The sequence below is a fragment of the Sphingopyxis sp. Q841 genome, from assembly GCF_052384365.1.
GTDB classification, from domain to species: domain Bacteria; phylum Pseudomonadota; class Alphaproteobacteria; order Sphingomonadales; family Sphingomonadaceae; genus Sphingopyxis; species Sphingopyxis terrae_A.
The window spans coordinates 444,178-559,520 of record NZ_JBQSUM010000001.1; the positions used below are offsets into that span (position 1 = coordinate 444,178).

Sequence of the window (115,343 nt, forward strand, 5' to 3'; positions counted from 1 at the left end):
CGTCGCAATCGATCACGATCTGGCGCTCGCCGAGCTTCTTCATATCGACGACGGCGCGCAAGCTGCGCCCGATAAGCCGCTGAATTTCCTGCGTCCGTCCCGACTGCTTTCCCTTCGCCGCCTCGCGGCTGCCGCGTGTGTGCGTCGCGCGGGGCAGCATGCCATATTCGGCGGTCACCCAGCCCTGGCCCTTGCCGCGCAGGAAGGGCGGCACCTTTTCCTCGACGCTGGCGGTGACAAGCACCTTGGTGTTGCCGAAGCTCACCAGCACGCTGCCTTCGGCGTGGATGGTGAATTCGGTTTCGATGGCGATGGGGCGCATCTGGTCGGGCGCGCGGCCGGAGGGTCGCATGATATTCCTTTCATCGTTGAAGGCGCGGCTCTTAGGCGCGCGCCGTCATCCACTCAACCGCATCTTGAAGAAATCGAGGATTTCGTCCCGCGCCTGCACCGTCGGCTGGCCTGCCTCGTCGATCAGGTGGATGGTGACGACGCTGTGCGGGTTCTTCATCGGACTGTCGGGGTTCGCCGCCTCGTCGGGCAGGACGCGGCCGACGAAGCGCTCGCCCAGCGCGTCCGCATACGCCGCAAAGCGCGCCGCTTTGCAGAACTTATCGCCCGCAAAGCGATAGGCGAGTACGGTCAGATCCTCGGCCTCCATCCGCGCCTTCACCGCCGCCAGTTCATCGGGTGCGATATGCATCCCCGCGGGATCATTCAGCGGCAGCGAAGGCTGCGCGAGCACCGGCGCCAGCACCGCGGGCTCAAGCATCATCGACAGCGCGAAATTGCCGGTGAAGCACATACCGATCGCCCCGACGCCCTTGCCGCCGCATTCTTCATGCGCCAGCGCCGCGAGCGAGCGCAGCCACCGCGTCGCGGGCGAGCTTTCATTCGCCTGAAAGGCGCGGAACTGGCGGCTGATGCAACCCCCGATCATCGTGAGCAGCGCGCCCGGCATGCGCGGCACGGCGCCGTCCTTCCCGAAGATATGCGGCATATAGACAGTGAAGCCCGCATCGCGGACCCAGCGCGCGAACCGCGCGACATGCGGGCTGATTCCCGGCATTTCGGTCATCACGATCACCGCCGGGCCGCCGCCCGTCACATAGACGAGCCGGTCGGTGCCGAGCAGGCGGATCATCCGCCGGTCGAAATCGTCGAGCGGATCGTCGCGATCGAGCGGTCGTGTGGTCATATTTCTCTCCCCCCCCCCGGGTCGCCCCCTGGGTCTGGGCAAAGGCTAGGCAGAAGATGCGCCCGATGCACCTGTTTTCGTCGCGCGCTCGGCCCAATTTCGGTATCGCAATACGGTGAGGCGTCGTAGCGCCATTCGACTAGCGCCGCGAAGGGTGATAATCAGTCGCTTTGGTGGGAGATGCCTATGCTGCGCTGGTTGCGCGAACGCTATCTGCTCGTACTCGGGTCGATCTATATTTATAACGAACATCGTGGCTATACGGCGATCGACCGGGTTATCGAAGCGGTTCGCGCGCGGACGCCCGACGATCTGGCCTTGATCGCCGCGATCGAAAGCCACCGCGTCGACGAGCGCAAACATTATATGATGTTTCGCCGCTGGTTCGAACGGCGCGGTTCAATGCCGCTCGATGTGGATCGCACCTTCGGGCATATCGACCGCTTCGTCGAAATCATTTTTCGCACGCCGATCGACAAGCTCGATACGCAGGCGGTCATCGATCGCGACGAGTTGTTCGAACGCCTTTGCCGCGTTATCGCGCTGACCGAACGGCGCGGTTACAAACAGGTCGAAACCCTGCTGAAAAACCGTTTCGTGCTCGACGATCCGATCCTGACGCGGATTTTCCGGATCATCCACAAGGACGAACCGAGCCATTGGGCCCCCTATGAGGCGTGGCTCGTCGCGCACGGGCGCCGGCGCCCGCGCTGGTGGGAACGGGCGATCGATGCTTTCATCCATTCCGAATTGCTGTTCATCAAGCTGCCGTGGCTTTTCCTCAACCCCTGGGTGGGGCGCCGCACCGCCTGGCCCGATGCGCGCGATGATGAAGCCTATGGCGATCACCCGCTCCCCGCTCGCGCCCACGCTGCTGCATGACCGACTATAGCGGAGGGGTGGAACTGCCCGCCAACGGACAGGCCCCGGCGGGCGAAGCCGGGCTGGCGTCGCGCCTGTTCAATCGCCGCGTCGGCGGCATGCTGCTCAAGAACACGGCGGTCAGCAGCGCCGTCTTTCTGGTCGGGCTCGCCGTGCTCTGGGGCCTGGTGCAATGGGGCAGGATGCAGGCGGTCCCCGCGGCGGCGATCGGCTTTCTGACTTCGAACAGCCTGCACTATGCGCTCGGCCGTTCGTGGATATTTCGCGGCACCGATCGCGCCATCGGGTCGGGCTATCTGATCTTTCTGGTCAATGCGGGGGTGGGCATGGCGATCACCATCCTGCTCTTTGCCGCCTTCCTCAAATGGACCGCCATCCACTATCTCGTCGCCCGCGTGATCGTGTCCGTCTTTGCCGGGCTCGCGATGTTCGTGCTGAACGCGGTGCTCAATTTTCGACAGGTGTAAGGTGCGAATCGCGCTATTTACGGGAAATTACAATTATGTGCGCGAAGGCGCGAACCAGGCGCTCAACCGCCTTGTTGCGCATCTCGAGCAGCATGCGGGCGCCGCGGTACGGGTCTATTCCCCCGTCACCGACACGCCGGCGTTCGAACCGGCGGGCGACCTGGTCCCGGTGCCGTCGATCGCGCTGCCGGTGCGCAGCGAATTTCGGCTCGCGCTCGGCCTGCCCCGCGCGACCCGCCGCGACCTGACGCGGTTCGCTCCCGACGTCATCCATGTCGCGACCCCCGATATTCTCGGCACCCGCGCGCAGACCTTCGCCCTCGATCGCGGCACGCCGCTTGTCGTCAGCCTGCACACGCGGTTCGAAACCTATCTTGGCTATTACGGCCTCGACTGGCTGCGGCCGGTGGTCGACCGTCACATCCATCGTTTCTATCGCCGCGCCCATCATGTGCTCGCCCCAACTCCGGGCCTTGTCGACGAGATGCGCACGCTGCGCGGCGATGACCGAGTCAGCCTGTGGAGTCGCGGCGTCGATCGCGACCTTTTCTCGCCGTCGCATCGCAGTCTCGAATGGCGCCGCGCGCATGGAATCGCCGACGACCGGATCGTCATCCTCTTCTTCGGCCGCCTGGTGCTGGAAAAGGGCGTCGAGGAATATGTCGCGATATTGCGCGAATTGCTGTCCAGCCACCCAGTCACGCCGCTGGTGGTGGGCGCTGGACCGGCGGCCGAGGCCTTTGCTGCGCTCCCCTCTGCGGTGCTGACGGGTCATCTTGATGGGCAGGAACTCGCCCACGCGGTTGCCAGCGCCGACATCATGCTCAACCCGAGCACGACCGAAGCCTTTGGCAATGTCGTGCTCGAGGCGATGGCGTCGGGCATGCCCGTGGTCAGCGCCGACGCGCCGAGCGCGAGCGCGCTGATCGTGGAGGGCGAAACGGGTCATCTATGCGCGCCCGGCGACCGCCGCGCCTATTCGGACGCGCTCGTTCGGCTCATTGCGGACGGCGACGCGCGGCGCGCAATGGGCGCCGCCGCACGCGCAAGAAGCGCCGCCTTTTCCTGGCACGCCGCATCCGAAAGCGTCGCGCGCCTCTATCGCACGATCCTCGCGCCGCCTCGGCAGGCCCGGCCGGACGGCGACGGCGTCAGCGCCATCCTTGCCCCCGCCCCTTCGCATCCCTAAATCCATGCCATGACGACCCCGCCGATCACCGAATTGACGACGCGCGCGCGCGATGTGTTCCGGCTCGTCGTCGATGCCTATCTGGAAAATGGGCAGCCGGTCGGGTCGCGTACGCTTTCGAAGCTGGCGACGCTCAACCTGTCACCCGCGTCGATCCGCAATGTCATGCAGGATCTTGAAGAACTCGGTCTGCTCGCGAGTCCGCACACCAGCGCCGGACGCCTGCCGACCGAACAGGGGCTGCGTCTGTTCGTTGACGGGATGATGCAGGTCGCCGAACCCTCGGCCGAGGATCGCGCGCAGATCGAGGCGAGCCTCGCCGAAGGCGGCCCGATCGAAAGCGCGCTGGCGCAGGCGACGGCCACGCTGTCCGGCCTCTCGGCCTGTGCTGGCCTTGTCCTCGTCCCCAAGCATGAACGCGTGCTCAAACAGGTTGCCTTCGTTCCGATGGCCGACCGTCAGGCGCTAGTTGTCCTCGTCGCGGGCGATGGATCGGTCGAAAACCGCGTCATCGACCTGCCCGCCGGATTGGTGCCGTCGGCGCTGGTCGAAGCAGGCAATTATATCTCGGCCATGCTCGGCGGCCTGACGCTGGCCGAGGCAATGGCGCGGGTGCGGCGCGAGATAGAGGACGAACGGATCGCGATCGACCGCGCCGCCGCCGATCTGGTCGCGCGCGGGCTGGCCATCTGGTCGGTCGACGGCGCCGATCGGCCGGTTCTGATCGTTCGCGGGCAGGCGAATCTGCTCGACGACAGCGCGGTCGGCGATCTCGACCGGGTGCGCCAGCTGCTCGACGAGCTCGAAACAAAGCAGGACATCGCCGGCCTGCTCGACAGCGCGCGCGAAGGCAGCGCGACGCGCATTTTCATCGGGTCGGAGAACAAGCTCTTTTCGCTGTCGGGATCGTCGGTTATCGCCGCGCCCTATCGCGGATCCGATGGACGGGTGGTCGGCGTCGTCGGGGTTATCGGCCCGACCCGCTTGAACTATGCGCGCATCGTTCCCATGGTGGATTTTACAGCACAATCGCTCTCAAGACTGATACGATAGGGTTATGACGAACATCGAAAACGAAACGCCGGTCGAAGACGGCCAGGCCCCGGAAACCGAAGCGGCAGCGACTGCCGAGGCCCCCGCGCAGGACGAAGCGGGCAAGCTCGCCGAACAACTCGCCGCGGTGCAGCAGGATCTGCTCTACGCGCGCGCCGAAACGCAGAATGTGCGCCGCCGCGCCGAAAAGGAAGTCGCCGACGCGCACGCCTATGCCGCGACCAAATTCGCGCGCGATATCCTGTCGGTCGCCGACAATCTCGGCCGCGCGCTCGCTTCGCTCAGCGAAGAACAGCGCGCCGACGAGGCGATCAAGCCGCTGCTCACGGGGCTCGAGGCGACCGAGCGCGAACTGATGAGCGTGTTCGAACGCCACGGCATCACGCGCATCGCCGCGATCGGCCTGCCGCTCGACCCGAACCAGCATCAGGCGATGCTCGAAATCCCCAGCGACAAGGACGCCGGCACGATCGTGCAGGAAATGCAGGCTGGCTATATGATGAAGGACCGCCTGCTGCGCCCCGCGATGGTGGGGGTCGCGAAGAAGGCGGAATAACCCCGCGTATAATTACAACCTGTTCCCCCGCGAAGGCGGGGGTCCATCGCCGACCGTTTCAGATTTGCGCCGTCAGAAGATGGGTCCCCGCCTTCGCGGGGACACACTATCGCGACGCGGGCACTCAGGCCGCCTTGCGCAGCTTCGCGAGCTTCTTCAGCACCATGTCGCGCTTCAACCGCGACAGATGGTCGATGAAGAGAATACCTTCCAGATGGTCATGCTCGTGCTGGATGCACGTCGCCATCAGGCCGGTCATGCGCTCCTGGTGGTGCTTGCCGTCCACGTCCTGCCAATCGACCGTGACTTCAGCGGGGCGTGTCACATCGGCATATTGTTCGGGGACCGACAGGCAGCCTTCCTGATAGACGCTATGCTCTTCGCTCTCGTCCGAAAAGACGGGATTGATGAAGACGCGGGGCTCGCGGATCACCTTCTTGCCTTCCTCGTCCTCGGGATCGGGTTCCTGAAGATCGATGACGAGAATGCGCTTCGGCACCCCGACCTGAATCGCCGCCAGCCCGATGCCGGGCGCGTCATACATCGTCTCGAACATGTCGGCGACGAGCTGCTTCAGCTCGGCGTCGAACGTCTCGACGGGCTTCGAAATCACGCGCAACCGCGGATCGGGGGTCTCTATGATGGGTAGGATGGCCATGGGTGCGAGGTATGGACTGACGGCGCTTACGTCAAGAGACCGGTCGCCGCGCCCTCAGCGCCTGCGCCAGCGTTCCCTCGTCGAGATAATCGAGTTCGCCGCCCACCGGCAGGCCATGCGCGAGCTGCGTCAGCCGCACCGGATAGCCCTCCAGTCGCTCGGCGAGATAATGCGCCGTCGTCTGCCCCTCGAGCGTCGCGTTCATCGCGAGGACCACCTCGTCGATGCCGCCCGCGGCGACGCGCGCAACGAGCGCGTCGATGCTCAGATCCTGCGGCCGCACGCCTTCCAGCGCCGACAGGCGGCCACCCAGCACATGATATTTGCCGGGAAACAGCCGCGACTTGTCAAGCGCCCACAGGTCCGACACTTCCTCGACCACGCACAGGCTGCGCGGGTCGCGGCGCGGATCGGCGCAGATCGCGCAGGGGTCGCTGGTATCGACATTGCCGCAGATACCGCACGTCACCAGCCGCTCGGACACGGTCTGGAGCGCCGCGAGCAAGGGCGCGAAACTGCTCTCGCGCTTTTTCATCAGATGCAGCACCGCGCGCCGCGCCGACCGCGGGCCAAGGCCCGGGAGCCGGGCGAGTTGCTGAACAAGGGCTTCGATTTCGGTGGACGCCATGGGTAGGGTGGTAATGACCCACAGCGTGGCCCGCAACATTCGTCATTGTGAGCGCAGCGACAAAGCAATCTCCAGCCATCGACCTTGCACAACATCGCATCCTCCGCCAAAGGCGCTGCCCATGCGCATTGTCTTCATGGGAACGCCGCCGTTTGCGGTGCCGACGCTCGCCGCGCTCCACGCGGCGGGGCATGAGATCGTGGCGGTTTACACCCAGCCGCCGCGCCCGGCGCAGCGGGGCAAGAAACTTCAGCAGAGCGCGGTGCATCTCTGGGCGGAGGCGCACGGCCTGCCCGTCCGCACGCCGAAGAGCCTGCGGACCGAAGAAGCGCAGGGCGAATTCGCCGCGCTCGACCTCGATGTCGCGGTGGTCGCCGCCTACGGCCTCATTCTGCCGCAGGCGATCCTCGACGCGCCGCGCGAAGGCTGCCTCAACGTCCATGGCTCGATCCTGCCGCGCTGGCGCGGCGCGGCACCGGTACAGCGCGCGATTCTGGCGGGCGATAGCGAAACGGGCGTCACCATCATGCAGATGGATGCCGGGCTCGATACGGGCGGCATGCGCCTGATCGGCCGCACACCGGTCGCGGACAAGACCGCGGGCGAATTGACCGACGAACTCGCCGCAATGGGCGCGGCGCTGATGGCCGAGGTGCTGGCCGACCTGTCCGCCTGTCCGCCCGCGCCGCAGCCCGATGACGGCGCCACCTATGCCGCCAAGATCGACAAGAGCGAGGCGCGGCTCGATTTTCTGGTCAGCGCGACCCAGACCGAACGCCAGATACGGGCGTTCAACCCGGCACCCGGCGCCTTTTTCGAGCTGGAGGGCGAGCGGTACAAGATTCTCGCGGCCGATGTCGTGCATCCCGCCGACACCGTCGCCGGAGCCGCGCCCGGCGTCACGCTCGACGATACGCTGACCATCGCCTGCAACCCCGGCGCGATCCGCGCCACCCGGGTGCAGCGCGCGGGCAAGCCGGCAATGGATGCGGCCGAACTGCTGCGCGGTCGACCGATAGCTGCGGGGACGCGGCTGGCATGACCCGCTTCGCCCTCACCATCGAATATGACGGCCGCCCGTTCATGGGCTGGCAGCGCCAGTCGCATGGCCCCAGCGTTCAGCAGGCGATCGAGGAAGCCGTCACCCGCATCACCGCCGAAACGGCCCCCGTTCACGGCGCCGGGCGCACCGACGCCGGGGTCCATGCGATCGCGATGCGCGCGCATGTCGACATCGAAAAGGCCATCCAGCCCTTTCGCCTGATGGAAGCGCTGAACGCCCAGCTTCGCCCCGCGCCGGTGGCCATCCTTGCGTGCGAGACGGTCGCCGACGACTGGCACGCGCGCTTTTCGTGCCTCGGCCGCGCCTATGAATATCGCATCGTCAACCGCCGCGCGCCGCTGACCTGGGACAAGGGACTCGCCTGGCAATTTGCAAAGCCGCTCGACGCCGAAGCGATGCACGGCGCGGCGCAGGCGCTGGTGGGGCGGCACGATTTCACCACCTTCCGCTCGGTGCATTGCCAGGCCGAAAGCGCTGTGAAGACGCTCGACCGCCTGTCGGTCAGCCGCCATGGCGACGAGATCGTCATCGAAGCCGCGGCGCGCAGCTTTCTGCATCATCAGGTTCGATCGATGGTCGGCTGCCTCACCCTCGTCGGCGAAGGCAAATGGTCGGCGCGCGATCTGAAGGTCGCGCTCGACGCCGCCGACCGGCAGGCTCTCGGCCTCAACGCACCGCCCGACGGCCTCTATTTCATCGAAGCAAGATATCCCTGACCCACGAAAAAGGGCGGCCCTTGCGGACCGCCCTCTTCACGTCTCTGCAGAAAGGCTCAGAGCGCCTTTTCGGCGTAATAAAGCGGCGCATGTTCGTTGAGGATCTGAAGAATCTTCGCCTGCGCGGTCTTTTCGTCGCTTTCTTCCATCGCGGCGAGTTCGCGCGCGAGGCGGCTCGACGCCGCTTCGAAGATCTGACGCTCCGAATAGCTCTGTTCAGGCTGATCGTCGGCGCGGAACAGGTCGCGGGTCACTTCGGCGATCGACACGAGATCGCCCGAGTTGATCTTCGCTTCATACTCCTGGGCGCGGCGCGACCACATGGTGCGCTTCACCTTCGGCTTCGTGGTCAGGACCTGAAGCGCTTCCTTCAGCGTCTTGTCCGACGACAGCTTGCGCATCCCCACGCCCTCGGCCTTGTTGGTCGGGACGCGCAGGGTCATTTTCTCCTTTTCGAAGCGCAGGACATAAAGTTCGAGCTGCATGCCGGCGATTTCCGACTTCTGCAGTTCAATGACGCGTCCCACGCCATGTTTGGGATAAACGACATAGTCACCGACTTCAAAGACGAGCGTGTTTGCGGACATGCAGGTTCCTTTCATTTGCCCCGTCGGGACCGGAAAAGCGCGAAAAGGCCGGGTACGTCCGCCCTCGTCGGAGGGGGATCGAAGCAAGGCGGTCGGCGCTAGCCAGTCAAAGTGACAAGGGATATGGCTCCATCAGGACGCCGCAGGGTGCCTTTCCGGCGATGGAAAGAGGCAAGCTGTCGACGCGTTGATATTTATTATATCAGATTCGCAACAAAATTGCCACCCCGCACGGAAATCCGCGGGTCGGCGGCTTGACGCCCCTCAAAACGCGTTTCACCTTGAGACGGAAACACAGATGGGGATGCCAAGATGAAAGATCAAATCTGGTGGGTTACAGGGGCTTCGTCGGGTATCGGCGCGGCGCTGTCGCGCGGCCTTGCGGCGCGCGGCGCGCGGCTGATTCTGTCGGGTCGCAACGTCGCCGCGCTCGAAGCGGTGGCAAAGGATTGCGGCGCGGGCACGATGATCCTGCCCTTCGAGGCGACCGACTATGACGCGATTCCCGGGCTTGTCGAACAGGCCTGGGCCTGGGGCGGCCGCATCGACGGCCTCGTCAACAATGCCGGTATTTCGCAGCGCAGCCTGGCGGTCGAAACCGATTTTGCGGTCTATCAAAAGATCATCGCGGTCGACCTGCTCGCCCCGATTGCCCTCACCCAGGCGCTGCTTCCGCGCATGATCGCGGCCGGCGGCGGTCAGATCATCGCCATATCGAGCGTCGCGGGGGTTGCCGGCGTGCCGCTGCGCAGCGCCTATTCGGCGGCCAAGCACGGCATCATCGGCTATCATGACAGCGTCCGCGCCGAAAATGAGCATATGGGGCTGAAGGTGCTGGTGGTCGAGCCCGGATCGGTGCGCACCAACGTCAGCCGCAACGCGCTCAACGCCGACGGCAGCGTCCGCGGCGCGAGCGATGCGGCAATCGACAACGGCCTGTCGCCCGACGATGCTGCGGCACAGATGCTCGCCGCAGTCGATGCCGGAACGCGCGAACTGGTGGTCGCCGAAGGCGCCGAAGCCGCCATCGCCGCCCTTCGTCGCAGCGACCCGAACGCGCTGTTCGACCGAATGAACGCTATGGTGCAGGCGGGCTATGCCAAGCAGATGGAGGCTACAGTCCGCGCCGACTGAACTCGGTCTCGGCCTTCCTATGGGGCATCCATGGTCGGCGGAGCCCTGTCAGCATCGCCTGGCACGTACGCGGGGTTAAAGCGCTCAAGCCATTTTTCCGCTGCCGAGAGAAATTGCGCCTCGTCGCTTGGCGCCGGGAAATTATGCGTATTATCCGGTTGGTAAAGATAGTCGAAGTCCTTACCCTTCACTTTGCCAGAGCTTTCCAGCGCGCTGACCAACCGCTTGGCCTGCGCCAGCGGCACGCGCTGGTCCTTCTCGCCATGGACAATCAGTATTGGAGACCAGCTGCCTTTCGCGTTCTGCGCGGGAGATACCGTATCCAGGTCCGCGACGCCCTTCGATAGATAATTTGCGCCAAATCTACCCAGATAATTGCGGTCATATTTGCGCATTTCGCCGAGATCATAAACGCCCGCACCGGCGATCGTGCAGCGCCAGCGCGCGGCATCCCGCTGAGCCGCGCGCGCGGACGCATAGCCTCCATAGGACCACCCCATCATGCAAGCACGCTTGGGATCCACAATGCCCTGCGCTGCAAGATAGTCGATGGCGTCATTAAGGTCGTCCTGCATGCGAAGGCCAAAGCCGTCGTCGCGTCCCTTTTTAATGAAATCGCGACCATAGCCGCCCGAACCACGATAATTTGGCTGAACGACGACGTAGCCGAGTTCTGCTATGGCCTGATGCCAAGGAAATGGACCGAACCCCTCTTCGTCACGGACGCCGAACGGACCGCCGTGCGTAATCATTACGACCGGCAGTTTGCCTTGCGCCTTACGATGTCGCGGCATGGTGACCACCGCGTGAATCCGGAGGCCATCGCTCGCCGGATAGACTATCGTGTGGGTAGGATTCATTTCCGTATCACCAAACAGTTCGTTGGCGTAGCCAACACGCACAACCTTGCCACTGTCGGTGTTGAATGAATAATAGGTTCCGGTCTGATCGGCTTTACCAACCCATATCAACATATTGCGATCGCCAAGATCGGTAGAAACGATCCGTGCGTTCCCTTTGCCGAACTGTTCCTCGAACATCGCCTGCACTTCTTTCAGGCGGTCATCCATCCAATAAATCTTCAACCGATCCTCGGTAACCCACACCGACTGCAATTTGTCGCAACTTTCGTTGCAGCCAACCCCCCCGACATCGTAACCCTCGATTTCAAATAGCGGCTTACCAAGTTCCATCGTCGACAGATCAACCTTGTAAACTTTGTTGAAACCGTCCTGATTGCTCGTAACTATGGCCTTACCGGGTTCATCAAGAAAAATCTCGGGCACGAGCGATTCACCCGAAAAGCTCGGGTCTGCCTTGTCATAAATCGTTTTGAAATTATCGCCGTCTTTTTCGCGATACAGCACCCGTGTCTTACCTGAATCCCGGTCGTATCCAACACCCATCCGCACCACGCCTTTGCCATCCGACGCCCATTGTCCAACCAATATGTTCGGCTTCTGCACCAGTTTCATTCGACCGGTGCGCACGTCGATATCCATCACTTCAGGACGGCCGATAAGCTCGTAGCCGTAGGCCAAGGAAGTTCTCGATAAAAGAATGTGCTCGTTGCGGTGATCTACATGAATGACGTCACTTGCATTGCCTGCAGCATCTTCCCAACCCAGCGGCTTGAGCTTCTTTCCTTCAATATCATAGCTGAAAAGACGCCCCATCTCGCCTTCAAACATTCCTATCTCGCCAGATGCGGCTGTTATGACCAAGGTACGATTACCGACCCACTGCCAGCTAATAATTCGTCGATCGCCGAATTCCTGATACGCTTCGGTTTTCAGAAAATAATCCGGCTGCGCTTTGCCTGTAAGATCAAATACCACAAGATATTCGACTCCCTTGTACCCGACCTTGGCGACCATTTTCGTCGCATCGGGCGAGAGACGCGGCTGCTGTAACGACGCACGCGTCGCGAACTGCGTAATCGGAACCTGCATATCCGCAATATCTTGCGCTCGCGGTTCGGCGGCGAAGACATTGCCACCACCGGGAGCATTCGCCGTCAACGCGGCCACCGCGATCAAAGAAACGGCCAATTTGCGGTATAGCGTTCTTTTCAAGGGACAATCTCCTGTTGCTACCGGAACTCTAGCGCAGTCGCTGCGTGACTCAAGCCCCCCTCTCGTGCCACCACGAAAAAGCCCCGCCGGATCGTTCCGGCGGGGCCATTCTTTCACCCTGACGGATGCGATGCTTACATCGCGTGTCCCGCCAGCGCCGCGAGCAGCAGCAGCGCGACGATGTTGGTGATCTTGATCATCGGGTTGACGGCCGGACCCGCAGTATCCTTGTAGGGATCGCCGACGGTGTCGCCCGTCACGGCTGCCTTATGGGCTTCGCTGCCCTTGCCGCCATGATTGCCGTCCTCGATATATTTCTTGGCATTATCCCATGCGCCGCCGCCCGAGGTCATCGAGAGGGCAACGAACAGGCCGCCGACGATCACGCCGAGCAGCAGGGCGCCGAGCGCGGCAAAGCCGTTCTCCTGACCCGCAACCGCCGAGATCACGAAATAGACGACGATCGGCGCCAGCACCGGCAGCAGCGAGGGAATGATCATCTCCTTGATCGCAGCCTTGGTCACGAGGTCGACCGTGCGCGCATAGTTCGGCTTCGACGTGCCCGCCATGATGCCGGGATCGCCCGCGAACTGATCGCGCACATCCTTCACCACGTCCCCCGCCGCGCGGCCGACGGCGGTCATGCCCATCGCACCGAACAGATAGGGAAGCAGCGCGCCGAGCAGCAGCCCGACGATGACATAGGGGTTTTCGAGGCTGAAATTGACCGTCAGGCTCGGGAAGAATTCCCGAAGGTCGGTCGTATAGGCCGCGAACAGCACCAGCGCGGCGAGGCCCGCCGAACCGATGGCATAACCCTTGGTCACCGCCTTGGTGGTGTTGCCGACGGCGTCGAGCAGGTCGGTCTTTTCGCGCACGCTGTCGTCCAGCCCCGCCATTTCGGCGATGCCGCCCGCATTGTCCGTCACCGGGCCATAAGCGTCGAGCGCGACGACCATGCCGGCGAGCGCCAGCATCGCAGTCGCAGCATAGGCAATGCCGATCAGCCCCGCGAGTTGATAGGCGATGATAATGCCAGCAACGATGACCAGCGTCGGCAGCGCGGTGGCTTCGAGGCTGATCGCGAGGCCCTGGATCACGTTCGTGCCATGGCCCGTTTCCGAGGCCTTGGCGATCGACCGCACCGGACGGAAGCCCGTGCCGGTATAATATTCGGTGATCCAGATGATCAGGCCGGTGATGACCAGACCGAGCAGCGAGCAATAGAAAAGATCGCGCCCGGTAAAGTCGGTGCCGGTGACCGCCGTTTCCATCCCGCCCAGCGCGTGGCTGGTCGCAAACCAGATCGCGGGGACCGCGAGGATCGCCGAAACCAGGAAGCCCTTGTACATCGCGCCCATGACATTGTTCGAGCCGCCGAGGCGGACGAAATAGGTGCCGATGATCGAGGTGATGATGCACACCCCGCCGATCAGCAGCGGCAGCGACATCAGGCCGGGCAGCAGATCGCCCGCCCCTTTCAGCAGCAGCGCGGTCAACACCATGGTGGCGCCGACGGTGACGACATAGGTTTCGAAAAGGTCGGCCGCCATGCCCGCGCAGTCGCCGACATTGTCACCGACGTTATCGGCGATGACCGCGGGGTTGCGCGGATCGTCCTCGGGGATGCCCGCTTCGACCTTGCCGACCAGGTCAGCGCCGACGTCGGCGGCCTTGGTAAAGATGCCGCCGCCGAGACGCGCGAAGATCGAAATCAGCGAGGCGCCGAAGGCCAGCGCGACGAGCCCGTCGACGACCGTGCGGTCATCGCCGCCCACCGTCTTGCCCATCTGGACCGTCAGCACCCAATAAAATACCGCAATCGCAAGCAGCGCGAGCCCGGCGACGAGAAGGCCGGTGATGGCACCGGCGCGAAAGGCGAGCGTCAGCCCGGCCTGCAGCCCCTTTTGGGCAGCGGCCGCGGTACGGACGTTTGCGCGTACCGAAATATTCATGCCGATGAATCCGGCGACACCGGACAGGACGGCGCCGATGACGAAACCCGTCCCCGAAACGGGTCCGAGTGCCCCCGCGACGATCACCGCCACGACGACGCCGACGATGGCGATGGTGCTGTATTGCCGTTTCAGATAAGCCTGCGCGCCTTCCTGAATGGCGGCGGCGATTTCCTGCATCTTGTCATTCCCCGCCGAGGCGCCGAGCACCTGCCGCGAGGTAATGAACCCATAGAGCACGGCCAATAGGCCGCACGCTATCGCGATCAAAACCGGATTCATGCGTGTCTGTTCCTTCCCCAATGAAGGGGGCGGACACAGGATAGCTGTCGAACGTCCGACTTATTGATGCCGGTTCGCTCTCTCCCCTGATGCGACCGCCCCAAATTCTGGACGCCGCGTTATGGGAAGAAACCTCGCCCTTTGGCAAGCCCGGTTTTTTCGCCCTTTTCCGCGCCTAGTGCGCGAAACCGAGACGCTCCGGTAGCGCGACGCGCTGCGCCCGGTGCGTCAGCAGCAATCCGGCGCCGACGGCGGCATGGCCGATCGCCGTCACGGCGACGCCTTCGGCGGCCGCATGCGCCCGGATTGCATCGGCTTGCCCCGAGTCCGCCGCGAAGAGCAATTGATAATCGTCGCCTGCCGTTGCCGCTGCGAGCCGCGTGTCGAGAACGTCGGGACGCACCGCGAGCAGCGCCGCCGACAGCGGCACCACCTCCAGCATCAGCGCGATCTGGCAATCGCTTGCCGCCGCCATCCGCTTGGCGTCGATCAGCAGGCCGTCGGAAACATCCATCATCGCATGGACATGCGGCGCAAGCGCCGCGCCCAGCGCCAGTTGCGGCAAGGGCCGGGCATAGGCGGCCATGCAGGTTGCGCCCGGTTCGATCTCGCCGAGCCGCATCGCCAGGCCGACCCCCGCGTTGCCGATCGTCCCCGTCACCCAGATCTGATCGCCCGGCCTTACCCCGCTGCGCGCCGGCGCTCCGGTCGCGGGCGCGCGGCCGATTGCGGTCAGGCCGAAACTGCGCGGCGCGCCGGCGGGCGGGCGCACCGTGTCGCCGCCGAGCAACGGCACGTCGAACCGGCGCAGCACATCGTCCAGCCCCGCGACGAAGGCGGCGTCCCACGCCGCATCGCCCGACAGGCTATAGCCGAGCAGCACGCCGAGCGGCGCTGCGCCCTTCGCCGCAAGGTCCGACAGATTCACCGCAACCAGCTTCCACGCAATGTCCTGCGGCGTGTCGTCGGGCAGGAAATGGACGCCCTCGACGATCATGTCGTGCGTCAGCACAAGATCGCCGAGCAGCGCCGTGTCATCGGCCAGCCCGCGCGCCGCAGGATCGGTCGCGATGGTGCGCAGATGGGCAATGAAATCGGCTTCGTTCATTGCGGCAAGCCTAGTGGATCATGGGCCGGCATAAAAGGGAGACATCGATCCTCCCTGTGGCGAAGCCATCGGGCGGTGGCAGCGCGAAGCGCTGACGGAGGGGCTATGACGCAAAGCTACCGCTCCTCCACCATACTTCGGACGGTCCCCCTCCCCACCGCTGCGCGGCAGGGAGGATTTTCTATTTCGCGCGCACATCCTTGCCGATGGCATCGAGCAGGCCGTTGGCAAAACCCGCCTCGCGGCCGTCGAAAAAGGCTTTGGCGACATCGACATATTCGCTCACCACCGCGCCAACCGGCACATCGCCGCGCGCGATCAGTTCATAGGCGCCGGCGCGCAATATCGCCTTCATCGTGCGGTCGAGCCGATCCATGGTCCAGCCGCTTGCCAACCGCGCCGTGATCGCCGCGTCGACCTCTACCGCCCGCGCCAGCGCACCCTTCACGATATCGTCGAAGAAGGGAACGTCGGCTTCGGCATATTCGGCGTCCTCGATGATCGCGCCGATGCGGTGCTGGTGGAATTCATGGATCAGCTGCGCGACCGGGGTGCCTTCCATTTCGTGCTGATAGAGTGCCTGGACGGCGGCAAGGCGGGCGGCGGAGCGGGATTGGGCGCGTTTGTTCATGGCTTTTCGTTTCAGTTGAGGCGCTGGCTGACCGACAGCGCATGCGCGGGAAGTCCCTCGGCATCCGCAAGCGCGACCGCTGCGGGTCCGATGGCCGCAAGGCTCGCTTCGTCGAGCGCCAGGAAGCTGGTGCGTTTCATGAAATCGGTGACCGAAAGCCCGCTCGAAAAACGGGCGCGGCGGCCGGTCGGGAGGACGTGGTTGGGCCCGGCGACATAGTCTCCGATCGCCTCGGGCGTCTGACGGCCAAGGAAGACCGAGCCCGCGTGGCGCACGCGCGCGAACAGCGCGTCGGCCTCGGCGGGATCGACCGCGAGTTCCAGATGTTCGGGCGCCAGCCGGTCGCAGAGCGCGATCGCATCAGTCAGGTTCGGCACGACGATGATCGCGCCATTGTCGGCCCAACTCGCCTGCATTGTCGCCGCAGTGCTCAGCGTCGGAATAATCGCGGCGACCGCGTCGGCGACCGCATCGGCAAAGGCGCTATCGTCGGTGAACAGGATCGACTGGCTCGTCGGGTCATGTTCGGCCTGGCTCAAAAGGTCGGCGGCGATGACGTGCGGCGCGTTGCGGTTGTCGGCGACGACGACGATCTCGCTCGGCCCCGCGACCATGTCGATGCCGACGACGCCGTAAAGCTGGCGCTTCGCCTCGGCCACCCAGGCGTTGCCGGGGCCGGTGACGACATCGACCGGCGCGATCCGGCCGGTGCCATGGGCGAGCGCCGCGATCGCCTGCGCGCCGCCGATGCGCCAGATTTCGTCGACTCCGCCAATATGCGCCGCCGCCATCACGACGGGATTGGTTTCGCCGCCCGGCGTCGGCGTGACCATCACGATCCGCTCGACCCCCGCGACCTTGGCGGGCAGGATGTTCATCAGCACCGACGACGGATAGGCCGCGCGGCCGCCGGGAACATAGACGCCCGCGGCATCGACCGCACGCCAGCGCGCGCCGAGCCGGGCGCCGGCGGCATCGCGATAATCGCGGTCCTCGGGCAATTGCGCGGCGTGATAGGCCCGGATGCGCGTCGCCGCGAGGTCGAGCGCGCCCCGCAATTCGGGGGCCAGCGCCGCATAGGCCGCGGCGCAGTCCTCGGCGGTGATGCGCCAGCCGCTGCTGTCGAGGTCGAAGCGATCGAAGCGCGCGGTATAATCGGCCAGCGCCGCGTCGCCTTCGGCCTTTACCCGCGCGACAATCGCCGCGACATCGGCGGATACGTCCGACGCACTCTCGCGCCGGTCGTCGACCAGCGCGTCGAATGCGGCGGCAAAGCCGGGGTCGGAGGCGTCAAGCCGCCGCATCGCGGACGGCCTCGCGGAATTTCTCGACCAGCGCGGGCACCTCGGCCGAACGCAGCTTGAACGCCGCGCGATTGACGATGAGCCGCGCCGAAACCTCGCTGATGATCGTCTGTTCGGCGAGCGCATTTTCGACCAGAGTCCGCCCCGTCGACACAAGGTCGACGATGTGCGAAGCCAGCCCTAGCTTCGGCGCAATCTCCATCGCGCCGTTCAGCTTGATGCACTCGGCCTGAATCCCCTGCCCCTCGAACCAGCGGCGCGTCGTCGCGGGATATTTGGTCGCGACGCGGATATGGCTTTCGCCCAGCCCCGGCGGCGCGCTGCCCTCCGGCCCGGCGAGCGACAGACGGCAATGACCGATGCCGAGGTCGACCGGCGCATAGAGCTCCGAATAGTCGAACTCGTCGACGACGTCCGAACCCACGATGCCGAGCTGCGCGGCGCCGTGCGCCACGAAGGTCGCGACATCGAAGGCGCGTACGCGGATCAGCGAGATATGCGGCTGGTTCGTCCCGAACACGAGCGCGCGGCTCTTCTTGTCGAAGAAGTCGGCGGCCGGCTCGATGCCCACACGGGCGAGCAGCGGCAGCGCCTCGTCGAGGATGCGTCCCTTGGGGATGGCAAAGATGATCGGTTCGGGCATAAGCGAGGGCGCACATAAGCGCCAGCGGGAGAAAGGGCAATGAGCGAGCGGTACAAGTTCGTCGACATGAACGAAACCGGACCCGACGCCGTCCGCACCGCTTTTGCCAATCAGGTCGCCTATTGCCGCGCGGCCGAAGCGCCGATCACGGCGCGCATCGTCGCCGCTGTCGCAACGCTCCTCGACCGGCCCGAAACCGGCTTCGCACGCCGCATCGCCGACTGGCCCGGCGCGGCGCTTGCCGACGCGCTGCCGCTGCGCGCCGCCGGCGGGCTCCATGCGCTGCACCTTTCGGGCGCCGCAGACGATCTCGCGCCAATCTATGCCGACGCCAACGACATCAACGATGCCGTCATCGTGGCGGGCGTGGTGCGACGGCACGAGGCGGCGCTGCTGCCGTGGCTCGACGGTCCGCCGCAGACAAACGAGGCGGGCCGGTCGGCCAACTTCATCGCCGCAATGCTGTGGCTCGCCGATCAGGGCCTTCCTGCGCGTTTCGAGTGCCTCGAAATCGGATCGAGCGCGGGGATCAACCTGATGCTCGACCGTTATCATTACGACCTCGGCGGCGTCCAGGTCGGCCCCCAGCCCGGCGTCATGGCCTTCACCCCGGACTGGCAGGGCCGCCATCCGCCGCAGCATGCGATCGAAATCGTGTCGGCGAAGGGATGCGATGTCGCCCCCATCGATCTGACCGATCCGGCGCAGGCACTACGTCTCAAAGTGTTCGTCTGGCCCGAACATGCCATTCGCTTCGCGCGAATCGAGGCGGCGATCGTTGCCGCCGAAGCGCGGCCGCCCGACCTCGTGCGCATGACCGCGGCCGATTTCGTCGAACAGGAATTGGCAAAGCCGCAGGCCGCGGGCACGACGCGCCTATTGATGCACTCGATCGTCTGGCAATATGTCCCCGGCGACCAACAGGCGCGCATCACCGCCGCGATGGAAGCGGCGGGCGCACGCGCGACCGCGGACCGGCCGCTCGCCTGGGTCGCGCTGGAAGCGAATCGCACCGTTCACGGCCACGAACTCGTCGTGCGCCACTGGCCGGGCGGCGCGGCGCCGGTTATGCTGGCGCGCGCGCACCCGCATGGCGCGTGGATCGAGTGGTTGGTGTAACCCCGCACTTTCCGTAAACGTAAAGTGATTGCGCGCGCCGCCGCGACGCGATAGGCATATCGCATGTTTTTCGGCTTCCTCGACGAGCTTCGCGCCGCGGGCATTCCCGCCAGCCTGAAAGAGCATCTGATGCTGCTGGAGGCGCTCGACCGCGAGGTGATCGATCGCAGTCCCGAACAATTTTATTATCTCAGCCGCGCCATCTATGTGAAGGACGAAGGGCTGCTCGACCGCTTCGATCAGGTCTTCAATAAAGTCTTCAAGGGGCTGCTCACCGATTACGGTCAGAACCCCGTCGACATCCCCGAGGAATGGCTGAAGGCCGTTGCTGAGAAATATCTGACGCCCGAGGAGATGGAGGCGATCAAGGCGCTCGGCGACTGGGACGAGATCATGGAGACGCTGAAGAAGCGGCTCGAAGAACAGCAGAAGCGCCACCAGGGCGGCAACAAGTGGATCGGCACCGGCGGCACATCGCCCTTCGGCAATTCGGGCTATAATCCCGAAGGCGTGCGGATCGGCGGCGAAAGCAAGCACAAGCGCGCGCTGAAGGTCTGGGAAAAGCGCGAGTTCGCCAATCTCGACAACACCAAGGAACTCGGCACCCGCAACATCAAGATCGCGCTCCGCCGCCTGCGCAAATTCGCGCGCGAGGGCGCGGCCGACGAACTCGATATTCCCGGCACGATCGAAGGGACCGCGCGGCAGGGCTGGCTCGACATCCGCATGCGTCCCGAACGGCGCAATGCGGTCAAGCTGCTGCTTTTCCTCGACGTCGGCGGATCGATGGACCCGTTCATCAAGCTGTGCGAGGAATTGTTCAGCGCCGCGACAAGCGAATTCAAGAATCTCGAATTCTTCTATTTCCACAACTGCCCCTATGAAGGCGTGTGGAAAGACAACAAGCGCCGCTGGTCCGAACGCACGCCGATGTGGGATATCCTCCACAAATATGGCCACGACTACAAGCTGGTCTTCGTCGGCGATGCGTCGATGAGCGCTTATGAAATCACCCATCCGGGCGGCAGCGTCGAACATTTCAACGAAGAATCGGGCGCGGTGTGGATGCAGCGCATGACGCACGTCTATCCCGCCGCCGTGTGGTTGAACCCCGTTCCTTCGGCGCAATGGGGCTACACCCAGTCGGTGAAGCTGATCAAACAGTTGATGAACGACCGCATGTATCCGCTGACGCTGGCGGGGCTCGACGACGCGATGCGCGAACTGACGCGCAAGCATTGAGCCACGGTTTTCTTTAATCGTCATTGCGAGGGCCGAAGGCCCGTGGCAATCCAGAGCCTGCGTCAACCGCCCTGGATTGCTTCGCTCCGCTCGCAATGACGAGAAACTAGGCCCCGAATGATCGATCTCCCTCTCGTTACAATCCTTCTGCTCACCGGCTTCATCAACCTGATCGGTGCGCTGGCCTATGCCGCCCGCATCGCCGGCGTGCGGACGCGGCGGATCGCGATGTCGTTCGCGCTGTTCAACATCCTCGTGCTCTTTTCGCGCACCTCGAACAGTTTTCTGGGGCCGTTCCTCGCGAAGCGGATCGAAACGCGCATCCATGACGGCAGCGGCGCCTCGCTGTTCCTCGACATGCAATTGGTGCTGGCGGCGGCAAGCGTCGCGACGCTGCTCGGCATCCTGCTCGTTCCCACCGGCCAGCGCATGTTCGCCGCGGCGATCGGCTGGTACCAGAACAACCGCTCGACGACGCGGCTCGCGATGAAGGCGGTCAGCCCGAGCGGCCTGCGCACGATGCGCCAGTCGCTTCGTGTGCCCAGCCTTGGTCACCTCAAAGCCTGGCGCATGCCCAAGGGGATCGGCTGGGGTGTCCTGATCGCCAACTGCCTCGCGCAATCGCTCCTCGCGGTCGGCGTCGTCGCGTCGCTTTATGCGGGCTATCTCGCCCCCGAATTTCGCGTTACCGCTTCGCAGCTTTCGGCACTCATCAACGGCTTCGCGACGATCCTGCTCTTCGCCTTCATCGACCCGCAGCTGTCGGTGATGACCGACGACGCGGTCGAGGGCAAAGTCGACGAGAGTGATTTCCGCCGCGCGATCACCTTCATCTCGCTGAGCCGGCTCGCCGGCACGATCCTCGCGCAGGCGCTGTTGCTGCCCGCCGCGACGCTGATCGCTTACGTTTCCGTGCATGTCTGACGCGCCGATGCGGCACAGCCGCTTTCACGCCGTCCGCACGCGGCTCGAGGCGATGGCGGTCGAGCCCGGGCCGCGCGGCTGGTTTCTCGAATTTCTGGTGTTCGGCTTCAAACAGGGCTGGGCGTGCCTGTTCGGCGCGCTGATGCTCGCGCTTTTGCTCGGCACCCATCTATTCTGGCCCGACAGCGCGCCGGTCCACCGCTATGACGCGATCACCATCGGCGCGGTGCTGACCCAGCTCGGCATGCTCGCGTTCCGGCTCGAGACACCGCGGGAAGCGATCGTTATCCTGATCTTCCACATCGTCGGCACCGTCATGGAGCTGTTCAAGACCGCCGCGGGGTCATGGCAATATCCGGAAGGCAGCCTGCTCCACATCGGTGCGGTACCGCTGTTTTCAGGCTTCATGTACGCCGCGGTCGGCAGCTATATCGCGCGCGTCTGGCGCATCTTCGATTTCCGCTACACCGGCTATCCGCCGATGTGGACGAGTTACGCGCTTGCGGCCGCGATCTATGTCAACTTCTTCGCGCACCACTGGCTGCCCGACATCCGCTGGCTTCTGTTCGCCGTCACCGCGCTTCTCTTCTGGCGTTGTCAGGTGTGGTTCCGCCCGCTCCACATCCACCGCCGCATGCCGCTGCTCGTCGGCTGGGGCCTCGTCGCGCTGTTTATCTGGTTCGCGGAGAATATCGGTACCTTCGCGCGCGCCTGGACCTATCCCAGCCAGGCCGATGGCTGGCACATGGTGGGGTTCGAGAAGCTGGGCAGCTGGTATCTGCTGATGATCATCAGCTTCGTGCTGGTCAGTCTGGTGCAGCAACCGAAGGGGCCGGATCAACCAAACGGCTGATCGATCGAGGGCGGCGGCTCGCTGAACCATTTCGGGCCGCTGTCGGTCATGTGAAAGCAATCTTCCAGCCGGATACCGAACTCGCCGGGAATATAGATGCCGGGTTCGTTCGAAAAGCACATGCCCGCCGCCAGCTTCGTGGTTTCGCCGCGCACCAGATTGACCGGCTCATGCCCGTCGAGGCCGATCCCGTGGCCGGTGCGATGCGACGTGCCGGGCAGGCGATAGCCCGGCCCCCAGCCGAGCTTCTGGTAATAGGCGCGCACCGCATCGTCGACCGTTCCCGCCGCCGCACCGATTTGCGCCGCGGCGAAGGCGACGTCCTGCCCCTTGCGCATTTCGTCCCACACCTGCCGCTGGCGCGGGCTCGCCTTGCCGTAGACGAAGCTGCGCGAGATGTCGGACTGATAGCCGTGCACGGTCGCGCCGCAGTCCATCAGCACCACCTCGCCCGCCTTCACCGCCTGCGGCTTGCCCGATCCGTGCGGATAGGCGCTCGCTTCGCCGAGCAGGATCAGCTCGAATTCGCTGTTGCCGCCCAGCGCACGCGTCGCGGCGCGCATGATCGCGCCAATGTCGGCCGGGGTCATCCCCGCCTCGATCCGCGGCGCGGTGTGGCGATAGGCGGCGATGGTTATGTCGCTGGCGACCTGCATCAGCGCGAGTTCGGCCGCCGACTTGATCATGCGGCAACCGCGCACGACCGGCGCACCATTGACGACGCGCGCCTCCGGCATTGCCTTTTGCAGCGCGTCGACCGCGAAATAGCGCACCGTCTCCTCGACGCCGATCCTGCCCTTGGCAAGTCCGCGCTTCGCCAGCCAGTCTGAAACGAAGCGGAGCGGATTTTCATCCTCGTTCCAGGTCAGCACGTCGGCCGGAACGCCCAGGCTTTCGCGCACCGACGGTTCCTCGAAAAAGGGCGTGACGATCGCCACCTCGCCCTCGCACGTCAGCACCGCGGCCGTCAGCCGCTCGCTCCGCCACCATTCGACCCCGGTGAAATAGATGAGGCTCGACCCCGGCTCGATCAGCAGCGCGCCGATATCGTTCGCGCGCAGCAGCGCCGCCGCCTTCGCGATCCGCGTCTTGCGTTCGTCGGCACCGATCGGGACGGCCTTTGCCGCGAGGTTGGGGAGGCCCGCGGTGTCGGCAGCGAGCGCGGAAATCGGCACACTCGCCACCAATCCGGTCAGCGCCGCCGTACCCAGAAATTGCCGCCGCTGCATCGCCATCCCCTTATCCCTGGTAAATCAGCAAATCCGCAATCTCTTCACGCCACGCCGCCTCGTCGGGCAGCGCCAGCGCGTCGAGGTCGCCCGGCGCTGCCGCCGCATCATCGACCCACAGGCGCAAGTCGGACCCGCCGTTGATCACGTCGATCGCAAGCACATCGTCGGTATATTCATATTTGAAATCCTTGCCGCGCCAGATCGGATAATCGGGATAGAGCGCGCGGATCGCCTTGAAGCCCAGCGCCTGCACGCGCCACGGGCGGAACGTCGCATGGTCGTACCACGGGCCGTCAGCGTGGATATGGATGCCGCTGTTGAGCTGTCCCTTATGCTTGTGAAAGGTCGGCTCGAACCAGATGTCGCGCAGTTTGCAGCCCGTCAGCCATTCGGGGGCGAGCCGGTGCATCTCGGCGATCACCGCCCGCGCATCGATGTCGGGCGCGCCGAAGAGTTCGAGCGGGCGCGTCGTCCCCCGCCCCTCGCTGAGCGTCGCGCCCTCGACCATCACCGTCCCGGCATAGGCGCGCGCCATGTTGACGTTCGGCGCATTGGGACTGGGATTGATCCAAGCGCGGTCAGCGGGCCAGCCGAAACCCGGACCATCGGGCTGCCACCCCTCCATCGCGATGACACGATAGTCGACGTCGACGCCGAAGTGGCGAAGGAACCAGTGCCCCATTTCGCCCAGCGTCAACCCGTGGCGCATCGCCATCGGCCCCGCACCGACGAAGCTTTCCCATCCGGCGCGCAGGAGCATGCCTTCGACCGGGCGCCCCGCGGGATTGGGCCGGTCGAGCACCCACACCGCCTTGCCGTGCGCCGCCGCGGCCTCGAGGATGTAGAGCAAGGTGGTGACATAGGTGTAGATGCGGCAACCCAGATCCTGAAGATCGACGAGCATCACGTCGAACGTGTGCATCGCCTGCCCGGTCGGCCGCCGCACTTCGCCGTAGAGGCTGAACACCGGCATGCCGTAGGCCGGATCGGTGAAGTCGGGCGACTCCATCATATTGTCCTGCAGGTCGCCGCGCACACCATGTTGCGGCCCGAACACCGCGGTGACATTCACCCCCGCCGCGACCAGCGCGTCGATGCTGTGCGTCAGGTCGGCCGTCACCGACGCGGGATGCGCGAGCAGCGCGACGCGTTGCCCCTCGAGCGGTTTGCGAAGCGCCGGATCGGCGAGCAGACGGTCGATGCCAAATGTCACGGTCATGCTGCCCCGGGTGCCCCAAGCGTCAGTTGAAAGCAATCGGGATGATGGAAGTCGGGCTTGCCGGGCGGGTGCCGCAGTGCCCAATAGCTTTTGGTGCCGTCCAGTTCCTCGATCACCGCCGACAGCGCGAGCTTGCTGCCGCGATCGGGATAGATGCCCGGTTCGATGCGCAGGATATAGAGCGCGGCGCCGCGCTCGCACGTCATGTCCCACGGCGCCAGATCGTCGCTTTTCAAGAGCGAGCGATAATCGTCGAACTGGTAGCAGGCCCAGCGGCCATCGGGCGCATAGTTGAACTCGGTATAGTCGGGCTGCCCCTCTTCGGTCAGAAACGCCTCGAAGCAGCTGCTCTGCCATAGCCCGTCGGTCGCCGTGTCGGCGATGACGAGCTGTCCTTCGCAGGGCGGCAGCACCAAGGCGCCGATATCGCCCTCGACCCCGAAGCGTAGCGAAAAACCGTCTTCGAACGACAGCGCCACCTCCGCCCACACCGCGCGCACCGCTTTCGCGGGCGTCCCGGGGTGGCAGATCAGCTTTGTGCGCATGCTATCCAAATCGCAAACCCCATGCTAAGCGCCCCCCGCTTTCAATGAGGCCGCCATGACGAACTATAAATCCGACCTGCTGCGCCTGCTCGACGAGCGAGGCTATATCCATCAGATGACCGACGCGGAAGGGCTCGATGCGCTTGCCGCCAAACAGGTCGTCCCGGGATATATCGGCTTCGACGCGACGGCGCCCAGCCTGCATGTCGGAAGTCTCGTCCAGATCATGATGCTGCGCCGCCTGCAGCAGACGGGGCACAAGCCGGTCGTGCTGATGGGCGGCGGGACGACGCGGATCGGCGATCCCACGGGGCGCGACGAGAGCCGCAAGATGCTGTCGGACGAAACGATCGCCGCGAACATCGCGTCGATCCGCACGATCTTCGAACCCTTTCTGATCTTCGGCGACGGCCCGACCGACGCGGTGATGGTCGACAATCAGGACTGGCTGGGCAAGCTCGGTTATATCGAGCTGCTTCAGGAAGTCGGGACGCATTTCACGATCAATCGCATGCTGACCTTCGATTCGGTCAAGCTGCGCCTCGAACGCGAACAGCCGATGACCTTCCTCGAATTCAACTACATGATCCTTCAGGGGTACGACTTCCGCCATCTGTCGAAGGCGATGGACGTGCGGCTCCAGATGGGCGGATCGGACCAGTGGGGCAATATCGTCAACGGCATGGAACTCGGTCGCCGCATGGACGGCGCCGAACTCTTCGGGCTGACGACTCCGCTGCTGACCACCGCCGCGGGGGCCAAAATGGGCAAAACCGCCGCCGGCGCCGTCTGGTTAAATGCAGATCAACTGTCCCATTTTGACTATTGGCAATATTGGCGCAACTGCGACGACCGTGACGTCGGCCGCTTCCTGAAGCTGTTCACCGACCTTCCGCTTGCCGAGATCGCGCGGCTCGAAGCGCTCGAAGGCGCCGAGATCAACGAAGCGAAAAAGATTCTCGCCAACGAAGCGACCGCGCTGTGCCGCGGCGCCGATGCGGCGAAGGCTGCGGCGGAAACCGCGACGCAAACCTTTGAAAAGGGCCACATCGGCGGCGACCTGCCGCGCGTTTCGGCCCCGGCCGAAGGGATCGGCATCCTGAACGCGCTGCGCGAAATGGGTTTTGCGGCGTCGAACAAGGAGGCGCGCCGCAAGCTCGACGAGGGGGCGGTGAAGGTCGACGGCACGGTGATCCGCGACCCGCATTATCTGGTCGTGCCCGGCGAAAACGACGTGCCGGTCAGCCTGGGGACAAAGAAGCACGGGCTCGTCACGCGCTGAATCCGCAAAAAAGCGTTTACGGATTCTTCAGCAATCGCGATGATCTTCTCCGGCAAACCACAAAGGTCCGGGACGTATGCGTAAGATTGACACGAGCAAAGCCCACTATGTCGGGCTCGACCAGCGAATTGCTCCGCGCAGCGACGTTTACTGTCGCCTGCCCTTCGTGCTGCCCGACGGGCGGCAGGAAATGTGCACCTGCGTCAACATCAGCGCCGACGGCTTGCTGATGCGCTACGAACGCGGGCTGGAGCCAGGCGATCTGGTCGTGTTCCGCATGCCCATCATCGGCCGCACGGCGGCAAAGGTCGTCTGGTCGCTCGGCGGCAAGACCGGTGTGCAGTTCGAAAAATCGATCACCGCCGAAGATTATCTGCCGATGATCCGCGCCATGGGCGCCCGCGGCGACGTAAACTAGCGCTTCCCGATCGCGGCGCCCCCGCGCAGGCGGGGGCCGTTGGAGACCTGTCTCTCCGTCGTTGCGTAAACTGCCAGCGGCCCCCGCCTGCGCGGGGGCGACGCTTGCTCACCCACTCCGCAGCAGCGGCACCGCCGCATCGCGCTCGAACAGATACAGGCAAAGCCGCACCGCTTCGCCGCGCGCGCCTTCCATTCCGCCGTCGCGTTCGACGAACAGCCGCGCATCGTCATGCGCCACCGGCAAGAGGCGAACGAGCTGTTCGGGCGTCGCCAAACGATAATCGGCGTCGCCCGACTGCTTGAGCCCGAGCAATTCGCCGCCGCCGCGCAGCTCCAGATCCTTTTCGGCGATCACGAAGCCATCGTTCGTGTCGCGCATCAACGCGAGCCGCTCGCGCGCCGTTTCGGACAGAGTCTGCGATCGCAGCAGCAGGCACACCGATTTCGCCGTTCCGCGTCCGACGCGGCCGCGGAGCTGGTGGAGCTGGGCCAGCCCGAAGCGGTCCGCATGCTCGACGATCATCAGGCTGGCGGCGGGGACATTGACCCCGACCTCGATCACCGTCGTCGCAACGAGAACGCCGATCTCGCCCGCCTCGAACCGTGCCATGACGTCATCCTTGTCCGGCCCTTTCATGCGGCCATGGACCAGCCCGACGCGCGCCTCGCCGAACCGGGCGCGGAGCAGCGCGGCGCGATCTTCGGCCGCCGCCAGTTCGCTCGCCTCGCTCTCGGCCACCAGCGGGCACACCCAATAGGCCTGCGCACCGCTCGCCAGATGCCGGGCCAGGCCGTCGATCACTTCGTCGAGCCGGTCGACCGACACGACGCGCGTATCGACGGGCGTCCGCCCGGGCGGCATTTCGTCGAGCCGCGACACGTCCATCTCGCCATGGTTGGCGAGCAGCAGCGTGCGGGGGATCGGCGTGGCGGTCATGACCAGCAGATGCGGCGGACGCGCCGCCTTGTTCGTCAGCATCAGTCGCTGGGCCACGCCGAAACGATGCTGTTCGTCGACCACGACGAGCGACAGATCACGGTAGTTTACCGCGTCCTGAAAGATCGCATGCGTTCCGACCAATATGTCGATGCTGCCGTCGGCAAGCCCCATCAGCGTCGATTCGCGCGCCCGTCCCTTGTCGCGGCCGGTCAGGATGGCGAGATTGACGGGCAGCCCGGCGAGCATTGATTGCAAGGTCGCATAATGCTGGCGGGCCAGAATCTCGGTCGGCGCGAGCAGCGCCGCCTGCGTTCCCGCTTCTACCGCCGCCAGCATCGCGCGCAGCGCGACAAGCGTCTTGCCCGATCCGACATCGCCCTGCAGCATGCGCAGCATCGGCGTGTCCTGCGCCATGTCGCCGGCGATCTCGCGCCCGACGCGCTCCTGCGCGCCGGTCAGGCCAAACGGCAGCCTTAGCGCATCGACCAATCGCCCGTCGCCGCGCACCGCCCTCCCCCGCCGATTGCGCAATCCCTGCCGGATCAGCATCAGCGCGACCTGACTGGCGAATATTTCGTCGTAGGCGAGCCGGTCGCGCGCCGCTTCGTCGCGCGGGCTGGCGTGGGCGCGTTCCATCGCATCGCGCCACGCTGGCCAGTTGCGGCTCGCCAGCAGCGGCGCGTCGATCCATTCGGCAAGTTCGGGTCGCCGCTCGAGCGCCACCGCCGCCAGCTGCGACAGCCGCGCATTGGTCAGCCCTTCGGTCAGCGGATAGACGGGTTCATGTTCCGCAATCCCGGCTTCGTCCCCCGGTTCGGCGACATGGTCGGGGTGCACGATCTGGCGCATATCGCCATAAAGATCGAGCCGCCCCGACACCCGGCGCTTCTCCCCCAGGGGGAACAGTTTGCGCGCCAGACCCGACGTTCGCCCGAAATAGACCAGCCGCACATGGTCGCCCGACGCGTCGAACGCCTCGACGCCGAAGGGCGCCCGCGGCGATCGGCCGGGGCGGTAATCCTGCGCGGTCAGATCGACGATGATCGTCTGTCCCGCCTGCGCCTGATCGAGCCGGTCGACGGGCACGCGCGAAATCAGGCCGGTCGGCAGATGGAACAGCACATCGACAACGCGCTCGAGCCCCAGCCGCGTCAGCGGCTTGGCAAGCTGCGGACCGACACCCTTGAGGTCGGTCAGCGCGGCAAAGAGCGGGTTGAGGATTTCGGGTCGCATGGCTAGGGCGTGTCTAGCCTCGTCTTTCCGTTCGTGTCGAGCGAAGGAAACCCAACCTCTCTTCCGTTTGTGCTGAGCTTGTCGAAGCACCGTCCTTATTTCCAGCGGCGGAAAGAGAGAACAGCCCTTCGACAAGCTCAGGGCGAACGGTGAGTGGGGGCGATGTCCGTTTTCACTTCATCGCTTGCGCGATTAAAAGGCCCGCCATGCAAGACCGCCTCAAACGCCTGAAATTCCGTGCCTGGCACCGCGGCACGCGCGAGGCCGACTATATGATCGGCGGCTTCTTCGATCGCTATGCGGCGGCGTGGGGCGAAGACGAAATCGCGTGGTTCGAAGCCGTCGTCGAAGAAGATGACGTCGACATCATGGCGTGGGCGCTCGGCACCGGGCACCCGCCCGCGCATCTCGACCGACCGGCAATGATCGCCGCGATGCGCCGGCTGGACTATATTCCGCTGCCATGACCCGTCCCTCCGCCGACATTTTCGCCGCCATCACGTCGGCGTCGGCACCGCTGACGCTCGCGCGCACCGCGGACGGCTTCCTGCCGCTGCTGCTCGCCGATCTGGCGCGCGCCAGCGACAAGCGGCTCGTCTATGTCGCGACCGACGATACCGCGATGCAGGCGGTCGCCGATGCCGCGCCTTTCTTTGCGCCCGACCTTGTCATCCATCGCTTTCCCGCCTGGGACTGTCTGCCCTATGACCGCGCCGGGCCGTCGATGCGCGTCAGCGCCGACCGGCTCGCCACGCTGTCGGCGCTGCAGGCGCCGCCGAAGCGCGGCGAACTGATCCTGACCACCGTCGCCGCGATCACCCAGCGCACCCTCACGCCCTTCCGCATCCGCCAGCTCGCGACCACGCTCGCACCGGGGCAGCGGATCGATCGCGACGCGCTTGCCGAACTGCTCGTCGCCAACGGGTTCAACCGCGTCGATACCGTCGCCGATCAGGGCGAATTCGCGGTGCGCGGCAGCCTCGTCGACCTTTTCCCCGCCGGCGAGGACGCGGGGCTGCGCGTCGACTTCTTTGGCGACGAGATCGAGAGTATTCGCCGCTTCGATCCCGCCGACCAGCGCAGTCTTGGCCCCGCCAAGTCGCTGCAACTGCTTCCTGCGGCCGAAACGCTGCTCGATCAGGACACGATCAAGCGCTTCCGGTCGAGCTACCGCGAGATGTTCGGCGCGCAGGCAACCGGCGATCCGCTCTATCAGGCGGTCAGCGAGGGCCGGCGGCAGGCGGGGATGGACCATTGGCTGCCGCTGTTCGAGGAACGGCTGGCGACACTGTTCGACCATATCGACCCCGCAACCCCGGTGCTGCGCGGCCACCGCACCGACGCGACGGCGGAGACGCGCTTCGATGCGATCACCGACTATCATGCAAACCGCGTTGCGGCCGAGCGCGAGCAGGCGGGCAGCTATCGCCCGCTCGCCCCCGACACGCTTTACCTGACCTCGAGCGAGTGGGCGGCTGCCGAGCGCGACCGGCCGGTGCATGTCGTCTCCCCCTTCGATGTCCCGCCCGCGCCGAACGTCATCGATCTCGAAAGCTTTGCCGCCCGCGATTTCACGCCCGAGCGCGCGGCCGACCTCAACGTCTATGACAAGGTCGCCGACCATCTGTCGGACGAACGCCGCAAGGGCCGCCGGACGATTATCGCCAGCTATTCGGCGGGCGCGCGCGACCGCTTGTCGGGGCTGCTCAGGGACCATGGCGTCAGCGCGCTTGCCTCCGCCGACGGCTGGCAGGAAGCACTCGGCACCGCTTCGGCCGATGCCGGCGGCGCGACCGCAATGGTCGTTCTTCCGCTCGACCACGGCTTCGCGAGCGACGCGATCAGCCTGCTCACCGAGCAGGATATTCTCGGCGAAAGGCTGGTACGTCGTCAAAAGCGCCGCAAAAGCGCCGACGCCTTCCTCGCCGAACTCGCGACGCTCAGCGTCGGCGATCTCGTCGTCCACCTCGATCATGGCATCGGCCGCTACGAAGGGCTGACGTCGATCCCGGTCGGGAAAAGCCCGCACGATTGCGTCGCGCTCACTTATGCGGGCGGCGACAAGCTCTACGTCCCCGTTGAAAATCTGGACGTCCTCTCGCGCTACGGCGGCGAGAGCGACGGGGTTGCGCTCGACAAGCTCGGCGGCGAGGCATGGCAGCGCCGCAAGGCGCGGATGAAAGAGCGCATCCGCGAAATCGCTGGCGAACTGCTCGCGACCGCGGCGCAGCGCGCGCTCCGCCCCGGCGAAGTGCTGGCGCAGGACGCCGCTTATCCCGCTTTCGCCGACCGTTTCCCCTACCAGGAAACCGACGATCAGGACCGCGCGATCGGCGACGTGCTGGAGGATATGGCGTCGGGCCGCCCGATGGACCGGCTCGTCTGCGGCGACGTCGGTTTCGGCAAGACCGAGGTTGCGCTCCGCGCCGCCTTCGTCGCGGCGATGGCGGGGGTGCAGGTCGCGGTGGTCGTGCCGACGACCTTACTCGCGCGCCAGCATTACACGAACTTCGTCGAGCGTTTCAAAGGCTTCCCGGTCAACATCGGCCGCCTGTCGCGTCTCGTGCCCGCGGGCGAAGCGCAGAAAACGCGCGACGGCCTCGCCAGCGGGCAAATCGATATCGTCGTAGGCACCCACGCGGTGATCGCGAAATCGGTGGAATTCCGTAATCTCGGCCTCGTCATCGTCGACGAGGAGCAGCGTTTCGGCGTCGTCCACAAGGAACGGCTGAAGCAGCTCAAGGCCGACGTCCATGTGCTGACGCTGACGGCGACGCCGATCCCGCGCACCTTGCAGATGGCGATGTCGGGGCTGCGCGAACTCAGCGTCATCCAGACGCCCCCGGTCGACCGTCTGGCGGTGCGCACCTATGTCGCGCCGTGGGATCCGGTGGTGATCCGCGAAGCGCTGCTGCGCGAGCATGACCGTGGCGGCCAAAGCTTCTTCGTCACCCCGCGCATCAAGGATCTGCCCGACATCGAGGAGTTCCTGCGCACCCGCGTCCCCGAAATCAAATATGTCGTCGCGCACGGCCAGATGGCGCCCGGCGAAGTCGAAGAGCGCATGAGCGCCTTCTACGATCGCAAATATGACGTGCTCGTATCGACCACGATCGTCGAAAGCGGCCTCGACATTCCGAGCGCCAACACCTTGATCGTGCACCGCGCCGACCGTTTCGGCCTGGCCCAGCTTTACCAGCTCCGCGGCCGCGTCGGCCGGTCAAAAACGCGCGCCTACGCGTACCTCACGACGCCCGAGGGCGGCGCGATCACCGACACCGCCGAAAAGCGGCTCAAGCTGCTCGGCGATCTCGACACCTTGGGGGCCGGCTTCCAGCTTGCCAGTCACGACCTCGACATTCGCGGCGCCGGCAATCTCGTCGGCGACGAACAGTCGGGACATATTCGCGAGGTCGGATTCGAACTCTATCAATCGATGCTCGAAGAGGCGATCCTCGTCGCCAAGGCCGAAGGTGCCGGCGTCGCACCGCCGCGCGAGGCCTTGTCGCCCGTTATCACCGTCGATGCGCCGATCCTTATCCCTGAAGATTACGTACCTGACCTGCCGCTACGCATGGCGCTCTATCGCCGCCTCAACGAGGCCGAGGACCGTACCGGGCTCGACGGTTTCGCGGCCGAGATGATCGACCGCTTCGGCCCGCTGCCGCCCGAAACCGCGAACCTCATCCAGCTCATGGAGATCAAGGCGAACGCGAGGGCGGCTGGCATCGCCAAGCTCGACGTCGGCACCAAGGGCGCCCTCGTCAGCTTCCACGGCGACCAGTTCGCCAATGTCCCCGGTCTGATCGCCTATGTCGAGCGGCTGAAGGGTCGCGCGCGCATCCGCCCCGACAACAAGCTGTCGGTGAGCGGCGACTGGATCAGCGCGGGCGCGCGGCTCAACGGCGCACTGCAACTGTCGAAAGGTTTGGGGAAACTCGCACGGCGGGCGAGCTAGAACGGCCGCTATTGCGGACTTATTCCATCAGCCCCGGCAGTTCGCTTCCCGGCACCGGCCCCGACTTCAGAAAGCCCTGCCAGGTCGCAACGCCCAGTTCGCGCAGCCGCTCGAGTTGGCGTTCGTTCTCGACCCCTTCGGCGACGACGAGCAATCCAAGCGCACGCGCAAGGTCCACGATCGCGCGCACCACGATGCGGTCGCGGTCGCTGCCGTCGATCGTGCGCGTGAAACCATTGTCGATCTTCAGATAGTCGATCGGCAGCCTGGCGAGCAGCGACAGGCTGGAATAGCCCGTTCCGAAATCGTCGATCGCGATTGCGCAGCCAAGCGCCCGGATTTGGGCAAGCTGTGCCGCTGCGCTGGCCGGATCGCTGAGCATAGCCTGTTCGGTGAGTTCGAGCGTCAGGCGGTCGGGATTGACACCAGTGGCCTTCACCATCGCCGCGAAACGGTCGGCGAAATCGGGATCGCCGAGGTCGGCGGCGGTGATGTTGAGCGACACGCGAAGCTTGCCGAGCGCCCGCGGCCAGCCGGCGATCTCGGCCAGCGCGACGCGATGCGCATGTTCGGTAAGCTCGCGTTCCATGCGCGCCGCGCGCGCTGCGGTAACCAGCGGTCCGGCGCCGAGCAGGCCGAGTTCGGGATGTTGCCAGCGCAGCAGCGCCTCGACCCCGATCATCGCTCCCGTCGCGACCTCATATTGCGGCTGATAGAAGATTGCGACCTCGTCATTGGCGAGCGCCGACTTGACCATCACACCGTCGCGCGCCGATGCGGGACGTGCGAGCTGGTCGGCAGCGGCGCGAAGCTGCTCCTCGACGGGCTCGTCGCGCGTGATCAGCGCCGTAACGATGCGAATCGCAAGCCGGCCATTCGGATCGCCGACCATCGGTTCGGCCAGCGCGACGTGCAAAGCCCGCTCCTGCGCGCGCAGCGCTCCGAGCGATAAGGGCACCGCAGGCACGATCAGGAAGCGCGGCCCCTCGAGCCGGCCGACGAACGAGCCATGACCGAATTCGTCAGCGGCAAAGGTTTCGAGCCGGCGCGCGACTTCGTCGAGCAGCGCGTTTCCGGTCTCGGTACCGGCGCTATGGTTGATTCGGGCGAGCTGGTCGACCTGGACCAGAATGACGCCCGCGTCGGCGCCGTGCCGACCGTGGAGATTTTCAAGGTGCCGAACGCTTTGTGCGTTCGTGTCAACTGTGCGATTCATTGGCGCCCCCTAGCAGGCTTTGCTTGCCAATCTCTTCCCTTTTGCACCATCATTCAGGCGATGGCCGCAAATTCCGCCCCGCCTGTCGCTCCACTCACCGACGGTCACGGTCGGCGCATCAGCTATTTGCGCCTGTCCGTTACCGATCGCTGCGACCTCAGATGTCGGTATTGTATGGCTGAGGAGATGCAGTTTCTGCCTCGATCCGCGGTCCTCAGTATAGAAGAAATGGGCGTACTTGCCGAACGCTTTGTTGCGCGCGGCGTCCGCCGTATCCGCCTCACCGGCGGCGAACCGCTCGTACGGCGCGGGATCGATCTGCTCGCGGCGCAACTGGGCGCGCTCATCGGCCGCGGGCTCGACGAACTGACGCTGACTACCAACGGCATGCGGCTGGCCGACCATGCTTCGATGCTTGTCGAAGCGGGGATTCGCCGCGTCAACGTCAGTCTCGACACGCTCGACCCCGACGCCTTTCGCCACATTACGCGCGTCGGCGAACTCGCTACGGCGCTGCGCGGCATCGCCGCAGCCCGGGCCGCCGGGTTGGCGGTGAAGATCAACATGGTCGCGCTGGCAGGGCTCAACGAAGACCAGCTTCTGCCGATGCTCGACTGGTGCGCCAACGAGGGCTGCGATCTGACCCTCATCGAGACCATGCCGCTGGGCGAGGTCGCCGATGAGCGCAGCGATCATTATATTCCGCTCCACCATTTCATCGCGCCGCTGCGCGCCGATCGCGCCATCTTTCCGGTCGATCGCCACACCGGCGGCCCGGCGCGCTATTTCGGGATCGAGGACAGCCCGGTCACGCTCGGCCTGATCACCCCGCTCAGCGATAATTTCTGCACCAGTTGCAACCGCATCCGCCTGACGGTCGAGGGGCGCATCTATATGTGCCTCGGCCAGGACGACCATGTCGACCTGCGCGCCGCGCTGCGTGAAGGGAGCGATGTCGATGGCTTGATTGATGCCGCATTGGCTGGCAAACCCCGCGCGCATGACTTTCAGATCGAACGAAAGTCCACACCGGCGGTCGCGCGTCATATGAGTGCAACGGGCGGTTAGATCACGCCCCAGGGGGACCAGATGCAACGCAAGATCGCGCTCGTCGCGTCGAATGCGCCCGCGGCGATGGAGGCGGAGGCCGAGCTTCGCCCGCTTTACGATTTCGTCGATCTTGGCGAAGCCGACATGCTCATCGTGCTCGGCGGCGACGGCTTCCTGCTGCACATGCTGCACCAGCTTCTCGATCAGCGGCGCAGTCTGCCCGTGTTCGGGATGAACCGCGGCACCATCGGCTTCCTGATGAACGAATTTCGCGTCGAAGGGCTGATCGACCGTATCGCGAGCGCCCGCCCCTTCCTGATCCACCCGCTGCAGGGCGATATCACCACGATCAGCGGCGAACGGCACATCCTGCCGGCGATCAACGAAATTTCGCTGCTGCGCGAAACGCGGCAGGCCGCGAAGCTTGAGGTGCTGATCAACGAAAAGCAGATGCTCGAGGAACTTGCCTGCGACGGCGTGCTCGTCGCGACCCCGGCGGGTTCGACCGCCTATAATCTGTCGGCGAACGGCCCCATCCTGCCGCTCGAATCCGAAATGCTCGCACTGACCCCGATCAGCCCGTTCCGCCCGCGACGCTGGCGCGGCGCGCTGGTTCCCGAATCGACGCGCATCCGTTTCAACGTCCGCGAAGCCGCCAAGCGGCCCGTCAGTGCGGTCGCCGACCAACGCGAAATCCGCGACGTGAAGACCGTGCTCGTCACCACCGATCGCAGCCGGCCGCTCACGCTGCTCTTCGATCCCGATCAGGGGCTCGACGAACGTATCGCGATGGAACAATTCATCGTTTGACCGCTTGCGCGGCCGCCGGGCGCGGCTAGCATCGCCCTTTCACATGAATGGGGGAATTTCATGCGTCTGACCATGCTTGCTCTTTTGCCATTGCTCGCGTCGCAGCCGGCCTTCGCCGAATCGTGGCGGCTTGCCGCCTATTCCAGCAACGCGCCACAGCTTGTCTATCTTGTCGATATCGATTCGGTGCAGCGGTCGGGCACCACCGTCACCTTTCGCCAGCAGACGCTCTACGAAAGCACGACCGATACGCGCGATTTCGACCGCACGATGACCACGCGGCAGGCCGACTGTGGTTCGAACACGTCATTCATGCGCGACAGCAGCTTTTACGTCGCCGGCAAATATCTGGATACCGAAGCGGGGCCGTCGGACTCGACCACCGCGCAGTCGGGATCGGTGCTACGGCAGCTGATCGATACGGTCTGCGGCCGCTCGGACTATTTCTCGCCCATCCTCCCGGCGCCCGAAAGCTGGGTGCGCGAAAAATTTCGGTCGGGCTTCTGAACGATCCGTAAAAATTGCCGTACAACCCCCTTGCAAAATGATCCGCATGGCGGCAAAGGGGCCGCCTTGCCCGCCTCGGCGGGCTGCTCCTCGGTAGCTCAGCGGTAGAGCAATCGACTGTTAATCGATCGGTCGTAGGTTCGAATCCTACCCGGGGAGCCATTCACTTAAATCGCTGAAGCGGAACGCCGAACCGGACGACAAGCCGATGTTCGTCCAGTATCGCGCCTCCAGAGGCGACGCCTATCGGGACTGCCGACGAAATTCCTGCGGCGTCATGCCGGTGTCGGCCTTGAAGGCTCGGTTGAACGGGCCGATCGAACCAAATCCGCAATCCAGCGCAATCGTCAGGATCGGCAAGTGGGCGAGCGCCGGATCGACCAGGCGGCGCTTTGCCTCTTCGATGCGGTAGCCGTTCACCATCTGATTGAAATTGGGGTAGCCAAGCGCACCGGTAATGCACTGGGTCACCTTATATTCGGGCTCACCGGTAACCCGTGCCAGGTCGGCAACGCGCAGATCGGCCTCGGCGTAAAGGCTGTTCTCGCGCATGAGCGTGATCAACTGCGCTTCAAGCCGGGGGTCCGACGCAACGGGTTTCCGCGAAGCGCGCGCCTTCGGATCGACGAGCGGATGCCGTTTCCGATGGCCGAGGGCCAACCCATAGCCGAATACCGCCGCGATCGCGCAAACGACCTTGACCGGAATGCTGAGTTGGGATGCGGCCGACCCGTCGGGCGCCCCGTCGACGGCCAGGACCGCCACCGCCAATATGGCTGCGTAGATGCCTGAATACAGGATGCGGAAGCGCCGTTCGGATTTGTCGCTTTGCGCGCGCAGATCGAGCAACGGTTCGGCCACCGCCATAAGCAGCATGGCGGAACTCCCCAATCTGGCAAGATTATCCAGGATCCTGAGAGGCATGCCGTCTGCCGGCACCAGCGATGTCACAGCGGACGCGATCATCACCATCAGCACCGCGGCGACCGGCCACCAGTCGCTTCGCGACGGAGATTCGCACCGGAAAAGCGATCGGGTTGCCAGCCACGACCATCCGCATGTCGCATTACCCAGGATCGCAACCGCGTCGACGGCCATACCCAGCCGCGATGCCAGCACGGACTTGAGGCAGAATGCGAGCGACGCACAACAAAAGGCCGCGCCGTAGAGAAGCGAAAGGTCGATCCTCATCGGGTCCGGTCGCTGCGAACGAATGCCAGGCTGCAAAATCGACGCCATCAACGCAGAACCCTTAAAGACTCCGGACAGAAACCACGACGCTCACCGGATCGGTTGGCCTCGCATGCCCCCCATCGGCAATCGCACCCTGCAACAAGTAAACCGCGGGGGGCGATCGGCAAGCATATTCGGCGGCCCGCTGGCCCGTGCGGCGGATCCGATGGCCGAAATTTCATCGGCAATGTGAGGCAATCGACGCAAAAAAACATCGCCGAATTCCAAACCGGCAAGACTAGCGGCGCCAAAATGACCGATCCGGCGGGTGGCCCGAGCGGAAACGGGGACGAAGGAGAGATGGCCGACCGGCCCGCCTCTTTGCAACGACCCGACGATCCGTGGCCGCCCATATTTTGGACTTAACAAGGTCATGCGATGAAGAGTCTCACGGACATACCGGTCCCTACCCGCCTCAAACTGTCGACGCTCTGGACAGCAACAATGTTCTGCTATGTCTATGGCGACTATTTCGGCCTCTATACCGATAACAAGCTGGCATCGATGGCGCAGGGAAACATCGGGCCGCTTGGACCCGCAACCCCTGGAACGCTGGTTGCCGTTTCGCTGATGATGGCGATCCCCGCGCTGCTGATCGCGGCGACGCTCTATCTCCCGGCAGCAATTTGCCGCTGGAGCAATATCGTATTCGGCCTTTTGTATACCGCTATCATGGCGATGACGCTGCCGGGTGCCGCGGCATTCTACATCACTCTGGCGATCATCGAGATGGCGCTCACCGCCGCGATCGTCATTGCCGCCTGGACGTGGACTACCACCGAAGGAGGCCCGGAATGAGCGCGGACGCTTCGCATGCCCGCCTCGCCGGATTCCTGTATCTGGGAACGATAGGCTTTGGCGTTTACGCAGAAGCCGTCGCCCGCGGCGCCTTGATCGTGCGCGGCGACCCCGCCGCAACCGCTCAGGCCATTTTCGCCTCGAGATCGACATTCCGGCTCGGGATGATCGCCGATCTCGCGATGCTGGGTTGCTATATCGGCGTCACCATTCTCCTGCATGGCATCTTCCGCAAGGGAGCGCCGCGGGTCTCGGCCATAGCCGCTTCTTTCAGCCTGATCGGCATCGCGATGCTCGCATGCGATACGCTGCTGTCGGCGATGATTTTGCGGCTCCCGGATTTGGGGCAGCCGTCATCCTCGCTCGCCGATTGGGTGTATCTGCTGCTGCGCGTCCATGGCGACGGCTACAAGATCAGCCTTGTTTTCTTCGGCGCTTATTGCCTGCTCCTTGGCTGGCTCATTTGGCACGGACGCGCGATGCCAAGAGCCATCGGCCTTCTCGTTGCTGCGGCGGGCGCATGCAATCTCGTCAACAGCCTCGCCTGGCTCGGAGCGCCGCTCCGGGCGGCGCAGCTTCCGCAATATTTCACCCTGCCCACCCTGCTCGGCGAACTGGCGCTCGCACTGTGGTTGCTGGCGTTCGGCATTCGCGAGCGCGAGGCGTAACATGCGAACACAGAGCGAAGCCGTTCTGCCCGAGCAAGGCCGATGAGCGCTCCCGACAAGCGAGGCGAATTCGGGCGCGATCGAAATACGCCTTGCGAAAAGCCGTACGCGGCGTCGCTCCGCGACGCCCTTCGAGCCAGGGAGAATTCCAAATTGCTCATTGTCGTCGCAGCCGACGGTCATGCGGTTGCGCAAATTCGGGCTCTGGCGTCGGCCTGCCTCGAAATCGACGATCGTACCAATGCCGGCGCCTGTCCCGAGATATCGCCGGTCGAGTCGAACATGAGGGGATTGCGGGACGGTCTGACGCAAAGGCAATTCGAAATCGCCCTGGGCGTCATGCGCGGCCTGTCGAACAAAGGCATCGGCCGCGAACTCGGTATTTCGCATTTTACCGTCCGCAACCATTTGTCGCGGATATTGCTGCTCCTTGGCCTTTCTTCCCGCCAGGAGCTCGGCGACTATCTTCGCGCGCGGCTAATTCAGCCGACGTAGCGGCCCATCGGCTGGATCACGTAACGCGCCCCGACTTGGCGCCACGGCATGAAGTTATAGGCGAGCAGCATCCCGATGCGGTTTTGGAAAAGCGCTTCGATATCATGCGTCCATTTGCCCGCGAGCCACACCCGAAAGGCGATCAGCAGAAGCCAGATCGTCTTCCACCCGACCTCTATTATGTCGCGCGATCGGCCCCGAATGATATCCGGAAAATGGTCGCGCTTGCCTGCCTTTTTGCAGCTCCGTCGAGCCCGCCTATTTCGCTGCCCGGTAAAATTTTGCCTTGGCGGGCAAGCGATTGGCAGAGCAAAAGGTCCATGCGTCGCCCACCCCAACAAGCTCAAACGATTGGGGTCCGGTGATCCTGTAATCCTGTGTGGCGGGCATCGGCCGTCCATCGATGTCGGGGCAGCTCTCGGTTTGCCGAAAGGCGTTTGTGCTCGTCATCTTCAGGCTGGTGAACTTGCAGCTGTTGCCGCGCTGGACGATCCGGTCCTCGGCTAGATAAATCGCGATGTCGGCGAAGGGCTTTTCGCAGGTTGAGATGCGCGCATCGACATAATAGCCGACCGGCAGCGGCAGAATGCGCGACTGGCCCGGACCTGCCGCTCCCCCAGCATTGGCCACAGCACCGCGTGGGCATTGTTTCTCCAGCGTTCGGATCGCCGCCGTCGATCCGGCAAGCGAAAGCGCCGTCAATTCGGTCCATTCATCGCCGCCGTCATAGCTTGCATAGAGCGAAAGGTCGCTGTCGGCGCCCATCAGCAGGCCGCGGGCGACGGGATCAAGCGCGCCGCTGAAATCGGGCTTTCCGGCTTCGGGGCTCAGGCTTTGCGTCGCCTCGCTGCCTTCGCCGGCGCTTCGAAAGCCGATCAGCAGGGGCTTGCCCGGCGGGGGCAGGTGCAGCCCCTTGGCCGGCACGATCGTCATCGCCACGCCGCCGCCCGGTTGGCAACGAAGCCCCACCGCGGTGAATTCGGGATGCCCCGTTACCGCGGCGACGGTGCCGGCACCGCCTCCTGCGACCTGCCAGCGCGCGCTGTGAAGGGCGGGCGGCGGCCCGGCGTCTTCACCGGTTGACGCCGACAGGTCGGCATCGGTGCCGCGGCGCCGTTCAACCACCGCCCATTTGCGTCCATCCCACCGCAGGACTTCCAGGCACATATCCGCCCCGACGCTTCCGCACACCGTCCCGTGAACCGAAAGGCCCAGCCCGGTGCGCCCCTTTCCGTCGAGCTTCACCGCCTGCCAGTCCCGGACATTATCGTTGAAGATTTCGCGATAGCCGTTGCGGTCGGACCCGAAGATGGCAATCATGCATCCGGCGGTGCCGCAATAGGCCGAATAGCCGGCGTTGGAGCATCGCGCACTGCTGTAATCCACCACCCAGTCGGGCTTTCCGTCGCCCGTCACCTCGGTCTCGACCGCGAAATGCGCGCGATCGGGAATGAATTTGCCGCCTTCGGCGCGGCATTCCTGTTTCAGACTGTCATAGAGCGCCTGCACCTCGCGCGGCCAGACCTTTGGCGTCGCCGCGGGTTGCGACTGGACGAGCGCGAGCAGCGGCAGCAGCATCGACGATGCCGTCATCAACGGGCGGATCATGGGCGTCCCTCCGCCGTCATAACGCAACGATGGCCAGAATGTGCCCGCATGATCGCTCCCTCTCTATCGACCCGGCCCTTCCGCCAGGTGTCGCCAGAGAGCTAGCGAGCGCGATGCCGCAAAGTCTTCACGCCGTTCTAAAGATTATCTCAAGCCAGACCCGCCTTGCGCTCCAGCCTTACCCGCGCAATTGGGCGCGCAGCCGTTGCAACCGCTGTTTGAGTTCGGGATCTTCCGACGCCTTTGCCGCAGCCTCGGCCGTATCGAGCAGCGTACCGGCCTTGGCACGGTCGCCCAGCCCCAGCATCGTCTCGGCCCGCGCCGCGGCCAGAGTCGCGGCGAAATCGGGCCGCCCGGTCAATTCGGCAACCTTGGTTGCATCGACAAGCGAAAGGCTGCGCTGCGCTTCGGCAAACCGGTGGTTCGCAAGTTCGCACTCGCCCAGATAGAATTGAATCGTATGGGTCAGGCCGTAATCGGCGCCGAATGCTTGGCGGGCCTTTGCCGCCGCATCCACCAGGATAGGCAAGGCATCGCGACGCCGGTTCGTCTGACAGAGAGCCGACGCATAGTCATTCTGGCCGACAAGCGCCTGATGCGACAGCGATCCGGCCTGCGTAGCGGCCCCCTCCCAGACGCGCTTCGCTTCCACCGCTGCCTCGTCATAGCGTCCGAGAGCGGCGAGGCTCTCGAACCGCGTCGAATGCATCGCCAGCGTGAATCGATGATCGGGACCGAAGCGCCGTTCGAGCGCTGCGATCAGCGGACCGCTTTCGCGCAGCGCGCGCTCATGTTCGCCGAGCATCGACAGCGCCGTCACCCAGTGCTGCCGCGTCACAAGCGTGTCCGGATTGTCCGCTCCACGTATCCGGGTCGAGTCGGCGACGATAGCCCGCGCCACCGGTTCCGCCTCTTTAACCTTGCCCTCGCGTAGCATCACGAGCGCCAGCGAAGACCGCGCTTTCAGCAATTGGGTCGGCGAAACGCGCGCGCCCGGCGCCGAACCGATCGCGACCGCGCGGCGTATCGCGCGCTCGGCCCGCTCGATGTCGGCGGTGTAGGCATAAGCCCCCTCCGACTGCGCCAGCGCGAAGCCGATACGCCCGCTTTTCGCCCGGTCGCCGAGCGCTTTTTGCTCTTTGGCGATGGCGGCCCCTGCCGCCTCCAACCGTCCAGGCTGGCCCGAAGTTGCGTCCATATGGATGCTGCCGAGCCGGCCCAGGACGGCATCCTCGCTGTCGGCTTCCCCGGCCTTGCCGAACAGCGTGGCGGCGCGCGCATATTCGGTGCGGGCGGTGTCGAAATCGCTGCGCTGATAAAAGGCGCGCGCGACCGCGAGATGGAGCCGCGCGGCGGTGCCCGGCGAGCGGGCATAACGCGCGTCGATATTCGCGCTCGCGCGCTTCATCGCCTCGATGACCGTTTCGTCGGTGCTCGACTTCGCCGGATCGGGGCTGGACAGCACATCTTCGGCGATGAAGGCATAGCTGGTCTCGGCCTGATCGCGTGCGTCCAGTGCCGCACCGCGCTGATGCCAGGCATAGGCCGCCAGCGCGCTCGACGCGATAAAGCCGCCCGCGAGGCTCGCGATGGCGGCGCGGATCCAAGGACGCCGCGCGGCTTGTTTTTCCTCGAACCGCCGCGCTTCTTCGGCGGCCGCCGCCCGCCGCGCCGCCGCCGATGCGTCGGCTCGCCGACGGTCGATCGTCTCGAGCCGGTCGGCGAGATCGGCGGCGCTGGCCAAGCGGAGCGCCGGATCGCCCTCGGCCGCGGCCAAAATGTCCGAGCGTAGTACGGGATCGGCGATGCGGCCTTCCCAGCCGGGCGCCAGCGACGCCGAAAAATCGCCGACCACGAGCTGATAGAGGATCATTCCCAGCGCATAGATATCGCTTTTCGCCGTCGGCATCGCATCGCCGGTCAGCTCGGGCGCGCGATAGGCAAGCGTTCCCGACCGCGGTTCGTCGCGCGCCAGATCGGGGTCGAGCGATCCCGGATCGGTGATTTGAAAGCTGGCGAGCACGCTATCGTCGAGGAGGCGCCCGCTACCGAAATCGGCCAGCCGGATCGTTTCGCCGCCGTCCTCGGTCGCGATCAGGATATTCGCGGGTTTCAGATCCTTATGCAGCACGCCCAGATCGTGCATCCGCGCGACCGCGCGCGCGATCATCGCCGCGACCGCAATGCGCGTCTCGACCGCAATCTCCGCCAGCCCGCCCCGCTCGGACGCCCACGCCGTCAGATCGCGGCCGCCATAGCTATATTCGAGGAAGAAGGGCGACGCGTCGAAATTCCATTCGAGCAGCGCGGGAAGCGGGGCCGATTTGCCGAGTCCGGCAAAGAGCAGCCGAGTCAGCGCCGCTTCGCGTTTCAGACTACGCAGCCGGTCAGGCGCATCGGCGAATTTGAAGACGCGCGTCTCGCCGGTCTTGTCATGGCGCGCCAGCCAGACATCATCAGCGCCGCTATCGCCAAGCGCGTCGACCAGCCGCCATTGCCGGCGGCCGGGGACCGCGTCGCCGGCGGCAAAAGCAAAGCGCGGCGCCAGCGGGGACTCGACGCTTTCGATCGCAACCGGCGCGGCGAGCTTGTATCCGACCCGCGGCACCGTCTCGACAATCTGCTCGCGCGTTTCGCCGAGCGCCTTGCGCAATTTCGATATGGCCGTGGTCAGCGACCCCTCGACCACGGTGACGCCCGGCCACACCGCATCGAAGATCTCATCCTTCGTCACGACCTCGCCCGCGCGCAGAAGCAGCTCGTGCAGCACTTCGAGCGGCTTGCCCTCGAGCGTTACGGCATGACCATCGACACGCAGCGCCCAGCTGGCTTCGTCGAACTCTGCCCCCGCGAACTTCCAGAGCCTGCGCCTCCGTCGGGAAGAGCTTGATTGCGTCATGGCGACCCCCTGTCCGGTCAACTTTAGAAATTCTTTAGAGTAGCTTCAAGACTTTGAGGACCCACCAAAATAGCCCGTTCGTCACGCGAGGCATCCTTCGCAGGTGCTTCCGCTTTTCAAGCGTCCGGTGCGCGGTCCCACGGGTTCGTCCGCCGGCCTTTTTCGGGGGCGGTATATGAAGGGAAAGATACTCGGGTTCGATGAGGCGACCGGCAAGGGCGCGATATCGGCGGACGATGGCACGCGCCACAAATTCGATCGCGCCGACTGGCGCGGCGGCGACAAGACGCCCGCGCCCGGGCTCGTGGTCGACTTCGAAAGCGAAAACGGCGGTGCGCGCGAAATCTATCCCGTCGGCGGTTCCGCGATGGCCGCGCTCGGCACGATCGGGGCCGATCTCGGCGCGCTGACCGAGTCCGAACAAGGGGCGCGGATCGCCGCGTTGATGACCCGCTCGCTTGCGGTTCCGCTGGCGCTTCTCGTTCTCCTTGCCTGTTTCCTCTCCGCGCTCACCTCACCGGTTCAGAGCGCGACGCTGATCGGCCTTGGCAATGCGATGGACGATCTGGGTCGCGTTGCCGCGGCGCAGGAAATGCTCGGCGGCGGCAAATCGGGCTTCGACACCGTCCAGACGCTGCTCATCCTGCGCTTCGCCGCGCCGATCGCCGCGCTGTGGCTGATCTGGGCCGCATGGTCGGGCAAGTCCGAACGGCTGCCCATGCTGGTAACCGGCGCCGCATCGATCGTCGCGGCGCTGATGGTCGTCATGCTTCGTTCGGCGATCCTGTCGATGGTCCCCGATTTCGTCCGCGACCGGATGGCCGACGGGATCAGCCTCGGCATCGGCACATGGCTGCTGCTGCTCGCCGGCGCGGCCCTGATTGCCGCCGGACTCGGAAAGCTGCGCAACCCGCTCGCAAAGGACTGATACGATGCCTCACGCCAAGAAATTCCTGGTTGCCGCCGCCGCATTGTCGCTCGCTGGCTGCGGCGGCGGCGATCCCAAGCCGTCTGAAACGCGCGACCTGGCCGCGGGTGAAGGTCCGTCGGGTGCGATGACCTATTATGGCAAGAAGATCGAGGTCGATTGCGGCGGCACCGTGATACCGCCGCGCCCCGAAGGAAGCGCGGTCGACGACCTGCGCGGCCTCCGGCTCGGCGTCCCGCTCGATACCGCAGTCCGCTTCGTCCAATGCCCCGACGGCAAGGAGGCGGACAGCATCCTCCTCGAAGGGGACGGCCCCCAACTGTCGCGCGATCAGGCCGGCCTCAAGATCCGCAGCTTCGTGCGCGTCGCCACGGGCCAGCACAAGGCGCGCTGGAGCTCGACCGACGTGCTGAACTATGACCCGCGCAACCGGCTGGAGCAGGTCGATGCCGAATGGAGCCTCTATGCCGACGGTATGCCGGGGCAGGAGAAGCTTTATGCATTGTGGCTGACCCAGCCCTTCCAAAAGGGCGGTGAGCCGACGATCGCTTCTCAGCAGGCGGCGCTAGAACAAAAATATGGCAAGCCGTCGCTCACCGGCGATCGCGGCGAGATGTTCTGGCTGCGCGGTCCCGATGGCAAGCCGCTACCCGAATTCGACCGCGAAAAGCTGCGCGAATGCAGCGCCGGCATATCGATCTACGGGACGCAGATGAACTGGCGCCCCGACTGCGGGTTGACCATCGTCGCGATGATCGAGCCGGCCTATGGCAATCCGCAATTGGCGCAGGTCGTTCGTGTCGCGATGATCGATGCCGCCGCCTATTATGATTATGAGGTCAACCGCTTCCCGCAAGAGCGCGATGCGTACCGCGCGTCGCAAGCCGCCGATGCCGGCGCCAACCAGGGAGGCAAATTCTGATGCGCCGGATATTTCTGACATCGGTCGCGGCGCTTTGCATCACGCTCACCGCAAGCGGGTGCGGCGACAAGCAGGCCGCGGGCGGCACGGACGCAGGCACCGCGACTTCGGCTTCCAGCCAGTCGGTGACCGCTGCTGCCCAGCCCGCCCAACCTGCCGCCGCACCGCCGGAAAAATGCGACAGCTACACCGACGACCTCACCGATCGCGACTGGGCGATCATCTATTATGCGATGACCGGCCTTGCCCCACCGCGCGAAAAATGGGCGGACGAGGCATTGTCCGGCCTCGACCGGGGCCTCGGCGCCGAGGAGGCATGGAAGCGCGCGAACGCGCAGGTTGATACGCAGTGGAATGCGATCAAGGACGTCCGCTGCGTCACCCTGCGCACCCGCGCCGATCCCAAGGACTATGACCCCGGCCTCGGCGGCATCCCGCTAGGTGCCTTCGCACCCGACGCCTTCTATCCCTTCCGCGACGGGGCGATGCAGATCGCGCTCAAGTTCCGCAACGCGGACAAGGCGCGCGTATGGAAAATGTCCGCCGACAAGGCTGCGGCGCTCAAGGCCGACAGCTGGCTCGGCAATCTCGGCCTCGTCATCCGGGCCCGCCTCGTCGCTTCGCGACCCAGCGGCAACGGCGGCACGATCGAGGCCGAGGTTGTCGGGTTCGATCTGGAGCCTTCCGAATATAGCCGGATCGCCCGCGAAACCGTGACGGTGCAGCCATGAGCCGCGGCCTTTGCATCGCCTTCGGCGCGCTGCTGCTGCTTATGGTTGCGGAACCGGCATCGGCGCAGCAATCGGGCGTTGCGGCGACGCTCGAAAGCGGCGGCCAGACAAGCGGCTGCGTCGAATGGAGTCACCAGACGATCGCCAAGCCGGGGCACAAGAGCCCCGACCAGAAACTCGTCTACTTCCGGTTCGTCAACAAATGCGGACGCGAAGTCAGCGTCGTGCTGGTCAGCCAGACCGATGGCTATGCGGGGCGCGTCAGCGATCATGGGAGTATCACGCTGGCGCCGGGGCAGTCCTATGGCGACGCAAAGACGATCCGTAACTATCTGTTTTTCAATCCGCCGAGCGATAATTTCCTTAACTTCTGGGTGTTCCAGTCGGACGGCCGCTACAATGCCGCCCTCATGCCGAACATGAGCCGCTGCATCCCCGGCTTCCAGCCCGTGCGCAACAGCAAGCGCCAATATCCCGCCTGCCCTCCCCATTTCCGCTATTCGCAGGGATGACCCTTATGCGCCATCTTGCCGTCCTGACCCTCACCGGCCTTTGCACCGTGCTGACCGCGGCCGCACCGGCGGACGCGCAAACCGCATCGCCCCCCGCGACGCAGCGCGCCGACATCGAAACGCTGCAGCGCCTGTATAATGAACGCTTCGTCGCGACACCCTTTGCGGGATTATATCAGATCGATCGCCCCATCCCCTATTCGCCGCGCGAAACCGCGCCGATACTGGTGACGCGCGATGGCGAATACAGCTTCAACAACGGCAAGCTCGGCGCGCAGCAGGGCGACACGGGGGCGCCGCTTTCGGGGTCCGAATGGGGCGCGCTGGTGCTGCGCTGGCGCGACCAGATCCGCTATTCGGATCTGATCCAGCAGGGCGGAAACGGCCCGCTCCGCATGCTGCTTCTGTCCGCCTATGACTGTCCCTTTTCAAAGAAGCTGGAGGCCGCCCTTGCCGCCGCCGGGACGCGCTATGCCATCATACCCAGCACGATCGGAACCGCGAACAAGCCCTTCCTGCCCGACATCTGGTGCAGTCCCGATCGCGCCGCGACTTGGCGGCGCGCCATCAGCACCGGCGCCCTCCCGCCGCGGGCATCGCGAAGCTGTCGCTACGACCGTCGCTATTTCGAGACGTTGAGCGGCATGTTCGGGGGATCCAAGCCGACGGCGCTGTTCGCCGACGGCACGATCGTCGCGTCGCCCAGCCCCGCCTTCGTGAAGCAAAAGCTGGCAACGCTGTCCCGCCAAGGCATCGCCTTTTAGGGTCGGGGCCCAGCGCAGACGAGGCGGCAGGAGGGCGCGCTTCGGACCGCCCCCTCCTTCCCGTGCCAGGCTAGAATTCGCCGGCGATGCCGACGCGCGCCGCCGTATTCCGGCTCCCCGCATAGGAAACGCCTGCCGTGAAGGCGAAGGGGTTGTCAGTGCCGAACCGGTGCGCGATCGATGCGCCCACCGCCTGCTCACCGCGGAAGGTGGCGAGGTTGAAGGTGTAGCTTGTCTTGCCCGGTTCCGACGGCATCGGTGCGGGGACGAGCGCGACCGCGGCCGCAGTTCCGCGCTGTGCATCGCGGCGGTCGCGATCGGTGATCGCATAGAGGTCGCTGATCTGTGCACTGTGCGTCGCGGCAAGCGACTGGAGCGCCGGAAGCGCTGATCCGGCCATGCTTTCCAGCGACATCAGCCGATTGTCCTGCACGCTGTTTACCGTTTGAATAGCCGCAATCTGGCCGTCCTGGACCATATTCTGCGACGCGGCGGCATCGGCGGTCGTCTGTGCCGCTGCAGCGGCCGTTGCGACGGTCTGGACCTGACCGACGTTCGCCGCATCGGTCGCCGCCGTACCGGCAGCGACGTTCACGATACGCCGCTGAAAGCCCGCCGAGCCAACCGAAACCGTGTTCGCTTCATCGGCAACCGAACTGGAGCCGATCGCAACCGAGTCCGCCCCCGACGCTTTCGCATTCACGCCCAGTGCCGTCGCCCCGAGGGCCGTGGTCTGACTGTTCACGCCCAAGGCGACCGAATAGCCGCCGTTGGCGAAAGCCCCGGACCCCGTCGCCGTGTCGCCCTCCTTGATCGCGCGCGCGCCATAGCCGGTGGCAGTCGAGAAATCGCCCCCGGCAGCGGCGCCCTGGCCGAAAGCGGCGCTTGCGAGGCCGCTGGCAAGACTGTCGCGACCGACTGCGGTCGCGTTTTGCCCGCCTGCCGCGGCGTTGGCGCCGATCGCCACCGATGCCGGCGACGCGATCGTGTCACGACCAATGGCGATGCTGCCATCGGCCAGCGCATTCGCATTGTTGCCGATAGCGATGGCCGACAAGCCAAAGGCGTTGGAGGCGTTGCCCAAGGCGACAGCGCCGTCGCCGATCGCCTGATTGTCGGCGCCAATCGCCACGGCGCCGGTCCCGGTCGCGACATTCGGATCGCCGATCGCGACGGCGCCATTGCCGGTTGCAGTCTGCCCCTGCCCCAGCGCGACGGCGCCGTTGCCGCTTGCGGTGCTGCCGTCGCTTTGCAGGCTGCCATCACCGCTGGTGCCGACGCCCACCGCCGAATTGGAAATCGCGTTGAGGACGGCGTCGGTCATCGCGCTATTGAGCTGCGCGACGTTAACGGCATCGGTGGATTGCGTGCCGGCTGCGACTTGGACGATCTGGCGCTGCAGATTGGCGCTGCCGACCGATACGGTGGCATTACGGTCGGCCACCGATCCCGAACCCAGCGCGACCGCTCCGCCGGCGCTGGCTTGGCTGAAGGATCCAATTGCGGTCGCGTTGAGGTCGCCTGCAGTGGCAAGAAAGCCGACTGCCGTACTGTCTGGGGCCGTCGCAAACGCCGCATTGCCATAAGCGGTCGTATCGGCGCTGGTTGCCTGGGCATTGATGCCACACTGGAGCGAATTTTCAGGGTCGTCGGCGGTGCCGGGAAAATCGTCCGGCCCCGGATTCTGGACGCAGGGCACGGTCTGGGCATGCGCCGGCGTTGCTCCGCCAAGAGTCACGAGGATCGCCAATGGTGCGGCGGTGCCAAGAAGCCTGATGGTGTTTTTCATATCGATCGCTCTTTCATTCTGGGTCGGCGACGCACCGACCGGCTTGCAGGATTGCCGTGGCGACCTGTTACCGGCGCCATCGCTTCGTGAATCCGCCGCGGTCGCCCGGCGGGCGGGCGCAGCGGTGCGACACTCGGTAAGACGGGAAGCATCGCCGAAACCGGACAGGGCGGCCGGGCGATCTTCAATATTGTCTCGCGAACGTCCCCGAAATCAGGCATCTAGAGCGCGCGTCACGCCTCGAAAGCGGGATAACGGGAGACCGACGATCAACGATGAGAGCAAGCCGGCGGGCATCAAAGGCAGCGACGCCGACGCGCTGATCGCGACCCTGTACGACGAGTTGAAAACCATTGCCCGGCGCGAACATTACCGGGCCGGCGGTGGGCAGACGTTGCAAACGACGGCGCTGATCTCCGAAGCCTATCTGAAGCTGAACCGGCGTAAAGGCTGGGAGAGCGAACGGCATTTCCTGGGCTGTGCGGCAACCGCCATCCGCCACATCCTGATCGACGCCGCCCGCGCCCGCATGACGGCAAAGCGCGGCGCGGGCGAATATGCCTTTACCGAAAGCCTCGATTCGCTTGCGGCTGCGCCCGATGACGAAGATGTCGTGCGGCTGGGCGAGGCGTTGCAGCGGCTGGCGCGCCTCGACCCCAATCTTGCGCAGCTGATCGACTGCCGCTTTTTCGCCGGAATGACCGAGGAAGAGACCGCAAAAGTCCTGGGCGTCAGCGACCGGACGGTACGCCGCTGGTGGCTCCAGGCGCGCGCCTGGGTGCACAAGGAAATGGACGCGGGCTAGCCGGTCAAGCGCCGGCGCAATGCCGCGAAGGATTTGAGGTAGGATTCGCCCGGCGCACCGAGCGTGCGGAATATCTGTTCCGATGCGTCGGCCTCGCGCCGCGCCTCGGCGATCCGCCCCTGTTTCAGACGGATGATCGCCCGCGTCCGCGCTGCAATGCCCTGCGGCAGGCCGACCGGCCCCATGGCGGCGACCGGCGGCGCGACTTCGCCAACCAGCGCGTCGGCCCGTCCGGTGTCGCCTGCCTCGGCCAGGGCTTCGGCAAGGCCCAGCGTGATGACGAGCGTCGGCACCGCATCGGGGCCGAGATTGTCGATAGCCATCGGCCGCGCTTCGCCAAGGACGTCGCGCGCCGCGGCGAATTTCCCCAGCGCCAGTTCGGCGCGCCCAAGTTGCAACAGATCGACCGCCAACGCCGCCGATTTGCCGAACACCGCGCGGCGCCGGTCGGCAACGCTGCGAAACAGGCGTTCGGCCTCGGCGAGCCGGTCGAGCTTCATCAGCCGCACGCCTTTCAACTGCTCGATCGCCAGGCCCTGCGCGCTGCCCTGTTGCCCCGTCCGCGCGAGCGCCGCGTCGGCGGCGGCAAAGACCGCGGGCATCGCATCGAGCCGGTTCGCCTCGACCATATAGACGAGCAGGTTATTGTAGCGGGTCAGCAGTTCGCGATGATCCTCGGCATAGACGCGGTCGGCGTCGGGCAGGCTCGATTGCAGCAGCCGGATGGCGGTGTCGTAATCGCCCTTGCGCCGGGCGAGCTGCGCCCGGCCGCTCATGCTTTCCAGCCGTTCCTTGCGGAAACGCGCCGGGTCGGCAGCAAAGACGGCGTCGGCCGAATCGAGCAGCGGCGCCATGTCGTCGGTCCGCCCCATTGCGGCGGCGGTCGAGGCGAGGCGAAGCTTGATTTCTGCGGTCGCCACCGGATCGCCCGCGCCGATCCCGCGCGCAAGCGCCTGGCTGAGCAGCGCGTCGGCGCCCGCCGCGTCTTCCAGATTGACGTACAGATCGGCGAGCGTTGTAATCAGCGTTGCCGATTTGGCGCTCCTGTCGACCGACGCGACAAGCTGCGCCGCCGTCTGATCGAGCATCTGTTTGACTGTGGCCTCTTCACCCACCGCGCTGCTGGCAGTGTCGCGAAACATGACGGTCAGCATGCGGTTGATCGATTCCGATCGCCGCGCTTCGGCCAATGCGACATCGCGCTCGATCGCCGTCTGGCGCGCCTGCCACGCCGCCGCACCGCCGCCCGCCACGATAGCGAGGAGCGCGGCGGCCGCCGCTGCCGTCGCGACGCGGTGTCGGCGCAGGTAGCGCCCGATCGTATAGCCCGCCGAACCCGAGCGCGCCGTAACGGGGCGCAGGGCCATATGGCTGCGGACATCGTCGACCAGATCGCCGACGCCGCGATAACGATCCTGCGGCGCGCGGCGCATCGCCTTGAGCACGATCGCGTCGAGATCGCCCACGACCTCGCGCCGCCCGAAGGGAAAGCCGGGTGGCACAAGCGCACTCGGCAAGGGAGGATCGTCGTTCAGAATACGCCGGATCACCGACGGCAGCGCCGATCCCGGCTCGCGCCACGGGCTGCGACCGGTGAGCAGTTCGAACAACAAGACACCCAGCGCGTAGACGTCGGTCGCGACAGTGGGCGCGGCATTGCCGAGCTGTTCGGGCGCGGCATAATCGGGGGTCATCAGCGCGACCGTGGTTAGTGCCTCGCCCTCGCCTTCGATCTCCACAAGGCGCGCAATTCCGAAATCGAGCAGCCGCGCGCGGCCGTCGCCGTCGACCAATATGTTCGACGGCTTGAGGTCGCGGTGGACGATCAGGTGGCCGTGCGCATAGGCCACCGCCTCGCAGACGTCGCAGAATAGCCGCAATCGCGCCGCCAGATCGGCGTCATGGGTCCGGCACCAAGCGTCGATCGGCTCGCCGGTCACATATTCCATCGCCATATAGGGCCGCCCGTCGGGGGTTACCCCGCCGTCGATCAGCCGGGCAATCCCCGGATGCTCGAGCCCGGCAAGCAGGCGGCGCTCGCGATCGAACAACTCGCTGTGCGCGGCCGCTTCGGGGCGCAGCAGCTTGATCGCCACCTGTTGGTCGAACATCTTGTCGCTGCGGTGCGCGGCGTAGACCTCGCCCATCCCGCCGCGTCCGATCAGGCGGTCGATGGTGAAACCGCCGATGATCGCGCCTTCGGCAAGCGAGCTGTACGCGCGGCGCGGGGCGGTTTCGAACGACGACGGCGCCGCACCGTCCAATATCCCCGAATGGCGTGACGCGGCGAGCAACGACCGTAGCTGGCCGGCGATGAAGTCATCCTCCGCCGCCAGCCGACCGTCCTGCGCCGCCGGGTCGAGATCGATCAGTTCGGCGAACAGGGCCTGGATATGGCTCCATTCGGACCGGCTCGGCTGCCGCACCATATCGCCCCTCCCCTGGCGCATCATCGCACCTCGGTGCGAACCAGCACCGCTGCGCGCCGGCCGTCAAGCACCAAGTTTATGCGCGAGCGCGACGGCCTGCTCCTTCGACGCATCGCTGGCCGGCACCGTGATGATCGCGAATTTATCCTCGCCGATGAAGACATTGAGCGATTTGGTCATCGCGGCCCAAAAGGCCGCCTTGCCAAGCCCGCCGACCGTCTCGACATGACCGCCGAACCCCTTGAGCGTCTGCTCCAGGCCATTGCGGGTCAGGTTGATCGAACCTTCGCTATTGTCGCCGATTGGCGACCAGCGGAGCATCAAGGCGGCCGAACCGCCATCGGCAAGCTGATAGCTGCACTCGGAGGTGACCGCGGTCGCGCCATCGCTTTGGCTGACATTGCCCAGCCGGGTTTCGGTGACCGCCTGTCCGAGGATCGCCGCCATCGCCGCCTTGTCGACTACGGCGCAGGCGTCGGCGGCATTCCAGTCGCGCGGCGGCGCCGTCCCGCTCTTCGCCGCAGCCGACGAAGCCGCCCCCGCGCCATCGCCCTTGTCCGCCGCTTCGCCCCCACATCCTGCAAGCGTCAGCGACGCCGCGACGGCAGCCAGCATGATCGATCTGCTCATCCCCTAAATCCTTTCATTCGCAAGCGATGTCAGCGGCACGCGCCGGGGCGGTTCGCCCGCCGGTCCGCACTCATATAGGTTGCATAGCCAAGGCGGTCGGACTCGGTGAGACCGCGCGCAAAGCCGATCAGCTTGCCGCCGTCAGGGGTCAGCCCGAAATAGCCGCGCATCCGCCGCGGCGCCCCGTCGGGGCCCGTCTCCACCATGTCGAGCGTCAACACCCGGCCGTCGATGTGGCCGGTAACGCGCCCCGCCTGATATTCGTAACAGCCGGTTACCGTATTGCCGCTCTGCGTCAGGTTGAGCGTCCCCCAGCCGCTCCATCCTTCATAGCGTCCGGTGACATCCGGCAAGGTCGCCGTTGCGGTGAGCGGACGGCCATAGCCGTGAAAGCCGGTGAAGCCGGTATAATCATCGCCATAATTGCTCGCGATCGTCAGCCGCACCCAGCGGCCGACGGGGCGATGTTCGGGGTCGAAGCCGAAGCTCTGACCATCCTTCTTCATCTTCAGATCAGCGGCCAGGATCGGCACGAAGCCGCTGCGCGCCGATGTGTCGGACAGTTCGACGCGGATCGCCCGAGGCGACTTTTCGTCGCGATTGAGGAAGGCGGTGTCAAAGGCGATGCGCGACAGTTCGGTTCGCTCCGCCAGTTCGAGCACGAACACGGCGGGCCGCCCCGCTTCGCCCGTCCAGTCGGTCGTCGCCGATCCGTCGATCAGGTTGAGCGGGCTGCTGTCCATCGCCGTAAATTCGGCGTCGTCCGGAACCTGCACCAGCCGCGCGCCTTGCGAAAAGGCGAACAGGTCACTCGCTGGACCCGTTTGCGCGGCAACGGGCGCGGCGAGCGCAAGCGCGAAAATCATTGCTCCAAGATATCTCATTTCTTCTGCTTCCTTTTCTTTGCGGTTTCGACAACCGCGCGCAGCAGCGGCGAAACGCCGCCGGCGACCGGCGCCTCGATACCCACGGCACCGGTTAGCGGATCGATCCGGTCGCCGATCCGGTGCAACGCATCCTCGGCATCGACCGCTTCCGCGTCGCGTTTCTCACCCAGCAAATCGCGCCCCGCCGCACCGGCGCCCAGATCGCCGAAGCGCCGCCGCGCCGCCGCCTGACCGACCGGGTCGCTGCCAGCCGACCAGCCCTCTTCTTCGGGGCGGTCGGGCGCCCCCGCCTTGGCCGCACCATCCGAATTGCCTTCCGGCGGCGCGTCCCGATTGCTCCGATCCGATCCGCCATTGTCGTTGGCGTTGCTGTCGTTGCTGGCCGAGCGATCTTCGCTATCGGCGCCCGACTTGTCCTTCTGGCTGTTCGGGGCTTCGCGTCCGGAGTTGTTTGCCGGCGCCTCATTCTGGTTTCGATCGACCGACCTGTCCGATCCCGAGCCCCCCGAATTGCCCCGCGCAGGCAGGTTTCTTGCCGATCCGCCGGCGCTGTCGCGGCCGCCGCCTGCATTTCCATTCTCGGCAGAACCACCGTTAGAGCGCCGGTTGCCGTTGCCATTGGCGTTTTCGGACCGACCGCCGCTAGCGCCGCCGAAGGAGTTGAGTGCGCCCTCGATCCCGGTGCTGCCCGAATTGGTGCCGCCCTGCGCCGAGTTGCCGCCGCTGCCACCGTTGCTGTTGCCGCCCAGCCCGGCCGCCGAATTGAGCAGACCGGCGCTGGCCCCCAAATTGCCGTCGCCGGCAGAATTGCGGCCGGAACCGCCGGTGGGTCCACCATTGCCATTATCGGGCATGACGACCGCACGATCATAGCCGCGCTCGACATCGGCGGCCGACGCCCCGCCGGTACTGCCAGGACGGGATTGGGGGGTGCCCGCCGCTCCGCTGCGCGGCCCGCCCGCGCCCGGCAAAGCCCGACCCGAACCGTTGCTCAAGGCTGCGGCATCCCGATTGCCATCGCGTGCGTCCAAGGCTGCGGAAGGCTCTGGCGTCTGTCCGATCCCCGTACGCGCTGAGCGATTGGGGATATGCAATATCCTAGTCGGCTGTGCCGCGACGGTGGGGACGCCACTTGCCCGGCGCGGCGCCACCACCGGCCCGTTCGGAGAGCTCGCCTGCGCCGATTCATCTTCGGGTGGCTCGCTCGCTGCGGCGAATTGTGCGCGGGATTCGGGCGCCGAACCAAGCGCGGCAACCAATGCCAATGCGGTCCAATAACCCGGCCTTACCCAGTTCTGCATCGTCTTCCTCCCATCCCGTCCTCTTGTCGGACCGGCGGCACAAGGCATGCGCAGCGATCCGACAATCCGTTAGACGAGACGGCGATGCAAAAGCGGACATGGGCCGCGGAGATCGATGCCCGGCCCGCCCCGTCCCCGCTGCCACGCGACGTTTCATCAACGGAAGCGCACGGGTTAGGCCCGTGCCGCGATGATAAGGAGTAGGACAAGCGTTGCGTCCGCAGCCGGCGAGGCTCTCGATCGGCGCGGCGCTTATCGGCATGGCGCGCCGCCTTCACGATAAAGCCGCTTGCTCCGCTCGCTTTCCCAGATACGATCCCGCGGATTGCCCGAGGCAGGAGCCGACGATGAGTTTGCAGTCCGCGGCGCTGCTCGCGCTGGCCATGATCCTGCTGTTGTTCGTCATTGCGGCGCTCGTCGAGACGCGTGGTGCGGCGCTCGCTCGGCGTCCCGCCCTGCGCCACCGTGCCTATACGCTGGCGCTCGGCGTCTATTGCACGAGTTGGACCTTCTATGGTGCGGTCGGCAGCGCGGTGCGCGACGGGTGGAGCTATTTGCCCATCTATGCAGCGCCGATGCTGCTGCTGCTCGCCGCGCCGCGCTTTCTGCGTCGCCTGTCGGAGGCGGTCCACGAGGAGCAAGCAACGACCGTATCGGACTTCATCGCTGCGCGCTTCGGCCACGATGTCGTCGTCGCGCGGCTGGTGACGGTGATCGCGCTGCTCGGCACCATTCCCTATATCGCGTTGCAGCTTCGCTCTATCGGCGCCGCGCTCAGCATCGTGTCGGGCGCCGATGTCGCGGCGCAGGCGATGCTGGTCGCGGCACCGCTGCTGGCGCTGTTCGCAATCCTGTTCGGGGCGCGGCGGTTCGAACTCGCGGGCCGCAGCGAAGGGCTGCTCTACGCGATCGGCCTTGAATCGGCGATCAAGCTGCTTGCGCTCGTCGCGGTCGCGGGCGTGGCGGTGGCCGTACTCGCCGCCACCCCGCCGCAACGCGTGATCGAGGGCTTTTCGGCGCTGCAATCGCGGTTCGAGCCGCAAGGACTGACGCTCAATGTCGCGATCATCTTTCTGATCGCGATGCCCGCCATCCTGTCCTTGCCGCGGCAATTCTACATGGGACTGGTCGAAGCGCGCCAGCCCGACGATCTCGTGCGCGCCCGCTTCGGCCTTGCCGCCTATCTCGGCACGATGGCGATCGTCGTCCTTCCGATCGCACTCGCGGGGTTGACCGTGCTCGGCCCGGCGATCGCCCCGGACGTCTATGTGCTCGAACTGCCCGCGGCCGAGGGCTTCGGCTTCGTTCTCGCAGCGGCGTTGCTTGGCGGGGTCAGCGCGGCGGCGTCGATGGCGATCGTCGATTCGACCGCGCTGGCGACGATGGTATCGAACGACCTTGTCTTCCCGACCCTGATGCGCGCGCCGGCGACGACCGAATCGGGGGCGATCGGGCGGCGGATGCTCACGATCCGGCGGCTGTCGATCCTTGCGATCCTGACAATGGGACTCGTTTGGGCTCTGCTCGTTTCAGCACGGGATTCGCTCGCCTCCATCGGCCTCATCGCCTTTGCCGCCATGGCGCAGTTCACCCCGCATCTCATCCTCGCGGCAACTGGCAAGGGCCGCGATTCACTCGCGGCACGCGCCAGCCTTTCGGTGGGATTGGCGCTCTGGCTCTACACGCTCGCATTGCCGCCGGTCGTACCGACCGCGTGGCTCGACGCGCTGGCGGGGACCGCTATCGATCCGCTGCGCCTGCTCGGGATCGGCGGCGCCGCGCCACTCTCGCACGGCGTCATCTGGAGCGTCGGCGCCAATCTGATCGTCTATGCCGCGATCGCCGCGCGCAAGGTGCAAACGCCGCCGCTGCCGCGCTTCGTCCGCGCGCAGCGGCCGATCACCAACCTCGCCGATCTTGCGCAGCTCACCGGCAGCTTCGTCGGCGAGGAACAGGCGGGCAAGGCCTTTCCGGGCGCCGACCGCAGCCATCCGGTGGACCGGCAGGCGGCACAGCGCGCCCGCGAACTGATCGCGCAGGTCGTGGGTGCCTCTTCGGCACGCGCGCTCGTCGCCTCGGCGCTTGCAGGCGGCCAGCTCAGCCTCGACGAAGTCACGCGGCTGCTCGACGAAGGCGGACAAAATTTGCGCTTTTCGCGCCGCTTGCTCGCCGCGACCTTCGAAAATGTCGGCGCCGGAATCAGCGTCGTCGATGCCGACCTCAACCTCGTCGCGTGGAACAGCCGCTATCTTGAGCTGTTCAACTATCCCCCCGGTCTGGTTCGCGTCGGCGTACCCGTCGCCGATCTCATCCGGCACAACGCCGAACAGGGCGATTTCGGACCGGGCGATGTCGCACATCATGTCGAAAAGCGGCTCGAACATCTGCGCCGCGGGCAGGAACACAGCGTCGAACGGCACCGCAACGACGGCCGCGTCATCAAGATCGTCGGCGGATCGATGCCCGGCGGCGGCTATGTCATGTCCTTCACCGACATCAGCGAAGAAGCCCGGATGCGCGAGGAATTGCGCCGCACGCTCGAGGAGCTCGAACAGCGGGTCACCGATCGCACGCGCGAGCTCAGCGATGCCAACCGCCGCCTCGCGCGGACCGATCAGGACAAGACGCGCTTTCTCGCCGCGGCGAGCCACGATCTTCTGCAGCCGCTCCATGCCGCGCGGCTGTTTACCGCCGCGCTCGGGCGCGATGCGAGCGCGGCGCAGCACGACCTGATCGGCCGCGTCGAAAGCGCGCTGGTGGCGGCGGAAGACCTGCTACGTTCGCTGCTCGATATCAGCCGGCTCGACGCGGGCGGGGTGACGCCCGAACCCGCCGCCATCGCGCTTGCGCCGTTTCTGGGCGATCTCGCCGAAACCTTGCGTCCGATGGCGGAAGCCAAGGGCCTCCGACTGCGCATCGGCGCGATGCCGGGCACCGTCGAAAGCGACGCCGGGCTGCTCCGATCGGTGATGCAGAATTTCATCGGCAATGCGGTGCGCTACACCGCGCGCGGCGGCGTCCTTATCGGTGTAAGGCGGCGCGGCGGCGATTGGCGGATCGACGTCATCGATACTGGCGTCGGCATCGCCGAGGCACAGATCGAGGATATATTCTCCGAATTCGTGCGGCTCGGCGAGGTGGAGGTCGAGGGTCTTGGGCTCGGCCTTGCCCTCGTGCGCCGCATCGTGCGGCTGCTCGGCGGGCGGATCGAGGTGCGATCGGCGCCGGGACGCGGCAGCCGTTTCAGCCTCTATCTGCCGGCCGCCGAGTCCGGCGAAGCGCCGACCGCGTTCCCGAAGATCGCAGCGACGGGAGACCGGGCGCCGCAGTCGCTGCGTGTTCTGGCGGTCGACAATGACGAGCGCATCGTCGAGGCGAGCCTCGCCCTGCTCGCGCGCATGGGTCACGATGCGGTTGGCGCGCGCGGGCCGGGCGATGCTCTCGCAGCGCCGGGACGTTTCGATGCAGCACTCGTCGATTATCAGCTGAATGACGGCGCCAACGGGCTCGACCTGATCGCGCAGTTGCGGATGCGGCATCCCGGTCTCCCAGCGCTTCTGGTGACGGCGGAAAATGGCGCTGCCATGCGCGCCCGCGCGGCCGAACTGGGGGTGACGATCCTTGCCAAACCCGTCGCGGCGGGCGCGATCGAGGATTTTCTGACGGCGCTGTCAGTGCGCGAGATCGAGCCCGAGTGACCGCGCGACAAGGGCCGCCTGGGTGCGGTTGCGAACGTCGAGCTTGCGCATGATCGCGGTCATATGCGCCTTCACCGTCGCCTCGCTGATTCCCAGATTATGGGCGATCTGCTTGTTGAGCTGGCCGCCGAGCACGGCGAGCAGGACCTTGAGCTGAGTCGGGGTCAGACTGGCGACGGTTTCGCGAATCTCGTCGGTGGCCGAATCCGGCGCGGGGGAACGCGGCGCCGACCGGCGGCCGATCGCTGCCGCAACCGCCGCCTCGATCGCGCCAAGGTCGCTGCCCTTGTGCAGAAAACCGATCGCGCCGAATGCCCGCGCCTCATCGGCAGCCGCCGCGCCTTCGGCGCTCGATACGACGAGGATCGGAACGTCGGGACATTCGGCGTGAAGCAGCGCAATCCCCGAATAGCCGGTCGCGCCGGGCATTTTGAGATCGAGCAGGATCAGCCGGAGATCGGGCGCGGCGGTGGCCGCGGCGACCGCTGTGGCGAGCGTTCCGGCCTCCGCAATCGCGGCCTCGGGCAATATTTTTTCGACCGCCAGGCGCAGCGCCTGACGAAAAAGCGGATGGTCGTCCGCAACGAGGACGGTTCCCGTCACGCCTCCGCCAGCAAGGGCCGATGCGCGAGCAGATGATCGACCACCGTGGGGTCGGCGAGGGTCGACGTGTCGCCCAGATTGCTCACATCATTCTCCCCGATCTTGCGCAGGATACGCCGCATGATCTTGCCCGAACGCGTCTTCGGCAGCGATGGCGCGAACTGGATGACATCGGGCGTCGCGATCGGGCCGATTTCGTGGCGCACCCATTGGACCAACTCCTTGCGCAGCGCCTCGTCGGGTTCGACCTCGGCGTTCGTGGTGACGAAAGCATAGATGCCCTGCCCCTTGATGTCATGTGGCATGCCGACGACCGCTGCTTCGGCAACCTTGGGATGCGCGACGAGCGCGCTTTCGATCTCAGCGGTGCCCATGCGGTGACCCGACACGTTGATGACATCGTCGATACGGCCGGTAATCCAGTAATAGCCGTCGGCATCGCGGCGGCAGCCGTCGCCGGTGAAATAGCGGCCCTTGAAGGTCGTGAAATAGGTCTGGAAAAAGCGCGCATGGTCGCCCCAGACGGAGCGCATCTGCCCCGGCCAACTGTCGGTGATGACAAGGCAGCCGTCACCGGCCCCTTCGATAACGACGCCGTCATTGTCGACCAGGGCCGGCTGAACGCCAAAAAAGGGCCGCGTCGCCGAACCGGGCTTGAGCGCGGTGGCGCCAGGGAGCGGGCTGATCATCACGCCGCCGGTTTCGGTCTGCCACCAGGTATCGACGATCGGACAGCGCCCATCGCCAACGACCTTGTGATACCATTCCCACGCCTCGGGATTGATCGACTCGCCGACGCTGCCGAGCAGGCGCAGTGTCTTGCGGCTGGTCTTCGTCACCCAATCGTCGCCTTCGCGCATCAGCGCGCGCAGCGCGGTCGGCGCGCCATAGAAAATCTCCACCCCGAACTTGTCGACGATCTGCCAGAAACGCGACGGATCGGGAAAATTGGGCACCCCTTCGAACATCACCGTCGTGGCGCCGTTCATCAGCGGACCATAGACGACATAGCTATGCCCGGTGACCCAGCCGATGTCGGCGGCGCACCAATATATCTGCCCCGGCCGGTAATCGAAGACATAGCGGTGCGTGACCGCTGCCCAAACTGCATAGCCGCCGGTGGTATGCAGCACGCCCTTGGGCTTGCCCGTCGATCCCGAGGTATAGAGGATGAACAACGGATCTTCGGCGTTCATTTCCTCGGCCGGACAATCGTCGCTTTGCGCGGCGACCGCCATGTGCCAGTCGATGTCGCGGCCCTCCACCATCGGAACATCCGCGCCGGTACGCCGCAACATGATAACGCGCTCGACGCCGGGGCAATGGGCCAGCGCTTCGTCGACATTGGCCTTGAGCGGCACATGCTTGCCGCCGCGCAGCCCTTCGTCGGCGGTCAGCACGATGCGGCTGTCGCAGTCGGTGATGCGCCCGGCGAGCGCATCGGGCGAAAAGCCGGCAAAGACGATCGAATGGATCGCGCCGATCCGCGTGCAGGCAAGCATTGCCACCGCAGCCTCGGGCACCATCGGCAGATAGATGGTCACGCGTTCGCCGCGCTGCACTCCCTGCGCTTTGAGCAAATTAGCGAAGCGGCAGACGTCGGCGTGCAGTTCGCGATAGCTGATCGCGCGATGCGCATCGGCCGGATCGTCGGGTTCCCAGAGGATCGCGATCGCGTCGCCGCGTTCGGCAAGATGGCGGTCGAGCGCATTGGCCGAGAGATTGAGCGTTCCGCCGGAGAACCAGGCGATGCCGAAATCGCTTTCGTCAAAGCTCGTCTCCTTGACGTGGGTAAAGGGGCGCATCCAGTCGATGCACTTCGCCTGATCGCGCCAGAAGGCATCGGGCTGCTCGACCGATTGCCGATACATCGCATGATAGCTGGCGTCATCGACCAGCGCATCGGCCGCCCAGGCGGACGGCACCGGATAAATCGTCTCTCCCATCGCTTGCTCCTTTTGGTCCGCGTGGACTTTTGCCGGTCTGCCTAGCGCAAACATCGCCTGCCGCGCTGTTAGACAAAGGTCGTAGGTCTACGACCATCGTCCGGATGGCGCCGCGATGGCGCGCGCCGCACTCTGCCCCGATCCCGAGGTGAACATCGGGAACAGGGAGACGTCAGATGCAAAGGCGAAATACCGCACCCCTCCATCTTTTGCTGGCCGCCACCGCGCTCGTCGCGCCGGGGACGGCCTTTGCCCAATCGACGCCGCGCGAAGCCGAGCTCGAGGCCCGGCTCGCGAAGCTCGAGGCCGAAATGCAGAGCTTGCGCGCCGATCTTGCGAGCGCGCGCAGCGATCAGGCAGCGACCGCCGCCGTCGCGCAAGAAGCCGCCGCGAAGAGCGACGCCGCGGCCACGAAGGTCGCGGCGCTGCAGCCGCAGCCAGCGCAAGCGGGGCCTGCCGACGGTTTCCGTTCGGGCGCAACGACGATCAAGATCGGCGGCTTCATCAAGCTTACCGCGACGAACAGCCGGTTCAGCGAAGGCGAAGTGGCGACCAACTCGCTCGGCCGCGATTTCTATCTGCCGCAATCGATCCCGGTCGGATCTGGTCCGGCCGCCCGCGTGCAGGATTTCAGCGCCAAACAATCGCGGCTGTGGCTCAACCTGTCGACCGATGTCGCGGGCCATGCGGTGAAGGGCTATGTCGAAACCGACTTTCAGACATCGCCGGGCACGCAGGGGTCTCAGCGCACGACCAATGGCTATAATCTGGCGCTGCGGCGCGCCTATGTCCAGGTCGACAAATTCACCTTCGGGCAGGATTGGTCGACCTTCCAATATGTCGGCGCGCTGCCTGAAAGCACCGATTTCGTTGGCGCGACCGAAGGCACGGTGTTCGTCCGCCAGCCGCTTGTCCGCTACTCGGCGCCGCTCGGTGGCGGCGTGACGCTCCATGCATCAATTGAAAATGCGGAGTCGGGAACCGCCACCCTCGGCGCCCCGGCGCTGGCCGAAAACGGCGACGACAGCATCCCCGACTTCGCGGCGCGGATCGCCTATGCAGGCAAGCTTGGCGAATTGTCGCTCGCGGGCCTCGCGCGCGAAGTGCGCGTTGCCAATGCCGGCGTCGCGGCAAAGAATTTCGGCTGGGGCGTCAGCGCCGCGGGCAAAATCTATCTTGCCGCCGACAAGGGCAGCGATATCCGCTTCATGGCGACCTATGGCAGCAATGCCGGCCGCTATATCGGCCTCAACTTCGCGCCCGATTCGGTGTTCGACCCGGCGACCGGCACCCTTGCCGATGTCCGCGAGTTCGCCGCGCTCGCGGCGGTGCGCCTCGCCGTGGCGCCGCAGCTCCGGGTCAACCTGATGGGTAGCTACCAGAATGTCGACTATGCGGGTTCGATCCCGCTCGCGACCCTGTCGGGGTTCAACGACAAGGCGTGGAGCGCGGCCGCCAACCTTTTCTGGTCACCGGTCAAGAGCATCGACCTTGGCATCGAATATCGCCACGGTGAGCGCGAAATCGTGAGCGGTGCCAAGGGCCAGCTCGACCGCTTTGAATTTGCCGCAAAATATAGTTTCTAAACCGAACAGGGACAGGGAGAGGTTTCATGGCAACGGCATATGACCATTTGCCCAAGCATCACGAGGCGACGCAGAGCGAAAAGCTCGTCATCACCGCCTCGTCGCTGGGCACCGTTTTCGAATGGTATGATTTTTATCTCTACGGCCTTCTGGCCACGATCATATCGGCGCAATTCTTTTCGGGCGTCAACGAAACGACCGGCTTTATCTTCGCGCTGGCGGCCTTTGCCGCAGGCTTTGCGGTGCGTCCCTTCGGGGCGCTGGTGTTCGGGCGGATCGGCGATCTCGTCGGCCGCAAGAACACCTTTCTAGTGACGATGGGCTTGATGGGCCTTTCGACGTTCGTCGTCGGCCTTCTTCCCTCCTATGCCACGATCGGCGTTGCAGCGCCCATCATGCTCATCGTCATGCGGCTGGTGCAGGGCCTCGCGCTCGGCGGCGAATATGGCGGCGCGGCGACCTATGTCGCCGAACATGCGCCCAACAACCGGCGCGGGCTGTACACCAGCTTCATCCAGACGACCGCGACGCTCGGCCTGTTCGCGGCGCTGCTCGTCGTCATCGGCACGCGCACGCTGATCGGCGAAGAAGCGTTCAAGGACTGGGGATGGCGCGTGCCCTTCCTTGTTTCGATCATCCTGCTCGCGGTGTCGATGTGGATCCGCATGCAGCTTTCCGAAAGCCCGGTCTTTCAGAAGATGAAAGATGAAGGCACGACCTCGAAGGCGCCGCTGACCGAAGCGTTTGGTCAGTGGAAGAATGCCAAATGGGTTCTCGTCGCGCTGCTCGGCGCGGTCGCCGGCCAGGCGGTGGTCTGGTACACCGGCCAGTTCTACGCGATGTTCTTCCTTGAAAAGATGCTGCTCGTCGATGGTGCGACGACCAATATCTTGATCGCAATCGCGTTGGCGATCGGTACGCCCTTCTTCATCTTCTTCGGCTGGCTGTCGGACAAGATCGGGCGCAAGCCGATCATCCTGGTGGGTTGCGCGCTCGCGGTGGTGACCTATTTCCCCGCCTTCCACGCGCTGTCCGAAGCCGCGAACCCGGCGCTTGCCCGGGCCGAGGCTTCGGCGCCGGTGACGGTGGTGACGAACGACGCCGACTGTTCGTTGCAGTTCGACCCCGTCGGCAAGAACAAGTTCGACGCCAAGAGCTGCGACATCGCCAAGGCCTTCCTCGCCAAAAACGCGATCGGCTATGCGAACGTCGCCGCGCCGGCAGGCAGCGTCGCGGTCGTCCGCATCGGCGCCGAAAGCTTTACCGCTCCCGATCCCGCCAAGGTAACGGGCGACGAACGCAAGGCGGCGATCACCGCCTTTCAGGGGCAGATCAAGGATGCGCTGACCAAGGCAGGCTATCCGGCAAAGGCCGATCCGGATGCGATCAACAAGCCGATGGTCATCGCCATCCTGACCTATCTCGTCCTTCTCGTGACGATGGTCTACGGCCCGATCGCGGCCATGTTGGTGGAATTGTTCCCGACCCGCATCCGCTACACCTCGATGTCGCTGCCCTATCATATCGGCAACGGCTGGTTCGGCGGTTTCCTGCCGACGACGGCCTTTGCGATGGTCGCGGCAACGGGGGATATCTACTACGGCCTCTGGTATCCGATCGTCATCGCCGCGCTGACGGTGATCGTGGGGCTATTGTTCCTGCCCGAAACCTTCCGCCGCAATATCGACGCATAGGCAGGTTTTTCGGCACGGACCGGGGAGGATGGCGGGTCGCGCATCCTCCCCGGATTCTTCGCTCTCTATTTTTCGGGGCTTTGCGCTGGATCAAGGCATGATTGGACGCCGGGGCGCAAGAGGCACAGGCTCTTGAACGAAAGGCTCTCTCCCATGGACACGACGCTTCTGCTTCCTACCCGTTCCGGCATCGACGTGCTGGTGCGCCCCGCCACCGAAGCCGACGAGGCGGCGCTCGTCGATTTCTTCGACCGCGTCAGCGACGAGGACCGGCGCTTCCGCTTCTTTTCGGCCGGCGCCCACGTCAACCATCGCCAGCTCGAACCACTGATCCACGCCGACCATTATCGCAGCGAAAGCTTCCTCGGCTTCGACGCGGCGAGCGGCAAGTTGATCGGATCGGCGCTGCTCGCCTGTGATGCGGCGATGGATACCGCCGAAATCGCGGTGTCGGTGTGCAGCGACTATCGCGGCAAGGGGGTCGGCTGGGCGCTGCTCGATTTCGTCAGCCGCGAGGCCGAACGGCGCGGCGTCCGGCGCGCGATCGCGATCGAGGCGCGCGAAAATCACGCTGCCATCGAACTCGAGCGCGAAAAGGGCTTCGCCCCCGAAGCGTTCGATGGCGACCCGACGCTAGTGGTTCTTGCCAAGACATTTCGATAAAGGACGACAGATGAGCGACGCCTACCGGCAGGCCTGGACCGACAGTATCACCGACCGCGACGCCTTTTGGGGCGCCGCCGCGCGGGCGATCGACTGGGTGACGCCGCCGCAGCGCATCCATGATGCCGATGCGGGCTGGTTTGCCGGAGGCACCCTCAACACCGCCGCCAATTGCCTCGACCGCCATGTCGCGGCGGGTCGCGGCGATGCGCCGGCGCTCGTCTATGACAGTCCGGTCACCGGGCAGGTGCGGCGGTTCACCTATGCGCAATTGCTCGAAGAAAGCGGCCGCGTCGCGGCGATGCTCAAGCGGCTGGGTGTCGGCAAGGGCGACCGCGTCGTCATCTACATGCCGATGATCCCTGAAACGGTGTTTGCGATGCTCGCCTGCGCCCGCATCGGCGCGATCCACTCGGTCGTTTTCGGCGGATTTGCCGCGCTCGAACTTGCCAAGCGCATCGACGATGCCGCCCCGCGGCTGATCCTGACGGCCTCGTGCGGGATCGAGGGGGGCCGTCTGATCGCCTACAAGCCGATGGTCGATGAGGCCCTCGCGCTTGCCAATCACCAGGTCGAGCATGTCGTGCTCGTCCAGCGCGATGCGCTTGCCGCCGATCTCCAGCCGCCGCGCGATATCGACTGGATGACGCTGCGCAGCGAATGTGCCGGCGATCCGATACCCGAACCCACGGTCATGGCGGCAAACGATCCGCTTTATATCCTTTACACGTCGGGGACGACGGGCACGCCCAAGGGGGTGGTGCGCGAACATGGCGGACATGCCGTTGCGCTCGCCTGGTCGATGGCGAATATCTATGGCATCGGAGCAGGCGATTGTTTCTGGGCGGCATCCGACGTCGGCTGGGTCGTCGGCCACAGCTATATCGTTTACGCCCCGCTCCTCGTCGGTGCGACGACGATCCTGTTCGAAGGCAAGCCCGTCGGCACCCCCGATCCTGGCACCTTCTGGCGCACGATCGTCCGCCACGGGGTCAAGACCTTCTTCACCGCGCCGACCGCGATCCGCGCGATCCGCAAGGAAGACCCCGACGCCGGCTTTCTGGCCGACATCGGAACCGGCGATCTCGAAGCCGTCTTCCTGGCCGGCGAACGCGCCGATCCCGACACCATCGCCTGGCTGGAGGAAAAGACCGGCCTGCCGGTGATCGACCATTGGTGGCAGACCGAACTCGGCTGGCCTGCGATCGCCAGTTGCTTCGCGCTCGGCGACCTGCGCCGCAAGCGCGGGAGCGCCGGCTTTCCGGTACCGGGCTACGAATTCGTCGTGCTCGGCGAGGACGGCCAGCCGGTCCCCGACGGGCAGAGCGGATCGATCACGATCAAGGCTCCCCTTGCCCCCGGCGCCTTTCGCACCCTGTGGAACAATCCGGCGGGCTTTGCGCGCAACTTCGAAAGCTTCCCCGGCTATTATGAGACGGGGGATGCGGGCCATTTCGATGCCGACGGTTTCCTCCACATCATGGGCCGCACCGACGATATCATCAATGTCGCGGGCCACCGCCTATCGACAGGTCAGATGGAACAGATCGTCGCGCAGCAGGACGGCATCGCCGAATGCGCGGTCATCGGCGCCGACGATGCGATCAAGGGAATGATCCCCGTCGCCTTCGTTGTTCCGCGTGCCGGCGCCGCCGATCCCGATACGCTGGTGCGCACTGTCATCGCCGCGGTGCGCGCCGAATTGGGCGCGGTCGCGGCGCTCAAGACCGCCTATGTCGTGCCGCAGCTTCCCAAGACCCGGTCGGGAAAGATCCTGCGCAACCTGCTGCGCAGCATCGTCAACGGCCAGCATGTCGAATGCCCGCCGACGATCGAGGATCCGGGGGTGCCCACGATCATCCGCGCAGCGGTCGCGGCGCGGTCAGCGCTCTGACATTGGTGGAAGGCCGTTTCGTTTCGCGCCGATACGGCGGCCGGGCAGAAATGGCCGCTATCATTGTCTCGCATCACCCCCACAGGCGCACGAAATCCCGGGAAACAGTTTCTTCGCAAGGACGCTTGTCTTCGCCCCGGCACGCTGATAGAGGCGCCCATCGTTGCCGCTTTAGCTCAGTTGGTAGAGCACATCATTCGTAATGATGGGGTCACAGGTTCGAGTCCTGTAAGCGGCACCACTCTCCTCCCAAGGCAAACCCGACACGTGCGGCTGAAGGGTCTTTTGCGTGGGTGCTTGATTGGGTCCTGTTTGGGACGATTTCAGCAGCGTCGCGCTAGAGCTGGCCACCTTTCCTTTGAGTCTGGCAACCAAGTCCGAGACACGCCGGAAGATGGAGCCTCCGGGGCTCTCTTTCTGTGAACTCGGTGATGGAGGTTGTCTTAATTTCCTAACCAACCCGCTGCGAGCTCGCCCCGGTGCCCTTCCGGCGCCAGCGCGGCGCGGAGGGCTTCGAGCAGCGGGGGCAACGCCTGCGTGAAGGCGTATGGCGGGTTGATGATGAAAAGGCCCGCGCCGTTGTAGATGCCGGGCTGATCGGCATCGTACAGCCAATGCTCGACCCACAGGAATTTCGGGATGCCCAGCCGCCTCAGCTGCTGCTTCCATCGCACGTGCGCCGCGCGGTCTTTCAGCGGATACCAGATCACGGTTACGCCGTGCGCCCATTTGCGGTGAGCGGCAGCAAGAGTGGCGGCGATACGGGCGCGCTCATCCGTCTGCTCATAGGGCGGATCGACCACCACCACACCGCGTGACGTTCGGGTCGGCAACATTGCCAGCCACAACTCATAGGCGTCGCGCTCATGCACGGCCGCGGATGTGCCGCGCATCGCGCTGCGCAGGGCCGCGGCGTCTTCGGCATGTTTTTCGTTGAGGATCAGAAAATCCTGGGGCCGCAACAGCTGCTCCAGAATGCGCGGCGAGCCGGGGTAGAGGTGCGGCTCACCCCCGGCATTCACGGCCTGTACCGCGGAGCGGTAATCGTCGAGCAAGGGGTTCGCGTCGGCAAAGGCCCGCAGCACACCCTGCGCAGCCTCCCCGGTGCGCTGCGCCTGATCGCCCTTGAGATCGTACAGCCCGCATCCGGAATGGGTGTCGATCAGGGTCAGCGCGCCGGGCTTTTGCTGCAAGGCCCGCACGAGAGCGATCAGCAGGCAATGCTTCACGACATCGGCGCTGTTGCCGGCATGGAAGGAATGACGATAATTCATCAGAATTCAGAGCTCATCGATCTGTCTTTGCATGAAGTTCTGCGCGCGGCGGCCGACCGCGAAACGAGTGACGCAATCGATATGGGCCCCATATAACGTCGGACGGAAAGCATCAAAGCGCTTCTGGGCAAGATCTCAAGCCCGCGCCGGCGCAAATGGTCCTTGCTGTCGGGTACTTTGACCGCCGACACGCGGGAAACAGCAAATGGCACAAAATTTAGCGTCATACTTACGCATAGCGCATTCCATCGTCACACAGACGGGTGAGAAAAACGCTGCGTTTTGCAGTTACTTCTGACCGAGCCTGTCCGTGACGCAGTCATCGCAGATTGCGACGCCTTCGAGGCGCTGGATCAGCGCCTCGATCTGGCCGGCTTTTGTCGATCGGCGTGGCAAGGATCAGCCGGCGTTCTTCATTGCGGTCTCAAGCGCGGCAATCCGCTCCGAACAGATGGCATGAACCGCGCGGCCCAGCTCTTCGACGCGTTCGCCGAGCCAGCGCAATTCTTCCTCGGTGATGCGGTAATGCTTCGAGTAGCGCGCCTTCACATAGGCTTCCTTGAGCTTTTCGAAGCGCGAACGGTCGGCTTTCAGCTCGCGCGGCCAGGCATCGACCAAACGCATGTCGATGCGCTCGGCCTGCGTGCGAAGGAATCCGAGATTATGGACATGGGGGGAGTAGAAAGTGCAGACCAGAAGGACGCAGTGATACAGGCGCTCGGCTGCTTGATGAGTCAGAAACGCCGCGTCCTTCAGCCGGCCCGATGTACGGCTGAAGTTAGCTGTTTCCAGCATCCCTGACGCCGCAGGCATCCACTCGTCAAAATACTCCTGCGCCATTGCCAGCGCCTGCTGCGGCGTCTTGGGCTTCGGGGTGTGGAGCGGCTTGTCGTCGCTCTCGTAGAGCGCGATCCCGTCGCGCGCGACGTCCATGAAGAAATAGCGCCCGTGCGCGAGCCCGTCGTTCACTTCCTGCAGGGTGTGGACGATGAAGTTCACTGGCGTTTTGAGGGTCTGGTCGATCAAAAGCTCCCGGGCGAACCGGTCGTCGAGCTTGGACCAGACATCGACCTTGTCGGTGAGCCGCTTGTCGCTGACGATGATGAGCAGGTCGAAGTCCGAGCGATAGCCCTTGGCGGTGTGCGGCTCATCGACCCAGCCGCCGCGCGCATAGCTGCCGTAGAGGATGATCTTGTCGATGCGGCCCTTCTTCTTCCAGCTCATCGTCGCGAGTGCGATGCTGTCGGCAAATTCCTCGAAGATGATCGCCTTCACGCGCTCAAGTTCGCGCTGCTTGGCGGCTGGAAGATGATCAAGGTCGGTACGCATGATGATTATCACCCTGTAATCGCGCGGGCCGGATGGCAAGCGCCATCCGGCCCGCCCGCCTTCCTAGAGCCGGAAACGCCACCACCATGGATACTTTTCGTCCATGGCGATCATGAGGACGCGAAGGGCGCCCGCAAAATGCCATTCGACGTCGGCAACCGTTATGCCGAACCGGGCGGCGATCTCGGGATAGCCGAGCTCCTCGACACGGATCGCGAGGAAGACCTTGCGGTCCATCTCCTCCATCCGATCGACGGCACGCTCGGCGCGCCACAGGCAAAGCCGGTCTTCGCGGGAATCCCGGGGCGGTTCAAGGTGACCCCAATGACCGCGCGAACCCGGCCCAAATATTCGCTCTTCAGCGAAGCCGCGGACTATGTGGACGCGGGTGATCGCAAAAGGGCTTCGGCGCTCAAAGCCCAAAGTCGGAGGGACGAAACCTAAACCGATCTTCCGACGGAAAAGCGCGAAGAGCGATCAGCTCGCCTTGCTCATAGCGAATATGCCAAGTTTGGGCATTGCGGGGCGCTGGATCACGAAAGACCGATGGATCCAGCAGGGCCACGTTCGCGCGATGCTGAGGATCTCTAACGGACACATAGCGAATAGCCTGCGCGTCAATCTCTCGCGCTTCAGACGCAAATTGCTGGCAAGCGGAATAGTCGTCCCGCGCCATCCACAGCGACGCGCCCGCAACAAATGGATCTGCGCACAAGTCGAGCAACCGATCCATCGCAACCGAGACATTGATTGCCGAGTGTTCAACGGTCGTGCTCGGCGGCTGGAATCCGGGCGACCGGGAGTAGAAGCGCAGCCGCCAATAGGCTGTCTCGGCGATCGCAGCACCAATAGACTCTGCGGCGTAGAAAATGCCGGGCTTCTCGCCGGCGCGGCGAAATCTTGAGCTACTCTTGTGACCGTAGCGAAACGGCGTGGCGAGCAGGTAGTGAAGGTGTCTCGCCGTCACCGGCAAGGTTGGCTTTACTTCTTCCACCAGCTGTTCAAGCAACGCTTGATCGTCGGAGCCAGCAGCCAGGCGGTTAGTCGAAATCCGATGTTGCGCCTCGACGATCCGCCACAGCTTCCCACTGTAGGAGCGAAAATGCTCTGGCTTCGGCGTTCGCTCAAACGCGGGCGCGGTAATTATCGACATAGTCGGCCACGTCGTTCAGACCGCGGATGGAGCGGATCAGATCGATCGGTCTGCCGCCAAGATCCAAGTTTTCCGACTTCAACCAAGACGTCGACGCCGCATCGTCGCTTCCCATGAGCGCATCGAGGCTGCGAAAAAGCCGGACGAGATACTGCCCAAGTTCGAACGCCTTCTCGGCTCGCTGAAGTTGATAACTGCCGGAACGAAGCCGCGAGGCCGTTGCCGCGGAAATACCGACCACTGAGCCCAACTGCTCGTTCGTCAGCTTCCAGCACGTCGCCACACGCGCTACCGCTTCCGAGAGAACTCGTCCCTGATCCGCTTGGGAGGCTGGCCGCGTCGCCATTACATTCTCCAGAATGAAATTCTGCATTTCCATTCATAAGAACAAACTTCGGATTTTGCAAGCGGGCGCGTTTCATTTGGCGGTTAGGGCCGAGATTTGGGCTTCATCAGACGCGCAAGGCGTCGAGATAAGCGCTCCACCACTGACGCATTGCTACCCGTTCATCCCAATAACGCCCTCGGTTAGGCGACACTGAATCACGTTCCTTAGGAGTTCGGAACCGCTGCGGCGCCTGATGCAGGTTTTGTCAGTGCTTGAAGCAATGCTCTCGATGCCAGGCTAGGAAGGCCGGATGCGGGCGCTCTAGCGGTCGCTGTGGTGGGATGGCGAAGCCGGTCCTGTTGATCAGAGAGCGGATGCTGTCGGGGTCGTTCGCCTGCCGGCTGACGAGAATCTCAAGGTCGTCATTCAATCCGATCAGGCCCCTATCGAACATCCAGTGGACGGTTCCTGAAAGGGCAATCCCATTGGTCACGATGTCCGGCCCGCCACGGTCCACGGGCCGGATATGGGCGGCCTCGACCTCAGCGCGGCCGCCGCCATTGATCAGCTTCAGCCCGGTTACCGCGCAGCGGGCATCATAGGCCTCGACAACACGACGGCGGAACAGGCGGTCACGGACCAGTCGTGAACCGAGATTTGCCACGCGGTCGCGTTCGATCTCGAACTGGAACGGTGAGCGCTCCTCGCGCAGCAGGTTCTCGGGCGTCTCATCGATCCTCGGCAGGAAGCTGTCATCTTCCGCGAGGCCAAGGTCGATGATGCGGTTGAAGTCCTCGATGGATAGGGGCCGAACTGCGGATTGGGCGCGACCCGAAATCTTGCCCTGCTCGTTGAGAACTCCGCGTTCGACTAGCCCCCGGGGACCGTTGAACGGGACCGGGTTGGGGAAGTCCAGGTAGGTCCCGGGTTCGATCAGGGCGAGATACATGTCCCTGGCGGTCGGGTCCGGCACGACATGAGCTACTTTGGCCACCGCGAAGTATCCGCGCGTGTCGCGGATCTTGCTTGGCTCGTAGTAGATGATCCAATCGCCAATGCAGGCGCTGACGCGGGTCAGGTATTGGCGCGGGAACTGATACTGCTCCGCCGGGCTGTCGTCGTAGATCGAGTCGGTGCGATGAACGAAGATGCCTTTGGTCATGACGCTCCCGCTTCCCTGTCAGCAGAATAGGCGCTTACGCCTATCGTCGGTACGTCGTCCGTAGGCACTTCAGCGGTGCCGGGCAGGCCTTCCTTTTCGGCGTGCCCCCTGACTTCTGTTGCCCGCTCCTCGATCTCTTTTGCGAAGACCTCCAGCATCGACGAACCTGCTGGCATAGCTGCCACCTCCTCGACCGCTGCGGGCAATTCGCGCAGCAACCGTGCCGTCACCTGCTCCACCCTCTGCACCGTTCCCCGCGCTGCCAGGCCTGCGGCGTCGGCCATGCGCCGCCAGTGGCGACCGCAGATGTGGCGGCCGCGGCGCTGCTCGCCGATCGCTTGGGCGTGGTTCTGGGTGATGTTGGTCCAGGCGAGGCCCGACATCAGGTCGTAGAGCGGAGCAAGCTGCGGGGCACCTGGGCCGAGCAGGATCGAGTAGTTTTTCGCGTGGGATTCCACGTTGCCGATGGCAATATTGAAGATCACGGCGTCCAGCAGCCGGGTGATGTCGCGCGCTGTCATATGCTCGCGGACAACCGCGAACATGTCGGCGATCGAGGGGCCGCGCGTTCCGGTGCCGTTGAATTCATACTTGGCGGCGGGAGAACGGGCGAGAGCCTGGCAGAAGTCCTCCTGATGCAGGCGGCGCACGTTGTTGCCAGTACCCGTCCGGTCATAGCGCTCGACCAGCAGGTAGCTGCGTTCCCCTGCAACGCCCGTTGTCACCGGCGCGACATTGAGGCCGATGCGGCGGGCGAGAAGCATGCATAGCGCTTCATTGTGGACGCTGCCGGGTAGGCGTGGATTGTCGGGCTTTAGGATATGGGTGGATGGCGCGCCGTTGATCGGCACCGCAATCTGGCCGTCGATGACAGCCACCGGCAGCTTTTCCTGCGCGCCGGCGAGGCTCATCGAGACGCCGTCCTCGCCGACCAGGAATGGCCGCGCTGGCAGTTCCTCGATGATCCGTTCCAGTGCACCGGCATCCGGGATCGGGCGATAGCCGGGCTCGCCGCGCGGCCGCTGCGGAGCGATGCTGAGCGCGCCTGCCAGATCGTTGCCGGTCTGTGCGATCAGGCCGAGCGCGTCCTCCGGTGCGGCGCCTAGCGCGCGCGTCATGGCGCGCAGCGGTTCGCCCTCCGGCAGGAGGTTCATCAGCCAGGGAAGGACTTGGTCCCCCTCATAGGGCTCCGGCCGGATCGGCATGGCCAGCGAGACAGGGAAGCTGTCAGCGGATGAACCCCAGGCATCCGCATAGGCAAGGCGGGTTGTCTGCGCATCGGCGCTGATCGTGGCGACCAGGCGGTCTTCATAGTGAACCGGAAGGTCCACCGTCAGACCTGCGAAATGCCGGTTGCGGTGAGCCGCAGGCCGACTGCCTTGGCTGCGGCGAGAGCCTTGCCGAGCTGCGCGGTGGGCTTCCCAGCTTCCAGATCGACGATGAAGCGTTCGCCGCTGTTGATGGTGAGCGCCAGCTCCCGCTGGGTAAGGCCAAGGGCCTTGCGGGCCGAGGCGACGGCTGCGCCGAATTGGGTTGCGTTGTCGATCACGTCATTCTCACCGAACGGGAAGATTGCATATGTACTCTACGGTTTCAAATTCATTTCTTCCCGATCGGGAAGGATGCACTCCAATTCGATGGTTAATCCGGAAAATCTTACCGATCGGTAAGTGACTTAGTAGCTTGAGCGGACGTTCTGCGCTATAGGGTATTGTCGAAGTCCGGGCTCTATCCATGTCGATCGCCAGCACTCATTACGACGATCACGAAAAGCTAGCTATGGCGCGGGCTGCCCCCCAGCGCGGCTGTCGCTCGCTTTTCTCCAAAGCGATAGTCGACCCGCCTGCGTCGCTGACCGGCCCTGGTGACCAGCAGGTACAGGCCTCTGCCGTTGGAGAGCTTGTAGGGCTTGTCGCGCGCAACTGCCTTTCGGACTGCCAAATCGGTAAGCATGAAGCCACCTTTTTGCCGTTTTCGCTACCGTCAAAAATGTCGTCGGATACCGTCAATCGCAACGATTTCAGCCGGATGCCGGTGGACGCCAGATCCGTGAAAACCTTTGATTTCATGGATTTTTCCGGACGCTTGCGGATGCGTCCGAAAAGAAAAATGGTGCCAGAAGAGGACTCGCAGATAAATCCTATAAATTTGATATAGTGGGCGTTTTATCTTGGGGTGATTGATTATGCCCCCAATCATGCCCCCAGATTGATCTTCCGCCCCGGAGGTTGAAGGGCGGAAACGGCATTCCGCGTCCTACTCCGCGCCGATCAAATCTGGCCGATTATCTCCGCGACGAATACGATCATAGGCCTCTCGCGCCAAGTGGTCCTGTGTGCCGATGTAAAATTCGCGCTCCGGCAGCCTAAAGAACATTTGGCGGAACATTTACTCGCTGCGCCTCAGCCCCCATTGTTCCTTCACCCGCTCCACGGTCGTCCGCCACTTTGGCGTGGTCGGTTTGCAGACAGTATTCTGATTGCCGAACATCCCGATCTCATTGACCGCACCTTCAAGCGGAACCGAGTGGAGCCATTTGATCGGCACGAAGTATTCCATACGCTCAGGATCGTTTATGAATTCCCGGTGGTAGCTGGCCCCTTGCAGAACATCGGCGGCTGGACGAACTTCTCCGTTCACTTCAATCTGGAATTCGGTAATCGGCTCGCGCGGGCCAATCACCTCTCCAACACCGACAAAGCCGTACCCTGGTGCTTTAACCCAAACACGATCGCCGATGTTTAGTAGGTTCAGCGTATTGCTGTACCAACTGCCGCCGCCTGCGCAGATAAAACCGTATCGTCGACCCTCTTCCCAATTGCGTGTCTCGCCATGACCGAAGCAGGCATAGAACTCTCCATTCCAAGGTTCTCGCTCGCGCGCCCCGCGCTTGGTCGGGGCAACAACGCTGACTTGCGTCTCGACGGGATCGAGAAGCCATGCTCGGCTGAGTAATTGCTGCTCACCGTGCAGGAATATCTGGAAGCACAAAACGTTTATCGCGATGCCGCGCTCGTTGAGATATTCGACGATGCGCTCGCTGCTTTCGTCGAGGTGTGTGGCGACGATCACGATCTCATGCTCGTAGTTTAGTTGTTCCTCATCCAGCGGTTGACCGAACTGAGATAGGAAATCGGCAGCCAGATTGCCGCCGGGTGAGAAGCGGGAATAAATTGCCGCGACATCTTCTGCTTCCAGCTTCTCGACCCAGCACGCATAGTCGATCGCTTGCGCCACCACCTCACGAGGAGTGCGGTCACGCTTCAGCTCGATCAGTACAAGTGCGCCGTCGGGCGCAATGGCGAGCAGATCAATGATCCCGCCATTACCTGTCCGCTCTTGCCGCCCGATCAGCATCCATTCGTCTGATAGGATGCGCGGTGCAGCGACGATCATGTCTTCCAGCACGCGCTCGCTGGACAAGCGCGCTTCCGCTAGGGGTTGGGGTTTGTCGCTTACTGTCCAGATCGCATTGCGGATGGGCATCAAGCGTCCTCCATCTCATCTTCATTCATAGCCAAGGCAGCAACTTCAGCGTGCAGCCCTGTCATCACGTCTTGGCCGGGATGATCTACCAATGTTGCAAGATCAAACGTTGAACAATGGCGAAGATCGGCCATCGACATGTAAGCCTTGTGAATGAAGTTGGCGGAAAGCTCCTCGGCAAAGGTGCCATACTGAAGTTCTTCGGCCTGAGCGCTTTCAGTCAGGAAGCGCCGATAGAGTTCGGTGATGACCGGCTGCATATGATCCTCGATGTTGCGGACCTCGCGCATCATGTCTGTGATTTCATCGTCGATCGCTTGCTGGTCGTTGAAAAACACCGTGCCAGTGGGGTGCGCGATCTTGTTGCGGCGCTTCACGAATTTGGCAAACTCTCCGACTTGCTCGTTGTTGCAGCCGATCAGCTTCAGGAACCGGAAGATCTGCGATTCCTTCAGCTTTTCATAGAACTTGAAGGGGCTGTCGCACTCTGTGATCTTGCCCTCATCCTCGGCACGAAAGCCAACCATGGCCATGTGGAAAGCCTCAGGGCGGGCAAGCCTGATTTGCCAAATCGAGAAGCTGACAAAGCTCATGTAAAGCAGGTGGAATGCCAGACTGGCGAACTCGTAGCGGCCCTGCTCATAGTTGCTTTGAAAGGCCGACCACAGAAACTGTAGGTAGCCCTGCTCGTTCGCGGCAGCGAGCGAAGCTGGCAGGTATTCATTCAGTTCGAGAGCTTCGTCCATCAGGCAGCGACCTCTTCAGGTAGAGCCTCCGCAGCGCCACCCCAAACGCGGGCTATGGCGGCTTCGACCTTCTTCTCGAAGCGGGCGATCAGTTCGCGGCTTGCCTCGACCAGCGCCTGTTCGGCCTCAATCTCAGCGACAATGGCTTGTTGGGTTTCGAAGTCCGGGAGGGGGACCTCGATCCCAAGCAATGCCGGCTTGGATATGTTCTTCATGCTCCCGCTCGTGCCCCCACAAACCGTGCTGATCTTTGCGCGATAGGCGGGCGACGCGATGATTTGATGGATATACCGAGCCGAAACGTCTTCCCTCGTGATCACCGTCTGCCAGAGACGATCAGGCAAATAGAGTTCCGGAAAATCCTCAGCCACGTATGCACTTGCTCCAACAAGCGCCTCGGTATTCATCCGGCTGATTATGATCGAACCAGCCTTCGGCGAGCACTTGGCCCTTTCGACCTCGTCGGGCAAAATCGCCTTGTGTTCCGTTGGCACGAATACGCCGGAAGTAACACAGCTGGTCTTCAGGATGCCCTTTTCTCCTGGCTTAGCTTCCCTGTTTTCGGAGTTAACGCTGACGCCAGAATCGAGTCGTTCGATGAGTTCGCTGAGTGCCACCATGGGCCAAGTCGGGTCGATGGGAATATGAGCGCGGTAGTTTTCGAGGACGGTGCGAGCGCCGTCGATGACCCGCTGATAGCCCTCGATCTCCGCCGCGATCTCCTGTTGCACCTCCAAGGGTGGCAGTGGGATTTCGATAGCACCAAAGGACTGCCAGCCGACCCGAGGCAACTGTGCGCCCTTGATCTCGGCCATTACCAACTGATTGAAATGATCTTGTCTGAACAGATGCGCGTAGAGTCCGGCATCAGCTATGGTTGGATCGGTCCTGACAACGAATATGTCTGTTGAACAAATGCCACTCCGGTCCGCGAGCCAAACTTTGTTCAAGTTTGGACGAAGTTTCCCATACAGTAGATCGCCGGGGTGAAAGCAATTCTTCAGGCTCTTTATTTCCTTTGGGTCGGAGATGACAGTTTCACCGTTCAATGTACCGGTATTGGAATTGATGTTTTCCAATCCAATATAGGTAACAGGCCCGTTCAGTGTTGCGGGCAAGACGGTATCACCCGCCTTTTCGAATATGTCTTCGACCTTCACATATGGCCAAGCCGATTCCCGCTGCGTTGTTTCGCGATAACGCTCCCCGCTCAGATTGTACTCGCCGTCTTCGGCAATCTGCGCCTTCTCGACCGCAAAGCCCAACGACGAGTCCAGTGCCACCTCCTCGCCACCGCGCACTGCATCAAGCCAAGCGCCAAGCTCGGCCTTGACCTGCGGCAACTGGCTACCCTTCACCGCGCGGCGCTGTGCGCCTAGGCCAAAGCCGTCATTTTCGATTTTGAAAAAAACGACGTTGTTGCTGGCCTTGGCCACCGCGCGGTCGAGGATGAGGATCGAGGTCTTAACGCCCGAATAGGGATTGAACACACCGGCGGGCAGCGAGATGACGGCGGCGAGATACTTGTCCACCAGCATCCGGCGCAGCTCACAATAGGCGCTCTGACTCTGGAAGATGATGCCTTCTGGCACGACGATCGCAGCGCGGCCATTGGGGTTCAAATGCTCGGCGATATAATCGACGAACAACACTTCGCTGCGCTTGGACGGCACACCGAAGCGATTGTGCGGCTTTATTCCGCCCTTCGGTGACATGAAGGGCGGATTGGCGAGGATCACGTCCGCTGTTTCGCCCCATTTGTCATCGCTAGTCAGCGTGTCGTATTCCTCCACCTTGGGGTCGGCAAAGCCGTGGAGATATAGGTTGACGAGTGACAGCCGGACCATGTCGGGCGAGATGTCATAGCCCTTGATGTTGCTGGCCAGCCGCTGCCGGTCTTCAGTCGTCAGAAGGTCACCGGAATAGCGCAGCGGGCTGTCGAGCGTCGCCTCAGCGGCATCCACCTCTACGCCCGCGCCATTGCTACCCGCATCGGTCGAGTTGGCTTTCAGGATGTGTTTATAGCTGGAAATCAGGAAGCCGGCGGTGCCACAGGCGGGATCGAGGATCACCTCGTCCTTCTTGGGATCGATGATGTCCACCATGAAATCGATAATGTGACGCGGGGTGCGGAACTGTCCCGCATCGCCCTGACTGCCTAGTACCGACAGGAGATATTCGAATGCGTCGCCCAGCCGTTCGCTATGGTCATAGGTGAAGGCGTTAATCTCGCGCAGGAAACTGCGCAGCGTTTCGGGATCGCGGTAAGGCAGATAGGCGTTTCTGAATATTGAGCGGAACAGCTCTGGGATGCCCGGATTCTCGACCATCTTGGTCAAGGCCTCGGTGTAGATATTGAGCATTTCCTGCCCGCCGACGCCGGGCGCAACGAGCTTGGCCCAGGCATAACGCTCGAACTCCCCCGCGAAGAAAGTGCGCGCGCCGCCCATTTCCTCGGATTCGAGGTCCATGTCGTCCATGAACTTGTAAATCAGGGCGATGGTGATCTGTTCGACCTGACTCTTAGGGTCGGGGACCTTGCCGACCAGAATGTCACGGCAGGTGTTGATGCGGCGTTTGGTATCACTGTCTAGCATAGGGCGCTCTTAGGGGAGGAAGCGGTTAAGGGACACATAGTCCTTGATATATTCCGGTATGCGCTTGCGCCATTCCGGCGGCACTTCCTTCAGGTCTTTCATTCCAAAAATCGGATTGACGTTGAGCTGGGTGAAGTGGCCTTCGTCGATGGTTTTTCGGACGCCCGCATCTTTGATGTAGGCATCAAAAAAGTAGCGCATCTGGGCGATCCGGTCGGCCTCTTCGGGCTTCTGGTCGAGCAGGAACTTCTGGAACTCGTCGTCGATCAGCTCGTCCTTCGATTTGAAGCGAGGGATGTGGCCGAACGCCTTTTCGATGATTTCGCGCACTGTCAGGCGACGATCTAGCCCGGCGGCACGGCGCAACTTGTCGAGCGTGAAGAAATCATCGGGCTTGTCGAACAGATGGTCCATGACCCGGCGGACGGCAGCTTCCCAGTTTTGCTGCTCAACCATGGCGGTGAGTGCAGGATCGGCGCGGGCCATGTCCTCGAACTTCTGGAACAGCTCGCGATCCACCCGCATGCCCTCAAGACCGATTTGCTGCTCGTTTTGGCTGGTGATGCTATCAGGCTGGAAGGTTTCGAAGCCCTTGAACGTGCGGCGTGGCGATTCAACCGTTGATGTGAACGGCTGGGCACCGGGTTTGGGCAGTTTCAGCTCTTCATTATAGTCGAACTTTTCTTCGAAGAATTCGCAGTTGGCGAAGAAGTCGAACAGCCGGAATTCGGTCTTCTCAAGCCCATCCATCTCAGCCTTGCGCTTTGGATCGCGCATCTCCTCCGCGAAGCGATGCTTGCGGGTACCGCGACCCTTCATTTGCACGAAGTCCGAAGGACTGAAGATCGGCCGCATCATTGCGAGGTTCAGGATATCCGGGCAATCGTAGCCGGTGGTCATCATGCCAACAGTTACGCAAACTCGGGCCTTACTGGTGGCATAGCTTTCATCGAAAGTGCTGCGTCCGCCAAGGTTATTGTTCGCGAACTGGACCGTCATGGTCTGGGCAGTTGGGACCTCGCTGGTTACCTGCATAGCGAAGTCTGACTGGTATTTTCCCGGCCAGATATGATCGGCCATTTCATTCAGAATTTGCGCAATCTTGGCGGCATGGTTCTGGCTGACGGCGAACACGATGGTCTTGCCGAATTCCCCGGTGACTGGGTCACGTAGTCCGTGGGTGAGAAGGGTCTCGCACAGAACGTCATTGGTCGCGTCGGCGAAGAACTTCTTCTCGAAGTCCCGACCGGCGAAAGCTTCTTTCACCTCGTTACCATTCTCGTCGGTCGTTTCGACGACGAAGCCTTCGTCAGACAAGAGCTGAGTGGTAATCTCGGTTCTAGCATCAACGACATAGGGGTTGATCAGGAACTTGTCGCGGACCCCATCGAGCAGGGAATAACGGAAGGTAGGCTCGCTTCCTTCGCATCCGAAAATGCGATAGGTGTCGAGCATCATGCGGCGTTCGGTATCACGCGGATCACGCGTGGCGGTGCTGCTCCGCGACTGCTTCAGGTAGTCCTTTGGCGTGGCTGTGAGTCCGAGCTTGTACCCTACAAAATACTCGAAAACCGCGCGCGCGTTTCCGCCTATTGATCGGTGGGCTTCGTCCGAAATCACAAGATCGAAATCTGTCGGCGCGAAAAAGCGCCGGAACTTGTCATTGAACAACAGCGATTGAACGGTTGTAACGACAATGTCCGCTTTTCGCCAATCGTCTCGCTGCTCCTTATAGATTACGCTGGTGAAATCATTCTTCAGAAGAGCCTTGAAGGCCTTTTCGGCCTGAACTTCCAGCTCGATCCGGTCGACTAGAAACAGGACTCGGCGTGCGTTGCCAGTCTTAAGGAACAGCTTGATAATGGCGGCAGAGGTAAGTGTCTTTCCAGTGCCAGTTGCCATCTCGAAAAGGAAGCGGACGGCCCCCTTCTTGGCGTCACGTTGGACCGCATGGACTGCGCGCCGCTGGTAGTCGCGCAGGAACCGCAGCTTGTTCTTCTCAATGAACGCGGATTGCTCAGCCTCATTCTTCCAGCCTGCCTCATTGGCATAACCCGGCATCTGCGTGAGCGCTATGTAGTCACGCTCGACAACCTCACTGGCTAGGCGCGCTGCGTCGGGCTTGAACTGGTGATGATCCCTGATGGCATCCGGGCTGGGGAATTTAGTGATGACGCTCGGATTGCCTTGTTTCAAATCCCACAGGTAGTGGATGTTGCCGTTCGACAAGATAACGAAGCGGGCATTCTGTTCGCGCGCATACCGACGAGCTTGCTCTTTCGCGGCGAGAGGATTTTTGGACTCGGATTTCGCTTCAAGAACGATCAACGGGCGCCCGTCACTATCGAGCAGCAGAAAATCGATAAAGCCATTCTTGGCGCTTTCAAAATCCTCACCGAGCTCATTGATCTGGGTTTCGGTGATCTTCGTATTCGGCTCCAGAACGATATTAGCTGGGCCGCGGTGATCATCAAAAAATCGCCAGCCAGCTTCTTCGAGAAGCCGGTTTATTTTTATTCTTGCAGTCGCTTCTTTAGCCCGCACTCAGCCCCCCGGTCAGTTGTTCGACAGCCAACGCCTTTTCGCCTTCGATTGACCAAGGCCCTTGAGGGAGCCTGACGAAAAGATATGCACAGCGCTTAGTTAGCAAGAAGCGCTGCTGCCCCACACGTCATTTCAAGTCTGGCAAAATCAGGTGAAGCCTGCCTTCAAGAGGTCTTGATGCCAGCACAAGACCAGCCAGTCAGCAAAAAAAGATCAAGATTTTCAGGCTTGAGCTTTGATTGTGTGCGTCGCCCTATGGGGCGCGCACGTCATATGAAATAGGGTGTGTGTGAGTCCCGCAGTCTCCCGCAACAAAATCAATTGGTTGAGAATGAGTGGCCCGCAAGGCGGAGCGGGTTTCCCGCAACAAGTCGCCCGCAATGATTTCAACGGGTTGTCGATCAACCACCATTTCCGTCTGCGGCTGAAGCCACTTCGCGGATACCGACTACCATTTTGCGATCTGAACCCTTCCAAAGTTCACCCCGTTCGATCCGGCCAGCCTTCCACAAACGGTCTAAGGCCGCCCGGAGACGCTCTTTGCCGATACCTTCGCTTTCTGTCATTTGGGCAAACACAGTGGGGGCGTAATTCGCCGCACTCCGTTCGCTGACGGCACGCTGCTGTCGGGTGCGCTCCCTGAGGCACGATAGAAAGCGAGCATCATCCTGTCGGGCGAGCATGGCCTGAGCTGCAGCACGACCAATGTCCGCTGGGGCATCGTCCACATGGACGAACGCCCAGTTGATGAAAAAGAAGCGGATCGTTTGATCCGTCGGGCTGTAGTTTGCCTTGCTGATCGACAACGTCCGAAGGCCGGTCCCCTGATCATGGTCGAGGGTGATCTGTGAACGCACGGCATTTTGCCATGCTGTCGAGCCGGAATACTGGTTCCCGGCCTTAAAGCCTTGGCTGTGCTGCTTGTTCGGGTGCCCCAGAAGGACAATGGCCGCGCCGGTCTGGCTGGCAAGTCGATTAAGCGCGTTGAGAAAGCGGGTCACATCGCCCCTGTCGTTCTCGTTTCCGGTGAACAGATGTGCCACGTTGTCCAAGAATACGAGCTTTGCGCCTGTTTGCTCTATCAGAGCTGCCAGCCGATGATACGCCCGAGCCAAAGTGAAAAAGCCGCCCTTTGCGAACGTGCATAGCTCGATGCCCAAAGTTCCGCGTAGCGTGACGAGATGCAGCTTGCCCGCCAAACTCTCCATCGGGATGTCGAGGGCCGCGCAGATATGGGCCTGTCGCCAGTGCAGCTGAGCTTCGTCATCCTCACAGGTAAGGTAGATCGTGTTTGCCTGCTCCAGCTCTAGGCGGAGCGTTTCAACACCTACAGCCGCTCCTGTGCCCAACTGCTGCGAAAGCAGCGATTTACCCGAGCTGCCAGGGCCAGTGAACAGCGTCACTTCACCAGCAGGCGCAAAGCCGGGGATCACGAACTCCTTGGGATGTGGCTCGGTCGATGCCAGCGTGACGAGATCGAGAGTGGGGAATGGGGTGAGGGCATCCTCTGCTTCTTGAGCGCTGGCATGTGCCTCAGCTGATTTTGGCATCGCTGCGCCGAAAACCGTGCGCGGGTTTTGAAAGCCCTTTTCGCGCGCGCTGCGGATTGTCGCCTCGATCTCACGCGCATCCAAGCCGATCGCATACGCAACTTTGCGAAGCTCATCTTCGACGGGCTGCCAGTCGAACCCGCAACCAGCCGTCAATTGGGCGAGGACGAAGGTCGACTTGTTAAGCTGATCGTTGCGCCTGCCATTTGGCGTTTGCCTAAGGCTGAAAAGCTCGGCTTGAATCGATGCCTGCCAATGTGCGTCCGCATTTCCGGCATCGGAAAAGGGAGCCTTTACTCGCGCCTTATGGGCCTCAGAGTCAGCTTGTCCGTTGGCGGCCAGCATCCCTAGCAACCATTGGGGGCAATCTGCGAATTGCGTATCGACCGGCGAATTGATCCATTCATACTGAGTGCCATCGGGATGAATGCTGCCAGCCGCAATCACATAGCCGCCATCGCCACGAATATCGGCGCCGGGAAAGATGCCAGCGCGATTGCCAACCCTCCCGCCTGGGTGACGGAAAAAGAGGTGTCGCCCCTTAGCTGTCCTAACCGAAACTGTATGCGGTAGGCCCAATCGCTCGGCTTTTCGCACCGCTTCGGCACTGTCGAGGTCGAGCACGATGATCCCGGAGATTGCACCTGTGCAGATAGCGACATTGGTCTGGCGCTGAGCCCACGCTTTGATCTGCTCCATCGTGGGATGGGCACTCTGAAAGCTGCGCCATGGGATGTCTGGTGATTTGCCTCGTAGCTTGGCAGGGAAGCAACTCAGTCCGCAACCTACGGGTACGCTCCATTTCTCGGGAAGGTCATCAAACGGACCTGGAGGCACCCTAACCACGGACCACCTCCCAAATTTCGCGCAATGCGAAGCGCAACGATTTTGAGCGAGGATTCCGCGCTGCGACGTTGAGGCAGGGCAACCCTCCCCAATCGTGCGTCAACGCGTTCACAGGGCGGTTTGCGGGGCGTATGGGGCAGGATTGACGCACACCCGACCCGTCGCCCACTGGATGCAATGGCGACCGCATGGATCAAGCCTCCACGCCGATTAGCGCCCGAAGGCTTTCGGCGGAGATGATCGTCCTGCGGCCTACACGAGTGGCCTTCAGACGACCGGCCGCGATATGACCATAAATCGTCGTGCGTCCGAGACTAGAGACTCGGCATGCTTCCTTGATCGAGTAGCCCAGCCTGTGCGCTTCGACTTGGTAGTGTACCATTGTGTCGTTCCCACAAGGTCACAGACGGAATTGTCTGAACGTTGCGGGAAACACAGGTATGGAAGCGGACGGGCACGAAAAATTCGCCATGGAATGCCCACAAAATGTTTATTTCGTGGCGTGTTTTGCTTTGTTGTAAACGTCCCGAATGCGGTTCTCGATTGTTCCTTCTTTAGGAGCTTGCCGGTCTGGGTATTGCACGCAAAACCAACTGTGCAGCACACGTGCTTGCGCTTTGAGCGAAGGCTCGAGCTTGCCCGCCGCTATGAGCCGTTCAAACTCGCGCATGTACTTTGATCTACCAAGTTCTGGACGCCCCGGATCGCCTGTACCTTCTGTCTCCAAAGCACCCCCGCCCATAGCGCCGATTCGCTCAATCGACGCCAGATCGAAGCAAAGCTCGCGGACCTCGCCGACACAGCTTTTCTGCAAGGGTGCCGATAGTCGGAAGGAAAAGTGACCATCGTGCCAATTGGCGCTGGCACCAGCCGCTGGGTCTCTGAAGTTTGCCCAGAATTCAGGTGGCACGAAAACATATTCTCCTTCGTGCTGCACATTCATCAAAATCGGAGTGCTGTTGCCGTCTGCATCAAGTTCGCAAAAAAGGAAATCGCTCGGTCGGCCATCTCCCGCTTCAAACGATGAGGTGAGGCATCCCTTTGGGCAGGAATGCAAACGACCACTTGCTAGGGCCCCAATGATGGCAGTCTTTGCCTCATCACGTGCCGACACAGTATCCAGCTTCTTAGTCGCAGCGAAGCGCGATGAGATTAATTCGAGGCCCCGGGCTGTCGATATCCATGCGTCATTTCTCATGCTAGGCTTGTTATCTTGACGCTTTCGGTCGGGGAACCCTGAACGATCTATTCGCGGCGCCAAGCGCGTGGAATATCGGATTTGCCCGCTGCAAATTGCATGACAACCCTAAAACACGAAAACCGCCATGGCAGCGCTCTACTCAGCCGATTCGCGATACCGGCAATTCTTTGTCCCGGCGTCTCGACCTTCATGAACGATCGTCGCGCTTTAAAGGGTAGCAAAGAGGGTCGCAAATTCAAATATTCCGCCGAGGTATTGCGAAGCGGCGTCCGCGAAGTTTGTTTTAAGGCTATATCAAACAACTTAAAACACGCCCCCTCGAACTCCTTGGGGGTGCCGAGATTGCCAAATTAGACCACCACTCTGATTTCATCTAAGTAGTCGCTCCACCACTGCGCCATGCGGACCCGCTCATCCCAGTATAGCCCGCGATGGTAGGCTCCGCGCGTTGCATTGCTTTCGCCGTGAGCAAGGGCCCGTTCAATCGCATCCGGGTTCCAAAGCCCGCTTTGGTTGAGCAGCGTTGAGGCGGTAGCTCGAAGGCCGTGTGCTGTTACTTCGTCCTTGTCGAATCCCATGCGCCGAAACGAGGCATTCAATGTGTTCTCGCTCATGGGGCGCGAATGCCCATAGGCTGAGGGGAACACATATGTCCCGGAGCCGGTCAGTTCGCGCAGTTCGACGAGCATGTCTTTCACCTGCCGCGACAATGGTACGGCGTGGGGCCGCCGAGCCTTCATCTTGGCGGCAGGCAGGTTCCAGATACCTGCTTCAAAATCGAACTCGGACCATTCGGCATGACGCAATTCCCCCGGTCTGACGAAGACATGAGGAGCAATCTGCAGGGCGGCCTTGGTTACAGGGCCTCCAGTGAACACCTCAATGGCGCGAAGGAGCTCGCCGAGCTTGGCGGGTTCGAGAATGGCCGCGTAGTGCTTGGCCTTGGGTGTGGTGAGCGCACCTTTGAGCAGGTGGGCAGGGTCTGAACTGCATCGTCCGGTTGCGGCAGCGTACCGAAACACCCGACTAGCGAAAGATCGGCACTTCTTGGCCGTCTCGTAACGTCCGCGCATCTGGACGCGCATCAGAGCGGCCAGCAGCATTTGCTGATCGACCTCAGCGATCGGCATGGTGCCGATGGCAGGCTCTAGCTGCTCAAGAAACCAATGCGCCTTGCTGACCGTCGCTTTGGCGCGCGCCTCACCGACCATTTTCGTTTCGATGTATTCGCGGGCCACCGCAGCGAAGGTGTTCGCCGCGCTGATCTTAGCGGCGACTTTGCCCCGCTTGCGCTCAAGTGCGGGGTCCATGCCCCCAAGCAGCTTTGCCTTCTCTTCGTCACGCTTCGCGCGGGCATCTTTGAGCGAGACAGTCGGGTATGCCCCCAGAGCTAGGCGCTTCTCCTTCCCCCCAACGCGGAACTTCCAGCGCCACAGCTTCGAGCCGTTGGGGAAGACTTCAAGATACAGCCCGCCGCTGTCAGCCTTGCGATAGTTCTTCTCACGCGGCTTTAATGCCCTGATTTCTGTGTCTTTCAGTGCCATCTGGGGGCACCGAAATTCGCGCAATCGGGGCAATTTGGGACATATTCCCCCTCTGATGCCCCCAAAGACGAGCGATTTTTGACGAACATACGCGAATGCTCCCGAACGCTTCGGAGCAATTTATCCCAGAATTCCGTGTGTTTCTCAACCGTTCGCGAACGATGACGAACGGAAAAATGGTGCCCAGAAGAGGACTCGAACCTCCACGACCTTGCGATCGCCAGCACCTGAAGCTGGTGCGTCTACCAATTCCGCCATCTGGGCACGGGGTAGGAGCGGGCGCTTAGCGGCGGGGCGGCGGGCTTGTCAACCGCGTCGGCCCGTCCCGCGGCAAATTTTATTTCAAGGGCGCGGATTTGTTGCCCTCGCGCGCCCTGCCCTGCCCTTCGCGCTTGCCCCTTCGGGCGCTTCGCGGCATGGGGACGCGAGGGACGCTGCGGCGTCCGGCTTCGAGAATCGGCAAGACAGGCAAGGGTGATGCAGAATCTGAGCGGGCAATTGATCACGGTGTTCGGCGGCGGCGGCTTTCTTGGCCGCTATGTCGTCCAACGGCTGCTGGCACGCGGCGCGCGCGTGCGGATTGCGCAGCGCGACCCGCGCCAGGCGGTGTTTCTGAAGCCGCTCGGCGGGCTGGGCCAGACGCAGTTCGTCGCCGCCGATGTGCGCGATGCCCGCAGCGTCGCCCGCGCCGCGACGGGCAGCGACGCCGTGATCAACCTCGTCGGCAGCTTTGCCGATATGGCGGCGATCCAGGCCGCCGGCGCCGGCCATGTCGCGGTCGCGGCAAAGGCGGCGGGCGCAAAAGCGCTCGTCCATATCTCGGCGATTGGCGCCGATCCGGCCAGCGCGTCGGGCTATGGCCGCAGCAAGGGCGACGGTGAAGCCGCCGTGCGCGCCGCTTTCGCTGACGCAGCGATCCTACGTCCATCGATCGTCTTCGGCCGCGAGGACAAGTTCATCAACCGCTTCGCGGGCCTCATCCGCGCGCTGCCTGCGGTGCCGGTCATCGCGCCGAAGGCCAAATTCCAGCCGGTCTATGTCGGCGACGTCGCCGATGCGGTGATCGCGGCACTCGATACCCCCGGCCAGACGCTCGAGCTCGGCGGTCCGCAGCAGTTCACCATGCTGGAGCTACAGCAGTGGATTGCGAAAGCGATCGGTCGGAACCGCCTGTTCGTCGAGATTCCCGATACCGTGTCGGGCTTTCTGGCGCGCGGCTTCGGCTGGGCGCCGGGCGCTCCGATCACCAAGGATCAATGGCTGATGCTGCAGCACGACAATATCGTCAGCGGAACCAACGGCCTTGCCGCGCTGGGCATCGCCCCCACCGCGCTGGCCGACGTCGCCGACGGCTGGCTCGTCCAGTATCGCCGCCATGGCCGCTTCGCAACGATGGCCCGCTGAGCCGCGCGCGCGACGAAAGGCGCAATTAGCGGCTGGATAAATCCGTCCGCGCTGCGTAGGTCTCAACATCAGGACAGGGGCGTCCGGCATCGCGCGGGCGCCCCTTCGCTTGTCATCTCCAGCTTCGGGAAGTCCATGATCCAGTTTGCCGCATCGCCCCGCCCCGCCCTTCTCCTGCGCGTGGAGGCCGGACGATGAGCCTGTGGCTGACCGCGATCATCCTCGGCATCGTCGAGGGGCTGACCGAATTCCTGCCCGTCTCGTCCACCGGGCATCTGATCCTCGCCACCGAATTGCTCGGCTATGACGCGTCGAAATGGGCGATCTTCAACATCGCGATCCAGCCCGGGGCGATCCTTGCGATCGTCGTCCTCTATCGCAAATTATTCTGGGACATGTTCATCGGCTTTTTCCGGCGCGATCCGGTGGCGATCGCCTTTGTGCGCAATCTGCTCGTCGCCTTCATTCCGGCGGTGGTGCTGGGGCTCGCGTTCGGCGACTATATCGAGACGTTGCTGGAAAATGCCGTCGTCGTCGCCTGGGCGCTGGTGATCGGCGGCTTCGCGATCCTGCTGGTCGAAAAGCTCGCCAAGCCGAAGGAGAGTGGCGGGGTCGCCAAGCTGACGCTGCGCCAGTCGATCATGGTCGGGCTGGTCCAGTGCCTCGCGATGATCCCCGGCGTCAGTCGCTCGGGCGCGACGATCATGGGGGCGATGGCGATGGGCGTAGACCGCAAGACCGCCGCCGAATTCAGCTTCTTCCTCGCGCTGCCGACGCTGACCGGCGCGACGGTGCTGCAGCTCGCCAAGCATCGCGATGCGATCACCTCGAACGATATGGGCCTGATCGCGCTCGGCGCCGCGGTGTCGTTCGTCGTCGCATGGGCGGTCATCAAGGCGTTTCTGGCAGTAGTCACGCGCTATGGCTTCGCGCCGTTCGCCTGGTATCGAATCATCGTCGGCGGCGCGGCGCTTATCTGGCTCACCATGAGATAGGTCCGATATTTTACTAATTGCGAAACTTAGTTGCGTGTCCGCGCATCCGCCAACTGAAACCCCTAATTTTTAGGTCAGCATAACTGTCTTATTCCACAAAATGTCCGTGACAGCGGCGCTCCCGCCATGCATCCGCGCTTCAACGAAGGGGATTTTGCATGGCTTCCGAACGCATGCTCCAATTTGTGGGGCGCGAACAACATTATCCGGACAAGCGCTCGGCCGACGAACGAGCGCGCGATTTTAACGAAATCGCGGCGCGCTACGCGCAGCCGGAAGCCGACGATCAGGCGTCGCGCTGTTCGCAGTGCGGCGTACCCTATTGCTCGGTCCACTGCCCGCTCCACAATCATATCCCCGACTGGTTGCGCCTGACCGCCGAGGGACGGCTACGCGAAGCCTATGAACTGTCGAACGCAACGTCGACCATGCCCGAAATCTGCGGCCGCATCTGCCCGCAGGACCGCCTTTGCGAAGGCAATTGCGTGATCGAATTTTCGGGTCACGGGGCGGTGACGATCGGCAGCGTCGAGAAATATATCACCGACACCGCCTGGGCCGAGGGATGGGTCGAACCCGTCCATGTCGGCCCCGCAACGGGCCAGTCGGTCGCCATTGTCGGCGCGGGGCCCGCGGGCCTGACCGCCGCCGAATATCTGCGCGCGGAGGGGCATGAGGTGCATGTCTACGATCGGCACGACCGCGCCGGCGGCCTGCTGACCTATGGCATCCCCGGCTTCAAGCTGGAAAAGGATGTGGTGATGCGCCGCGTCGATCGGCTCGCGGAAAGCGGCATCCATTTCCATCAGGGCTTCGAGGTCGGGCGTGATGCGACGCTGGATGAGCTGCGCCGGCGCCACGATGCGGTGCTGATCGCCACCGGCGTCTACAAGGCGCGCGAGATCAACGTCCCTGGCAACGGCGCCGAGGGGGTGATCGCGGCGCTCGATTATCTGGTCGCGTCGAACCGCAAAGGGTTTGGCGATGCGGTCCCGGCCTTCGACGACGGCAGCCTGAATGCCGAAGGCAAGCATGTCGTCGTCATCGGCGGCGGCGATACCGCTATGGACTGCGTCCGCACCGCGATCCGCCAAGGCGCCAAATCGGTGAAATGCCTCTATCGCCGCGACCGCGAGAATATGCCGGGATCGCAGCGCGAAGTCGCCAATGCCGAAGAGGAAGGCGTCGAGTTCGTCTGGCTGTCCGTCCCCGAAAGCTTTGCCGCCGACAAGCATGTGAAGGAGGTCGCGGTTGCCGGGATGCGCCTTGGCGCGCCCGACGCAAGCGGCCGGCGCAGCCCCGAACCCGATCCGGGCCGCACCTTCGACCTGCCCGCCGACATGGTGATCAAGGCGCTGGGCTTCGATCCGGAGGAATTGCCGCACCTGTTCGGTTCGCCCGATCTGTCGGTCACGCGTTGGGGCACGCTGCGCGTCGATCATCAGACGATGATGACCAGCCTTCCCGGCGTTTTTGCCGCCGGCGACATTGTCCGCGGCGCCAGCCTGGTCGTCTGGGGCATCCGCGACGGCCGCGATGTCAGCGAACAGATGTCGAAATGGTTGAAGGCGAAAGCGAAAAGCGAAAAGAAGGCAGCCTGACCAACAGGGGAAGGGATTTCAAAATGTCGACGTTCAAAAATCTGGTGCTCGCCGGCGCCGTGGCGCTGACGCCTGCCCACGCCTATGCGGCGCCCAAGGAAGCGCCGATTGCCGAGGCAGTCACCGTTGCAATGCCCGCCGAGAGTGAAAGCGAGCCCGACAGCGAGCAGTCGCTCGCTAATGCCAAGGCGAAGATGCAGAAGGAAATCGATCAGGCGATCGCGCTGATCGAAAAAATCTTCGAGGTGGACAAGCTGCCGCCGGTCGATCCGGCGCAGCTCGCGCTCGCGCAGCAAACGACGAACGCGCTGATCCCGGCGGGAAGCATCGAGAAGATGCTCGACAATATGTACGGCAAGCTGTTTCGCGCCTTCATGGATCAGACGAGCAGCATGTCCGACCTGATGCTCTCGATCAAGACGGGCGTCGATAGCGAGAAGATTGCCGCGCTTGATGCGACGAGCAAGACCGCGATCGCCGATATGTTCGACCCGCACCGCAAGGAACGCGAGGATCAGATCAACAAGGTGATCAAGCCGCTGATCAGGGAGGCGCTCGGCGATCTCGAGCCGCCGATGCGCGACGGCCTCGCCCGCGCTTACGCCCGCAAGTTCAGCGCGCAGCAGCTCGGCGACCTCAACGCCTTTCTCGCAACCCCGACGGGCCAGGCCTATGGCGCCGAATGGATGTCGCTGCAGGCCGATCCCGAAGTGATGATCGCGATGGTCAAGGCCGTGCCGCCGCTGATCAACAAGTTCATCGACCGCGGCCCCGAGCTTGAAGGCCAGCTCAAGGATCTGCCCAAGGAAAAGGCGATGAGCGACCTCACCGACGCCGAGCTGGCGAAACTTGCCAAGCTGATGAAAGTCGACGTCAAGACGCTCAAGGAGAACCGGGACATGTGGAACGACGACATGACCACGGACGCTACCGCGGTCGATGCCGTCGATGCAGCGGGCGATGCCGCAGACGCGGCCGCTGACGCCGCGGATGCAGCCGCGGCGACGGCCGACGCGGCCGGCGACTATGACGAGGCTTACGATCGCAGCAACTGGTCGGCCGCCGATCTGCAGAAGGTAGAAGATCTGGAGGCCGAGGCCGACAAGGCATCCTCGGCCGCCTATGACGCCGAACAGGAAGCCGTCGCCAACGCGCGCAAGCGGCTCAAGCCTTCGACCTGACCCACGCCCATTCCGGCAGGAACCAAGACATGACCCATTACCCCACCCCCGATCACCAGCGGCTTGCCGAAGACGGCATGTATCGCCCCGACCTCGAGTCCGATGCCTGCGGCGTCGGCATGGTCGCGGCGACCGACGGCAAGGCCTCGCGCCGCGTCGTCGAGGCGGCGATCGAGGCGCTGCGCGCCGTCTGGCACCGCGGCGCCGTCGATGCCGACGGCAAGACGGGCGATGGTGCGGGTATCCATGTCGACCTGCCGGAGCGCTTTTTCGACGATGCGATCGCGGCATCGGGGCACAAGGTGCTGCCGAACCGCCTCGCCGTCGGCATGATCTTCCTGCCGCGCACCGACTTGGGCGCGCAGGAAGCATGCCGCACGATCGTCGAATCCGAAATCATCGACGCGGGCTACACCATCTATGGCTGGCGCCAGGTTCCGGTCGACGTGTCGGTGATCGGCGACAAGGCGCAGCGCACGCGCCCCGAAATCGAACAGATCATGATTGCCGGCCCCCTGCCCGAGGAGCAGTCGATCGACGAATTCGAAAAGCAACTCTATCTCGTCCGCCGCCGCATCGAAAAGAAGGTGATTGCGGCGCAGATCGCCGATTTCTACATCTGCAGCCTGTCTGCGCGATCGATCATCTACAAGGGACTGTTCCTCGCCGAGAGCCTGGCGGATTTCTATCCCGACCTTGCGAACAAGCTGTTCGAGAGCCGGGTTGCGATATTCCACCAGCGCTATTCGACCAACACCTTCCCGCAATGGTGGCTCGCCCAGCCGTTTCGCACCCTCGCCCATAATGGCGAGATCAACACGATCCGGGGCAACAAGAACTGGATGAAAAGCCACGAGATCAAGATGGCGAGCCTCGCCTTCGGCGAACATTCGGAAGACATCAAGCCGGTGATCCCGGCTGGCGCCAGCGATACGGCAGCGCTCGACGCAGTGTTCGAGACGCTATGCCGCGCGGGCCGCGATGCGCCGACCGCAAAGCTGATTCTGGTCCCCGAAGCCTGGGCCACCGATGAAGAAATGCCCGCCGCGCACAAGGCGATGTACAACTTTCTCGCAAGCGTGATGGAGCCGTGGGACGGCCCAGCCGCGCTCGCGATGACCGACGGCCGCTGGGCAGTCGCGGGGATGGACCGCAACGCGCTTCGTCCGCTGCGCTACACGCTGACGGCCGACAATCTGCTCGTCGTTGGCTCTGAAAGCGGCATGGTGCTGCTGCCCGAGGCTAGCATCCGCAAGAAGGGTCGCCTCGGCCCCGGCCAGATGATCGCCGTCGATCTCGACGAAGGCACTCTCTACGAAGACCGCGCGATCAAGGACAAGATCGCGGGAACGCACGATTATGCGGCGCGCGTGAAGGGTTTCCGCACGATGGCCGACCTGCCCAAGGGCGGCAAGTCGAGCCTGCCGGGCTTTGACCGCGCCGAACTGCTGCGCCGCCAGGTCGCCGCCGGCTTCACGATGGAAGATATGGAACTCATCCTTTCGCCGATGGTCGAGGATGCGAAGGAAGCGATCGGCTCGATGGGCGACGACACGCCGCTCGCGGTCATTTCCGACAAGCCGCGCCATGTCGCGCAATTCTTCCGCCAGAACTTCAGCCAGGTCACCAACCCGCCCATCGACAGCCTGCGCGAACGGCATGTGATGAGCCTGAAGACGCGCTTTTCGAACCTTGCCAATATTCTCGACGAAAAAGGCCAGAGCCCGCACGTGCTCGTCATCGATTCGCCGGTGCTCGTCGGCGACGACTGGGACCGGCTGCGCGCCTATTTCGGCGATGCAGTGGCCGAGATCGATTGCACTTTCCCAACCGGCGGCGACGCCTCGACGCTGCGCGACGCGATCGCGCGCATCCGGCGCGAGGCAGAGGACGCCGTGCGCGCGGGGCGGAGCGAGCTGTTCCTTTCCGACCAGACTATCGGCGAAGATCGCGTCGGGGTCGCAATGGTGCTCGCCGCTGCGGCGGTCCACACGCACCTCGTGCGCAAGGGGTTGCGCAGCTACGCCTCGATCAACGTCCGCTCGGCCGAGATACTCGACACGCACGGCTTTGCGGTGCTCATCGGCGTCGGCGCGACCACGGTCCACGCCTATCTCGCCGAAGCGGCGATCGCCGACCGTCTGTCGCGCGGCCTGTTCGGCGACCTAGCGCTCGCCGACGCGCTGCAGCGCTTCCGCAAGGCAATCGACGACGGCCTCTTGAAGATCATGGCCAAGATGGGGATCGCGGTGATCTCCTCCTATCGCGGCGGCTATAATTTCGAGGCGGTCGGCCTTAGCCGCGCGCTCGTAAACGATCTCTTCCCCGGCATGCCGGCCAAGATTTCGGGCGAAGGCTATCAGTCGCTCTTCATCAACGCGACCGAGAAGCATGAGGCGGCGTTCGACGCGCGCGTCACGACGCTCCCCATCGGCGGCTTCTATCGCCAGCGCGCGGGCGGCGAAGCGCACGCCTATTCGGCGCAGCTCATGCACTTGCTGCAGACCGCCGTCGCGACCGACAGCTATTCGACCTATCTGCAATTCGCGCGCGGGGTCGCCGACCTGCCGCCCATCTATCTGCGCGACCTGATGGAATTCAACTTCCCAGCGCAGGGCATAGCGCTCGACAGCGTCGAGGCGATCACCGAAATCCGCAAGCGCTTCGTTACCCCGGGCATGTCGTTGGGCGCACTATCCCCCGAAGCGCATGAAACGCTGGCGATTGCGATGAACCGCATCGGCGCGAAGGCGGTGTCGGGCGAAGGCGGCGAAGCAAGCGAACGCTACAAGCCTTATGCCAATGGCGACAATGCCAACAGCAACATCAAGCAGATCGCGTCGGGCCGCTTCGGCGTGACGGCCGAATATCTCGGCGCCTGCGACGAGATCGAAATCAAGGTCGCACAGGGTGCCAAGCCGGGCGAAGGCGGCCAGCTTCCGGGCTTCAAGGTCACCGAATTCATCGCGCGCCTGCGCCATTCGACGCCGGGCGTGATGCTGATCTCGCCGCCGCCGCACCACGACATCTATTCGATCGAGGATCTTGCACAGCTCATCTACGATTTGAAGCAGATCAATCCGAAGGCGCGCGTCTGCGTGAAGCTCGTCAGCTCGGCGGGCATCGGCACCGTCGCGGCGGGCGTTGCCAAGGCGCACGCCGACGTGATCCTTGTCTCGGGCAATACCGGCGGCACGGGCGCTTCGCCCCAGACGAGCATCAAATATGCCGGCACCCCGTGGGAAATGGGCCTCAGCGAAGTCAACCAGGTACTGACGCTCAACGGTCTTCGGCACCGCATCCGCCTGCGCACCGACGGCGGGCTCAAGACCGGGCGCGACATCGTCATCGCCGCCATCCTGGGCGCCGAGGAATATGGCATCGGGACGCTGAGCCTTGTCGCCATGGGTTGCATCATGGTGCGCCAGTGCCATTCGAACACCTGCCCCGTCGGGGTCTGCACGCAGGACGAGAAGCTGCGGCAGAAGTTTACGGGGTCGCCCGAAAAGGTCATCAACCTGATGACCTTCATCGCCGAGGAAGTGCGCGAAATCCTCGCCAAGCTCGGCTGCCGCAGCCTCGACGAGGTGATCGGCCGCACCGAGCTTCTCCGCCAGGTCAGCCGCGGTGCCGAGCATCTCGACGACCTCGACCTCAATCCGATCCTCGCCAAGGTTGATGCGCCCGACGAGCAGCGCCGCTCGCAGGGACCGAATTTCCGCAACCCGGTGCCCGACAGCCTCGACGCGCAGATCTTGAACGATGCGAAACCTCTGTTTGATCGCGGCGAGCGGATGCAGCTCACTTATAACGTCCGCAACACCCACCGTGCCGTCGGCACGCGCCTCTCGGCCGAAGTTACGGCGCGTTTCGGGATGACCGGGCTTGCCGACGACCATGTGCAGGTGCGTCTGCGCGGAACCGCCGGGCAGTCGCTCGGCGCCTTCCTCTGCCAGGGCATCACGCTCGAAGTGTTCGGCGATGCGAACGACTATGTCGGCAAGGGCCTGTCGGGTGGGCGCATCATCGTGCGGCCGACCGTGTCGAGCCCGCTGGTCAGCCAGCATAACAGCATCGTCGGCAACACCGTCCTCTACGGCGCGACCGCAGGCACCTTGCTCGCGGCGGGCCAGGCGGGCGAACGCTTTGCGGTCCGCAACTCGGGCGCGAAAGTCGTGATCGAAGGCTGCGGTGCCAATGGCTGCGAATATATGACCGGCGGCACGGCGGTGATCCTGGGTGCGGTAGGGTCGAATTTCGGCGCCGGCATGACCGGCGGCATGGCCTTCGTCCTCGACGTCGATGAAAGCTTCGAAAGCCGCGCCAATCCCGAATCGATCGTCTGGCAACGGCTCGACAGCGCACATTGGGAAGGCGCCTTGCGCGCACTTGTCGAGGAGCATGCGGCGGCAACCGGCAGCAAATGGTCGGCCGAGGTGCTTGCGGACTGGGATCGCTGGCGCACGCGTTTCTGGCAGGTGTGTCCCAAGGAAATGATCGGGCGACTCGCGCATCCGCTCAGCGACCGGCCTGCACAGGCGGTCGCCGCCGAATAGCCGGTGTCCCCGGCCCTCGCCGGGGACGTCTGCCGCATCAAGGCCCCAGTCTGCCGCAAGACGATAGGTTATTCAGCCGCGCGAAAGCGTCGGGCCGCTATGTGCGGCGCTGATGTTTCGCGCTTCCGAAAGGATGATTCCATGCGCCCGATCCGCGCCGCCCTTCCGCTTCTCGCAATCCTCGCCCCCGTGCCGGCGTCGGCGGCGGATGCGCGCGACGCTGCCGCCGTGCTGAACGATCCGGCGACGCAGGACCGGATGGCCGACACGATCACGGCGCTGGTCGGTGCAATGATGCAGATGCCCGTCGGTCCGCTCGCCGAAGCCGTCGCGCGGATCGATCCGTCGTCCGATGCCGCCCGCATACCCGCCGACGCAACCATCGGTGACATCGCGGGGCGCGACCCCGGCTATGCCGAGCGTATGGGCGGCGACGTTCGCGCAAGCGCGCGCATGGCCGGCCATGCCGCTTCTGCCGTCGCCGCTTATGCTCCGGTTATCAAGGATATGGCGCGTGATCTTCTGGCGCAATGGGAAGCTGAACGCACCACTGCGCGGCAATAGCGCACCGCTTGCGTGCTGACCCGAACCGACCCGGTTGATAAGTCCGCCATAGCCATTGGACGCGCCGCCTCGCTGACGCTATGCGGATGATCATGTGGCAACTCTATCAATTCCCTCTCTGTCCCTTCTCGCGCAAGGTCCGGCTGCTGCTCGGCGAAAAGGGCGTTGGTTATGAATTGGTGCGCGAATCACCGTGGGAACGCCGTGACGAATTCGTCGACCTGAACCCCGCCGGGCGTACCCCGGTGATGGTGGACGAGGGGCGCGGACAAGTGCTCATCGACAGCAACGCCATCGCCGAATATTTCGAGGAGACGGTCGAGGGCAAGGCAATGATCAACGGCACCGCCGCCAATCGCGCCGAGATCCGCCGCCTGGTCGCCTGGTTCGACCAGGAATTCTATTTCGAAGTCACCGGCCCGCTGCTTTTCGAACGGATGCAGAAGCGCATCGTCCACCGCCAGCCACCCGACGGCGGCGCGCTGCGCGAAGCGATGAAGGCGGCGAACCAGCACCTCGACTATATCGACTATCTCATCGACCATCGCACCTGGCTTGCCGGTGCGACGATGAGCCTCGCCGATCTCGCCGCCGCGGCGCACATCTCGGTCGCCGACTATCTGGGCGGCATCGACTGGACCGGGCACGATCAGACTAAGGGCTGGTATTCAGGCCTCAAGTCGCGCCCGAGTTTCCGGCCGCTGCTGGCCGAACGGATGGAAATCGTGACGCCGCCCAAATATTATGAAGACGTCGATTTCTAGTAAGTTCGCCGCCGGGCAAATGAACGACCGTTCGAAGCTTTCGGCATTGACCCCCTCATAAAATATGACCCGCCTCCCGAGCCCATGTCCCCGGAAGGCGGGTCGCGACCCGTCGCCATGAGGGTTGGCGGCCGGTCCCGAGGCATGTTCGGGACCGGCGCCTGCCCGGTTACGCGAGGTCGAAACGATCGGCGTTCATGATCTTCGTCCAGGCTTTGACAAAGTCCTTGACGAACTTTTCCTCGTGGCCCGTCTCGGCGTAGACTTCGGCGACAGCGCGCAGTTCCGAATTGGAACCGAAGACGAGGTCGGCGCGGGTTGCGCGCCAGGTTTCGCCCCCGCTCTTGCGATCGGTTGCCACATATTCCTGGTCATCCGATCCGTCGACGGCCTTCCACACATTGGTCATGTCGAGCAGGTTGACGAAATAGTCGTTCGTCAACTGGCCCGAACGCTTGGTGAAATGGCCATGCCCGCGATCGCCATGATTGGCACCGAGCACGCGCAGGCCGCCAATCAGCACCGTCATTTCGGGCACCGACAGGCCGAGCAGCGACGCGCGGTCGAGCATCATTTCCTCGGTCTTCACCGCCAGCTTCTTCTTGCCGAGATAGTTGCGGAATGCATCGGCTTCGGGTTCCATCACCGCGAAGCTGTCGGCATCGGTCTGTTCGGCCGTCGCGTCGCCGCGGCCGCCGGTGAAGGGCACCGCGACGTTGAAGCCCGCGTCCTTGATCGCCTTTTCAAGACCCACAACGCCGCCGAGCACGATGGCGTCGGCCATCGACATCGAACCACGCAGCCCGTCGAGCGTATCGAGCACCTTGGCCAGCATCGCCGGTTCGTTGACTTCCCAGTCCTTTTGCGGCGCGAGGCGAACCCGCGCACCATTGGCACCCCCGCGAAAGTCCGACTTGCGGAAGGTGCTGGCGGAGGCCCACGCCGTCTTGATGAGTTGGCTGACGGTGAGGCCGCTCGCGGCGATCTTGTCCTTCACTGCCTTGACCTCGGCATCCGAAGGCATGGTGCCTGCGGGGATAGGGTCCTGCCAGATCAGGTCTTCGGCGGGCACTTCGGGGCCGAGGTAGCGGGTTTTCGGACCCATGTCGCGGTGCGTCAGCTTGAACCAAGCGCGCGCGAAGGCGTCCTTGAACGCTTCGTGATCGCTGCGAAACCTCTCGCTGATCTTGCGGTATTCAGGATCGCGCTTCAGCGCCATGTCGGCGGTCGTCATCATCGTGGGCACCTTGATGTTCGGATCCCACGCCGCCGGCGCCATATCCTCTTCCTTCTGACCGATCGGCTGCCACTGGTTCGCGCCCGCGGGCGATTTCACCAGCTCGTAATCATAGTCGAACAGCAGCCGGAAATAATTCTCGGTCCATTTGTCGGGAGTGTTGGTCCAGGCGCCCTCGATGCCGCTCGTGACGGCATGTTCGCCGATGCCGCCATGCTCCTCGCCGCTGACCCAGCCGAAGCCCTGCGCAGCGAGATCGCCGCCCGCGGGTGCGGCCCCCAGCTTCGAGGCGTCGCCATTGCCATGCGCCTTGCCGAATGTATGCCCGCCCGCGGTCAGCGCGACGGTTTCCTCGTCGTTCATCGCCATGCGCGCGAAGGTCTCCTTCATGTCGCGCGCCATGCCTTCGTCATCGTGCGGATTGCCCTGCGGTCCTTCGGGGTTGACGTAGATCAGCCCCATCTGGATCGCCGCGAGAGGTCCCTCGATCACTTCGAAGCCGTGCTTGGGATCGATGCGCGTCTGCACGCCTTCGTTCACCCACTTGTCTTCGCTGCCCCAATAGATGTCGCGTTCGGGTTCATAGACATCGACGCGGCCGCCGCCGAAACCGAAGACCGGACCGCCCATGCTTTCGATCGCCACATTGCCGGTGAGGATGAACAGATCGGCCCAGCTGATCTTGTTGCCATATTTTTGCTTGATCGGCCAAAGCAGGCGCCGCGCTTTGTCGAGATTGCCGTTGTCGGGCCAGCTGTCGAGCGGCGCGAAACGCTGTTGCCCACTATTGGCGCCGCCGCGGCCATCGGCGGTGCGGTAGGTACCCGCGGCGTGCCACGCCATGCGGATGAAGAAGGGCCCATAATGACCATAGTCGGCGGGCCACCACGGTTGGCTGTCGGTCATCAGCGCGGTCAGATCATCCTTCAGCGCCTGATAGTCGAGCGATTTGAACGCTTCGGCATAGTCGAAATCTTCGCCCATCGGGTTGGAAGGCCCGTTGGGGGTGAGGATGTCGGTCGCCAGCATGTCCGGCCACCAATCCTTGTTTGTTCGGCCGAGCAGCGCGCGCATGCCGCCCTTGTGGACGGGACAGCCGCCTGCGGCGTCGATGGGGGTCTGGTCGTTCATGCAATCTCTCCTCTTTTGGATTATTGGATTGTGACGCGGCACGGTGACGGACGCGTGACGGGCAAAGTCGGGCCGACCGGCATTGCGCCGAGTCGGTGGCGCTATCCTCTCCTTCTGACAGGCCGAGGATAGGCTGCGCGGTCCCATCGACATAACCGAATAAGCTGTATTCAGTGATCGACCCTTCCGATCATTAACACGCGAAGGACGATCGGGATCAGTCACTCGTCGCCCCGCCGCCACGACCGGACGCGGATGCGACGAACCGAGGAACATCGCGCGTTCGCCGCGGGTTTTTCATGGGTCCGGCCGCGATACTTGCAGCCGGACTGCAAGGAGAAGGAAAGTGGCTAATACCCCCAACCAGAACCAGCAGAAGCCGCAGGCGGATCGCGAAGAAGAACAGCGCCGTCAGCAGCAACAGCAGGACGGCCAGAACCGCCAGCCGGGCGAACAGCGCCGCGAAGAAGAGCGCAATCCCGGCCAGCAGCGCTAGCGCTGCCTGCCTGTGAAAGGGGCCGCCCATCGGGCGGCCCCTTTTCCGTCGGCCTTGCGCTGCCGCCCCGGTCAGAAGCCGAATTTGATCGTCCCGCCCCACGTCCGGGGATCGCCTGGAAGCCCGGTGATCAGGCCGGTATTGCCCGGACCGACAAAAAGCTGATCGATATAATCGCGATCGAACGCGTTGCGGACCCAGGCAAAGACATCGAGGCGGCGTTCTGCCCGGAAGCCGACGCGGATATTCGACAGCGAATAGCCGTCGACCCAGGTGTAGATCGACGGGCTCGCGTTCGACGAAAAGTTCGAACGATAGCTGCCGTCATAGCCCAGATAGACCTGTCCCTCCTGACCGAACAGCGATGCCGGCACATTGGCTTCGGCGCCGAAAGACAGCGCCCATTTCGACACGCCCGGCAGCCGCGCGCCCGATATGTCGCAGTTCGCGGGGCTGTTCGCACCGCCCGACAATTCGGGCGGGCATGGCGCATCGACGAAGTGCCGGTATTTGGCGTCGGTGTAGGCGCCGTTGACATAGGCATTGAAGCGTTCGCTCGGGCGGATCGCGACGTCGGCCTCAATCCCCTGTGTGCGGACCTTGTCGGCATTGGCGAGATAGCCGCGCAACACCCCGAACTGTCCGTTGTTCACATTGGCCTGATAATCACCGATGTCGGTGCGGAAGACTGCCAGGTTGACCGTCCCCTTCCCGTTCCAATATTCGGTCTTCAACCCCGCCTCGTAATGATCGACCGCTTCGGGCTTGATCGTCGCGGCGCCGAGCAGCGGGTTGCCGGCTGCATCGGTCGGCACGCCATTCTGATTGATACCGCCCGATTTGAACGTCCTGGCATAGGTTGCATAGACCAGCACACCGCGCGCCGCCTTGTAAGTCGCGGTCAGGTCGTAACTTAAGTTCCAGTCGCTGAAGCTCGGCGCATATTCCTGCGGCGCAAACACGCCCAGCCGCGCGACCGACACCGGGTCGTTCAGCGCCCGCGTCACCGGTGACCCGTCGCCCGCGAACACCAGCCGCTGATAATAGCCCTCCTTCTTGTCATAGTTGATCCGCGCGCCGGGCTGGACCGTCAGCCGATCGGTAATCTTCCAGCTCAGCTGCCCGAACAGCGCGAGGCTGGTGTTCTTGAGAAATTGCGTGTTGCGCGCCGTCAGCCCGTCGAGCACGGTCGGATCATTGGCGAGCGCGCTCGCCGGATTGAGCGTCCAGCGGCTCGAGGCCGCGCCATGCGCCTCGGTCCCTTGCGTGTCGATGCGCTGGTGGAACGCGAAGCTGCCAAGCACGAAATCGAAGCGGTCGCCCGAAACATTGTAGTGCAATTCCTGCGTATATTGATTCTGCTGCGACGGGTTCTGCGACCTGGTGACGATCGGCAAGCCGGTGAAGTCGCGGTCGTTCTCGGGCTGCCAGTCCCAATAGCGCCACGCGGTGATCGAGGTGAGCGTGCCGGGACCGACATCCCATTTGGCGCGCAGCGCCACGCCGCCGATCTCGTTCCCGGCATTGAGATTGGCATCGAGGTCGGTCAGCCGGTCAAAGGGATTGGTGCTCGGCACCGTATAGCCCTGCGCCGCCGCGAGCGCGGCATATTGGCGGGCGAGCGGCCGCTGCGTCGCGCCGGTGCGCACGAACACCGAACCGCAGCATACAGCGTCCTGCTTGTTCCAGTCGCCGACGAGCGTGACGCTGAGAGTGTCGGTGGGTTTCCACAGCAATTGCCCGCGCAGGCCGATATTGTCCTGGCTCTGTATCCAGCGGTCGGTCGTGACATTGTAGATTGTGCCGCGGCGGCTCGTCGCCGACACCGCGATGCGCGCCGCCAGCCGGTCGGACAGCGGCCCCGAAATCGCCGCCTTCGCCTGCTTGAAATTGAGGTCGCCGATGCTGAGTTCGGCCTTGCCCTCGAAATCGAAGGTCGGCTGGTTCGTTGTGATATTGATCGCCCCGGCGGTCGTGTTCTTGCCATAGAGCGTGCCCTGGGGACCGCGCAGCACTTCGATCTGCGCGACATCGAGGAAGTCAAAGGTCGCGGAGGCGACGCGCGAATAATAGACGTCATCGACATAGATGCCGACGCCCTGTTCGATACCGTCGTTGGTCAGGCCGAACGGCGCACCGATTCCGCGGATATTGACCGCCGAGTTGCGCGGATTGCTCGTGTAGAATTGCAGCGTCGGCGCGAGTTGCTGGAGGCGGCCGACGTTGAAACTGCCGGTGCTGTCGATCTGGTCGCCGCCGACCACCGAAATGGCGATCGGGACGTCCTGTGCGGTTTCGCTGCGGCGTCGGGCGGTGACGACGATTTCATTGCCATAGGCGGCCTGCGGGCCTTCGCCCGCGAGGGTGTCTGCTGCTGCGGTTTCGTCAGCGGCATTTTCGGCTGCAAAGGCGGGACCGTCGCCAAGAAGCAGCAGAAGGGTAAGCGGGATGGCGGCCGGAGCGACCCGGCGGCGAGACGATGACTTTGGGATCATGACAATTTCCTGTTGCAAGAAATTGCCACATCCGGTGGTCCGGTCTGCGGCAGGTGGCGGGGAGTATCCCCGTCGGGAGCTTGAGTATCAGTTGGGGTAGCGGTGCCGTTCGGTCACATCGACCTGCACCAGCCGCCCTTCATGGACGGTCAGTTGGATGGCGCCGAAGCGGAGCTTTTCAAGCGCATCGAGCACGGCTTGAACCGCGCGCGAGGGCGGCTCGCGCTCGCCGGGCGATGGGTCTTGGGCCGACGTCATGACATTTCCTTTCCCCTTTGGTGGATTCGGCACCAAGACTATCCCAATTGTTTTAGTTGACAATGATTGTTTTGCTTTGGGCGCCGAAAGGAGAGTTTCCCGCGCCCAGCCGAACGGCGAAATCCGTGCCGCCTTCGGGGCTGTGCGCGGCAATGGATTGCGCGCGCGCGCGGCTGCTGGCAAAGGCGCAGCAATGAGCAAATTGAACGAACTCATGGCGCGCGGTACTGCTCTGCTGGGCAGCGACTACGCCATTCTCTGCGGCGCGATGAGCTGGGTCTCCGAGCGCCACCTGGTCAGCGCGATCAGCAATGCCGGCGGCTTTGGCGTGATCGCCTGCGGTGCGATGACGCCCGAGCTGCTGGATGCCGAGATCGCGGCGACAAAGGCGCTGGCGACCCGCAATTTCGGCGTCAACCTGATTACCATGCACCCGCAGCTTTTCGAGCTGATCGAGGTGTGCGCCAAACATGGCGTCGGCCATGTCGTGCTGGCGGGCGGACTGCCTCCGAAAGGCAGCCTCGAGGCGATCAAGGCGTCGGGCGCCAAGGTGATATGCTTCGCGCCGACGCTGGCGCTCGCAAAGAAGCTGGTCCGCTCGGGCGTCGATGCGCTGGTAATTGAAGGGATGGAAGCGGGAGGTCATATTGGCCCCGTGTCGACGAGCGTACTCGCGCAGGAAATCCTGCCCGCGCTCGCTTCCGAGGTGCCGATCTTCGTCGCCGGCGGCATCGGCCGCGGTGAGGCGATCGCCGGCTATCTGGAAATGGGCGCGGCGGGCGTCCAGCTCGGCACGCGCTTCGTCTGCGCCACCGAAAGCATCGCGCATCCCAATTTCAAAAAGGCGTTCATTCGCGCCTCCGCGCGCGACGCCATCGCCAGCGTCCAGATCGATCCGCGCCTGCCCGTCATCCCGGTCCGTGCGCTAAAGAATGCGGGCACCGAAGCCTTTACCGCCAAGCAGCGCGAGGTTGCCAATCTGCTCGACGGGGGCACCGTCGACATGGCGGCGGCGCAGCTCGAAATCGAACATTATTGGGCCGGCGCGCTGCGCCGCGCGGTGATCGACGGCGACGTCGAAAACGGCTCGTTAATGGCAGGGCAATCTGTCGGTATGGTAACGCAGGAAGAGAGCGTTGCCGAGATCATCGCATCTTTGGTGCAACAGGCCGAAACGGCCTTGCACGCACGGGGTTGACGCCGCATGAAGCATGCGGCTGGGGAGAAGGTCATGAATTTGTCGCGTAAAATCATCGTTGCCGGCCTGCTGGCAAGCGTCGCCGCCTGTGCGCCGAAACCCCCGCCCCCGCCCCCCCCGCCGCCGCCGCCGCCGCCGGTGGCCGTGGTCATCCCGCCGCGCCCCCTGCCCCCCGGCAACGCCTCTCTTACGCAAATCCTCCCCGCGCGCGGCCTTGACGGCCGGTTCATGACCGCGAACAGCGGCATCAGCGGCGACCGCGCATTCTGGCAGCTCAAGATTGCGCTCAACGTCGCGGCGATCGGTTGCCGCGGCGCCGAAGAAGCGACACTGGTGTCGGCGTACAACAATATCATCAAGGCGCATGCCAAGCAGATCCGGTCTACCGAAAAAACGGTCATCGCCGATCTGGGCAAGGAAACGCGCACCAACGGCATCGCCGCGCGCGACAAGCTGTCGACGCAGCTTTTCAACTATTTCGCGCAGCCCCCGGCGCAGCGCGCCTTCTGCGCTCGCGCCAACGAGGTCGCCCAGCTCGTCTCATCGACCCCGTCGGCACAGGTCATCCCGCAGGCTCCGGCCCAGCTTGCGCAGCTCGACCAGCCCTTCGTCGATTTCTATGAAGCCTATGCCAAATATCAGGCCGATGTCGCCGCGTGGGACGCGAAATATGCCCCGCCCCCGCCGGTGATGACCGCACCCGCCACGACGGCGGTTTCGGGACCGTCCGGGGCGCCCGTCGGCGGCAACTGAAACCGCCAGAATAGCGGGATAAAAGTCGCGCCGGGCAATGGCGTTGGCGCCGTGCATCTGTTAGCAGGATTGCACGATGACCAACGCCCCGCCCCCGCCGACATCCGCCGCCCAGTCGGCCCGCACGATCCTGACGCGGCTGCACGAGGTGATGGCAGCGCGCACCAACGCGCAGTCGAAGCTCAACCAGGTTGTCGGCATCATCGGCGAATGCCTCGATAGCGAGGTCTGTTCCATCTATCTGCTGCGCGAAGGCGCGCTCGAACTTTATGCCACGCGCGGGTTGAAGCAGGAGGCGGTGCACGTCACGCGGCTGGGCCTCGGCGAAGGCCTGGTCGGCACGATTGCCGAGCAGATCGAAACGCTGAACCTCGACGAAGCGGCGGCGCATCCCGACTTTTCCTACCGTCCTGAAACGGGCGAGGAGCTGTTCCACAGCTTTGCCGGCGTGCCGATCATCCGGCGCGAGCGCGCGGTCGGCGTCCTGTGCGTCCAGCATGCCGAACCGCGCCGATATGAAGAGATCGAGATCGAAACGCTGCAGACGGTCGCGATGGTGCTGTCCGAACTGATCGCCAACGCCGACCTGGTCGATACCGCAGCGCGGATCGATGCGGGCGAAACCGACCAGTCGATGCAGCGCCTGTCGGGCCAGAAACTGGTCGACGGCATGGGCGCCGGGATCGCGGTTTTCCATCAGCCGCGCGTGCATATCGAACATACGGTCGCCGACGATATCGAGGCCGAACGCCACCGCGTTTACGCCGCGTTCGACAAGATGCGCGAACAGATCGACCGCATGGCGAGCCAGGCCGAATTCGGCGTCGGCGGCGAGCATGAGGAGGTGCTCGAAACCTACAAGATGTTCGCCTATGACGAGGGCTGGTCGCGGCGGATCAACGAAGCGATCGACAGCGGGCTGACCGCCGAAGCGGCCATCGAACGCGTCCAGCAACGCACCCGGATGCGGATGCGCCAGATCGACGACGCGCTGCTGCGCGACCGCATGCACGACCTGGAAGACCTGTCGAACCGGCTGATCCGGATCGTGTCGGGGCAGATGGGGACGGCGGCGCAAGTCGGGCTGCGGCAGGATTCGATCCTCGTCGCCCGCAACCTCGGCCCCGCCGAGCTGCTCGAATATGATCGCCGCCGTCTCAAGGGCGTGATCCTGGAAGAAGGGTCGCTGACCGCGCACGTCATCATCGTCGCGCGTGCGATGGGCGTCCCCGTGCTGGGCCGGGTCCGCGACGTCCGGACCTCGATCCGCGAGGGCGACATGCTGCTCCTCGATGCCGCCGCCGGAACGCTGCACGTGCGCCCGACGCAGGCGGTGCAGGACGCCTTCGATGCCAAGCTCGTTATCTCGCAAAAGCGCCGCGCGAGCCTCGCGTCGCTGCGCGATCTGCCCGCCATTACTAAGGATGGGGTCCCGATCGAGCTGATGATCAACGCCGGGCTGCGCGAGGATGTTGCGGCGCTCGACCTCACCGGCGCACGCGGCATCGGTCTCTTCCGGACCGAATTCCAGTTTCTCGTGTCGGCGACGCTGCCGCAGCGCGAGCGGCAGCAGCGGCTCTACCGCGACGTGCTCGACGCAGCGGGCGACCGTCCTGTAATCTTCCGCACCGTCGACATCGGGGGCGACAAGGCGCTGCCCTATATGAATGTCGACGAAAATGCGCTGGAGGAAAATCCGGCGATGGGGTGGCGCGCGCTGCGCCTCGCGCTCGAACGCGAAGGCCTGTTGAAAGTCCAGGCGCGGGCGCTGATGGAAGCGGCCGCGGGACGCACGCTGAACGTGATGTTTCCGATGGTGTCCGAACCCTGGGAATATGAGGCGGCACGCCAGTTGTTCATCAACCAGCGCGCCTGGCTGAAACAGCACAACAAGAAGCTGCCCTCGGCGATCCGCTATGGCGCGATGCTCGAGGTGCCGGGTCTGATCGAGACGCTCGATCTGATGCTGCCGCACCTCGACTTCCTGTCGATCGGCACCAATGACCTGACCCAGTTCCTCTTCGCCGCTGACCGCGCGCACCCGCGGCTCGCCGAGCGCTATGACTGGCTATCGCCGACGGTGATGCGCTATCTGGCGCGGGTCGTGAAAATGGTGTCGGGATCGAAGGTCACGCTTGGCGTCTGCGGCGAAATGGGCGGCCGCCCGCTCGAAGCGATGGCGCTGCTCGGCATCGGGATCGAACGCTTGTCGATTACGCCGGCCGGGGTCGGTCCGGTAAAGGCGATGATCCGCTCGCTCGACCTTGGCGCGCTGCGCCGCGACGTTCCGGCGATCCTCGCCCACCCGGCCGCCAACCCGCGCGGGCAATATCTCGACTGGGCCCAGAAGCACCACGTCGATCTGGGCGAGTAACCGCGCGGCTTGACCGCCGACGTAATTGCCTTTGAGAAAATGTTTATGGTATGTTCTCTTCCCAGCCAAGGAGAGAGACATGACCGATTCCCCTGCCCGCGCTTCCGGCCAGTGCCATTGCGGTGCGATCCGATATTCGATGCCGACAGCGGTAGAACATCACGCCCTGTGTCATTGCAGCGATTGCCGCCGCCACGCCGGCGCGCCGATGGTCGGCTGGGCGCTGGTCGCACAGGCCGATCTGGAGCTCAGCGGCACGCCGCAGGTCTACGCCTCCTCGGAGCATGGGCAGCGCCATTTCTGCGGCGATTGCGGTACCGGCCTCTTCTATACCAACGACCAGATTTTCCCCGGCAAGATCGACGTGCAGTCGGGGACGCTCGACGATCCCGACCTGATCCCCGCAGGCGCGCAGATCCAGGTCGCCGAACGGATCGGGTGGATGGAAAAGCTCGACGAGATGCCCAGCTTCGTGCGCTACCCCGGCCAGGAGTGAGGCCTTATTTCCGGGCGTCGGCCTTGTCGTCGCCGGCGACGACGGCGGCGGTGAGTTTGGCAATATCGAGCCGCTGCGCCGCGTCGTCATAGCCCTGCCGGACGATGACCAGCCGCCGCGACGGAATGACGATCACATATTGGCCGCGATTGCCGAAAGCGCCGAAGGCATCGGATGGCACGCCCGCCGATTTGTCGAGCAGCCAGAAACCGGCACCATAGCCGAATGGCCCGTCCGGCTGCGGGCCGCTCGGCGTCGAAACGAAGCGCCGCCAGTCGGCGGGCAGAATGCGCTCACCGTCCGCCATGCCATCGTTGAGATAGAGGAGGCCGAGCCGGGCAAGATCGCGCGCGGTCGTCCACACCTGGCTCGACAGGATGAAATCGCCGTCCTTGTCATGTTCGACGAAGGTGCGCGTCATGCCCAGCCGGTCGAAAAAGGCCGCAGGATCGAGCGCCTCGCCCTCCTTCGTCAGCGCGGCCTTCAGCGACAGCGTCGCGAGCAGCGTGTCGTTGTTGGCGTAGCGATAGCGGCTGCCCGGCGGGTTGAGCAGCGGCCACTGCGTCGTCCACGCGCGCACCGATGCGCCGCCCATATAGATGGCATCGGTGCGATTGCCGGCGCTGTCGCTCGTCAGACCGCTTGCCATGCGCATGAGCTGTTCGGTGGTGATGAGCGCGCGCGGATCGCCAGCCGATTGCCATTCGGCGATCGCCGCGGGCGCGGCCACGTCGAGCTTGCCGCGCAGCACCGCGTTTCCGATCAGCGTCGCCGCCAGCGACTTTGCGACCGAAAAGGTGCGCTGCGCGGTATGGACGTCGTGCCCGGCTTGATAGTGCTCGACGACGATCCGGCCGTCCTTGACGATCAGCAGCGCGCTGGTCCGCCCGCCGAAACCGGCAATGTTCATCACTGCCGCTTCATAGCGCGTCAGACCGCGCGGGATCGGCGCGCGCGCACCCTGATCGCCGAGCGGCCATGGCCGTGCGTCGAAGTCGGCGCGCTTCTGCGGCGAAACTCCGGGCCCCGACGCGGGATCGGCGCCAATCGGCAGCGTCACGCAGCCGTCCCGCCCGGTCCACTGCGCGACGCGCGGCGGCATGTCGCCGCGATAGCGGACAAGAACGCGGCGTGCCGTCTGGTCGACATCGGCCGTCAACGCGCGGACGTCGGCCTCGATTTCGGGATAGATGCCCGTCAGCTCGTCGCGTTCGATATCGGCCATCGCCTTGCCCGCGCCGTCCCAAAGCGCCGAGCAGGTGAAGGCGGCGCGATAGCCCGCCGCCCAGGCGCGATTGAGATCGGCCCCCGCGTCCGCAGCCTGCGCCGGCATCGCCGTGAGCGCCATGGCGGCGACGAGAAACGCGCGCCCGCGCACGTCAGGGCCGCGGGCCGAACGCCGCGCGCTGGGCCTTTTTGGCGCGATCCCACCAGGCGCGGCGGATGACGTCGGCGACCCGGCCGGGATCGGCGGGAGCGAAGCGAACGAGCAGGCCGGGCCAGCCTTCATAATGCGGGGATTGCCAGAAGATACCGGGGTCGGTTTCAAGCAACAGCTCCTTTTCCTCGATCGGGCACATGACGTGAAAACTGCCGGCCTCGCGGCCCGGCGAAACGAAGGCCTTGCCGTTCACTTTCGGGCAAGGAGTGCCATAGAAGAGCGCCATTTCGACATCGGGCAGTGCGCAGGCAAAGGCGACAACATCGTCCCAGTCATCGAAACGGAAGGCGCTCACTGCTCCTCCCGCGCGGCGCGGCGGCGCTCGTCCCACCAGGCGATGCGCTCGGCGACGCGCTTCTCGAAACCACGATCGACGGGCCGATAGAAGGTCGCGGGCGCCATGGTATCGGGCCAGTAATTGTCGCCCGAAAAGCCGTCGGGGGCATCATGGTCATAGGCATAGCCTGCGCCATAACCCAGATCCTTCATCAGCTTGGTCGGCGCATTGAGAATGTTCGCGGGGGGCGCAAGCGAGCCGGTTTCGCGCGCCGCGGCCCACGCCGCCTTTTGCGCAGCATAGGCGGCGTTCGATTTGGGCGCGGTCGCGAGATAGAGACACGCCTGCACGATCGCGAGCTCGCCCTCGGGCGAGCCGAGAAACTGATAGGCGTCCTTGGCGGCAATGCATTGGGTCAGCGCCTGCGGATCGGCGAGCCCGATATCCTCGCTCGCAAAGCGGACGAGGCGGCGCAGGACATAAAGTGGCTCCTCCCCCGCGACGAGCATGCGCGCAAGCCAATAGAGCGCCGCTTGCGGGTCCGATCCGCGCAGCGATTTGTGCAGCGCCGAGATCAGATTGTAATGACCGTCACGGTCCTTGTCGTAGACCGGCATGCGGCGGTGCAGGAATTGCGCAAGCTGGGCCGCGTCGAGCGGATCGGCGATCGCGGCCGCGAACAGGGTTTCGACCTGGTTGAGCAGGAAGCGCCCGTCACCGTCCGCGCTGGCGATCAGCGCCGCCCGCGCGTCCGCGGTCACCGGCAGGCTCCGCCCGACATCCGCTTCTGCGCGTTCGACAAGCAGCGCGAGCGCCGCTTCATCGAGCCGGTGCAGCACCAGCACCTGCGCGCGGCTGAGCAATGCGGCGTTCAGCGCAAAACTTGGGTTCTCGGTTGTCGCGCCGACGAGCACGACCGTCCCGCGCTCGACAAAAGGCAGGAAGCCGTCCTGCTGCGCGCGGTTGAAGCGGTGAATCTCGTCGACGAAAAGCAGCGTGCGCTTGCCCGCAGCCGCCATCTTCTCGGCATCGGCGAACGCCTTTTTAAGGTCGGCGACGCCCGAAAACACCGCCGACAGCGGCGCGAAGCGCATCCCCACAGCTTCGGCCAGCAGCCGCGCGATCGTCGTCTTGCCCGTGCCCGGCGGCCCCCACAGGATGATCGACGACAATTGCCCCGCCGCAACCATGCGCCCGATCGCGCCCTCGGCGCCGGTCAGATGCTCCTGTCCGACGACATCGGCGAGGCTGCGCGGGCGCAACCGTTCGGCGAGCGGAACCGGCCCGGTGGCATCGGCTGCCCCGACCGGCGCATCGTCGCCGAACAGATCCCCGGCCATGCCGCGCTACCTCCGCTGCCGCTGCTTCTGGCGGATCAGCCGCAAATAGGTGTCGGCGACCGACTGATTGATCGCGTCCCATTCATAGGCCATGCTTTCGGCCAGCGCCGCCGCACCATGCGCCGCGCGCAACCCGGCATCGGTGCAATAGCGCTCAAGGTCGTCGGCAAAGCCGGTGATCGACCCCGGATCGACGAGATAGCCCGTCTGGCCATGCTTGACGATGCTGGCGCTGCCCGTCGCGCGCGCTGCGACCACCGGCAGGCCGCACGCCATCGCTTCCAGCGTCACATTGCCGAAGGTTTCGGTGACGGACGGGTTGAACAGCATATCGCACGACGCGATTGCCCGGGCGAGATTGGGACCGCCCTGAAAGCCGACGAATTTCGCCTGCGGGAGCCGCGATTCGAACCAGTCGCCCGCGGGGCCTTCGCCGATCACGACGACCTGATGGCGGACCTTGCGGCGTTCGAGCACGTCGATCGTGTCGGCGAAAACGTCGAGCCCCTTTTCCATGACCAGCCGTCCGAGGAAAGCGATGACGGGCATGTCGTCGGCGATGCCCCATGACTGGCGCCAGCTCGCCTCGCGCCTGTCGGGCCGGAAAATGTCGCGCTCGACGCCGCGCGTCCAGATGCCGATGTCATAGTTCATCCGCTGTTCGCGCAGCACCTGCGCAAAGCTTTCCGACGGCGCGATCAGCGCGTCGCAGCGCCGGTAGAGCCGGCGCAGCCACGCGACCATAATCGGTTCGAGGAAGGACAGGTTGTAATAGCGGAAATAGGTTTCGAAGCGTGTGTGCACCGAGCAGGCGACCGGGATATTGCGCCGCCGAGCCCACGCCGCCACTTGCCGCGAAACGCGGTCGGGGCTGGAGATATGCAGGATATTGGGCGCGAATTTCGCGATATCCTCGCGCACGCGGGCCGAGAAATGAAGCGGAATGCGATATTCGGGGCGGTTCGGGATCGCCATCGACGGCACGCTGACAAGATCGCCGGTCGGCTCGAAATCGGGTTCGGCAACCGTCGGCGAATAGACGCGCACCGATGCGCCCTGGCGTAGCAGATAGCCTACAAGGCGGTTGAGCGCCTTGTTCGCGCCATCGACCGTCATATTGTAATTTCCGCTGAACAGCGCGATGCGAAGGTCCGAAACGTCCATCCGATTTGCGCTAGTCCTTTGCCCCGTCAAAGGCAATTCGTCAGAAGTCGGCGCCGCGGTCGGCCGAGGCTTCCAGGTCGACAACCACCGGCGGATGCAGGCGCAGACGATGGACGCGCTTTTCATCGGCCTCAGTGATTTCGATGCGCCACCCGCTCGAGTGGTGCAGCACCTCGCCGACCGCCGGGACATGCCCCGCGAGCACCGCAGCGAGGCCGCCGAGCGTGTCGACATCTTCGTCGACTTCGGCAAGGCGCGGGTCGATTACTTCGCCAATATCGTCGAGTTCGGCGCGCGCATCGGCGTCCCAGCAGCCGTCGGCGCCGGGCACGAACAGCGCGGTCGGCTCGTCGTCATGCTCATCCTCGATCTCACCGACGATTTCCTCGACCAGATCTTCGATCGTGACGAGGCCGTCGGTGCCCGAATATTCGTCGATGACGATCGCAAGGTGCGTGCGCTTCGCGCGCATTTCAGCGAGCAGGTCGAGCACGCCCATCGATTGCGGCACATAGAGCGGCTGACGCAACAGGTCGAGCAGCGGCGGCGGCGTGCGCCCTTCGGCCAGTACCGCAAACACGTCCTTGACGTGGATCATCCCGATGACCTCGTCGAGCGTTTCGCGATAGACCGGCAGGCGGCTGTGCCCCGCATCGGCAAAGATCGCGACGATTTCCTCGAAGCTGGCGCTTTCCGAAATCGCGATGATCTCGCCGCGCGGCACCGCCACATCGTCGACCGTCTGTTCGCCGAAATGCAGCAGGTTGCGCAGCATCTTGCGTTCGATGGGCGACAGATCGCCGACGATGCTGCTGCCGCGGCGCTCGGCGCCCTCTTCCTCGGCCTCGTCGATGACCTCTTCGATCTGCTCGCGCAGCGACGGTTCGCTGTTACCGCCGAACAGCAACGTCCGTATTCCGGCCCACAGGCCGGACCTACTGTCCTCTTCCGATCGGGTCGAAGACCCCTGCTCGTCGGGCATGTCTCTCGCTTTTGCCGTTAATCCTGCACCGCATATGGATTGGCGATGCCCAGCGATGCAAGGGCTTTCACTTCCAAAGCCTCCATCGCCTCGGCGCCATGATCGTCGACATGGTCATAACCGACCAGATGCAGCATCCCGTGCACGATCAGATGAGTCGCATGATCGGCGACCGAAACCCCCTTCTCCGCGGCCTCGCGCACGCAGGTTTCGCGCGCCAGCACGATGTCGCCGAGCAATATCTCGCCATCGTCGCTGTTGCTCATCGTTTCGAGAAGATCGGGCTGGACCTGCGGAAAGGACAGGACGTTGGTCGGCTTGTCCTTCCCGCGGAAATCGCGGTTGAGCGCGTGAACTTCATCATCGTTGGTCAGGCGGATCGCCACCTCGACAAGCGGCGCGGCATCGGCCAGCGCGGCGTAAGGCGTCAGCGCGAGCCCGGCCGCGGCCGCCTCACCGGCGCGCACCTGCCAATCGAGATCGTCGAGCCAGGGGCTGGCCTCGTGCGTTTCGACGCTCAGCATGGCCGGATCGCGGCCGCGGGCCGGCTGCGCTTGTCAACGGAGAGAATCGGCGTGATCATTGCCCCTCGCTACTGCCGCACCGCGCCATGCGCCATGCGAAACTGCTTGCCCACCCCTGTTACGGCGGCGGGGCCGGTGCCGGCTGGGGCTGCGCCGACGGGGTTGCCGGTGTCGGGGGCGGCCCTTGCCC

99 protein-coding genes and 3 tRNA genes (2 of these 102 only partly in view) are annotated in these 115,343 nt (G+C 64.0%); 48 read left to right on the forward strand and 54 right to left on the reverse strand.

Features of this window, described 5'->3' with window-relative positions; genetic code table 11:
* Positions 1-352 carry the 5' portion of a ribonuclease PH gene (gene rph, locus ACT17R_RS02290; protein ID WP_186402404.1) on the reverse strand. It extends 365 nt beyond the left edge of the window, so 352 of the gene's 717 nt are visible here — the first part of the coding sequence; its start codon is at positions 350-352; the stop codon falls past the left edge of the window.
* Positions 353-397: 45 nt separating this feature from the next.
* Positions 398-1,198: a dienelactone hydrolase family protein gene (locus ACT17R_RS02295; protein WP_217372468.1), complete on the reverse strand. Its 801-nt coding sequence runs from the start codon at positions 1,196-1,198 to the stop codon at positions 398-400.
* 186 nt (positions 1,199-1,384) lie between these two features.
* On the opposite strand from ACT17R_RS02295, the gene ACT17R_RS02300 reads away from it, so the two are divergent.
* From ACT17R_RS02300 to grpE, 5 genes are read left to right on the forward strand one after another with little or no spacing between them, the layout of a single operon-like run.
* Entirely contained in the window at positions 1,385-2,080 is a 696-nt protein-coding gene (locus ACT17R_RS02300) for a ferritin-like domain-containing protein (RefSeq protein ID WP_186402406.1), read from the forward strand.
* On the forward strand, positions 2,077-2,547 hold the full coding sequence (locus ACT17R_RS02305) for a GtrA family protein (protein ID WP_444808896.1): 471 nt from the start codon (positions 2,077-2,079) through the stop codon (positions 2,545-2,547). The genes ACT17R_RS02300 and ACT17R_RS02305 overlap by 4 nt, the downstream gene beginning before the upstream one ends.
* 1 nt (position 2,548) lies before the next feature.
* Positions 2,549-3,736, forward strand: a complete 1,188-nt coding sequence (locus tag ACT17R_RS02310; RefSeq protein ID WP_444808897.1) for a glycosyltransferase family 4 protein — start codon at positions 2,549-2,551, stop codon at positions 3,734-3,736.
* Positions 3,737-3,745: 9 nt separating this feature from the next.
* The gene (gene hrcA, locus ACT17R_RS02315) at positions 3,746-4,789 is read left to right on the forward strand and encodes a heat-inducible transcriptional repressor HrcA (RefSeq protein ID WP_062900347.1); all 1,044 of its coding nucleotides are present in this window, start codon (positions 3,746-3,748) and stop codon (positions 4,787-4,789) included.
* Between the two features lie 4 nt (positions 4,790-4,793).
* A complete protein-coding gene (grpE, locus tag ACT17R_RS02320; RefSeq protein WP_062900348.1) occupies positions 4,794-5,345 on the forward strand; it encodes a nucleotide exchange factor GrpE in 552 nt (183 codons plus the stop codon).
* A gap of 124 nt (positions 5,346-5,469) precedes the next feature.
* Here grpE and def read toward each other — a convergent pair whose 3' ends face one another.
* Both def and recR read right to left on the reverse strand, forming a co-directional pair.
* Complete coding sequence (def, locus tag ACT17R_RS02325) at positions 5,470-6,003, reverse strand: peptide deformylase (RefSeq protein WP_062900349.1); 534 nt, start codon at positions 6,001-6,003, stop codon at positions 5,470-5,472.
* Positions 6,004-6,034: 31 nt separating this feature from the next.
* Entirely contained in the window at positions 6,035-6,631 is a 597-nt protein-coding gene (gene recR, locus ACT17R_RS02330; protein WP_062767246.1) for a recombination mediator RecR, read from the reverse strand.
* A 121-nt stretch (positions 6,632-6,752) separates the two neighbouring features.
* Here recR and fmt point away from each other — a divergent pair, with 121 nt between their 5' ends.
* Together fmt and truA are read left to right on the forward strand one after the other, a co-directional pair.
* Complete coding sequence (gene fmt, locus ACT17R_RS02335; RefSeq protein WP_444808898.1) at positions 6,753-7,673, forward strand: methionyl-tRNA formyltransferase; 921 nt, start codon at positions 6,753-6,755, stop codon at positions 7,671-7,673.
* Positions 7,670-8,410 (forward strand): tRNA pseudouridine(38-40) synthase TruA, encoded by a 741-nt coding sequence (truA, locus tag ACT17R_RS02340; protein ID WP_444808899.1) that lies wholly within the window; start codon positions 7,670-7,672, stop codon positions 8,408-8,410. Before fmt ends, truA begins: the two co-directional genes overlap by 4 nt.
* 56 nt (positions 8,411-8,466) lie before the next feature.
* Here the strand turns inward: truA and ACT17R_RS02345 are convergent, their stop codons facing one another.
* On the reverse strand, positions 8,467-8,997 hold the full coding sequence (locus tag ACT17R_RS02345) for a CarD family transcriptional regulator (protein WP_003039510.1): 531 nt from the start codon (positions 8,995-8,997) through the stop codon (positions 8,467-8,469).
* A 312-nt stretch (positions 8,998-9,309) separates the two neighbouring features.
* Between ACT17R_RS02345 and ACT17R_RS02350 the strand changes: the two genes are divergently transcribed.
* Positions 9,310-10,131 carry an SDR family NAD(P)-dependent oxidoreductase gene (locus ACT17R_RS02350; protein ID WP_444808900.1) on the forward strand — a complete coding sequence of 274 codons (822 nt, stop codon included), beginning with the start codon at positions 9,310-9,312 and terminating at the stop codon, positions 10,129-10,131.
* 17 nt (positions 10,132-10,148) lie between these two features.
* Here the strand turns inward: ACT17R_RS02350 and ACT17R_RS02355 are convergent, their stop codons facing one another.
* The 6 genes from ACT17R_RS02355 to hisG form a co-directional block, all read right to left on the reverse strand.
* Positions 10,149-12,206, reverse strand: a complete 2,058-nt coding sequence (locus ACT17R_RS02355; RefSeq protein WP_202988338.1) for an alpha/beta hydrolase family protein — start codon at positions 12,204-12,206, stop codon at positions 10,149-10,151.
* A 134-nt stretch (positions 12,207-12,340) separates the two neighbouring features.
* The gene (locus ACT17R_RS02360) at positions 12,341-14,443 is read right to left on the reverse strand and encodes a sodium-translocating pyrophosphatase (protein ID WP_003039517.1); all 2,103 of its coding nucleotides are present in this window, start codon (positions 14,441-14,443) and stop codon (positions 12,341-12,343) included.
* A 175-nt stretch (positions 14,444-14,618) separates the two neighbouring features.
* The gene (gene thiL / locus ACT17R_RS02365; protein WP_263587500.1) at positions 14,619-15,551 is read right to left on the reverse strand and encodes a thiamine-phosphate kinase; all 933 of its coding nucleotides are present in this window, start codon (positions 15,549-15,551) and stop codon (positions 14,619-14,621) included.
* Between the two features lie 181 nt (positions 15,552-15,732).
* Complete coding sequence (nusB, locus tag ACT17R_RS02370; protein WP_062900355.1) at positions 15,733-16,182, reverse strand: transcription antitermination factor NusB; 450 nt, start codon at positions 16,180-16,182, stop codon at positions 15,733-15,735.
* Between the two features lie 11 nt (positions 16,183-16,193).
* Positions 16,194-17,486: a histidinol dehydrogenase gene (gene hisD / locus ACT17R_RS02375; protein ID WP_444808901.1), complete on the reverse strand. Its 1,293-nt coding sequence runs from the start codon at positions 17,484-17,486 to the stop codon at positions 16,194-16,196.
* Positions 17,473-18,129: an ATP phosphoribosyltransferase gene (gene hisG / locus ACT17R_RS02380; protein ID WP_062900357.1), complete on the reverse strand. Its 657-nt coding sequence runs from the start codon at positions 18,127-18,129 to the stop codon at positions 17,473-17,475. The genes hisD and hisG overlap by 14 nt, the downstream gene beginning before the upstream one ends.
* Positions 18,130-18,168: 39 nt before the next feature.
* Here hisG and ACT17R_RS02385 point away from each other — a divergent pair, with 39 nt between their 5' ends.
* The 4 genes from ACT17R_RS02385 (at position 18,169) to ACT17R_RS02400 (ending at position 22,267) form a co-directional block, all read left to right on the forward strand.
* Positions 18,169-19,248 (forward strand): DUF2332 domain-containing protein, encoded by a 1,080-nt coding sequence (locus tag ACT17R_RS02385; RefSeq protein ID WP_444808902.1) that lies wholly within the window; start codon positions 18,169-18,171, stop codon positions 19,246-19,248.
* Positions 19,249-19,311: 63 nt separating this feature from the next.
* Positions 19,312-20,490, forward strand: coding sequence for a vWA domain-containing protein (locus ACT17R_RS02390; protein ID WP_186402416.1), 1,179 nt, complete (start codon positions 19,312-19,314; stop codon positions 20,488-20,490).
* Between the two features lie 117 nt (positions 20,491-20,607).
* Positions 20,608-21,414: a lipid II flippase Amj family protein gene (locus ACT17R_RS02395; protein WP_444808903.1), complete on the forward strand. Its 807-nt coding sequence runs from the start codon at positions 20,608-20,610 to the stop codon at positions 21,412-21,414.
* Positions 21,407-22,267, forward strand: a complete 861-nt coding sequence (locus ACT17R_RS02400) for a DUF817 domain-containing protein (protein ID WP_263587504.1) — start codon at positions 21,407-21,409, stop codon at positions 22,265-22,267. Before ACT17R_RS02395 ends, ACT17R_RS02400 begins: the two co-directional genes overlap by 8 nt.
* On the opposite strand, the gene ACT17R_RS02405 is transcribed toward ACT17R_RS02400, so the two are convergent.
* From ACT17R_RS02405 to ACT17R_RS02415, 3 genes are read right to left on the reverse strand one after another with little or no spacing between them, the layout of a single operon-like run.
* Positions 22,252-23,502, reverse strand: coding sequence for a M24 family metallopeptidase (locus tag ACT17R_RS02405; RefSeq protein WP_444808904.1), 1,251 nt, complete (start codon positions 23,500-23,502; stop codon positions 22,252-22,254). The genes ACT17R_RS02400 and ACT17R_RS02405 overlap by 16 nt on opposite strands.
* Before the next feature lie 4 nt (positions 23,503-23,506).
* A complete protein-coding gene (locus tag ACT17R_RS02410) occupies positions 23,507-24,712 on the reverse strand; it encodes an exo-beta-N-acetylmuramidase NamZ family protein (RefSeq protein WP_444809386.1) in 1,206 nt (401 codons plus the stop codon).
* Positions 24,713-24,714: 2 nt separating this feature from the next.
* A complete protein-coding gene (locus tag ACT17R_RS02415) occupies positions 24,715-25,263 on the reverse strand; it encodes a DOMON-like domain-containing protein (protein WP_444808905.1) in 549 nt (182 codons plus the stop codon).
* 55 nt (positions 25,264-25,318) lie between these two features.
* On the opposite strand from ACT17R_RS02415, the gene tyrS reads away from it, so the two are divergent.
* On the forward strand, positions 25,319-26,545 hold the full coding sequence (tyrS, locus tag ACT17R_RS02420) for a tyrosine--tRNA ligase (protein WP_186402420.1): 1,227 nt from the start codon (positions 25,319-25,321) through the stop codon (positions 26,543-26,545).
* 76 nt (positions 26,546-26,621) lie between these two features.
* The gene (locus ACT17R_RS02425; RefSeq protein WP_003039557.1) at positions 26,622-26,963 is read left to right on the forward strand and encodes a PilZ domain-containing protein; all 342 of its coding nucleotides are present in this window, start codon (positions 26,622-26,624) and stop codon (positions 26,961-26,963) included.
* A gap of 108 nt (positions 26,964-27,071) precedes the next feature.
* Here the strand turns inward: ACT17R_RS02425 and recG are convergent, their stop codons facing one another.
* Positions 27,072-29,138, reverse strand: coding sequence for an ATP-dependent DNA helicase RecG (recG, locus tag ACT17R_RS02430; RefSeq protein WP_444808906.1), 2,067 nt, complete (start codon positions 29,136-29,138; stop codon positions 27,072-27,074).
* Between the two features lie 206 nt (positions 29,139-29,344).
* Here recG and ACT17R_RS02435 point away from each other — a divergent pair, with 206 nt between their 5' ends.
* Positions 29,345-29,605: a succinate dehydrogenase assembly factor 2 gene (locus ACT17R_RS02435; RefSeq protein WP_062900365.1), complete on the forward strand. Its 261-nt coding sequence runs from the start codon at positions 29,345-29,347 to the stop codon at positions 29,603-29,605.
* The gene (gene mfd / locus ACT17R_RS02440) at positions 29,602-33,096 is read left to right on the forward strand and encodes a transcription-repair coupling factor (RefSeq protein WP_444808907.1); all 3,495 of its coding nucleotides are present in this window, start codon (positions 29,602-29,604) and stop codon (positions 33,094-33,096) included. Before ACT17R_RS02435 ends, mfd begins: the two co-directional genes overlap by 4 nt.
* 19 nt (positions 33,097-33,115) lie before the next feature.
* On the opposite strand, the gene ACT17R_RS02445 is transcribed toward mfd, so the two are convergent.
* Positions 33,116-34,312: a GGDEF domain-containing phosphodiesterase gene (locus ACT17R_RS02445; protein ID WP_444808908.1), complete on the reverse strand. Its 1,197-nt coding sequence runs from the start codon at positions 34,310-34,312 to the stop codon at positions 33,116-33,118.
* 60 nt (positions 34,313-34,372) lie between these two features.
* Here ACT17R_RS02445 and moaA point away from each other — a divergent pair, with 60 nt between their 5' ends.
* The 4 genes from moaA to ACT17R_RS02465 all read left to right on the forward strand — a co-directional run bounded on the left by moaA (position 34,373) and on the right by ACT17R_RS02465 (position 36,841).
* Positions 34,373-35,380 carry a GTP 3',8-cyclase MoaA gene (gene moaA / locus ACT17R_RS02450; RefSeq protein WP_062900368.1) on the forward strand — a complete coding sequence of 336 codons (1,008 nt, stop codon included), beginning with the start codon at positions 34,373-34,375 and terminating at the stop codon, positions 35,378-35,380.
* A gap of 21 nt (positions 35,381-35,401) precedes the next feature.
* Positions 35,402-36,172: an NAD kinase gene (locus tag ACT17R_RS02455; protein ID WP_062900369.1), complete on the forward strand. Its 771-nt coding sequence runs from the start codon at positions 35,402-35,404 to the stop codon at positions 36,170-36,172.
* 60 nt (positions 36,173-36,232) lie between these two features.
* The gene (locus tag ACT17R_RS02460) at positions 36,233-36,679 is read left to right on the forward strand and encodes a surface-adhesin E family protein (protein ID WP_444808909.1); all 447 of its coding nucleotides are present in this window, start codon (positions 36,233-36,235) and stop codon (positions 36,677-36,679) included.
* 87 nt (positions 36,680-36,766) lie between these two features.
* Positions 36,767-36,841: transfer RNA gene (locus ACT17R_RS02465), tRNA-Asn, on the forward strand.
* An 81-nt stretch (positions 36,842-36,922) separates the two neighbouring features.
* Here the strand turns inward: ACT17R_RS02465 and ACT17R_RS02470 are convergent.
* A complete protein-coding gene (locus ACT17R_RS02470; RefSeq protein WP_444808910.1) occupies positions 36,923-37,870 on the reverse strand; it encodes a helix-turn-helix domain-containing protein in 948 nt (315 codons plus the stop codon).
* Positions 37,871-38,290: 420 nt separating this feature from the next.
* On the opposite strand from ACT17R_RS02470, the gene ACT17R_RS02475 reads away from it, so the two are divergent.
* The 3 genes from ACT17R_RS02475 to ACT17R_RS02485 are packed head-to-tail and all read left to right on the forward strand — an operon-like array spanning position 38,291 to position 39,873.
* A complete protein-coding gene (locus tag ACT17R_RS02475) occupies positions 38,291-38,710 on the forward strand; it encodes a DUF6326 family protein (protein ID WP_444808911.1) in 420 nt (139 codons plus the stop codon).
* A complete protein-coding gene (locus ACT17R_RS02480) occupies positions 38,707-39,378 on the forward strand; it encodes a DUF4386 domain-containing protein (protein WP_444808912.1) in 672 nt (223 codons plus the stop codon). Before ACT17R_RS02475 ends, ACT17R_RS02480 begins: the two co-directional genes overlap by 4 nt.
* 42 nt (positions 39,379-39,420) lie before the next feature.
* Positions 39,421-39,873, forward strand: a complete 453-nt coding sequence (locus tag ACT17R_RS02485; protein WP_444808913.1) for a LuxR C-terminal-related transcriptional regulator — start codon at positions 39,421-39,423, stop codon at positions 39,871-39,873.
* On the opposite strand, the gene ACT17R_RS02490 is transcribed toward ACT17R_RS02485, so the two are convergent.
* The 3 genes from ACT17R_RS02490 to ACT17R_RS02500 form a co-directional block, all read right to left on the reverse strand.
* Positions 39,861-40,004 carry a hypothetical protein gene (locus tag ACT17R_RS02490; protein ID WP_444808914.1) on the reverse strand — a complete coding sequence of 48 codons (144 nt, stop codon included), beginning with the start codon at positions 40,002-40,004 and terminating at the stop codon, positions 39,861-39,863. The two genes, ACT17R_RS02485 and ACT17R_RS02490, sit on opposite strands and share 13 nt — an antisense overlap.
* A gap of 127 nt (positions 40,005-40,131) precedes the next feature.
* The gene (locus tag ACT17R_RS02495) at positions 40,132-41,481 is read right to left on the reverse strand and encodes a hypothetical protein (protein WP_217372485.1); all 1,350 of its coding nucleotides are present in this window, start codon (positions 41,479-41,481) and stop codon (positions 40,132-40,134) included.
* A gap of 178 nt (positions 41,482-41,659) precedes the next feature.
* On the reverse strand, positions 41,660-44,380 hold the full coding sequence (locus tag ACT17R_RS02500; protein ID WP_444808915.1) for a protein kinase domain-containing protein: 2,721 nt from the start codon (positions 44,378-44,380) through the stop codon (positions 41,660-41,662).
* 175 nt (positions 44,381-44,555) lie between these two features.
* On the opposite strand from ACT17R_RS02500, the gene ACT17R_RS02505 reads away from it, so the two are divergent.
* The 5 genes from ACT17R_RS02505 to ACT17R_RS02525 are packed head-to-tail and all read left to right on the forward strand — an operon-like array spanning position 44,556 to position 48,237.
* Positions 44,556-45,308, forward strand: coding sequence for a hypothetical protein (locus ACT17R_RS02505; protein ID WP_217372487.1), 753 nt, complete (start codon positions 44,556-44,558; stop codon positions 45,306-45,308).
* Between the two features lie 4 nt (positions 45,309-45,312).
* Positions 45,313-46,230 (forward strand): hypothetical protein, encoded by a 918-nt coding sequence (locus ACT17R_RS02510; RefSeq protein WP_186402477.1) that lies wholly within the window; start codon positions 45,313-45,315, stop codon positions 46,228-46,230.
* On the forward strand, positions 46,230-46,961 hold the full coding sequence (locus tag ACT17R_RS02515) for a hypothetical protein (protein ID WP_444808916.1): 732 nt from the start codon (positions 46,230-46,232) through the stop codon (positions 46,959-46,961). The genes ACT17R_RS02510 and ACT17R_RS02515 overlap by 1 nt, the downstream gene beginning before the upstream one ends.
* Positions 46,958-47,473 (forward strand): hypothetical protein, encoded by a 516-nt coding sequence (locus ACT17R_RS02520; RefSeq protein WP_186402479.1) that lies wholly within the window; start codon positions 46,958-46,960, stop codon positions 47,471-47,473. The genes ACT17R_RS02515 and ACT17R_RS02520 overlap by 4 nt, the downstream gene beginning before the upstream one ends.
* A gap of 5 nt (positions 47,474-47,478) precedes the next feature.
* Positions 47,479-48,237: a hypothetical protein gene (locus ACT17R_RS02525; RefSeq protein WP_186402480.1), complete on the forward strand. Its 759-nt coding sequence runs from the start codon at positions 47,479-47,481 to the stop codon at positions 48,235-48,237.
* Between the two features lie 70 nt (positions 48,238-48,307).
* On the opposite strand, the gene ACT17R_RS02530 is transcribed toward ACT17R_RS02525, so the two are convergent.
* Positions 48,308-50,026: a YadA-like family protein gene (locus tag ACT17R_RS02530; protein WP_263587517.1), complete on the reverse strand. Its 1,719-nt coding sequence runs from the start codon at positions 50,024-50,026 to the stop codon at positions 48,308-48,310.
* Between ACT17R_RS02530 and ACT17R_RS02535 the strand changes: the two genes are divergently transcribed.
* The gene (locus ACT17R_RS02535; RefSeq protein ID WP_263587518.1) at positions 50,013-50,831 is read left to right on the forward strand and encodes an ECF-type sigma factor; all 819 of its coding nucleotides are present in this window, start codon (positions 50,013-50,015) and stop codon (positions 50,829-50,831) included. The genes ACT17R_RS02530 and ACT17R_RS02535 overlap by 14 nt on opposite strands.
* Here the strand turns inward: ACT17R_RS02535 and ACT17R_RS02540 are convergent.
* The 4 genes from ACT17R_RS02540 to ACT17R_RS02555 form a co-directional block, all read right to left on the reverse strand.
* Positions 50,828-53,260 carry a serine/threonine-protein kinase gene (locus ACT17R_RS02540; RefSeq protein ID WP_263587519.1) on the reverse strand — a complete coding sequence of 811 codons (2,433 nt, stop codon included), beginning with the start codon at positions 53,258-53,260 and terminating at the stop codon, positions 50,828-50,830. The genes ACT17R_RS02535 and ACT17R_RS02540 overlap by 4 nt on opposite strands.
* Positions 53,261-53,323: 63 nt before the next feature.
* Entirely contained in the window at positions 53,324-53,890 is a 567-nt protein-coding gene (locus ACT17R_RS02545; RefSeq protein ID WP_263587520.1) for a hypothetical protein, read from the reverse strand.
* Between the two features lie 29 nt (positions 53,891-53,919).
* Positions 53,920-54,774, reverse strand: coding sequence for a hypothetical protein (locus tag ACT17R_RS02550; RefSeq protein WP_444808917.1), 855 nt, complete (start codon positions 54,772-54,774; stop codon positions 53,920-53,922).
* The gene (locus tag ACT17R_RS02555; protein ID WP_444808918.1) at positions 54,771-55,772 is read right to left on the reverse strand and encodes a hypothetical protein; all 1,002 of its coding nucleotides are present in this window, start codon (positions 55,770-55,772) and stop codon (positions 54,771-54,773) included. Before ACT17R_RS02555 ends, ACT17R_RS02550 begins: the two co-directional genes overlap by 4 nt.
* A gap of 653 nt (positions 55,773-56,425) precedes the next feature.
* Between ACT17R_RS02555 and ACT17R_RS02560 the strand changes: the two genes are divergently transcribed.
* Positions 56,426-59,776 (forward strand): hybrid sensor histidine kinase/response regulator, encoded by a 3,351-nt coding sequence (locus ACT17R_RS02560; RefSeq protein WP_444808919.1) that lies wholly within the window; start codon positions 56,426-56,428, stop codon positions 59,774-59,776.
* Here the strand turns inward: ACT17R_RS02560 and ACT17R_RS02565 are convergent.
* Entirely contained in the window at positions 59,750-60,379 is a 630-nt protein-coding gene (locus tag ACT17R_RS02565; RefSeq protein ID WP_062900390.1) for a response regulator transcription factor, read from the reverse strand. The two genes, ACT17R_RS02560 and ACT17R_RS02565, sit on opposite strands and share 27 nt — an antisense overlap.
* Positions 60,376-62,325, reverse strand: coding sequence for an acetate--CoA ligase (acs, locus tag ACT17R_RS02570; RefSeq protein WP_444808920.1), 1,950 nt, complete (start codon positions 62,323-62,325; stop codon positions 60,376-60,378). The genes ACT17R_RS02565 and acs overlap by 4 nt, the downstream gene beginning before the upstream one ends.
* 176 nt (positions 62,326-62,501) lie before the next feature.
* Here acs and ACT17R_RS02575 point away from each other — a divergent pair, with 176 nt between their 5' ends.
* The 5 genes from ACT17R_RS02575 (at position 62,502) to ACT17R_RS02595 (ending at position 68,403) form a co-directional block, all read left to right on the forward strand.
* Positions 62,502-63,911: a DcaP family trimeric outer membrane transporter gene (locus ACT17R_RS02575; RefSeq protein ID WP_444808921.1), complete on the forward strand. Its 1,410-nt coding sequence runs from the start codon at positions 62,502-62,504 to the stop codon at positions 63,909-63,911.
* 26 nt (positions 63,912-63,937) lie between these two features.
* Positions 63,938-65,605, forward strand: a complete 1,668-nt coding sequence (locus ACT17R_RS02580; protein ID WP_444808922.1) for an MFS transporter — start codon at positions 63,938-63,940, stop codon at positions 65,603-65,605.
* A 153-nt stretch (positions 65,606-65,758) separates the two neighbouring features.
* Entirely contained in the window at positions 65,759-66,268 is a 510-nt protein-coding gene (locus ACT17R_RS02585) for a GNAT family N-acetyltransferase (RefSeq protein ID WP_003039626.1), read from the forward strand.
* A 10-nt stretch (positions 66,269-66,278) separates the two neighbouring features.
* A complete protein-coding gene (locus ACT17R_RS02590) occupies positions 66,279-68,162 on the forward strand; it encodes an AMP-binding protein (RefSeq protein ID WP_444808923.1) in 1,884 nt (627 codons plus the stop codon).
* Positions 68,163-68,327: 165 nt separating this feature from the next.
* Positions 68,328-68,403, forward strand: a tRNA-Thr gene (locus tag ACT17R_RS02595).
* Between the two features lie 202 nt (positions 68,404-68,605).
* Here ACT17R_RS02595 and ACT17R_RS02600 read toward each other — a convergent pair.
* The 8 genes from ACT17R_RS02600 to ACT17R_RS02635 all read right to left on the reverse strand — a co-directional run bounded on the left by ACT17R_RS02600 (position 68,606) and on the right by ACT17R_RS02635 (position 74,957).
* Complete coding sequence (locus ACT17R_RS02600; protein WP_444808924.1) at positions 68,606-69,436, reverse strand: 23S rRNA (adenine(2030)-N(6))-methyltransferase RlmJ; 831 nt, start codon at positions 69,434-69,436, stop codon at positions 68,606-68,608.
* Positions 69,437-69,835: 399 nt separating this feature from the next.
* The gene (locus ACT17R_RS02605) at positions 69,836-70,765 is read right to left on the reverse strand and encodes a HEPN domain-containing protein (RefSeq protein ID WP_444808925.1); all 930 of its coding nucleotides are present in this window, start codon (positions 70,763-70,765) and stop codon (positions 69,836-69,838) included.
* Between the two features lie 63 nt (positions 70,766-70,828).
* Positions 70,829-71,188 (reverse strand): sigma factor-like helix-turn-helix DNA-binding protein, encoded by a 360-nt coding sequence (locus ACT17R_RS02610; RefSeq protein WP_444808926.1) that lies wholly within the window; start codon positions 71,186-71,188, stop codon positions 70,829-70,831.
* A complete protein-coding gene (locus tag ACT17R_RS02615; protein WP_444808927.1) occupies positions 71,178-71,918 on the reverse strand; it encodes an RES family NAD+ phosphorylase in 741 nt (246 codons plus the stop codon). The genes ACT17R_RS02610 and ACT17R_RS02615 overlap by 11 nt, the downstream gene beginning before the upstream one ends.
* Positions 71,890-72,291: an MbcA/ParS/Xre antitoxin family protein gene (locus tag ACT17R_RS02620; protein WP_444808928.1), complete on the reverse strand. Its 402-nt coding sequence runs from the start codon at positions 72,289-72,291 to the stop codon at positions 71,890-71,892. The genes ACT17R_RS02615 and ACT17R_RS02620 overlap by 29 nt, the downstream gene beginning before the upstream one ends.
* Positions 72,292-72,511: 220 nt before the next feature.
* Positions 72,512-73,408, reverse strand: coding sequence for an HNH endonuclease (locus ACT17R_RS02625; RefSeq protein ID WP_444808929.1), 897 nt, complete (start codon positions 73,406-73,408; stop codon positions 72,512-72,514).
* Positions 73,405-74,739, reverse strand: a complete 1,335-nt coding sequence (locus ACT17R_RS02630; RefSeq protein WP_444808930.1) for a type II toxin-antitoxin system HipA family toxin — start codon at positions 74,737-74,739, stop codon at positions 73,405-73,407. Before ACT17R_RS02630 ends, ACT17R_RS02625 begins: the two co-directional genes overlap by 4 nt.
* Positions 74,740-74,741: 2 nt before the next feature.
* Positions 74,742-74,957: a helix-turn-helix domain-containing protein gene (locus ACT17R_RS02635; protein WP_444808931.1), complete on the reverse strand. Its 216-nt coding sequence runs from the start codon at positions 74,955-74,957 to the stop codon at positions 74,742-74,744.
* A gap of 185 nt (positions 74,958-75,142) precedes the next feature.
* On the opposite strand from ACT17R_RS02635, the gene ACT17R_RS02640 reads away from it, so the two are divergent.
* A complete protein-coding gene (locus ACT17R_RS02640; protein WP_444808932.1) occupies positions 75,143-75,565 on the forward strand; it encodes a hypothetical protein in 423 nt (140 codons plus the stop codon).
* Positions 75,566-75,796: 231 nt separating this feature from the next.
* Here ACT17R_RS02640 and ACT17R_RS02645 read toward each other — a convergent pair whose 3' ends face one another.
* The 9 genes from ACT17R_RS02645 to ACT17R_RS02685 all read right to left on the reverse strand — a co-directional run bounded on the left by ACT17R_RS02645 (position 75,797) and on the right by ACT17R_RS02685 (position 88,186).
* On the reverse strand, positions 75,797-76,894 hold the full coding sequence (locus tag ACT17R_RS02645) for an endonuclease NucS domain-containing protein (protein ID WP_444808933.1): 1,098 nt from the start codon (positions 76,892-76,894) through the stop codon (positions 75,797-75,799).
* A complete protein-coding gene (locus tag ACT17R_RS02650) occupies positions 76,894-77,640 on the reverse strand; it encodes a hypothetical protein (protein WP_444808934.1) in 747 nt (248 codons plus the stop codon). Before ACT17R_RS02650 ends, ACT17R_RS02645 begins: the two co-directional genes overlap by 1 nt.
* Positions 77,640-80,237, reverse strand: coding sequence for an N-6 DNA methylase (locus ACT17R_RS02655; protein ID WP_444808935.1), 2,598 nt, complete (start codon positions 80,235-80,237; stop codon positions 77,640-77,642). The genes ACT17R_RS02650 and ACT17R_RS02655 overlap by 1 nt, the downstream gene beginning before the upstream one ends.
* Positions 80,238-80,246: 9 nt before the next feature.
* Positions 80,247-82,781, reverse strand: coding sequence for a DEAD/DEAH box helicase family protein (locus ACT17R_RS02660; protein WP_444808936.1), 2,535 nt, complete (start codon positions 82,779-82,781; stop codon positions 80,247-80,249).
* Positions 82,782-83,182: 401 nt separating this feature from the next.
* A complete protein-coding gene (locus tag ACT17R_RS02665; protein ID WP_444808937.1) occupies positions 83,183-85,177 on the reverse strand; it encodes an AAA family ATPase in 1,995 nt (664 codons plus the stop codon).
* A 193-nt stretch (positions 85,178-85,370) separates the two neighbouring features.
* Positions 85,371-85,559: a helix-turn-helix domain-containing protein gene (locus tag ACT17R_RS02670; RefSeq protein WP_444808938.1), complete on the reverse strand. Its 189-nt coding sequence runs from the start codon at positions 85,557-85,559 to the stop codon at positions 85,371-85,373.
* A gap of 108 nt (positions 85,560-85,667) precedes the next feature.
* Positions 85,668-86,375: a hypothetical protein gene (locus tag ACT17R_RS02675; protein WP_444808939.1), complete on the reverse strand. Its 708-nt coding sequence runs from the start codon at positions 86,373-86,375 to the stop codon at positions 85,668-85,670.
* A gap of 353 nt (positions 86,376-86,728) precedes the next feature.
* Positions 86,729-87,922: a tyrosine-type recombinase/integrase gene (locus ACT17R_RS02680; RefSeq protein WP_444808940.1), complete on the reverse strand. Its 1,194-nt coding sequence runs from the start codon at positions 87,920-87,922 to the stop codon at positions 86,729-86,731.
* A gap of 177 nt (positions 87,923-88,099) precedes the next feature.
* A tRNA-Leu gene (locus ACT17R_RS02685) sits at positions 88,100-88,186 on the reverse strand.
* A gap of 213 nt (positions 88,187-88,399) precedes the next feature.
* Here ACT17R_RS02685 and ACT17R_RS02690 point away from each other — a divergent pair.
* From ACT17R_RS02690 to ACT17R_RS02720, 7 genes are all read left to right on the forward strand, one after another.
* Entirely contained in the window at positions 88,400-89,326 is a 927-nt protein-coding gene (locus tag ACT17R_RS02690; RefSeq protein WP_444808941.1) for a complex I NDUFA9 subunit family protein, read from the forward strand.
* 194 nt (positions 89,327-89,520) lie between these two features.
* The gene (locus ACT17R_RS02695) at positions 89,521-90,321 is read left to right on the forward strand and encodes an undecaprenyl-diphosphate phosphatase (protein ID WP_186402758.1); all 801 of its coding nucleotides are present in this window, start codon (positions 89,521-89,523) and stop codon (positions 90,319-90,321) included.
* Between the two features lie 158 nt (positions 90,322-90,479).
* Complete coding sequence (locus tag ACT17R_RS02700; protein ID WP_444808942.1) at positions 90,480-91,922, forward strand: NAD(P)-dependent oxidoreductase; 1,443 nt, start codon at positions 90,480-90,482, stop codon at positions 91,920-91,922.
* A 23-nt stretch (positions 91,923-91,945) separates the two neighbouring features.
* Positions 91,946-93,103, forward strand: a complete 1,158-nt coding sequence (locus tag ACT17R_RS02705) for a DUF2059 domain-containing protein (protein ID WP_444808943.1) — start codon at positions 91,946-91,948, stop codon at positions 93,101-93,103.
* 29 nt (positions 93,104-93,132) lie between these two features.
* Positions 93,133-97,659 (forward strand): glutamate synthase large subunit, encoded by a 4,527-nt coding sequence (gltB, locus tag ACT17R_RS02710; protein WP_062900466.1) that lies wholly within the window; start codon positions 93,133-93,135, stop codon positions 97,657-97,659.
* Positions 97,660-97,800: 141 nt separating this feature from the next.
* The gene (locus ACT17R_RS02715; protein WP_062902945.1) at positions 97,801-98,223 is read left to right on the forward strand and encodes a hypothetical protein; all 423 of its coding nucleotides are present in this window, start codon (positions 97,801-97,803) and stop codon (positions 98,221-98,223) included.
* Between the two features lie 92 nt (positions 98,224-98,315).
* Positions 98,316-98,987 (forward strand): glutathione S-transferase family protein, encoded by a 672-nt coding sequence (locus tag ACT17R_RS02720; protein WP_062902946.1) that lies wholly within the window; start codon positions 98,316-98,318, stop codon positions 98,985-98,987.
* A 169-nt stretch (positions 98,988-99,156) separates the two neighbouring features.
* Here the strand turns inward: ACT17R_RS02720 and katG are convergent, their stop codons facing one another.
* Complete coding sequence (gene katG, locus ACT17R_RS02725; RefSeq protein WP_062900467.1) at positions 99,157-101,355, reverse strand: catalase/peroxidase HPI; 2,199 nt, start codon at positions 101,353-101,355, stop codon at positions 99,157-99,159.
* Positions 101,356-101,701: 346 nt separating this feature from the next.
* Here katG and ACT17R_RS02730 point away from each other — a divergent pair, with 346 nt between their 5' ends.
* Positions 101,702-101,851: a hypothetical protein gene (locus ACT17R_RS02730; RefSeq protein ID WP_186402752.1), complete on the forward strand. Its 150-nt coding sequence runs from the start codon at positions 101,702-101,704 to the stop codon at positions 101,849-101,851.
* Between the two features lie 71 nt (positions 101,852-101,922).
* Here ACT17R_RS02730 and ACT17R_RS02735 read toward each other — a convergent pair whose 3' ends face one another.
* Together ACT17R_RS02735 and ACT17R_RS02740 are read right to left on the reverse strand one after the other, a co-directional pair.
* On the reverse strand, positions 101,923-104,346 hold the full coding sequence (locus tag ACT17R_RS02735) for a TonB-dependent receptor (RefSeq protein ID WP_444808944.1): 2,424 nt from the start codon (positions 104,344-104,346) through the stop codon (positions 101,923-101,925).
* Positions 104,347-104,433: 87 nt separating this feature from the next.
* Entirely contained in the window at positions 104,434-104,604 is a 171-nt protein-coding gene (locus ACT17R_RS02740; RefSeq protein WP_444808945.1) for a YezD family protein, read from the reverse strand.
* Between the two features lie 193 nt (positions 104,605-104,797).
* Here ACT17R_RS02740 and ACT17R_RS02745 point away from each other — a divergent pair, with 193 nt between their 5' ends.
* From ACT17R_RS02745 to ACT17R_RS02760, 4 genes are all read left to right on the forward strand, one after another.
* Complete coding sequence (locus ACT17R_RS02745; protein ID WP_062902947.1) at positions 104,798-105,802, forward strand: NAD(P)H-dependent flavin oxidoreductase; 1,005 nt, start codon at positions 104,798-104,800, stop codon at positions 105,800-105,802.
* Positions 105,803-105,835: 33 nt separating this feature from the next.
* Entirely contained in the window at positions 105,836-106,555 is a 720-nt protein-coding gene (locus ACT17R_RS02750; RefSeq protein ID WP_234178592.1) for a hypothetical protein, read from the forward strand.
* Between the two features lie 76 nt (positions 106,556-106,631).
* Positions 106,632-108,929: a phosphoenolpyruvate--protein phosphotransferase gene (ptsP, locus tag ACT17R_RS02755; RefSeq protein WP_062900471.1), complete on the forward strand. Its 2,298-nt coding sequence runs from the start codon at positions 106,632-106,634 to the stop codon at positions 108,927-108,929.
* Positions 108,930-109,008: 79 nt separating this feature from the next.
* Positions 109,009-109,425, forward strand: a complete 417-nt coding sequence (locus ACT17R_RS02760) for a GFA family protein (RefSeq protein ID WP_444808946.1) — start codon at positions 109,009-109,011, stop codon at positions 109,423-109,425.
* Between the two features lie 4 nt (positions 109,426-109,429).
* Here the strand turns inward: ACT17R_RS02760 and ACT17R_RS02765 are convergent, their stop codons facing one another.
* The 7 genes from ACT17R_RS02765 to ACT17R_RS02795 all read right to left on the reverse strand — a co-directional run.
* Positions 109,430-110,803 (reverse strand): serine hydrolase domain-containing protein, encoded by a 1,374-nt coding sequence (locus tag ACT17R_RS02765; RefSeq protein ID WP_260834155.1) that lies wholly within the window; start codon positions 110,801-110,803, stop codon positions 109,430-109,432.
* 1 nt (position 110,804) lies between these two features.
* A complete protein-coding gene (locus ACT17R_RS02770; RefSeq protein WP_234178590.1) occupies positions 110,805-111,161 on the reverse strand; it encodes an MmcQ/YjbR family DNA-binding protein in 357 nt (118 codons plus the stop codon).
* Positions 111,158-112,483 (reverse strand): replication-associated recombination protein A, encoded by a 1,326-nt coding sequence (locus ACT17R_RS02775; RefSeq protein ID WP_217372557.1) that lies wholly within the window; start codon positions 112,481-112,483, stop codon positions 111,158-111,160. Before ACT17R_RS02775 ends, ACT17R_RS02770 begins: the two co-directional genes overlap by 4 nt.
* A gap of 6 nt (positions 112,484-112,489) precedes the next feature.
* Positions 112,490-113,647 carry a glycosyltransferase family 4 protein gene (locus ACT17R_RS02780; protein WP_058813370.1) on the reverse strand — a complete coding sequence of 386 codons (1,158 nt, stop codon included), beginning with the start codon at positions 113,645-113,647 and terminating at the stop codon, positions 112,490-112,492.
* A 40-nt stretch (positions 113,648-113,687) separates the two neighbouring features.
* Positions 113,688-114,629, reverse strand: coding sequence for a hemolysin family protein (locus tag ACT17R_RS02785; RefSeq protein WP_186402747.1), 942 nt, complete (start codon positions 114,627-114,629; stop codon positions 113,688-113,690).
* A gap of 17 nt (positions 114,630-114,646) precedes the next feature.
* On the reverse strand, positions 114,647-115,153 hold the full coding sequence (ybeY, locus tag ACT17R_RS02790; protein WP_444808947.1) for an rRNA maturation RNase YbeY: 507 nt from the start codon (positions 115,151-115,153) through the stop codon (positions 114,647-114,649).
* A gap of 118 nt (positions 115,154-115,271) precedes the next feature.
* On the reverse strand, positions 115,272-115,343 hold the 3' end of the coding sequence (locus ACT17R_RS02795; protein WP_444808948.1) for a transglycosylase domain-containing protein. The gene runs 2,013 nt beyond the window's last position; only the last 72 of its 2,085 coding nucleotides appear in the window; its start codon lies beyond the right edge, outside the window; the stop codon is at positions 115,272-115,274.

What these genes read in the sequence shown, in the direction of transcription:
- ACT17R_RS02295 (WP_217372468.1), bottom strand. Translation starts at nt 1,198, where the DNA reads ATGACCACACGACCGCTCGATCGCGACGATCCGCTCGACGATTTCGAC.
- ACT17R_RS02300 (WP_186402406.1), top strand. Translation starts at nt 1,385, where the DNA reads ATGCTGCGCTGGTTGCGCGAACGCTATCTGCTCGTACTCGGGTCGATC.
- ACT17R_RS02305 (WP_444808896.1), top strand. Translation starts at nt 2,077, where the DNA reads ATGACCGACTATAGCGGAGGGGTGGAACTGCCCGCCAACGGACAGGCC.
- hrcA (WP_062900347.1), top strand. Translation starts at nt 3,746, where the DNA reads ATGACGACCCCGCCGATCACCGAATTGACGACGCGCGCGCGCGATGTG.
- grpE (WP_062900348.1), top strand. Translation starts at nt 4,794, where the DNA reads ATGACGAACATCGAAAACGAAACGCCGGTCGAAGACGGCCAGGCCCCG.
- def (WP_062900349.1), bottom strand. Translation starts at nt 6,003, where the DNA reads ATGGCCATCCTACCCATCATAGAGACCCCCGATCCGCGGTTGCGCGTG.
- recR (WP_062767246.1), bottom strand. Translation starts at nt 6,631, where the DNA reads ATGGCGTCCACCGAAATCGAAGCCCTTGTTCAGCAACTCGCCCGGCTC.
- fmt (WP_444808898.1), top strand. Translation starts at nt 6,753, where the DNA reads ATGCGCATTGTCTTCATGGGAACGCCGCCGTTTGCGGTGCCGACGCTC.
- truA (WP_444808899.1), top strand. Translation starts at nt 7,670, where the DNA reads ATGACCCGCTTCGCCCTCACCATCGAATATGACGGCCGCCCGTTCATG.
- ACT17R_RS02345 (WP_003039510.1), bottom strand. Translation starts at nt 8,997, where the DNA reads ATGTCCGCAAACACGCTCGTCTTTGAAGTCGGTGACTATGTCGTTTAT.
- ACT17R_RS02350 (WP_444808900.1), top strand. Translation starts at nt 9,310, where the DNA reads ATGAAAGATCAAATCTGGTGGGTTACAGGGGCTTCGTCGGGTATCGGC.
- ACT17R_RS02360 (WP_003039517.1), bottom strand. Translation starts at nt 14,443, where the DNA reads ATGAATCCGGTTTTGATCGCGATAGCGTGCGGCCTATTGGCCGTGCTC.
- thiL (WP_263587500.1), bottom strand. Translation starts at nt 15,551, where the DNA reads ATGAACGAAGCCGATTTCATTGCCCATCTGCGCACCATCGCGACCGAT.
- nusB (WP_062900355.1), bottom strand. Translation starts at nt 16,182, where the DNA reads ATGAACAAACGCGCCCAATCCCGCTCCGCCGCCCGCCTTGCCGCCGTC.
- hisD (WP_444808901.1), bottom strand. Translation starts at nt 17,486, where the DNA reads ATGCGGCGGCTTGACGCCTCCGACCCCGGCTTTGCCGCCGCATTCGAC.
- hisG (WP_062900357.1), bottom strand. Translation starts at nt 18,129, where the DNA reads ATGCCCGAACCGATCATCTTTGCCATCCCCAAGGGACGCATCCTCGAC.
- ACT17R_RS02385 (WP_444808902.1), top strand. Translation starts at nt 18,169, where the DNA reads ATGAGCGAGCGGTACAAGTTCGTCGACATGAACGAAACCGGACCCGAC.
- ACT17R_RS02390 (WP_186402416.1), top strand. Translation starts at nt 19,312, where the DNA reads ATGTTTTTCGGCTTCCTCGACGAGCTTCGCGCCGCGGGCATTCCCGCC.
- ACT17R_RS02395 (WP_444808903.1), top strand. Translation starts at nt 20,608, where the DNA reads ATGATCGATCTCCCTCTCGTTACAATCCTTCTGCTCACCGGCTTCATC.
- ACT17R_RS02400 (WP_263587504.1), top strand. Translation starts at nt 21,407, where the DNA reads ATGTCTGACGCGCCGATGCGGCACAGCCGCTTTCACGCCGTCCGCACG.
- ACT17R_RS02405 (WP_444808904.1), bottom strand. Translation starts at nt 23,502, where the DNA reads ATGGCGATGCAGCGGCGGCAATTTCTGGGTACGGCGGCGCTGACCGGA.
- ACT17R_RS02415 (WP_444808905.1), bottom strand. Translation starts at nt 25,263, where the DNA reads ATGCGCACAAAGCTGATCTGCCACCCCGGGACGCCCGCGAAAGCGGTG.
- tyrS (WP_186402420.1), top strand. Translation starts at nt 25,319, where the DNA reads ATGACGAACTATAAATCCGACCTGCTGCGCCTGCTCGACGAGCGAGGC.
- ACT17R_RS02425 (WP_003039557.1), top strand. Translation starts at nt 26,622, where the DNA reads ATGCGTAAGATTGACACGAGCAAAGCCCACTATGTCGGGCTCGACCAG.
- recG (WP_444808906.1), bottom strand. Translation starts at nt 29,138, where the DNA reads ATGCGACCCGAAATCCTCAACCCGCTCTTTGCCGCGCTGACCGACCTC.
- ACT17R_RS02435 (WP_062900365.1), top strand. Translation starts at nt 29,345, where the DNA reads ATGCAAGACCGCCTCAAACGCCTGAAATTCCGTGCCTGGCACCGCGGC.
- mfd (WP_444808907.1), top strand. Translation starts at nt 29,602, where the DNA reads ATGACCCGTCCCTCCGCCGACATTTTCGCCGCCATCACGTCGGCGTCG.
- ACT17R_RS02445 (WP_444808908.1), bottom strand. Translation starts at nt 34,312, where the DNA reads ATGAATCGCACAGTTGACACGAACGCACAAAGCGTTCGGCACCTTGAA.
- moaA (WP_062900368.1), top strand. Translation starts at nt 34,373, where the DNA reads ATGGCCGCAAATTCCGCCCCGCCTGTCGCTCCACTCACCGACGGTCAC.
- ACT17R_RS02455 (WP_062900369.1), top strand. Translation starts at nt 35,402, where the DNA reads ATGCAACGCAAGATCGCGCTCGTCGCGTCGAATGCGCCCGCGGCGATG.
- ACT17R_RS02460 (WP_444808909.1), top strand. Translation starts at nt 36,233, where the DNA reads ATGCGTCTGACCATGCTTGCTCTTTTGCCATTGCTCGCGTCGCAGCCG.
- ACT17R_RS02470 (WP_444808910.1), bottom strand. Translation starts at nt 37,870, where the DNA reads ATGAGGATCGACCTTTCGCTTCTCTACGGCGCGGCCTTTTGTTGTGCG.
- ACT17R_RS02475 (WP_444808911.1), top strand. Translation starts at nt 38,291, where the DNA reads ATGAAGAGTCTCACGGACATACCGGTCCCTACCCGCCTCAAACTGTCG.
- ACT17R_RS02480 (WP_444808912.1), top strand. Translation starts at nt 38,707, where the DNA reads ATGAGCGCGGACGCTTCGCATGCCCGCCTCGCCGGATTCCTGTATCTG.
- ACT17R_RS02485 (WP_444808913.1), top strand. Translation starts at nt 39,421, where the DNA reads ATGAGCGCTCCCGACAAGCGAGGCGAATTCGGGCGCGATCGAAATACG.
- ACT17R_RS02495 (WP_217372485.1), bottom strand. Translation starts at nt 41,481, where the DNA reads ATGATCCGCCCGTTGATGACGGCATCGTCGATGCTGCTGCCGCTGCTC.
- ACT17R_RS02500 (WP_444808915.1), bottom strand. Translation starts at nt 44,380, where the DNA reads ATGACGCAATCAAGCTCTTCCCGACGGAGGCGCAGGCTCTGGAAGTTC.
- ACT17R_RS02505 (WP_217372487.1), top strand. Translation starts at nt 44,556, where the DNA reads ATGAAGGGAAAGATACTCGGGTTCGATGAGGCGACCGGCAAGGGCGCG.
- ACT17R_RS02510 (WP_186402477.1), top strand. Translation starts at nt 45,313, where the DNA reads ATGCCTCACGCCAAGAAATTCCTGGTTGCCGCCGCCGCATTGTCGCTC.
- ACT17R_RS02515 (WP_444808916.1), top strand. Translation starts at nt 46,230, where the DNA reads ATGCGCCGGATATTTCTGACATCGGTCGCGGCGCTTTGCATCACGCTC.
- ACT17R_RS02520 (WP_186402479.1), top strand. Translation starts at nt 46,958, where the DNA reads ATGAGCCGCGGCCTTTGCATCGCCTTCGGCGCGCTGCTGCTGCTTATG.
- ACT17R_RS02525 (WP_186402480.1), top strand. Translation starts at nt 47,479, where the DNA reads ATGCGCCATCTTGCCGTCCTGACCCTCACCGGCCTTTGCACCGTGCTG.
- ACT17R_RS02535 (WP_263587518.1), top strand. Translation starts at nt 50,013, where the DNA reads ATGGTGTTTTTCATATCGATCGCTCTTTCATTCTGGGTCGGCGACGCA.
- ACT17R_RS02530 (WP_263587517.1), bottom strand. Translation starts at nt 50,026, where the DNA reads ATGAAAAACACCATCAGGCTTCTTGGCACCGCCGCACCATTGGCGATC.
- ACT17R_RS02540 (WP_263587519.1), bottom strand. Translation starts at nt 53,260, where the DNA reads ATGGTGCGGCAGCCGAGCCGGTCCGAATGGAGCCATATCCAGGCCCTG.
- ACT17R_RS02545 (WP_263587520.1), bottom strand. Translation starts at nt 53,890, where the DNA reads ATGAGCAGATCGATCATGCTGGCTGCCGTCGCGGCGTCGCTGACGCTT.
- ACT17R_RS02550 (WP_444808917.1), bottom strand. Translation starts at nt 54,774, where the DNA reads ATGAGATATCTTGGAGCAATGATTTTCGCGCTTGCGCTCGCCGCGCCC.
- ACT17R_RS02560 (WP_444808919.1), top strand. Translation starts at nt 56,426, where the DNA reads ATGAGTTTGCAGTCCGCGGCGCTGCTCGCGCTGGCCATGATCCTGCTG.
- acs (WP_444808920.1), bottom strand. Translation starts at nt 62,325, where the DNA reads ATGGGAGAGACGATTTATCCGGTGCCGTCCGCCTGGGCGGCCGATGCG.
- ACT17R_RS02575 (WP_444808921.1), top strand. Translation starts at nt 62,502, where the DNA reads ATGCAAAGGCGAAATACCGCACCCCTCCATCTTTTGCTGGCCGCCACC.
- ACT17R_RS02580 (WP_444808922.1), top strand. Translation starts at nt 63,938, where the DNA reads ATGGCAACGGCATATGACCATTTGCCCAAGCATCACGAGGCGACGCAG.
- ACT17R_RS02585 (WP_003039626.1), top strand. Translation starts at nt 65,759, where the DNA reads ATGGACACGACGCTTCTGCTTCCTACCCGTTCCGGCATCGACGTGCTG.
- ACT17R_RS02590 (WP_444808923.1), top strand. Translation starts at nt 66,279, where the DNA reads ATGAGCGACGCCTACCGGCAGGCCTGGACCGACAGTATCACCGACCGC.
- ACT17R_RS02600 (WP_444808924.1), bottom strand. Translation starts at nt 69,436, where the DNA reads ATGAATTATCGTCATTCCTTCCATGCCGGCAACAGCGCCGATGTCGTG.
- ACT17R_RS02605 (WP_444808925.1), bottom strand. Translation starts at nt 70,765, where the DNA reads ATGCGTACCGACCTTGATCATCTTCCAGCCGCCAAGCAGCGCGAACTT.
- ACT17R_RS02615 (WP_444808927.1), bottom strand. Translation starts at nt 71,918, where the DNA reads ATGTCGATAATTACCGCGCCCGCGTTTGAGCGAACGCCGAAGCCAGAG.
- ACT17R_RS02620 (WP_444808928.1), bottom strand. Translation starts at nt 72,291, where the DNA reads ATGCAGAATTTCATTCTGGAGAATGTAATGGCGACGCGGCCAGCCTCC.
- ACT17R_RS02625 (WP_444808929.1), bottom strand. Translation starts at nt 73,408, where the DNA reads ATGACCAAAGGCATCTTCGTTCATCGCACCGACTCGATCTACGACGAC.
- ACT17R_RS02640 (WP_444808932.1), top strand. Translation starts at nt 75,143, where the DNA reads ATGTCGATCGCCAGCACTCATTACGACGATCACGAAAAGCTAGCTATG.
- ACT17R_RS02645 (WP_444808933.1), bottom strand. Translation starts at nt 76,894, where the DNA reads ATGCCCATCCGCAATGCGATCTGGACAGTAAGCGACAAACCCCAACCC.
- ACT17R_RS02650 (WP_444808934.1), bottom strand. Translation starts at nt 77,640, where the DNA reads ATGGACGAAGCTCTCGAACTGAATGAATACCTGCCAGCTTCGCTCGCT.
- ACT17R_RS02655 (WP_444808935.1), bottom strand. Translation starts at nt 80,237, where the DNA reads ATGCTAGACAGTGATACCAAACGCCGCATCAACACCTGCCGTGACATT.
- ACT17R_RS02670 (WP_444808938.1), bottom strand. Translation starts at nt 85,559, where the DNA reads ATGGTACACTACCAAGTCGAAGCGCACAGGCTGGGCTACTCGATCAAG.
- ACT17R_RS02675 (WP_444808939.1), bottom strand. Translation starts at nt 86,375, where the DNA reads ATGAGAAATGACGCATGGATATCGACAGCCCGGGGCCTCGAATTAATC.
- ACT17R_RS02680 (WP_444808940.1), bottom strand. Translation starts at nt 87,922, where the DNA reads ATGGCACTGAAAGACACAGAAATCAGGGCATTAAAGCCGCGTGAGAAG.
- ACT17R_RS02690 (WP_444808941.1), top strand. Translation starts at nt 88,400, where the DNA reads ATGCAGAATCTGAGCGGGCAATTGATCACGGTGTTCGGCGGCGGCGGC.
- ACT17R_RS02695 (WP_186402758.1), top strand. Translation starts at nt 89,521, where the DNA reads ATGAGCCTGTGGCTGACCGCGATCATCCTCGGCATCGTCGAGGGGCTG.
- ACT17R_RS02700 (WP_444808942.1), top strand. Translation starts at nt 90,480, where the DNA reads ATGGCTTCCGAACGCATGCTCCAATTTGTGGGGCGCGAACAACATTAT.
- ACT17R_RS02705 (WP_444808943.1), top strand. Translation starts at nt 91,946, where the DNA reads ATGTCGACGTTCAAAAATCTGGTGCTCGCCGGCGCCGTGGCGCTGACG.
- gltB (WP_062900466.1), top strand. Translation starts at nt 93,133, where the DNA reads ATGACCCATTACCCCACCCCCGATCACCAGCGGCTTGCCGAAGACGGC.
- ACT17R_RS02715 (WP_062902945.1), top strand. Translation starts at nt 97,801, where the DNA reads ATGCGCCCGATCCGCGCCGCCCTTCCGCTTCTCGCAATCCTCGCCCCC.
- ACT17R_RS02720 (WP_062902946.1), top strand. Translation starts at nt 98,316, where the DNA reads ATGTGGCAACTCTATCAATTCCCTCTCTGTCCCTTCTCGCGCAAGGTC.
- katG (WP_062900467.1), bottom strand. Translation starts at nt 101,355, where the DNA reads ATGAACGACCAGACCCCCATCGACGCCGCAGGCGGCTGTCCCGTCCAC.
- ACT17R_RS02735 (WP_444808944.1), bottom strand. Translation starts at nt 104,346, where the DNA reads ATGATCCCAAAGTCATCGTCTCGCCGCCGGGTCGCTCCGGCCGCCATC.
- ACT17R_RS02740 (WP_444808945.1), bottom strand. Translation starts at nt 104,604, where the DNA reads ATGACGTCGGCCCAAGACCCATCGCCCGGCGAGCGCGAGCCGCCCTCG.
- ACT17R_RS02745 (WP_062902947.1), top strand. Translation starts at nt 104,798, where the DNA reads ATGAGCAAATTGAACGAACTCATGGCGCGCGGTACTGCTCTGCTGGGC.
- ACT17R_RS02750 (WP_234178592.1), top strand. Translation starts at nt 105,836, where the DNA reads ATGAATTTGTCGCGTAAAATCATCGTTGCCGGCCTGCTGGCAAGCGTC.
- ptsP (WP_062900471.1), top strand. Translation starts at nt 106,632, where the DNA reads ATGACCAACGCCCCGCCCCCGCCGACATCCGCCGCCCAGTCGGCCCGC.
- ACT17R_RS02760 (WP_444808946.1), top strand. Translation starts at nt 109,009, where the DNA reads ATGACCGATTCCCCTGCCCGCGCTTCCGGCCAGTGCCATTGCGGTGCG.
- ACT17R_RS02775 (WP_217372557.1), bottom strand. Translation starts at nt 112,483, where the DNA reads ATGGCCGGGGATCTGTTCGGCGACGATGCGCCGGTCGGGGCAGCCGAT.
- ACT17R_RS02780 (WP_058813370.1), bottom strand. Translation starts at nt 113,647, where the DNA reads ATGGACGTTTCGGACCTTCGCATCGCGCTGTTCAGCGGAAATTACAAT.
- ACT17R_RS02785 (WP_186402747.1), bottom strand. Translation starts at nt 114,629, where the DNA reads ATGCCCGACGAGCAGGGGTCTTCGACCCGATCGGAAGAGGACAGTAGG.
- ybeY (WP_444808947.1), bottom strand. Translation starts at nt 115,153, where the DNA reads ATGCTGAGCGTCGAAACGCACGAGGCCAGCCCCTGGCTCGACGATCTC.